Source organism: Streptomyces sp. NPDC096205 (assembly GCF_044763135.1).
Classification (GTDB): domain Bacteria; phylum Actinomycetota; class Actinomycetes; order Streptomycetales; family Streptomycetaceae; genus Streptomyces.
Genome location: NZ_JBIWFS010000012.1, coordinates 226,913 through 319,396, shown reverse-complemented (window position 1 = coordinate 319,396; position 92,484 = coordinate 226,913). Strand labels below are relative to the sequence as shown.

At 71.5% G+C, this 92,484-nt stretch carries 70 protein-coding genes and 1 pseudogene (1 of these 71 running past the window's edge); 20 read left to right on the top strand and 51 right to left on the bottom strand.

Translation table 11 applies throughout. The annotated features are described in order from the left end of the window. Positions 1–257 precede the first annotated feature (257 nt). The 3 genes from ACIQ6Y_RS37110 to thyX form a co-directional block, all read right to left on the bottom strand. Positions 258–1,943, bottom strand: a complete 1,686-nt coding sequence (locus ACIQ6Y_RS37110) for a ribonuclease J (RefSeq protein ID WP_404046636.1) — start codon at positions 1,941–1,943, stop codon at positions 258–260. Positions 1,944–2,097: 154 nt separating this feature from the next. Beyond that, complete coding sequence (dapA, locus tag ACIQ6Y_RS37105) at positions 2,098–2,997, bottom strand: 4-hydroxy-tetrahydrodipicolinate synthase (RefSeq protein WP_404046633.1); 900 nt, start codon at positions 2,995–2,997, stop codon at positions 2,098–2,100. 210 nt (positions 2,998–3,207) lie between these two features. Further along, on the bottom strand, positions 3,208–3,948 hold the full coding sequence (thyX, locus tag ACIQ6Y_RS37100; RefSeq protein ID WP_404046630.1) for an FAD-dependent thymidylate synthase: 741 nt from the start codon (positions 3,946–3,948) through the stop codon (positions 3,208–3,210). Between the two features lie 302 nt (positions 3,949–4,250). Between thyX and ACIQ6Y_RS37095 the strand changes: the two genes are divergently transcribed. Further along, entirely contained in the window at positions 4,251–4,805 is a 555-nt protein-coding gene (locus tag ACIQ6Y_RS37095) for a hypothetical protein (protein ID WP_404046627.1), read from the top strand. A gap of 73 nt (positions 4,806–4,878) precedes the next feature. Here the strand turns inward: ACIQ6Y_RS37095 and ACIQ6Y_RS37090 are convergent, their stop codons facing one another. The 5 genes from ACIQ6Y_RS37090 to rpsO all read right to left on the bottom strand — a co-directional run bounded on the left by ACIQ6Y_RS37090 (position 4,879) and on the right by rpsO (position 10,331). Beyond that, positions 4,879–5,331 (bottom strand): hypothetical protein, encoded by a 453-nt coding sequence (locus tag ACIQ6Y_RS37090; RefSeq protein WP_404046624.1) that lies wholly within the window; start codon positions 5,329–5,331, stop codon positions 4,879–4,881. A gap of 17 nt (positions 5,332–5,348) precedes the next feature. Next, complete coding sequence (dapB, locus tag ACIQ6Y_RS37085; RefSeq protein ID WP_404046621.1) at positions 5,349–6,101, bottom strand: 4-hydroxy-tetrahydrodipicolinate reductase; 753 nt, start codon at positions 6,099–6,101, stop codon at positions 5,349–5,351. A gap of 26 nt (positions 6,102–6,127) precedes the next feature. Beyond that, a complete protein-coding gene (locus ACIQ6Y_RS37080) occupies positions 6,128–7,507 on the bottom strand; it encodes a M16 family metallopeptidase (RefSeq protein WP_404046618.1) in 1,380 nt (459 codons plus the stop codon). Continuing rightward, positions 7,504–9,723, bottom strand: coding sequence for a polyribonucleotide nucleotidyltransferase (locus ACIQ6Y_RS37075; protein WP_404046615.1), 2,220 nt, complete (start codon positions 9,721–9,723; stop codon positions 7,504–7,506). Before ACIQ6Y_RS37075 ends, ACIQ6Y_RS37080 begins: the two co-directional genes overlap by 4 nt. Before the next feature lie 320 nt (positions 9,724–10,043). Further along, positions 10,044–10,331, bottom strand: a complete 288-nt coding sequence (rpsO, locus tag ACIQ6Y_RS37070) for a 30S ribosomal protein S15 (RefSeq protein ID WP_404046612.1) — start codon at positions 10,329–10,331, stop codon at positions 10,044–10,046. 265 nt (positions 10,332–10,596) lie between these two features. Between rpsO and ACIQ6Y_RS37065 the strand changes: the two genes are divergently transcribed. After that, positions 10,597–10,878 carry a DUF397 domain-containing protein gene (locus tag ACIQ6Y_RS37065; protein WP_404046609.1) on the top strand — a complete coding sequence of 94 codons (282 nt, stop codon included), beginning with the start codon at positions 10,597–10,599 and terminating at the stop codon, positions 10,876–10,878. 79 nt (positions 10,879–10,957) lie between these two features. On the opposite strand, the gene ACIQ6Y_RS37060 is transcribed toward ACIQ6Y_RS37065, so the two are convergent. Continuing rightward, positions 10,958–12,490: a PQQ-binding-like beta-propeller repeat protein gene (locus ACIQ6Y_RS37060; protein WP_404046606.1), complete on the bottom strand. Its 1,533-nt coding sequence runs from the start codon at positions 12,488–12,490 to the stop codon at positions 10,958–10,960. A gap of 257 nt (positions 12,491–12,747) precedes the next feature. Here ACIQ6Y_RS37060 and ACIQ6Y_RS37055 point away from each other — a divergent pair. Both ACIQ6Y_RS37055 and ACIQ6Y_RS37050 read left to right on the top strand, forming a co-directional pair. Further along, a pseudogene (locus ACIQ6Y_RS37055) lies at positions 12,748–13,059 on the top strand (SCO5717 family growth-regulating ATPase); the annotation flags it as partial. A gap of 900 nt (positions 13,060–13,959) precedes the next feature. Further along, positions 13,960–16,755: an AAA family ATPase gene (locus tag ACIQ6Y_RS37050; RefSeq protein ID WP_404046669.1), complete on the top strand. Its 2,796-nt coding sequence runs from the start codon at positions 13,960–13,962 to the stop codon at positions 16,753–16,755. Between the two features lie 102 nt (positions 16,756–16,857). Here the strand turns inward: ACIQ6Y_RS37050 and ACIQ6Y_RS37045 are convergent, their stop codons facing one another. From ACIQ6Y_RS37045 to rimP, 9 genes are all read right to left on the bottom strand, one after another. Next, positions 16,858–17,805 carry a bifunctional riboflavin kinase/FAD synthetase gene (locus ACIQ6Y_RS37045; RefSeq protein WP_404046603.1) on the bottom strand — a complete coding sequence of 316 codons (948 nt, stop codon included), beginning with the start codon at positions 17,803–17,805 and terminating at the stop codon, positions 16,858–16,860. A 164-nt stretch (positions 17,806–17,969) separates the two neighbouring features. Continuing rightward, complete coding sequence (locus ACIQ6Y_RS37040) at positions 17,970–21,779, bottom strand: serine protease (RefSeq protein WP_404046666.1); 3,810 nt, start codon at positions 21,777–21,779, stop codon at positions 17,970–17,972. A 432-nt stretch (positions 21,780–22,211) separates the two neighbouring features. Next, complete coding sequence (gene truB / locus ACIQ6Y_RS37035) at positions 22,212–23,117, bottom strand: tRNA pseudouridine(55) synthase TruB (RefSeq protein ID WP_404046600.1); 906 nt, start codon at positions 23,115–23,117, stop codon at positions 22,212–22,214. Further along, positions 23,114–23,572, bottom strand: coding sequence for a 30S ribosome-binding factor RbfA (gene rbfA / locus ACIQ6Y_RS37030; RefSeq protein WP_404046597.1), 459 nt, complete (start codon positions 23,570–23,572; stop codon positions 23,114–23,116). The genes truB and rbfA overlap by 4 nt, the downstream gene beginning before the upstream one ends. Before the next feature lie 35 nt (positions 23,573–23,607). Continuing rightward, positions 23,608–23,901: a DUF503 domain-containing protein gene (locus ACIQ6Y_RS37025; RefSeq protein WP_399652029.1), complete on the bottom strand. Its 294-nt coding sequence runs from the start codon at positions 23,899–23,901 to the stop codon at positions 23,608–23,610. Positions 23,902–24,042: 141 nt separating this feature from the next. Beyond that, positions 24,043–27,117: a translation initiation factor IF-2 gene (infB, locus tag ACIQ6Y_RS37020; protein WP_404046594.1), complete on the bottom strand. Its 3,075-nt coding sequence runs from the start codon at positions 27,115–27,117 to the stop codon at positions 24,043–24,045. Positions 27,118–27,264: 147 nt separating this feature from the next. Further along, positions 27,265–27,561: a YlxR family protein gene (locus ACIQ6Y_RS37015; protein ID WP_404046592.1), complete on the bottom strand. Its 297-nt coding sequence runs from the start codon at positions 27,559–27,561 to the stop codon at positions 27,265–27,267. Positions 27,562–27,651: 90 nt separating this feature from the next. Next, positions 27,652–28,638, bottom strand: a complete 987-nt coding sequence (nusA, locus tag ACIQ6Y_RS37010; RefSeq protein ID WP_404046589.1) for a transcription termination factor NusA — start codon at positions 28,636–28,638, stop codon at positions 27,652–27,654. Between the two features lie 2 nt (positions 28,639–28,640). After that, positions 28,641–29,150, bottom strand: a complete 510-nt coding sequence (rimP, locus tag ACIQ6Y_RS37005; protein WP_404046587.1) for a ribosome maturation factor RimP — start codon at positions 29,148–29,150, stop codon at positions 28,641–28,643. A 276-nt stretch (positions 29,151–29,426) separates the two neighbouring features. On the opposite strand from rimP, the gene ACIQ6Y_RS37000 reads away from it, so the two are divergent. Genes ACIQ6Y_RS37000 through ACIQ6Y_RS36990 form a run of 3 tightly spaced genes read left to right on the top strand, consistent with a single transcriptional unit; the run spans position 29,427 to position 31,338 of the window. Continuing rightward, entirely contained in the window at positions 29,427–29,963 is a 537-nt protein-coding gene (locus ACIQ6Y_RS37000; protein WP_404046585.1) for a hypothetical protein, read from the top strand. Further along, positions 29,960–30,412, top strand: coding sequence for a ferritin-like domain-containing protein (locus ACIQ6Y_RS36995; protein WP_404046582.1), 453 nt, complete (start codon positions 29,960–29,962; stop codon positions 30,410–30,412). The genes ACIQ6Y_RS37000 and ACIQ6Y_RS36995 overlap by 4 nt, the downstream gene beginning before the upstream one ends. Positions 30,413–30,438: 26 nt before the next feature. Further along, the gene (locus tag ACIQ6Y_RS36990) at positions 30,439–31,338 is read left to right on the top strand and encodes an aminoglycoside phosphotransferase family protein (RefSeq protein WP_404046579.1); all 900 of its coding nucleotides are present in this window, start codon (positions 30,439–30,441) and stop codon (positions 31,336–31,338) included. Between the two features lie 51 nt (positions 31,339–31,389). Here ACIQ6Y_RS36990 and ACIQ6Y_RS36985 read toward each other — a convergent pair whose 3' ends face one another. From ACIQ6Y_RS36985 to ACIQ6Y_RS36950, 8 genes are all read right to left on the bottom strand, one after another. Next, positions 31,390–33,090 (bottom strand): proline--tRNA ligase, encoded by a 1,701-nt coding sequence (locus tag ACIQ6Y_RS36985; protein WP_404046577.1) that lies wholly within the window; start codon positions 33,088–33,090, stop codon positions 31,390–31,392. Positions 33,091–33,226: 136 nt separating this feature from the next. Beyond that, positions 33,227–33,760, bottom strand: coding sequence for a GNAT family N-acetyltransferase (locus tag ACIQ6Y_RS36980; protein ID WP_404046574.1), 534 nt, complete (start codon positions 33,758–33,760; stop codon positions 33,227–33,229). Positions 33,761–33,779: 19 nt separating this feature from the next. Further along, complete coding sequence (locus tag ACIQ6Y_RS36975) at positions 33,780–34,628, bottom strand: GNAT family N-acetyltransferase (protein WP_404046572.1); 849 nt, start codon at positions 34,626–34,628, stop codon at positions 33,780–33,782. A gap of 199 nt (positions 34,629–34,827) precedes the next feature. After that, complete coding sequence (gene ispG / locus ACIQ6Y_RS36970) at positions 34,828–35,985, bottom strand: flavodoxin-dependent (E)-4-hydroxy-3-methylbut-2-enyl-diphosphate synthase (RefSeq protein ID WP_404046569.1); 1,158 nt, start codon at positions 35,983–35,985, stop codon at positions 34,828–34,830. Positions 35,986–36,156: 171 nt separating this feature from the next. Then, a complete protein-coding gene (locus ACIQ6Y_RS36965; protein ID WP_404046663.1) occupies positions 36,157–37,449 on the bottom strand; it encodes a M50 family metallopeptidase in 1,293 nt (430 codons plus the stop codon). A gap of 8 nt (positions 37,450–37,457) precedes the next feature. Further along, entirely contained in the window at positions 37,458–38,714 is a 1,257-nt protein-coding gene (gene dxr / locus ACIQ6Y_RS36960; protein WP_404046567.1) for a 1-deoxy-D-xylulose-5-phosphate reductoisomerase, read from the bottom strand. Positions 38,715–38,774: 60 nt separating this feature from the next. Further along, the gene (locus ACIQ6Y_RS36955; RefSeq protein WP_404046565.1) at positions 38,775–39,476 is read right to left on the bottom strand and encodes a hypothetical protein; all 702 of its coding nucleotides are present in this window, start codon (positions 39,474–39,476) and stop codon (positions 38,775–38,777) included. A gap of 80 nt (positions 39,477–39,556) precedes the next feature. After that, positions 39,557–41,488 carry an acyl-CoA dehydrogenase family protein gene (locus ACIQ6Y_RS36950; RefSeq protein ID WP_404046562.1) on the bottom strand — a complete coding sequence of 644 codons (1,932 nt, stop codon included), beginning with the start codon at positions 41,486–41,488 and terminating at the stop codon, positions 39,557–39,559. 329 nt (positions 41,489–41,817) lie between these two features. On the opposite strand from ACIQ6Y_RS36950, the gene ACIQ6Y_RS36945 reads away from it, so the two are divergent. Both ACIQ6Y_RS36945 and ACIQ6Y_RS36940 read left to right on the top strand, forming a co-directional pair. After that, positions 41,818–42,831, top strand: a complete 1,014-nt coding sequence (locus ACIQ6Y_RS36945) for a LacI family DNA-binding transcriptional regulator (RefSeq protein ID WP_404046559.1) — start codon at positions 41,818–41,820, stop codon at positions 42,829–42,831. A gap of 107 nt (positions 42,832–42,938) precedes the next feature. Further along, complete coding sequence (locus ACIQ6Y_RS36940; protein WP_404046556.1) at positions 42,939–44,981, top strand: TIM-barrel domain-containing protein; 2,043 nt, start codon at positions 42,939–42,941, stop codon at positions 44,979–44,981. A 60-nt stretch (positions 44,982–45,041) separates the two neighbouring features. Here ACIQ6Y_RS36940 and ACIQ6Y_RS36935 read toward each other — a convergent pair whose 3' ends face one another. The 7 genes from ACIQ6Y_RS36935 to ACIQ6Y_RS36905 all read right to left on the bottom strand — a co-directional run bounded on the left by ACIQ6Y_RS36935 (position 45,042) and on the right by ACIQ6Y_RS36905 (position 56,002). Next, on the bottom strand, positions 45,042–45,755 hold the full coding sequence (locus tag ACIQ6Y_RS36935) for a hypothetical protein (RefSeq protein WP_404046553.1): 714 nt from the start codon (positions 45,753–45,755) through the stop codon (positions 45,042–45,044). Positions 45,756–45,789: 34 nt separating this feature from the next. After that, positions 45,790–47,979: a glycosyl hydrolase family 95 catalytic domain-containing protein gene (locus ACIQ6Y_RS36930; protein ID WP_404046551.1), complete on the bottom strand. Its 2,190-nt coding sequence runs from the start codon at positions 47,977–47,979 to the stop codon at positions 45,790–45,792. Further along, positions 47,976–49,961, bottom strand: a complete 1,986-nt coding sequence (locus ACIQ6Y_RS36925) for a beta-galactosidase (RefSeq protein ID WP_404046548.1) — start codon at positions 49,959–49,961, stop codon at positions 47,976–47,978. The genes ACIQ6Y_RS36930 and ACIQ6Y_RS36925 overlap by 4 nt, the downstream gene beginning before the upstream one ends. Then, positions 49,958–52,174 (bottom strand): 1,4-beta-glucanase, encoded by a 2,217-nt coding sequence (locus ACIQ6Y_RS36920; RefSeq protein ID WP_404046545.1) that lies wholly within the window; start codon positions 52,172–52,174, stop codon positions 49,958–49,960. The genes ACIQ6Y_RS36925 and ACIQ6Y_RS36920 overlap by 4 nt, the downstream gene beginning before the upstream one ends. A gap of 135 nt (positions 52,175–52,309) precedes the next feature. Next, positions 52,310–53,257 carry a carbohydrate ABC transporter permease gene (locus ACIQ6Y_RS36915; protein ID WP_404046544.1) on the bottom strand — a complete coding sequence of 316 codons (948 nt, stop codon included), beginning with the start codon at positions 53,255–53,257 and terminating at the stop codon, positions 52,310–52,312. Further along, on the bottom strand, positions 53,254–54,288 hold the full coding sequence (locus tag ACIQ6Y_RS36910; protein ID WP_404046542.1) for an ABC transporter permease: 1,035 nt from the start codon (positions 54,286–54,288) through the stop codon (positions 53,254–53,256). Before ACIQ6Y_RS36910 ends, ACIQ6Y_RS36915 begins: the two co-directional genes overlap by 4 nt. 28 nt (positions 54,289–54,316) lie before the next feature. Further along, a complete protein-coding gene (locus ACIQ6Y_RS36905) occupies positions 54,317–56,002 on the bottom strand; it encodes an extracellular solute-binding protein (RefSeq protein WP_404046539.1) in 1,686 nt (561 codons plus the stop codon). Positions 56,003–56,336: 334 nt separating this feature from the next. Here ACIQ6Y_RS36905 and ACIQ6Y_RS36900 point away from each other — a divergent pair, with 334 nt between their 5' ends. Continuing rightward, positions 56,337–59,180 (top strand): glycoside hydrolase family 3 C-terminal domain-containing protein, encoded by a 2,844-nt coding sequence (locus ACIQ6Y_RS36900; protein ID WP_404046536.1) that lies wholly within the window; start codon positions 56,337–56,339, stop codon positions 59,178–59,180. Positions 59,181–59,453: 273 nt separating this feature from the next. Further along, positions 59,454–60,302 (top strand): AraC family transcriptional regulator, encoded by an 849-nt coding sequence (locus tag ACIQ6Y_RS36895; protein ID WP_404046533.1) that lies wholly within the window; start codon positions 59,454–59,456, stop codon positions 60,300–60,302. Here ACIQ6Y_RS36895 and ACIQ6Y_RS36890 read toward each other — a convergent pair. The 4 genes from ACIQ6Y_RS36890 to ACIQ6Y_RS36875 form a co-directional block, all read right to left on the bottom strand. Continuing rightward, entirely contained in the window at positions 60,268–61,878 is a 1,611-nt protein-coding gene (locus ACIQ6Y_RS36890; protein WP_404046531.1) for an MFS transporter, read from the bottom strand. The two genes, ACIQ6Y_RS36895 and ACIQ6Y_RS36890, sit on opposite strands and share 35 nt — an antisense overlap. A gap of 1,019 nt (positions 61,879–62,897) precedes the next feature. Then, on the bottom strand, positions 62,898–64,343 hold the full coding sequence (locus tag ACIQ6Y_RS36885) for an aldehyde dehydrogenase family protein (protein WP_404046528.1): 1,446 nt from the start codon (positions 64,341–64,343) through the stop codon (positions 62,898–62,900). A 120-nt stretch (positions 64,344–64,463) separates the two neighbouring features. After that, a complete protein-coding gene (locus tag ACIQ6Y_RS36880; protein ID WP_404046525.1) occupies positions 64,464–66,041 on the bottom strand; it encodes a PucR family transcriptional regulator in 1,578 nt (525 codons plus the stop codon). A gap of 131 nt (positions 66,042–66,172) precedes the next feature. Further along, on the bottom strand, positions 66,173–68,242 hold the full coding sequence (locus tag ACIQ6Y_RS36875) for an ATP-binding protein (protein ID WP_404046523.1): 2,070 nt from the start codon (positions 68,240–68,242) through the stop codon (positions 66,173–66,175). A gap of 280 nt (positions 68,243–68,522) precedes the next feature. Between ACIQ6Y_RS36875 and gabT the strand changes: the two genes are divergently transcribed. Both gabT and ACIQ6Y_RS36865 read left to right on the top strand, forming a co-directional pair. Beyond that, complete coding sequence (gabT, locus tag ACIQ6Y_RS36870) at positions 68,523–69,857, top strand: 4-aminobutyrate--2-oxoglutarate transaminase (protein ID WP_404046520.1); 1,335 nt, start codon at positions 68,523–68,525, stop codon at positions 69,855–69,857. A 373-nt stretch (positions 69,858–70,230) separates the two neighbouring features. Beyond that, on the top strand, positions 70,231–70,857 hold the full coding sequence (locus ACIQ6Y_RS36865; RefSeq protein ID WP_404046517.1) for a phosphatase PAP2 family protein: 627 nt from the start codon (positions 70,231–70,233) through the stop codon (positions 70,855–70,857). On the opposite strand, the gene ACIQ6Y_RS36860 is transcribed toward ACIQ6Y_RS36865, so the two are convergent. The 8 genes from ACIQ6Y_RS36860 to ACIQ6Y_RS36825 form a co-directional block, all read right to left on the bottom strand. Next, positions 70,796–72,589, bottom strand: coding sequence for a chitinase (locus ACIQ6Y_RS36860; protein WP_404046515.1), 1,794 nt, complete (start codon positions 72,587–72,589; stop codon positions 70,796–70,798). The two genes, ACIQ6Y_RS36865 and ACIQ6Y_RS36860, sit on opposite strands and share 62 nt — an antisense overlap. An 87-nt stretch (positions 72,590–72,676) precedes the next feature. After that, a complete protein-coding gene (locus ACIQ6Y_RS36855; RefSeq protein WP_404046513.1) occupies positions 72,677–73,138 on the bottom strand; it encodes a hypothetical protein in 462 nt (153 codons plus the stop codon). A 102-nt stretch (positions 73,139–73,240) separates the two neighbouring features. Further along, positions 73,241–74,659, bottom strand: coding sequence for an NAD(P)/FAD-dependent oxidoreductase (locus tag ACIQ6Y_RS36850; RefSeq protein WP_404046511.1), 1,419 nt, complete (start codon positions 74,657–74,659; stop codon positions 73,241–73,243). 25 nt (positions 74,660–74,684) lie between these two features. Further along, positions 74,685–75,485 carry an ABC transporter permease gene (locus ACIQ6Y_RS36845; RefSeq protein ID WP_404046509.1) on the bottom strand — a complete coding sequence of 267 codons (801 nt, stop codon included), beginning with the start codon at positions 75,483–75,485 and terminating at the stop codon, positions 74,685–74,687. Beyond that, entirely contained in the window at positions 75,486–76,415 is a 930-nt protein-coding gene (locus ACIQ6Y_RS36840; protein WP_404046506.1) for an ABC transporter permease, read from the bottom strand. It abuts the gene before it with no gap. After that, positions 76,415–77,575 carry an ABC transporter ATP-binding protein gene (locus ACIQ6Y_RS36835; protein WP_404046504.1) on the bottom strand — a complete coding sequence of 387 codons (1,161 nt, stop codon included), beginning with the start codon at positions 77,573–77,575 and terminating at the stop codon, positions 76,415–76,417. Before ACIQ6Y_RS36835 ends, ACIQ6Y_RS36840 begins: the two co-directional genes overlap by 1 nt. Next, a complete protein-coding gene (locus tag ACIQ6Y_RS36830) occupies positions 77,572–78,819 on the bottom strand; it encodes a spermidine/putrescine ABC transporter substrate-binding protein (RefSeq protein ID WP_404046502.1) in 1,248 nt (415 codons plus the stop codon). The genes ACIQ6Y_RS36835 and ACIQ6Y_RS36830 overlap by 4 nt, the downstream gene beginning before the upstream one ends. Before the next feature lie 55 nt (positions 78,820–78,874). Then, positions 78,875–80,410 (bottom strand): gamma-aminobutyraldehyde dehydrogenase, encoded by a 1,536-nt coding sequence (locus ACIQ6Y_RS36825; RefSeq protein WP_404046499.1) that lies wholly within the window; start codon positions 80,408–80,410, stop codon positions 78,875–78,877. Positions 80,411–80,621: 211 nt separating this feature from the next. Between ACIQ6Y_RS36825 and ACIQ6Y_RS36820 the strand changes: the two genes are divergently transcribed. Further along, a complete protein-coding gene (locus tag ACIQ6Y_RS36820) occupies positions 80,622–81,179 on the top strand; it encodes an NADAR family protein (protein WP_404046497.1) in 558 nt (185 codons plus the stop codon). Positions 81,180–81,238: 59 nt separating this feature from the next. Here the strand turns inward: ACIQ6Y_RS36820 and ACIQ6Y_RS36815 are convergent, their stop codons facing one another. Then, positions 81,239–81,703 (bottom strand): DUF4190 domain-containing protein, encoded by a 465-nt coding sequence (locus tag ACIQ6Y_RS36815; protein ID WP_404046494.1) that lies wholly within the window; start codon positions 81,701–81,703, stop codon positions 81,239–81,241. A gap of 56 nt (positions 81,704–81,759) precedes the next feature. Beyond that, positions 81,760–82,380, bottom strand: coding sequence for a DUF4190 domain-containing protein (locus ACIQ6Y_RS36810; protein WP_404046491.1), 621 nt, complete (start codon positions 82,378–82,380; stop codon positions 81,760–81,762). A 173-nt stretch (positions 82,381–82,553) separates the two neighbouring features. Here ACIQ6Y_RS36810 and ACIQ6Y_RS36805 point away from each other — a divergent pair, with 173 nt between their 5' ends. Both ACIQ6Y_RS36805 and ACIQ6Y_RS36800 read left to right on the top strand, forming a co-directional pair. Further along, positions 82,554–83,648 (top strand): adenosine deaminase, encoded by a 1,095-nt coding sequence (locus ACIQ6Y_RS36805; protein WP_404046660.1) that lies wholly within the window; start codon positions 82,554–82,556, stop codon positions 83,646–83,648. A gap of 20 nt (positions 83,649–83,668) precedes the next feature. Next, on the top strand, positions 83,669–84,367 hold the full coding sequence (locus ACIQ6Y_RS36800) for a glycerophosphodiester phosphodiesterase (RefSeq protein WP_404046488.1): 699 nt from the start codon (positions 83,669–83,671) through the stop codon (positions 84,365–84,367). Here the strand turns inward: ACIQ6Y_RS36800 and ACIQ6Y_RS36795 are convergent. Further along, positions 84,364–84,963: an NADPH-dependent F420 reductase gene (locus ACIQ6Y_RS36795; protein WP_404046485.1), complete on the bottom strand. Its 600-nt coding sequence runs from the start codon at positions 84,961–84,963 to the stop codon at positions 84,364–84,366. The two genes, ACIQ6Y_RS36800 and ACIQ6Y_RS36795, sit on opposite strands and share 4 nt — an antisense overlap. Before the next feature lie 68 nt (positions 84,964–85,031). Between ACIQ6Y_RS36795 and ACIQ6Y_RS36790 the strand changes: the two genes are divergently transcribed. Beyond that, positions 85,032–85,394: a winged helix-turn-helix transcriptional regulator gene (locus ACIQ6Y_RS36790; protein WP_404046482.1), complete on the top strand. Its 363-nt coding sequence runs from the start codon at positions 85,032–85,034 to the stop codon at positions 85,392–85,394. A gap of 151 nt (positions 85,395–85,545) precedes the next feature. Further along, positions 85,546–86,694, top strand: coding sequence for a serine hydrolase domain-containing protein (locus tag ACIQ6Y_RS36785; RefSeq protein WP_404046479.1), 1,149 nt, complete (start codon positions 85,546–85,548; stop codon positions 86,692–86,694). On the opposite strand, the gene ACIQ6Y_RS36780 is transcribed toward ACIQ6Y_RS36785, so the two are convergent. Beyond that, entirely contained in the window at positions 86,684–87,217 is a 534-nt protein-coding gene (locus ACIQ6Y_RS36780; RefSeq protein ID WP_404046476.1) for a hypothetical protein, read from the bottom strand. The genes ACIQ6Y_RS36785 and ACIQ6Y_RS36780 overlap by 11 nt on opposite strands. 56 nt (positions 87,218–87,273) lie before the next feature. Beyond that, on the bottom strand, positions 87,274–89,523 hold the full coding sequence (locus ACIQ6Y_RS36775; RefSeq protein ID WP_404046473.1) for a heavy metal translocating P-type ATPase: 2,250 nt from the start codon (positions 89,521–89,523) through the stop codon (positions 87,274–87,276). A 168-nt stretch (positions 89,524–89,691) separates the two neighbouring features. Between ACIQ6Y_RS36775 and ACIQ6Y_RS36770 the strand changes: the two genes are divergently transcribed. Beyond that, positions 89,692–90,639 (top strand): hypothetical protein, encoded by a 948-nt coding sequence (locus tag ACIQ6Y_RS36770; protein WP_404046470.1) that lies wholly within the window; start codon positions 89,692–89,694, stop codon positions 90,637–90,639. Between the two features lie 69 nt (positions 90,640–90,708). On the opposite strand, the gene ACIQ6Y_RS36765 is transcribed toward ACIQ6Y_RS36770, so the two are convergent. Then, the gene (locus tag ACIQ6Y_RS36765; RefSeq protein WP_404046467.1) at positions 90,709–92,148 is read right to left on the bottom strand and encodes a gamma-aminobutyraldehyde dehydrogenase; all 1,440 of its coding nucleotides are present in this window, start codon (positions 92,146–92,148) and stop codon (positions 90,709–90,711) included. A 163-nt stretch (positions 92,149–92,311) separates the two neighbouring features. Between ACIQ6Y_RS36765 and ACIQ6Y_RS36760 the strand changes: the two genes are divergently transcribed. Next, positions 92,312–92,484: the 5' end (the start) of an Lrp/AsnC family transcriptional regulator gene (locus tag ACIQ6Y_RS36760; protein WP_404046464.1), read on the top strand. 346 nt of this gene lie beyond the right edge of the window; the window shows 173 of its 519 coding nt (coding positions 1–173); its start codon is at positions 92,312–92,314; the stop codon falls past the right edge of the window.

Here is a 92,484-nt window from a genome sequence, read left to right as displayed (position 1 = left end):
TCCGACTCTATCAGATCTTTCCGATCCGATTTCCTCGGTGCTTTCCAGGTTCCCGCTTCCGCGTTTCCCTTTCCGGCGGTTCCGACTTTATCAGAGATTCTGAGTCGGAATTTCCCTCCCCTCCGGAACGTTGTGTCCGCCGCACGAAGCGGTCGGGTTCCCGTTGGGGTGGAGCCGTAAACGTACTGGAGCGGGGCGCCCCGATGCAAATCGAGGTGCCCCGCTCCGGGTTGGCGCTCCTGGCGGACCGTCAGACGTCAGACCTCGACGACCACCGGGAGGATCATCGGCCTGCGCCGGTAGGTGTCCGAGACCCACTTGCCGAGGGTGCGGCGGACCAGTTGCTGGAGCTGGTGGGGCTCCACCACGCCGTCCTGGGCCGAGCGCTCCAGGGACTCGGTGATCTTCGGGATCACGTCACCGAAGGCCGAGTCCTCGATGCCGGAGCCGCGGGCCTGGATGTGCGGGCCGCCGGTGATCTTGCCGGTGGAGGAGTCGATGACCACGAAGACCGAGATGATGCCCTCGTCGCCGAGGATCTTGCGGTCCTTCAGGGCCGGCTCGCCCACATCACCGACGGAGAGGCCGTCGACGTAGACGTATCCCGCCTGGACCTTGCCGGAGATCTTGGCCTTGCCCGCGACGAGGTCGACGACGATGCCGTCCTCGGCGATGACGATGCGGTCGTGCGGGACGCCGGTGAGGGCGCCGAGCTCGGCGTTGGCGCGCAGGTGGCGCCATTCGCCGTGGACCGGCATCAGGTTCTTCGGGCGGCAGATGTTGTAGAAGTACAGCAGCTCGCCCGCGGACGCGTGGCCGGAGACGTGGACCTTGGCGTTGCCCTTGTGGACGACGTTGGCGCCCCAGCGGGTCAGGCCGTTGATCACGCGGTAGACCGCGTTCTCGTTACCGGGGATCAGCGACGAGGCGAGGATGACGGTGTCGCCCTCGACGATGCGGATCTGGTGGTCCCGGTTGGCCATCCTGGACAGGGCTGCCATCGGTTCGCCCTGGGAGCCCGTGCAGACCAGGACCACCTCGTGGTCCGGGAGGTCGTCGAGCGTCTTGACGTCCACCACCAGGCCCGGCGGGACCTTCAGATAGCCCAGGTCACGGGCGATGCCCATGTTGCGGACCATGGAACGGCCGACGAAGGCGACCCGGCGGCCGTATTCGTGGGCGGCGTCCAGGATCTGCTGGATGCGGTGCACGTGGCTGGCGAAGCTCGCCACGATGATGCGCTTGCGGGCGCCGGCGAACACCTGCCGCAGGACGTTGGAGATGTCCCGCTCGTGCGGGGTGAAGCCGGGGACCTCGGCGTTCGTGGAGTCGGAGAGCAGAAGGTCGATGCCCTCCTCGCTCAGCCGCGCGAAGGCGTGCAGGTCCGTGAGGCGGTTGTCCAGCGGGAGCTGGTCCATCTTGAAGTCGCCGGTGTGGACCACCATGCCCGCGGGAGTGCGGATGGCGACGGCCAGCGCGTCCGGGATGGAGTGGTTGACCGCGACGAACTCGCAGTCGAAGGGGCCGATGCGCTCGCGCTGTCCCTCCGCCACCTCAAGGGTGTACGGGCGGATGCGGTGCTCCTGGAGCTTGGCCTCGATCAGGGCGAGGGTCAGCTTGGAGCCGATCAGCGGGATGTCCGGCTTCTCGCGCAGGAGGAAGGGGACGCCGCCGATGTGGTCCTCGTGGCCATGGGTGAGGACGATGCCCTCGATGTCGTCGAGGCGGTCCCGGATGGACGAGAAGTCCGGCAGGATCAGGTCGATTCCGGGCTGCTCCTCCTCGGGGAAGAGCACTCCGCAGTCGACGATCAGCAGGCGGCCGCCGTACTCGAAGACCGTCATGTTGCGGCCGATCTCGCCGAGGCCGCCGAGCGGGGTGACGCGCAGGCCGCCCTCGGGAAGCGGCGGGGGCGGGCCGAGTTCAGGGTGCGGATGACTCAAAAGACTCTCCTCACCACGCGCGCCACGTACCGGTGTGGCACGTGGCGCAGCGTGACGTTCGTGCAATAGCAGTTGTTGTGGGATGCGGGCACCGGTGGCCCCGCTATTCAGTTGTGAAGCTTTTACGCGCGGTGGGGTTCCGCGAAGTCTGTTGTCAGAGCTGTACCCCGCCGGCGGCAAGATCGATCTTGAGCTGGGCAATCTCTTCCGGCGAGCACTCCACCATGGGGGCGCGCAGCGGTCCGGCGGGCAGGCCCTGGAGGGCGAGCGCGGCCTTGGTGGTCATGACGCCCTGGGTGCGGAACATGCCGGTGTAGACGGGGAGCAGCTTCTGGTGGATCTCCGTGGCCTTCTGTACGTCGCCGGAGGTGTACGCCTCGACCAGGGCGCGCAGGTCCGGGGTGACGACATGGCCGACGACAGAGACGAAGCCGACCGCGCCCACGGAGAGCAGGGGCAGGTTGAGCATGTCGTCGCCGGAGTACCAGGCGAGGCCGGAGCGGGCGATGGCCCAGCTGGCGCGGCCGAGGTCGCCCTTGGCGTCCTTGTTGGCGACGATCCGGGGGTGCTGGGCGAGCCGGACGAGGGTCTCGGTGTCGATCGGGACGCCGCTGCGGCCGGGGATGTCGTAGAGCATGACCGGCAGCTCGGTGGCGTCGGCGACAGCCGTGAAGTGCCGGTACAGGCCCTCCTGCGGGGGCTTGTTGTAGTACGGCGTGACGACGAGGAGGCCATGGGCGCCGGTCTTCTCGGCGGCCTTGGCCAGCTCGATGCTGTGGTGGGTGTCGTTGGTGCCGACGCCGGCCACGATGTGGGCGCGGTCGCCGACCGCCTCCAGTACGGCTCGTACGAGGTCCGATTTCTCCGCGTCGCTGGTGGTCGGGGACTCGCCGGTGGTGCCGTTGACGATCAGGCCGTCGTTGCCTGCGTCCACCAGGTGGGTGGCGAGCCGCTGTGCGCCGTCGAGGTCGAGTGCGCCGTCCGCCGTGAAAGGCGTGACCATGGCGGTGAGGACCCGCCCGAAGGGGGTCTGCGGAGTGGAGGTCGGAGCCATGGGTTACACGCTACTCGTTGCTCAAGGCGCGGTCTGCCCTCGGGGGGCGGGATAAGTCATGACAAATGTGGAGCCCGGCACTGCCTGCTCGGGGGTTCAAGCAGTGCCGGGTCCGTTTGATCAGGCTAGATGAACTTCTCCAAATGCCGCAATACGGACACTTCGTGCGGCTGATCCGTACATCAGTCCCGACCGGGGAAACCCTGTGCGTTACGGGGCGACGCGACCGTTGGCGTTGAAGGCCGCGTAGGTGAGCGGCATGAGCTTCGCCCACTCGGCTTCCATCTTCTCGCCCACCATCTCGATCTCCCGCTGCGGGAAGGACGGCACCTTCGCCAGTTCGTGCTGGGTGCGCAGGCCCAGGAAGTGCATCAGCGAGCGGGCGTTGCAGGTGGCGTACATCGAGGAGAACAGGCCGACGGGCAGGACGGCGCGGGCGACCTCGCGGGCGACGCCGGCGGCGAGCATCTCCTGGTAGGCCTCGTACGCCTGCCGGTAGGTGTCCTCCATGACGCGCCCGGTGAGCTCCTGCTGCGCCTGGGTGCCCTCGACGAACCGGTACTTGCCGGGGCGGCCCTCCTGGACCAGCTTGCGCGAGGCGTCGGGGACGTAGAAGACCGGCTGCAGCTCCCGGTAGCGGCCGGACTCCTCGTTGTAGGACCAGCCCACGCGGTGCCGCATGAACTCCCGGAAGACGAAGATCGGGGCGCTGATGAAGAAGGTCATCGAGTTGTGCTCGAAGGGGCTGCCGTGCCGGTCCCGCATCAGGTAGTTGATGAGGCCCTTGGAACGCTCGGGGTCCTTCGTCAGCTCCTCCAGGGACTGCTCGCCGGCGGTGGAGACTCGGGCGGCCCACAGCACGTCGGAGTCGGCCGCGCTGTGCTTGACCAGCTCGACGGTGACATCACTGCGGAAGCTGGGCTTGAGGTCGTCGGCGGGGGTGTCGGTCACGGCTCGGAGGGTCCTTCCATCACTTCACTCGGGCGCGCCCACTCTACGGGCCCCCACTGACAACGGGGCTTTCGGCCAGATGGCCAGGCGCCGACTGCTGGGGGCCCACACTCGGCGGCACGCCGGCCGGTCCGCTGGTCCTCGGTATGTCGGCGCAGCCCATCGCCCCCTCCGGCGGGACGCAGCAGTCGCAGGTGTCGCAGGAGTGCTGACTCCATCGGACCCCCGAAGGTGGTCAGCGGGGAGCCGGGTCGATAGCCTCACCGGGCACAGCCCCTGCGTGGAACGAGTGAGGACCAGCCGTGCCCCTGCCCTTCCTGACGGCCGACCGTGCTTTCGAGGCAGCGGACGACGTCGCGCTGCCCTTCGACGACCGCGACCGCTGGCGGCGCCCCTACCGGCCCGGCCCCTGGCGGGTCGGCGCGGCCGCGGTGGGGCTGCTGCTGGCCTCGTACGTGCTGTTCGCGGCCGTCGTCATCGCGCTGACCGGCACGGTCGGCGGTGCCGGTGTCGTCTTCGGTTTCGCCCTGCTGATCATCGCCGCGGCGCTGCGGCTGCTGCGGATGGGCGTGTGGGTGAGCGCCCGCGGGCTGCGCCAGGTGGGTTTTCTCGTCACGCGGACGGTCGGCTGGGACAAGGTGGTCTCCGCGCGCACGGTGCAGCAGCCGGTGCGCTGGCTGGGGCTGCCGCGCACGGTGCAGGGGCAGGCCCTGGTGCTGGAGCGCCGGGACCGGGCCTCCTCCGACATGCCGCCGCTGCTGACCACCCACAACGCCGACTTCCTCGCCCGCTTCGAGGCCTTCGACCGGGCGGCGGACAGCGTCGAGGCGTGGGCCGCGGAGTACGGGCGGAGCTGAGCCGGCCGTCGAGGTTCACACGGAAGGGGCCGGACCGCGGTGGACGCGGGCCGGCCCCTTCGGCGTACGACGTTCAGACCTGGACCGGGCGGCCGTCGTGCAGGGCGATGGCGCGCTGCATGGCCTTGCGGGCGCGGGGGGTGTCGCGGGCGTCGTGGTAGGCGACGGCGAGGCGGAACCAGGTGCGCCAGTCGTCGGGGGCGGCTTCCGTCTCGGCCTTGCGGCGGGCGAAGACCTCGTCGGCGGAGTCGCGGTCGACCCGGCCGCTCGGCAGCCGCTTGAGCTCGTCGACCGGCAGGCCGCCCTCGGCGTCGAGTTCGGCGGCGAGGGCGTTGGCCCTGCGGACGAACTGGGTGTTCTTCCACAGGAACCAGATGCCGATGACCGGCAGGATCAGCACCGCCACCCCGAAGGTGACGGTCAGCAGCGTGCCGGACTGGATGAGCAGGACGCCGCGGCTGCCGACCAGGACGAAGTAGACGACCAGGACGGCGGCCGTGATGGCGTAGGAGATCTTCGCGCGCATGTCGTGCTGTCCTCGGGTCAGCCCAGGTCCAGGAAGTGCTCCAGGCCGAAGGTGAGGCCCGGAGTCGTCACCACCCGGCGGGCGCCCAGCAGAATGCCGGGCATGAAGCTGCTGTGGTGCAGCGAGTCGTGGCGGACGGTCAGGGTCTCGCCCTCGGCGCCGAGCAGGACCTCCTGGTGGGCCAGCAGGCCGCGCAGGCGGACGGAGTGGACGGGGATGCCGTCGACGTTCGCGCCGCGCGCGCCGTCCAGGGCGGTCTCCGTCGCGTCCGGCGCCGGGGCGGTGCCCGCGGCGGCGCGGGCCTCGGCGATGAGCTGGGCGGTGCGCGTGGCGGTGCCGGACGGGGCGTCGACCTTCTTCGGGTGGTGCAGTTCGACGACCTCGACGGACTCGAAGTAGGGCGCGGCGATCTGCGCGAACTTCATCGTCAGGACGGCCCCGATGGAGAAGTTCGGCGCGATCAGGACGCCCGTCTGCGGGGAGGCGGCCAGCCAGCCCTTGAGCTGCGCGAGACGCTCCTCGGTCCAGCCCGTCGTACCGACGACGGCGTGGATGCCGTGGCCGACGCAGTACTCGAGGTTGGCCATCACCGAGTCGGGCGTGGTCAGTTCGACGACGACCTGGGCGCCGGTCTCCGCCAGGACGTCCAGCGTGTCGCCGCGGCCGAGGGCGGCGACCAGCTCCATGTCCTCGGCGGCCTCGACCGCCCGTACCGCCTCGGAGCCGATCCGGCCCTTGGCGCCGAGGACCGCCACGCGCAGCTTGCTCATGTTCCTGCTTCCCTATCGGTGGTGTTTCAGGCGACCGTGTCGTTCAGCCGGGCCGCCTGCTTGTCCTTGAGCGGGCCGATGACCGACAGCGAGGGCCGCTGTCCCAGGATGTCGCGGGCGACGGCACGGACGTCGTCCGGGGTCACCTCCGCTATCCGGGCGAGCATGTCGTCGACCGACATCTGCTCGCCCCAGCACAGCTCGCTCTTGCCGATGCGGTTCATCAGCGCGCCGGTGTCCTCCAGGCCGAGGACGGTGGAGCCGCGCAGCTGGCCGATGGCGCGGTCGATCTCGTCGTCGGTGAGGCCGTGCTGGGCAACATGGTCGAGCTCGTCGCGGCAGATCTTCAGCACGTCGTGCACCTGGGAGGGGCGGCAGCCGGCGTACACGCCGAACAGGCCGCAGTCGGCGAAGCCGGAGGTGTATGAGTACACGCTGTAGGCCAGGCCGCGCTTCTCGCGGACCTCCTGGAAGAGCCGGGAGGACATGCCGCCGCCGAGGGCGGTGTTGAGCACGCCGAGGGCCCAGCGGCGCTCGTCGGTGCGGGCCAGGCCCGGCATACCGAGGACGACGTGCGCCTGCTCGGTCTTGCGGGCGAGCAGTTCGACGCGGCCCGCGGTGCGGATGGTCCGCCTGCCGTCGCGCGGGGCGATGGGCCGGGCGTCGAGGTCCTTGAAGGCACCCGCCTTCTCGAAGGCCGCGCGGACCTGTCGTACGACCTTGTTGTGGTCGATGTTGCCGGCGGCGGCGACGACCAGGTGCGTGGGGTCGTAGTGCTTCTTGTAGAAGCGGCGGATGCGGTCGGCGGTGAGGGCGTTGACGGTGTCGACCGTGCCGAGGACCGGGCGGCCGAGGGCGTTGTCGCCGAACATGGTGTGCGCGAACAGGTCGTGCACACAGTCGCCCGGGTCGTCCTCGGTCATGGCGATCTCTTCGAGGATCGCGCCCCGCTCGACGTCGACGTCCTCCTCCAGGATCAGGGAGCCGGTCAGCATGTCGCAGACCACGTCGATGGCGAGCGGCAGGTCGGCGTCGAGCACGCGCGCGTAGTAGCACGTGTACTCCTTGGCCGTGAACGCGTTCATCTCGCCGCCGACGGCGTCCAGGGCGGAGGAGATGTCCAGCGCGCTGCGCTTCCGGGTGCCCTTGAAGAGCAGGTGCTCCAGGTAGTGCGTGGCGCCGTTCAGAGCCGGGGTCTCGTCGCGGGAGCCGACGTGGGCCCAGATGCCGAAGGTCGCGGAGCGAACCGAGGGCAGGGTCTCGGTGACGATGCGCAGGCCGCCCGGCAGGGTCGTCTTGCGGACGACACCGATGCCGTTGGCGCCCTTGATCAGGGTTTGGGTACGGGCGACGGCCCGCGCCTCCGAAGAGGTGCGGGCCGTCGCCTTGGAGCTCGTCGACGTCACTTGTCGGCGTCGTCCTTCTTGTCCTCGGAGCCTTCCTCGCCCTCGATCACGGGGATCAGGGAGAGCTTGCCGCGGGAGTCGATCTCGGCGATCTCGACCTGGACCTTCTGGCCCACACCGAGGACGTCCTCGACGTTCTCCACGCGCTTGCCGCCGGCCAGCTTGCGGATCTGCGAGATGTGCAGCAGACCGTCCTTGCCGGGCAGCAGGGAGACGAACGCGCCGAACGTGGTCGTCTTGACGACCGTGCCCAGGTAGCGCTCGCCGACCTCGGGCATCGTCGGGTTGGCGATGCCGTTGATCGTGGCACGGGCGGCCTCGGCGGACGGGCCGTCGGCGGCACCGATGTAGATGGTGCCGTCGTCCTCGATCGTGATCTCGGCGCCCGTGTCCTCCTGGATCTGGTTGATCATCTTGCCCTTGGGGCCGATGACCTCACCGATCTTGTCGACCGGGATCTTCACGGTGATGATCCGCGGCGCGTTCGGGGACATCTCGTCGGGCCGGTCGATGGCCTCCATCATCACGTCGAGGATGTGGAGACGCGCGTCGCGGGCCTGCTTGAGGGCGGCGCCCAGGACGGAGGCCGGGATGCCGTCCAGCTTGGTGTCGAGCTGGAGGGCGGTCACGAACTCCTTGGTGCCGGCGACCTTGAAGTCCATGTCACCGAAGGCGTCCTCCGCACCGAGGATGTCGGTGAGGGTGACGTAGTGCGTCTCGCCGTCGATCTCCTGGGAGATCAGACCCATGGCGATACCGGCGACCGGGGCCTTCAGCGGCACACCGGCGTTCAGCAGCGACATGGTGGAGGCGCAGACCGAGCCCATGGACGTCGAGCCGTTCGAGCTGAGCGCCTCGGAGACCTGACGGATCGCGTAGGGGAACTCCTCGCGCGTCGGCAGGACCGGCACCAGGGCGCGCTCGGCGAGGGCGCCGTGGCCGATCTCGCGGCGCTTGGGGGAGCCGACGCGGCCGGTCTCGCCGGTGGAGTACGGCGGGAAGTTGTAGTTGTGCATGTAGCGCTTGCGGGTCACCGGGGAGAGGGTGTCCAGCTGCTGCTCCATGCGGAGCATGTTCAGGGTGGTGACGCCCAGGATCTGGGTCTCGCCACGCTCGAACACCGCGGAGCCGTGGACCCGCGGGATGGCCTCGACCTCGGCGGCCAGGGTGCGGATGTCCGTCAGCCCACGGCCGTCGATGCGCTTCTTCTCCTTGATCACGCGCTCGCGGACGAGCTGCTTGGTCAGGGAGCGGTACGCGGCGGAGATCTCCTTCTCGCGGCCCTCGAACTCCGGCAGGAGCTTGGTGGCGGCGAGCTCCTTGACGCGGTCCAGCTCGGCCTCGCGCTCCTGCTTGCCGCCGATGGTGAGCGCCTGGGCGAGCTCGGAGCGGACCGCGGAGGACAGAGCCTCGAAGACGTCGTCCTTGTAGTCCAGGAAGATCGGGAACTCGGCGGTCGGCTTGGCGGCCTTCGCGGCGAGGTCGGCCTGGGCCTTGCAGAGCACCTTGATGAAGGGCTTCGCGGCGTCCAGACCGGCGGCGACGATCTCCTCGGTCGGCGCCTCGGCGCCACCCTCGACCAGCTTGATGGTCTTCTCGGTGGCCTCGGCCTCGACCATCATGATCGCGACGTCGCCGTCCTCCAGGGTACGGCCCGCGACCACCATGTCGAAGACGGCGTCCTCGAGCTCGGTGTGCGTCGGGAACGCCACCCACTGGCCGCGGATCAGCGCGACGCGGACGCCGCCGATCGGGCCGGAGAAGGGCAGACCGGCCAGCTGCGTGGACGCGGAGGCGGCGTTGATCGCCACGACGTCGTACAGGTGGTCGGGGTTGAGCGCCATGATCGTGGCGACGACCTGGATCTCGTTGCGCAGGCCCTTCTTGAAGGACGGGCGCAGCGGGCGGTCGATCAGCCGGCAGGTGAGGATCGCGTCCTCGGAGGGACGGCCCTCGCGGCGGAAGAAGCTGCCGGGGATCTTGCCGGCGGCGTACATCCGCTCCTCGACGTCCACCGTCAGGGGGAAGAAGTCGAGCTGGTCCTTGGGCTGCTTGGAGGCGGTGGTGGCCGACAGCACCATGGTGTCGTCGTCCAGGTACGCCACGGCGGAGCCGGCGGCCTGCTTGGCCAGGCGGCCCGTCTCGAAGCGGATGGTACGGGTGCCGAAGGAGCCGTTGTCGATGACGGCCTCGGCGTAGTGGGTCTCGTTCTCCACTAGCAATTTCTCCTCGTCTTCGTCCCGGCCTGCCCGTGTGGCAGGGGGACGATGGTGGAGAAGCGCTCCGTGCGGTGCGGGCCGGTCTTCGATCGAAGCACCCGGGGCTCGCTTCCCCCCGGGGGCCACTACCGAGGACCGGCGGCGGCTAGGTGCGCTTCTCCCCTTCTTGTCGTCTCTGTTCGTCTGTCGTGCTGTGTCGTACGTATTGCGTTGTGCTACCACACTACAAAGGGGCAGTGACAGTCCGCACGTTTCCGTACGTACGGCAAAGGGAGCGGTCCCGGTCTCTTCCCGGGAACCGCTCCCTTCACGGCGTCTTACTTGGCGCCGGCCGCACCGCGGCGGATGCCGAGACGGTCGACCAGCGCACGGAAGCGCTGGATGTCCTTCTTGGCCAGGTACTGCAGCAGGCGGCGACGCTGACCGACCAGGATCAGCAGACCACGGCGGGAGTGGTGGTCGTGCTTGTGGGCCTTCAGGTGCTCCGTCAGGTCGGAGATCCGACGCGACAGCATGGCGACCTGGACCTCGGGGGAGCCGGTGTCGCCCTCCTTCTGGCCGAACTCGCTGATGATCTGCTTCTTCGTAGCGGCGTCGAGCGACACGCGTACTCCTCGATACTGTCTGAATGGCCACCGAGTGCCCCCGGTCCACATCTCGGGGGAGCTTCCGTTACTCGGGAGGCGGGGATCCGCTGAGCGCGACCTCCAGAGCGCGGCTCCGGGGGTGCGTACACATACGGCCGTCACCCAGAGTACCAGCAGGCGACGGCCGCGCTCACCGGGGTCCGGGAACCGCTCCGCACGCGCGTGTGCGGCCACTAGGGTGACCTGCGGGATCGTTCGTACGTCGGGAAGGGGTCGCGTCGCGATGACGGAGACGGCTGAGGAGATCAAGGCGCGCAAGGAGCGGGAGCGCGACGAGCTGTACGCGCTCGACATCTCCGGCGTCGAGTGGCACAGCGCGCCGGGCACGGAGGAGCACGAGGAGCGCGTCGAGATCGCGTACCTCCCCGACGGGGCCGTGGCCATGCGCTCGTCGCTCGACCCGGACACCGTGCTGCGCTACACGGAGGCGGAGTGGCGTGCCTTCGTGCTGGGAGCGCGGGACGGGGAGTTCGATCTGGAGCCGGCGCCGGGCGAGAACGCGTAGACGCCGAGCGGTTGTGACGCGGGGCGGGGGCCGGTCCGGGCTCCCGCCCCGCCTTCTTACCTCTTGTGCTTGTTGTTCTTCACTTCTTGCGCGGCGCGTCGGGTTCGATGCCGACGGCCAGCCAGACCCAGGCCTTGTCCTCGTCGGGGGCGCTCGCGGCCTTGGCGGCGAAGAAGACGCGGCCGTTCTGGACGACGATGTGGGCCAGTTCCGTCGAGGTGAGCGTCCAGGCCTCGGAGGGCAGGTCGAAGTAGAGGTACGGGGTCTCGTCGCCGGTGCGCGGGTCGAGGGCGACCAGGCCCATGGGCGTGATGTGGTCGCTGCTGTCGCGCAGCGCGAGAAGCTTTCCGCCGCTCATCCGCAGGGGGTGCAGCAGGGCGTTGCGGCCGGACTCGAACTTCTGCATGGTGCGGCCGGTCTTGAGGTCGAAGCCGACGATCCAGTTGTAGTTGTGGATGGTGTCGCCCTGCTCGGCGGTGGTCAGGAAGACCTGTCCGGCGCCGACGGTGACGGTCGGGCAGTCGTCGGTGGCGAGCATGTCGGTCTCGTCGGCGCACGTGGCGACGTAGGCGTCCTTGCCCAGCGGGATGGCGCTGAGGTTCTTGCCATGCTCGTCCAGGGCGAGGATGTCCGTGATGCCGACGTCGGCGGCGGAGACCGCGAGGACGGCGGGCCTGCTGGAGACCACCCGCACGTCGTGGATGCCCGCCTCCAGGGCGTACGTCCATCTCGTCGCGCCCGTGTCGGGGTCGACCTCGCGCGCCTTGTAGGTGATGCCGTCGTACGACCCGTCGGTCCAGCACTGCAGGCGCACCACCAGCGTGGGGCCGCCGGCGGCGCCGTAGTGCTCGCACTTGTCGGCGGGGTCGGACTCGATGCGCCAGCGCCGCTCGCCGGTGTCCATGGCGTAGGCGTCGGTGCCGCCGCCCCAGGTGACGGCCACGATGCCGTGGACGAGGGCGACGCCCGGCGTGTCCTGGCCGCCCGCGTGCTCCGCGGTGCCCGCGCCGGTGCCGAGCTTGGAGGTCGGGATCTCCGCCTGCCACACCTTCTTGCCGTCGTCGAGGTCGACGAAGGCGACCTGGTCGCAGAGCGCGTCCGCGGCCTCGCCGGAGCGGAACAGCACGGCCGTACGGTTCTCGCCGGTGACCTGGCGGGTGACGCCGCAGAGGGGTCCGTCGAGGCGCAGCTTCCATGTCTCGTCACCGACGGCGACGTCCTTGCCCATCGGGAAGCCCACCAGGGAGCGGTTGATGCCCTTGGCGAAGATCTTGTCCGTGGCCCAGGTGCCCGGCATCTCGTGGCGTTCACCGGCGGCCATGTCGTCGGCGGAGAAGCGGAAGCCCATGACGCCGCGCTGGTTCGCGGGCTGCTTCTCGACCGTCTCGCGCACGTCGAGCGGGCCCGCGCCGGCGGCGGCCGGTGCCTTGGGGTCGTCGCGCCCCGAGTCGTCACCGGTGCCCAGGACGAGCCAGCCGCCCACGCCGAGGGCCGCGGCCATGACGACCGCCAGGCCGCCGCCGAGTACGCGCTTCCTTCGGCGCTTCTGCTGCTCCTGCTCCGCGGACAGCGCGGACTGGGTGTACATGGAGGGGGGCGGGCCGAAGCTCACGCGAAGAGGTCCTTGTCTGTGGGCGGTTGGGGGGTGGGCGGTCGATGATCGGCTTCTACTATGCCTGGCGCCCTGCACAGCGGCCGGAGCGGGTGCGGTGACCTGGGGCGGCGGCCCCGGTGCGGTGCGTCAGGGACGGCTCCGGGGCGGGTCGGGGGTGAGTCCGGGTCGGGTCGGGGGGTGAGGGCGGCGTCGGCGGGCAGGCTGAGACACGAGGGGCGGGTGCTCGGTGCTCGGGGGAGGACGGGCCTGCCGGGGTGACGTACACGGTGACTAGGCTGGGGCTGGGCGTGGCGCCAGACCCGTGGACCGGGCGTCGGCGTCCCAGGGGGAGAGCCGGTGGATCGGACGACCTCGGAAACGACCTCGAACGACATCGGAAGACGAGACATGGTCGCCCCGGCACGGCATGCGGGTGTCCGACCACACCAGGAGGAACTGTGAGCAGCGATCGGGACGGGATCCGCGGGGGCTGGGCGACGCCCGGCGACGACCAGCCCGACGCGGAGTCCGCCATCGAGACGACGGGCGAGTTCACCATCGATTACGCGCCGCCCGCCTGGTACACGCAGAACGCGTCGGCGGATTCGGCAGGTTCGGCGGGGCCGGCGGGCTCGGAGGAGTCGGCGGGTTCTGGGGCTTCGGCTGGTTCGGCCGCTTCGGCCTCTTCGGTGGGCTCGGGGGATTCCGGGGCTTCGGCGGATTCGGTGGATTCCGTGGGTTCCGTGGATTCGGAGGCTTCCGCGGATTCGGCTCAGGGGGACGCCGGGGCGGAGGCTGACGCCGCTTCAGGTGGCGGGGCCGGTCCGGGGTCTGCGTTCGGTGGGGCTTCGGGGCACGGGGCCGACGGCGGGGCCGGGGCTGCGTCCGGGGGTGGCGCCGGTGCGGGTTCCGGGTTCGGGGCGGCTTCGGTTCCGCCTGTGGCGCCGGTTCCGGGGGTGCCTTTCACGCCGCCTGCTCCTGCGTCTGCGCCTACGCCTGCGCCCGGTGCGCCTTTTTCGCCGCCCGCGCCTGCGTCTGCACCTGCACCCGGGGCGCCTTTTTCGCCGCCCGCGTCTGCCGCTCCTGCTCCTGGGGCGCCCTTCACTCCTCCTGCGCCCGCGCCCGGTGCTGCGTTCACGCCCCCGGCGCCCGCTCCGGGAGCGTCCTTCACTCCGCCCGCGCCCGCGCCTGCGCCTGGTGCGCCGTTCACTCCGCCCGCGGCTCCTGTGTCGCCTCCGGCGCCGACCGGGAGCCCGATCGCCGTGCCCAAGCTGCCGGTGGGGAGCGGGTTCGAGCCGCAGCGGCCGCAGGAGGACGTCCCCGAGACACCCGAGGTCGATGCCGCGTCCCCGAGTGCGCTGCCGAGCTTTGCCGTGAGCGGGTTCGGGGTTCGTGCCGAGGAGTCCAAGGACGCCGAGGAGGCTGAGGAGGCCACGGAGACCGAGTCCGGGGACTCCGGCAGCGGTGACCTGGAGAGCGGGGCCACCATGCGCTTCTCCGCCGTCGCGCTGAAGCGGGAGATCGCGGAGCGCGCGGCTGAGGTCGAGGCGGAGGTCGAGGACGAGGCTCAGTCCGAGTCCGAGGAGACGGACGGCCTTTCGTACGGTGATGAGGCCGAGGACAGGGTCGAGGTGGAGGCGGACTCGTCCGACACCGACACCGAGGCGGACTCCGACCCGGGCCCCGACTCCGGCTCCGGCTCCGGCTCCGGCTCCGGCTCCGGCTCCGGCTCCGAGGACTCTGCCGAGCCGGTCGACGCCGTGGACGCTCTGGACGCCCTGGACGCCGTCGATGCCGCTCCGGCCGAGGACACCGCTGCTCCCGTGGCCGACGAGCCCGAGGACGCCGTGCCTCTGGATGCCGCCGTGGACGATGTCGAGGACGTCCAGGACACGGAGAACACCGAGAACACCGAGGACACCGCGGGCGCCGAGCCTTCCGACGCGGAGCCCGAGCCGGTGGACGCGGTCCCCACCGACGCCGAACCGCAGGACGCTGAGCCGCAGGACGCCGTGCCCGGCATCCCCGCCGGGGTCCCGGGGATCACACCGCCCGAGTGGGCTCCCGTGGCGACGGAGGAGAAGGCGTCGCCGGTGGCGCCTCAGCCGTACCAGCCCTCCGCGCCCGCCCCGGCGGCTCAGTGGCCCGCTCAGCCGCAGGCGCAGCCCTCCGTGCCTCCGGCGCCCGCGCAGCCCCAGCCGGCCGCCGCCGCTCCGGCCGCCCCGCAGGACCGGCCCGCCGTGCCCGCGCAGCAGCCGCCCTTCCAGCCGGAGGCTCCGCAGCCCGCGCCCGCCGCCTGGAACCAGCCGCCCGCGCCCGCGCCCACCGCGCCGCAGCCGCAGCCGCAGCCCGGCTACGGCTTCCCGCGGCCGCCCGCGCCCAACCCGCAGCCCGGCTACGGCTTCCCGCAGCCGCCCGCGCCCAACCCGCAGAGCGGATACGGCTTCCCGCAGCCGCCGTCGCCCCACGCCCAGCCCGGCTACGGGTTCCCACAGCCCGGTACCCCGGCGCCCGCGGCCCAGCAGCCGGCTCAGCAGCCCGCCCCGCAGGTGCCCGCGCAGCCCGCGCCTCCCGCTCCGGCCGCGCCGCAGCCCGGGTTCGGCGTCCCGCAGCCAGGCGCCCCGTTGCCCAACGCCGCTGCGCAGCCCGGCGGTTACGGCTTCCCGCAGGCGCCTGCCCCGGCGGAGGCCCCGCAGCAGCCGCAGGCGCCCCAGGCCCCGCAGGTCTACGCCCAGCAGCCCTCGCCCCAGGCCCAGCCCCCGCAGCCCGACGGCGGCCAGGCCCAGCCCCCGCAGCCGCAGCACCCGCAGGCCGCCCAGCCTCTCCCCCACCAGCAGCCCGCCCCGGAGCACGGCCAGCACGGCCAGCCCGGCCAGTACCCCCAGCCGTCGCAGCAGCCTCAGCCCCCGGTCGACCCCCGGGCCGGTGCCGCCTGGCCGCAGCCGATGCAGCACGATCAGCGGCAGCCGACCAACCCGGGTGCGGCGCCGCTGGGTTACACGGCGGCGGTCGAGCTGTCGTCGGACCGGCTGCTCAACAACAAGAAGCAGAAGGCGAAGAGCGGCCGCCCGGCTGCCGCGCCCTCGCGGTTCAAGATCGGCGGCAAGAAGGAGGAGGCCGAGCGGCAGCGCAAGCTGCAGCTGATCCGTACGCCGGTGCTGTCCTGCTACCGGATCGCGGTCATCAGCCTCAAGGGCGGTGTCGGCAAGACGACGACCACCACCGCGCTGGGCGCCACGCTCGCCAGCGAGCGGCAGGACAAGATCCTGGCGATCGACGCCAACCCGGACGCCGGTACCCTCGGGCGCCGCGTGCGGCGGGAGACCGGGGCGACGATCCGCGACCTGGTGCAGGCGATCCCGTACCTGAACTCGTACATGGACATCAGGCGGTTCACCTCCCAGGCGCCCTCCGGTCTGGAGATCATCGCCAACGACGTCGACCCGGCGGTGTCGACGACGTTCAACGACGAGGACTACCGGCGCGCGATCGACGTGCTGGGCAAGCAGTACCCGGTCATCCTCACGGACTCGGGCACCGGTCTGCTCTACAGCGCGATGCGCGGTGTGCTGGACCTCGCCGACCAGCTCATCATCATCTCGACGCCGTCCGTGGACGGTGCCTCCAGCGCCAGCACCACGCTGGACTGGCTGTCCGCGCACGGCTACGCGGACCTGGTCTCCCGGTCCATCACCGTCATCTCCGGGGTCCGTGAGACCGGCAAGATGATCAAGGTCGAAGACATCGTGTCGCACTTCGAGACGCGGTGCCGCGGGGTCATCGTCGTGCCGTTCGACGAGCATCTGGCCGCCGGTGCCGAGGTCGACCTCGACATGATGCGGCCCAAGGTGCGGGAGTCGTACTTCAACCTCGCCGCGATGGTCGCCGAGGACTTCGTACGGCATCAGCAGTCGCACGGCCTGTGGACCAGCGACGGCAACCCGCCCCCGGTCGCCGCCCCGCCGCTGCCGGGCCAGCCCATGCCGGGCCAGCCCTACCCGCAGCAGCAGCCGTACCCGCCGCAGCAAGCCCAGGCACCCCAGGCCCCGCAGCCGGGACAGCCCTACCAGGGCCAGCCGTACCCGGCACAGCAACCGCAGCAGCCGCAGCACCCGCAGGCGCCGCAGCCAGGGCAACAGGGGCAGCCCTACGGCCAGCCGTACCCGCCGCAGCAGCCCGGCCAGCCGGGACAGCCGGGACAGCCCTACCCGCAGGCCCCCCAGCAGCCGGGGCAGCCCTACCCGCAGGCCCCCCAGCAGCCGGGGCAGCCGCCCCAGCAGTAACCCGGTCGGCAACACGAAGGGCGGCCGGTGCCCCGCAAGGCACCGGCCGCCCTTCGGCGTCGTAGGAGAGGCGCTCCGCAAGAGAGGTACTCCCCGCGAGAACTACTCCGCGGCGGCGATCAGCTCCCGGCACTTCTTCACATCGGCCGCCATCTGCTCCAGCAGCCCCTCCAGCGAGTCGAACTTGGCCTGGCCGCGCACGAAGGCGAGGAAGTCGACGGCGACATGGAGGCCGTACAGGTCGAGGCCGACGCGGTCGATGGCGTACGCCTCGACGGTGCGCTCGGTGCCGTCGAACTGCGGGTTCGTGCCGACGGAGATCGCGGCCGGCATGGCCTCGCCCTCGACGTGCAGCCAGCCGGCGTAGACGCCGTCGGCGGGGATGGCGGTGTGCGGGAGGGTCTCGACGTTGGCCGTGGGGAAGCCGAGCTCGCGGCCGCGCTGGGCGCCGCGCACGACGACGCCCTCGACGCGGTGCGGACGGCCGAGGATCTCGGCGGCGCCCTCGACGTCACCCTGGCCGACCAGGCGCCGGGTCAGGGTCGAGGAGAAGGGCTCGCCGCCGCCCGCCGAGCCGCTGACGTAGAGGTCGACGACCTCGACCTCGAAGTCGTACGTCTCACCCTGCTCGGTGAGGAAGGCGACGTCGCCGGCGGCCTTGTGGCCGAAGCGGAAGTTGGGGCCCTCGACGACGGCCTTGGCGTGCAGCTTGTCGACCAGCACCTTGGCGACGAAGTCGGCGGGCGACAGCTTGGAGAACTCGGTGGTGAAGGGGAGGATCAGCACCGCGTCCACGCCCAGCGCGGCGCACAGTTCGGCGCGGCGGTGGTGCGGGGCCAGCAGCGGCGGGTGGCTGCCGGGGCGGACGACCTCGCTGGGGTGCGGGTCGAAGGTGACGAGGACACAGGGCACGCCCAGCTCGCGGGCGCGGTCCACGGCGTGCTTGATGATCAGTTGGTGACCGCGGTGGACCCCGTCGTAGGAGCCGATGGTGACGACGCTGCGCCCCCAGTCCTGGGGGATGTCCTCCAAGCCACGCCAGCGCTGCACTGTGACCGCTCCTCGAACCCGTGTCTGACTCATTACGGCTGCCTCTTATGCAGGTCTAAGGGTGCCATGCCGGGTGGCCGGTGCTCTCATCGGCGTCCGCGCTGTGACGGTTCGCACGTGGGAGCACGGGTCATGCACGGAGTCATGACGGGATCATGGCGGGGTCATACGGATACGACGGCCCCCGCGATGTTCTCGATCATGCGGCGGGTGCTGGGGCCGACCATCGCCGACCACTCCTGGGGGGCGTCGGTCAGCCAGCCGGTGATGCGGGCGGCGAAGCCGGGCAGATGGCGGCCGAGGTCGACCAGGGCGCGGTCGTAGGTGGTGGCACCCTCGGGCGTGCGGACGAGCAGCAGGCCGACGCGGTGGACGAGGTCACGCAGGCCCTCGCCGCCTTGTGCGGCCGCGGCGCGCAGCAGGGCGTCCAGGACGGCCGGGTCGCGCTCGCGGTCGAGGAGGAAGGCGCGCAGTTCGGTACGGAGCGGGCCGGGCGCGGCGATCACTCCGGCGAGGGCGGCCCGCACCGGGACCGGGCCGCCGTCCAGCAGCCCGGTGAGCAGCGGCAGCAGCACGGCCCGCGCGTGCGGGCCCTGGTCCAGGCGCCGGTCGGCGTACCCGGCGAGGTCTCCGGCCGTCTCCGGGCGCCGCTCGACGACCTCCCGCACCAGCGCGGCGACCCGCCGGGCCAGGCCGGGCGTGGTGGCATCGGCGAGGGCCCGCAGGGCTTCGCCGGTCTCGGGCAGCGGGCAGCGCTCCGTGAGGCGCTCGCGGAACGCGGCCAGGACCGGCTCCGGGTGGGTGTTGAGGGCGGCGAGCAGGGCGTCCGGCGGGAGGTTCGGGTCGCCCTCGGCGAAGTGCCGCAGGGCCTCGGGGAGGTACCGGGCGCGGGTGCGGGGGTCGCGGACGAGGAGGCCGAGGGCGCCGCCGTGCAGGGTGCGGTCGGTGGGGCGGGCGAGCAGGGTGAGGGCGGCGTAGCGGAGCAGCTCGCGGTCGGCGTCGGTGCGCAGGTGCGGGGCGGTGCGCAGGCCGTAGGTGACGGCCGCGACGCGGCGCGCGGGCCGTTCGTCGTGCGCCCACCGGTCCACGGCCCGGCACACCGCCGACGGCTCCTCCTCGGCCAGCACCCCGAGCAGTTCGTCCCCGCGCCGGTGCGCGCTGTCGACGAGCGCCTCGGTGAGATCGTCCAGGGCCCGGTGCCGGTGGGTGTGCAGCAGCGCCTGCGCGGCCGTCGCGACGGTGGCGTGCGGGGTCGCGGGCAGCGGCCGCTCGTCGTCGAACCAGCGTGTCAGCTGCGGTTGTACGGCGGTGGGGTCGGCGGCGAGCAGCCTGGCAGCGGCGTCGAGGTACCGGCCTCCTCCGGGGTCGGTCTCGTGCGGGGCGGGGTCGGCGAGGACGAGGCGGCGCAGGAGGTCGAAGCGGTCGGTGTCGCCGAGGGCCAGGCCGGTCCAGAAGCCCGGCCCGAACTCCCCCGGCACGGGCAGCCCTTGGCGCCGCCGGTCCACGATCGTGTCGGCGAGCAGCCGCAGCACGGGGGTGTACGGCGTGGCGTCGGGCATGCGGGTGAGCACCTCGGCGAACAGCCGGGCGGCCCACCAGGAGTGCGGGTCGGCGTCCAGGGCGTGCGCCAACTCGGCCAGTTTCTCCGCCAGTCGGCCACTGCCCTGCTGGCGGGCCACGAGCAGCAGGGCTTCGACGACGGGGCCGATGCGGTGGTGCGGGACCGGGACGGGATGGACGGTGTCCGGGGTGCGGCGGTGGTGGACCAGGGCGCGCAGGGCCTCGTCGAGGTCGAGGTGCATGCCCTGGATCCAGTCGGCGAACTCCTCGTGGGCGAAGCGGTAGCCGGTACCGGCCGGGACGAGGAGGCCCTCGGTGAGGACCGCGGAGGCCCAGCCGGTGCCGCCGCCGAGCCGGGCAGGGGCGGGGCCCCACGGGAACACCGCCTCGAAGGACTCCCGGTCCAGCTCGCCCTGACCGGGGCCGAGGCTGCGCCGGGCCGCCTCGTGGACCTGGCCGGAGACCCGGGCGGCGAGACGGCGTACGGCGGTGCCGCGCAGGCCGTTCTCGACGGCCAGGCGGACGGCGACGCGCAGGCACATCAGGTCGAGCCAGGCGGCGAGGACGTCGTCGCGGTCGAGGCGGGGCGTGGGTGTGTCGGGCAGTGCGGCGCGCACCTCGGACAGCAGGCGCAGGGTGAGGGGGTGCCGGGCGTCGGCCTGCGCGAGCACGCCCTCGGGGATGCCGTAGCGGGCGCGGGCTTCGCGGGCCTCGTCGGGGGTGAGGTCGCCCAGTGGCACACAGGGTGGGAGCCGTCCTGGAGCCTCGCCCCCGCGGCCCATGCCCGTCCCGTCCCCCAGGGGCTCCGCCCCGTCCCGAGAAGCCCCGTGCAGCAGCTCTCGCGGGAACTCCGCCCCCGCGCTCTCCCAGTACTCCGCCCGGCACGCCACCACCAGCCGGGCCCCGGTCGCGCGCAGCCACTCTGCGGTGCCCCGGGTCCACTCGGGGAGGCGGTGGGCCAGGACCGGCGGCATCTCCTCGGGGCCGTCGAGCAGCAGAAGCAGCGGGCGGCCCGCGACGCGGGCGACCCGGGCCAGGCGCTCGGGGGTGAGGTCGCCGAGGTCGGCGGGCAGGGCGGGGGTCGAGGCGCGCAGGATGCGGGCGGCCCGGGTCAGCGCACGCCGTGCCGCGTCGGCGACCGAGGCGTCGGAGTCCCGCAGGTCCGCGCCGCGCAGCCACAGCGTGGGCGCCGGTTCGGCTCCGCGGTGCCGCCGTGCGGCGAGGGCCGCGAGTTCCGTCGTACGCCCGCTGCCGGGTGCCCCGACGAGGCCGAGAACCACGGCGGGGCCGCAGGCCGACCCGCAGCCGGCGACCCGCTCCCCCGACCCCACCGAGCCGGACCAGGCGAACCCCGCGGCCGCCCCGCCCTGTTCACCCGGCGCACGGTCGGCCCCGCCGAGCCCCGCACCGGCCCGCTCACCCGACCCCACCGGGCACGATCCACCACTGCCGACCGGCCTGCACCCGACGAACCCCGCGGCGCCCCCGCCCAGTTCACCCGACTCACAGCCGGCCCCGCCGAACCCCGCACCAGCCCACTCCCCCGACCCCACCGAACCGGACCCACCACTGCCGACCGGCCTGCACCCGACGAACCCCGCGGCGCCCCCGCCCCGTCCACCCGACTCACGGCCGGCCCCGCCGAACCCCGCACCGACCCGCTCCCCCGACTCCGCCCCACCGAACCGACCCCCGCCCGCCCGGGTGAACTCCGCGAACTCCCCCGCCACGGCAGCCCGTTCGACCGGCGGCGCCCCCGCGTCGTCGGGCGGCCCGTCGCAGCCGACCGAGGTGGCGGTGAGCTGGAGGACGCCCGCGAGGTTGAGGTCGGCGCCGTAGGCGGGGACGGTGGCCGCGTTGCGGGTGAGGAGGTCGGCGAGGGCGGCGACGGGTCGTAGCGGGACGGCGAAGCCGGCCTCGCGGGGGCCGCATTGCAGGGCCGTGCCCAGGACGCCGATCACCGCGCCGGTCGTCGCGTCGAGCACGGGTCCGCCGGCCGCTCCCCCGCCCAGCCTGAGCGCGTCGCGCCCCGCCGTGCCGATCGCCAGCTCCAGAGCGTCGTCGAGGGCGTGGAAGCGGTCGGTGGCCGTGTACGTCACGGAGGTGGAGCCCAGGACCCGTGCCTCGCGCCAGCATCCCGCGGCCAATCGCACATACGTGCCTGCGTCGATCCGGTCCCGCACGGTCACCGGGAGCGGGTCCACGCCGAGGCCGTCGGTGTGGACGAGGGCGAGGTTCAGGGCGGGCAACGGGGTCACCGCGTCGGCGCCCACGACGCACGAGCGCTGCCCCGCGGTCCGCAGCACCAGCCGGGGCAGGCCGTCCACGGCTTCATGGCTGGTGATCAGGGTGCCGTGGTGGTCGGCGAGGAACCCGATCCCGCGCGGCCGCCCGGCGAGGTCGTGCACCTGCACGAGGACGTCGTCGCGGGCGGTACCGGGAGGCGGGGGCGGCTGTCCGTCGTCGCCGTACGGCGGCGCGGGGGCGACGGCCTCGCGGTCGGGGCCATCGGGGGCCGGCCCGGTGCAGGCGCCGCGTGGCGTGCGCGCCGTGCCCTTGCGGCGGTCGCCGTCCGCCCACGGGCCCCCTGCCGCCATGGTCGAACCTCCCCGCCTCGCGCGCGTGCCCTGTTCCCGACCGTAGGCGCGGGGTGATCAGGAGGACAGATCGCGCGGTGAACGCGCCCCCCTGCACTCCCTCGGTTCACTCCGAGCGCCTGCCCGGACGGGTGAATGGACAGGGTCGGGTGGATACACCCTAGGGGTGGGGGAACCGAGGGGGGACCGTGGAGCGGCGGCCAGAGGATGCCCCGTGATCGCCGCTCCACGGGCGGATGCCGTCCGGTGTCAGCCGAAGACCGCCAGGCTCTTCGCCTTGCCCTTGTGCGACTCCACGAGTGCCAGGAAACGGCCCTCGGGGTCGAACACGGCGACCGGCCCGGAGGCCGCGTACTCGTCCGGCATCTCCAGGCGTACGCCGTTGACGAGCAGCCGGGCGCGCCTGGCGTCGATGTCCCAGCGCCGGAACGCGGCCGCGGCGGCCTCGGCGATCGGCATCACTGTCAGCTCCTGCTGGAGCTGGTCCAGCGTCTTCGCCGTGTCCAGCTTGTACGGCCCGACGCGGGTGCGGCGCAGCGCGGTGAGGTGGCCGCCGACGCCCAGGTCGGCGCCCAGGTCCCGGGCGAGGGCGCGGATGTACGTGCCGGAGGAGCAGGTCACCGAGACGACCAGGTCGAGGACGGGCGTGCCGTCCTCGGCGACCGCGTCGCGGACGTCGTACACCGCGAAGGACGAGATGGTGACCGGGCGGGCCGGGATCTCGAAGTCCTCGCCGTCGCGGGCCCGCTTGTAGGAGCGCACGCCGTCGATCTTGATGGCGCTGACCTTGGACGGCACCTGCATGATGTCGCCGCTGAGCTTGGCGATGCCCGCGTCGATGGCGTCCCGGGTGACCTTCGAGGCGTCGACCGACCCCGTGATCTCGCCCTCGGCATCGTCGGTGACGGTCGTCTGGCCCAGGCGGATCGTGCCCAGGTACTCCTTCTCGGTCAGCGCGAGGTGCCCGAGGAGCTTGGTCGCGCGCTCCACGCCGAGGACGAGGACGCCCGTCGCCATCGGGTCGAGCGTGCCGGCGTGGCCGACGCGGCGGGTGCGGGCGATGCCGCGCATCTTGGCGACGACGTCGTGCGAGGTGAAGCCCGACGGCTTGTCGACGATGACAAGGCCGTCGGGCGTGGTGTGCTTCTGGGTCATTCGGCGGCGTCGTCCGTCTCGTCGGCGTCCTCGGACTCCGGCTTCCGGTACGGGTCCGCCTCACCGGCGTACGCCGCGCCGGCCGAGACCTCGCGCACCTTCTCGTCGGACTGGCGCGCCTTGTCGAGGAGGTCCTCGATGGTCTTGGCGGTGTCCGGCAGGGCGTCGGCGACGAAGGTCAGCGTCGGGGTGAACTTCACGCCCGCCGCGGCACCGACCGCGCTGCGGAGCACGCCCTTGGCGCTCTCCAGACCGGCGGCCGCCGCCTTCCGCTCCTCCTCGTCCCCGTACACGGTGTAGAAGACGGTCGCCTCCCGCAGATCCCCGGTGACCCGGGTGTCCGTGATGGTGACGTGCGAGCCGAGCCGCGGGTCCTTGATCCCGCGCTGCAGCTTCTGGGCCACTACTTCCCGGATGAGGTCCGCCAGCCTCTTGGCCCGCGCGTTGTCGGCCACTGGTCCGTCTCCTTAAGAGTTTCTTGCTTCTTGCTTCAGTCTTCGTCGCTGTGGAGCCTGCGTCGAACCGAGAGCAGCTCCACCTCGGGCCGCCCCGCGACCAGCCGCTCACAGCGGTCCAGTACGTCGCTGAGGTGCCCGGTGTCCCCCGAGACGAGCGCCAGCCCGATCTCGGCCCTGCGGTGGAGGTCCTGGTGGCCCGTCTCCGCCGCGCTCACTCCGTACTTGCGCTGGAGTTCGGCGACGATCGGACGGACCAGGGAGCGCTTCTCCTTGAGCGAGTGGACGTCGCCGAGGAGCAGATCGAAGGACAGAGTCCCCACATACATGTGTGTGTCCGGATGTCCCGCCGGTTCGGGGTACGGGCGCCGGGCCGAGAGTGCCGGCGCCGATACGGGAACCGTACACGCAACGGCCGGGGCCGATCGACGGAAATAACTTCCGCCGACCGGCCCCGGTCGCGTGTCAGGTCACGCGCGCGGCTTCTCGCGCATCTCGTACGTCGCGATGACGTCGTCGACCTTGATGTCGTTGAAGTTTCCGAGGTTGATACCACCCTCGTAGCCTTCGCGGATCTCGGTGACGTCGTCCTTGAAGCGACGCAGACCCTCGATGTTGAGGTTCTCCGCGATGACCTTGCCATCGCGGACCAGGCGCGCCTTGGTGTTGCGCTTGACCTCGCCGGAGCGGATGAGAACACCCGCGATGTTGCCCAGCTTGGACGACTTGAAGACCTCGCGGATCTCCGCCGTGCCGAGCTCGACCTCTTCGTACTCCGGCTTGAGCATGCCCTTGAGGGCCGCCTCGATCTCCTCGATCGCCTGGTAGATGACCGAGTAGTACCGGACGTCCACGCCCTCGCGCTCGGCCATCTGCGCCGCGCGGCCGGCCGCGCGGACGTTGAAGCCGATCACGATGGCGTCGGAACCCATCGCCAGGTCGATGTCGGACTCCGTGACCGCACCGACGCCGCGGTGCAGGACGCGGATGTCGACCTCTTCGCCGACGTCCAGCTGGAGCAGGGAGGACTCGAGGGCCTCGACGGAACCAGACGCGTCACCCTTGATGATCAGGTTCAGCTGCTGGATCTCGCCGGCCTTCAGGACCTTGTCCAGGTCCTCCAGCGAGACGCGACGCGTGCGCTTGGCGAAGGCAGCGTTGCGCTCACGGGCGGCACGCTTCTCGGCGATCTGACGGGCCGTACGGTCCTCGTCGACCACCAGGAAGTTGTCACCCGCACCCGGGACGTTGGTCAGGCCCAGGACCTGGACCGGCGTCGACGGGCCGGCCTCGGCGACGTTGTTGCCGTTGTCGTCGAGCATGGCGCGCACTCGGCCGTAGGCGTCGCCCACGACCATCGTGTCGCCGACCCGCAGCGTGCCTCGCTGGACGAGGACCGTCGCCACGGCACCGCGGCCGCGGTCGAGGCGGGACTCGATCGAGATGCCCTGCGCGTCCTGGTTCGGGTTGGCCCGCAGGTCGAGCGAGGCGTCGGCCGTGAGGATCACGGCCTCCAGCAGCGAGTCGATGTGCAGACCCTGCTTGGCGGAGATGTCGACGAACATGGTGTCGCCGCCGTACTCCTCGGCCACCAGGCCGTACTCGGTCAGCTGACCGCGCACCTTGGTCGGGTCGGCGCCCTCGACGTCGATCTTGTTGACCGCGACGACGATCGGGACGTCGGCCGCCTTGGCGTGGTTGAGCGCCTCGACCGTCTGCGGCATGACGCCGTCGTTGGCCGCGACGACCAGGATCGCGATGTCCGTCGACCGGGCACCACGGGCACGCATGGCGGTGAACGCCTCGTGGCCCGGGGTGTCGATGAAGGTGATCGCGCGGTCCTCGTCGTTGACCTGCGTCGAGACCTGGTAGGCACCGATGTGCTGGGTGATGCCGCCGGCCTCGCCCGCGATGACGTTCGTCTTGCGGATCGCGTCGAGCAGTCGGGTCTTACCGTGGTCGACGTGACCCATGACGGTGACGACCGGCGGGCGGACCACCAGGTCCTCCTCGTCGCCCTCGTCCTCGCCGAACTCGATGTCGAAGGACTCGAGCAGCTCGCGGTCCTCCTCCTCCGGGCTGACGATCTGAACCTGGTAGTTCATCTCGCCGGCGAGGAGCTGGAGGGTCTCGTCGGAGACGGACTGGGTCGCGGTGACCATCTCGCCGAGGTTCATCATGACCGCGACGAGCGACGCCGGGTTGGCGTTGATCTTCTCCGCGAAGTCGGTGAGCGACGCACCGCGCGACAGGCGAATGGTCTCGCCGTTGCCGCGAGGCAGCATCACGCCGCCGACCGACGGGGCCTGCATGGCCTCGTACTCCTGGCGCCTCTGCCGCTTCGACTTACGGCCACGACGCGCGGGACCGCCGGGACGACCGAAGGCGCCCTGCGTGCCACCACGGCCACCGGGACCACCGGGACGACCACCGAAGCCGGGACGGCCACCGCCACCACCGGCGGGACCACCGGGACGGCCGCCGAAGCCACCGCCACCGCCACCACCGGGACCGGCGGGACGACCGGCGAAGCCGCCGCCACCGCCACCCGGACGGCCGGCGAAGCCGCCGCCACCGGGACGACCGCCGCCGCCACCGCCGGGACGACCGCCGCCACCGGGACCGCGGCCACCGGGGCCACCGCCGGGACGGGGGCCGGCAGCGGGACGCTGCGGCATCATGCCGGGGTTGGGACGCGGGCCGCCGGGGCCGCCGCCGGGACGGGGACCGCCCTGCGGACGCGGCATCGAGCCCGGAGTCGGGCGGGCACCGCCGGGAGCCTGCGGACGAGGACCGCCGCCCTGGGCGCCGGGCGCCTGCGGACGGGGACCGGCGCCGGGGGCACCGGGGCCACCGGGACGCGGGCCACCCTGCGGGCGCGGAGCCTGCGGGCGGGCCATACCGGCGTTGCCGCCGGAGGTGAAGGGGTTGTTGCCCGGGCGCGGACCGGCCGGACGGGCACCGCCGGGACGCGGGGCCTGGCCACCGGGACGACGCTCACCCTGACCCGGACGGGCACCCTGGCCCTGGCCGGGAGCCGGACGGGAGCCGGGCTTCGGGCCACCGGGACGCGCGGCCGGGGCCGCCGGGGCGGACGGGGCCTGCGCGGCGGGAGCCGGGGCGGACGGCGGAGCGGTGAACTCCGGGGCCGCCGGGGCCGGACGCGGCGCGGGCTTCGGGCCCGGCGTCGGGCGCGGACCGGGGGCCGGCGCCGAGGAGGCGGCCGGGGTCACCGGGGCCGCCGGGGCGGCGGGCGCCTGGGCCGCGGGCTTGGGGGCGGCCGGCCGCGGAGCAGCCGGACGTGCCGCCTGCGCCGGGGAGGGCGCGGGGGCGGGCTTGGGGGCAGCCTTCTTCGGGGCGGCGGGCTTGGCGGACTTGCCGCTGCCACCACCCTGGAAGGCGTCAGTCAGTTTGCGTACAACGGGCGCCTCGATCGTCGAGGATGCCGATCGGACGAATTCACCGAGTTCCTGGAGCTTGGCCATGACGACCTTGCTCTCCACACCGAACTCCTTGGCGAGTTCGTATACCCGGACCTTAGCCACTTCGCTCCTTTGAGGTCCGGGTTGCGGCCGGACCGTCGCTAGTTCATGGGCGTACTCATCGCGTACTCATCGAGTGCTCATCGCAATCTCGACCTGCTTTCGACTCGCGAGGTACCAGACCGCACGGGGTGTTCCGTACGGCGCTTCTTACGGTGTTGCCTCTTCGGCAACTGTCGACTGCTCGACGTATCGGCGCAACGCCTTTGTGTCGAGCGCTCCCGGGGCGCGCAGTGCCCGCGTGAACGCCCGGCGGCGTACCGCCTGGTCGAGACAGACGAGGGCGGGGTGCACATACGCACCCCGGCCGGGCAGCGTACCGCGTGGATCGGGGACACACTCGTCCTTGATCGCCACGATACGCAGCAGACCCGTCTTGGCCGTTCGCTCCCGACACCCCACACAGGTGCGTTCAGGGCATGCTCGGGCGTGCGTCCGGCCAGACACAGTTAAGTCTACCTCCCCGTGCCGACCTCACCCTTTTGGGGCAAGAATCGAACGGTTGTTGTCGTGATCTCAGCGTCGTTCGGCTGGGATCTATTCCCCGGGCTGCTCGGTGTCGGGGCGGATGTCGATCCGCCAGCCGGTCAGCCGGGCCGCGAGCCGGGCGTTCTGCCCTTCCTTGCCGATCGCCAGCGACAGCTGGTAGTCCGGCACGGTCACGCGCGCGGAGCGGGCCGCCATGTCCACGACCTCGACCTTGGAGACCCGGGCCGGGGACAGGGCGTTGGCCACCATCTCCGCGGGGTCGTCCGACCAGTCGACGATGTCGATCTTCTCGCCGTTCAGCTCGCCCATGACATTGCGCACCCGGCCGCCCATGGGGCCGATGCAGGCGCCCTTGGCGTTCAGGCCCGAGCGGGTGGACCGTACGGCGATCTTGGTGCGGTGACCGGCCTCACGCGCGATGGCGGCGATCTCCACCGAACCGTCGGCGATCTCCGGCACCTCCAGGGCGAAGAGCTTCTTCACCAGGTTGGGGTGCGTACGCGAAAGAGTGACGGACGGACCGCGCACACCCTTCGCCACCCGGACGACGTACGACCGCAGCCGCATGCCGTGCGGGTACGTCTCACCCGGCACCTGCTCCTGCACCGGCAGGATCGCCTCCAGCTTGCCGATGTCGACCAGCACGTTCTTCGGGTCGCGGCCCTGCTGGACCACACCGGTGACGATGTCGCCCTCACGGCCGGCGTACTCGCCGAGCGTCGCGTCGTCCTCGGCGTCGCGCAGCCGCTGCAGGATCACCTGCTTGGCGGTGGTGGCGGCGATACGGCCGAACCCGGACGGGGTGTCGTCGAACTCGCGGACCTCCTGGCCCGGCTCGATGTCCTCGGGGTCCTCCTTCGCCCACACGGTCACATGTCCGGTCTCCCGGTTGAGCTCCACGCGCGCGTGTCGGCGGCTTCCCTCGGTGCGGTGGTAGGCGATGAGGAGGGCCGACTCGATCGCCTCGACCAGCAGCGAGAAAGAGATCTCCTTCTCCCTGACCAAACCCCGCAGGGCGCTCATGTCGATGTCCACGGCTACGCCTCCTCCTCTTCCTTCATGTCCTTCTTGTCCTTGCGGTTGAACTCGACCTGGACGCGCGCCCTGTCGAATTCGGAGAAGCCCAGCCGGCGGCTCGTGGCCTTGCGGCCCTTCACACCGGGGACCTCGACGTCCAGGCCGTCCTCGTCGACGCCGAGGATTCTCGCGATCAGCTCGCCGCCCTCGGTCAGCTGGAACTTCACGAGCCGGTCGACGGCGCGCGCGAAGTGCCGGTGCTCGGTGAGGAGGCGCTCCGCGCCGGGGGTGCCGACCTCCAGGTCGTAGGCCGCGTCACCCATCGCGTCGGTCTCGTCGAGCTTCGCCGAGAGCGCACGGCTCACATCGGCGATCGCGTCCAGGTCGGCACCCTCGTCCGAGTCGACGACCACGCGCAGCACACGCTTGCGGCCGACCGAGTCGACGGCGATCTCTTCCAGATCGAGGCCTTGGGAGGTGACGAGCGGCTCCAGAAGTTCTCGCAGCCTCTCGCTCTGGGTGGTGCTCATCCGGGTGACTCCTCGGCCGCGTGTGCTGTTGTGGGTTGGGGCGCGTGTCAGGTCAAAGGGTATCCGGTCCGGGGGTGTGTTGCCGTCCATGGGCCGTTGGGGGCGCCTTCTGGGTGGGGTGCGATCGGTACTCGGGCGGCTGCAGGTCCGTTGTGGTTTCTCGCGCAGTTCCCCGCGCCCCTTAGGGCACACCCCCGAGCCGATTACATGAGTGCGGGATGTTCGCGGGTACCGTGATCACGTCCGTTTGTGCGAAGCCCCCCGAGGATCACAGCCGTGCCGTTTCCGTCATCGCCACGCATCCCCTCGGGGGTGCGCAGAAGGACCCTGTTCGCCTCGGCCGCCGGTGGGCTGCTGGTGGCGGGGTGCAGCTCCGGTTCCGAGGACCAGGACAAGGCCACCGGTGGCAGTCCGGCCGTCGGTGAGCGGGTACGCGTGCGTGCCGCCGCCGACAGTGCCGACCTGGTCGAGCGGTACGACGCCGTCCTCGCGGCCCATCCCGCGCTGGCCGGGCGCGTCCGGCCGTTGCGGGAGGAGACCGCGCGGCATGTGACCGCCTTCGGAGGCGTACGACACTCCCCCACGGCGTCCCCGTCGGCGTCCCCCTCGGTGTCGGCCCCGGCCCCCGTGCCCGGCACCCCCGAGGACGCCCTCGCCGGGCTGGCCGCCGCCGAGCGGGGGCTCGCCGACCGGCGGGCCCAGGCGTTGCTGGGGGTGCCCGGGGAGCTGGCGCGGCTGCTGGCGTCCGTGGCCGCCGCCGGAGCCGCGCACGCGTATCTGCTGACCCTGGCGCCGACGGAGGGCCACGCATGAGCGAGAAGGACGAACTGACCGCGGTGCAGGCCGCCCTGGCCGCCGAGCACGCCGCCGTCTACGGCTACGGAGTGGTCGGCGCGCGCATCGGCGAGGGCCGCCGCACCGAGGCACGCACGGCCTACGACGCCCACCGCAGCCGGCGCGACAGCCTGGGCCGCGAGGTGCGGGACCTGGGCGGCGAGCCGGTCGCGGCGGCGGCCGGGTACGCGCTGCCGTTCCCGGTGAGCGACGCGGAGTCGGCGGTGCGGCTCGCGGCCGAACTGGAGGAGCGCGTGGCGGGGGTCTACTCCGACCTGGTGCGGGCGTCGACCGGCGATCGCCGGGCCGCGGCCGCGCTGGCGCTGCGGGAGGCCGCGGTGCGCGCGGTGCGCTGGCGCGGCGGGAGCGTAGCCTTCCCTGGGCTCGCCGAGCGGTCTTCCGGGACCTCGGCCGCGCCTACGGGGTGACGGTTACGGGAAAGGACAACTCGCGCATGGCTTTCGAACCGCCGCGGCGTCTGGTCAGGGCGCTCGGTGAGAGCGCGCCGGACGGTGACGACTGGTTGGACAAGCTCCCCGAGACGCTCGACCGTGCCGTCGCGCTACGCGAGTTGACCGTGGACCGGATCCAGGTGCCGGGCGGCCGCAGCAGCCTGGTGGTGCTGGTGCGCCGGGCCGACGGGACGCCCGCGGTGCTGAAGCTGGCTCCGCCGCGGGCGCGGCCGGGCAGCGAGCGGGCCGCGCTGGCGCACTGGGCCGGACGGGGCACCGTACAGCTGCTCGACGAGGACGGGACGGAGGGCGTGCTGCTGCTGGAGCGGCTGCATCCGGACGTCTCGGTGCGGTCGTTGCCGGAGGCGAAGGCGCTGCTGGAGGCGGCGGGGACGCTGCGCCGGCTGTGGGTGCAGCCGCCGGAGGGAGACGTCTTCGCGACGGTCGCCGAGCGGACCGGGCGGCAGGCGCGGGCCATGCGGGCGAGCGCGGACGCCGACGCCGAGCTGGTGCCGTTGGTCGACGCGGCGCTCGCCGTGCGCGAGGAGCTGCTGGCGGCGCCGCCGGAGCACCGGCTGCTGCACGGCACGTTCCGGCAGTCCAAGGTGCTCGCGGGCGAGCGGATGCCGTGGCTGGCCGTCGGGCCGGACCCGCTGGTCGGCGAGTGCGCCTTCGATCTGGCGCGGCTGGTCCGGGACCGGGTGGAGGACCTGATCGCCTCCCCGTCGGGCGCGGCGACGACCCGGCGCCGGGTGAAGCGGCTCGCGGAGTCGCTGGACGTGGACCAGGAGCGGCTGCGGGGCTGGACCCTGTTCCGGGCCGTGGAGTCGGGGGTGCGGGCGCGCAGGGTGGGACGGCCGCAGGACGCCGAGCTGCTGCTGGAGTTCGCGAGCTGGCTGTGAAACACGGAAGGTGCGGGTTCCCGGTCCGGGAACCCGCACCTTCTCGCTGTCTTACGCGGTGAGGCGCGCGACGGCCTCCTCGACCGTCAGCTCCTCGCGCTCGCCCGTCCTGCGGTCCTTGAGCTCGACGACGCCCTCGCCCGCGCGGCGGCCGGCGACGAGGATCTTCGGTACGCCGATCAGCTCCGAGTCGGTGAACTTCACGCCCGGGGACACCCCGGCCCGGTCGTCGACCAGGACGCGCAGGCCGGCCGCGGCCAGCTTGTCGGAGACGTCGAGGGCCAGCTCGGTCTGCAGGGCCTTGCCCGCGGCGACGACGTGGACGTCGGCCGGGGCGACCTCGGCGGGCCAGCACAGGCCCTTGTCGTCGGCGGTCTGCTCGGCGAGGGCGGCCACCGCACGGGAGACGCCGATGCCGTAGGAGCCCATGGTGACGCGGACCGGCTTGCCGTTCTGGCCGAGGACGTCCAGCTTGAGCGCGTCGGTGTACTTGCGGCCCAGCTGGAAGATGTGGCCGATCTCGATGGCGCGGTCCAGCTTCAGGCCGGTGCCGCACTTCGGGCACGGGTCGCCGTCCTGGACGACCACGACGTCGACGTACGCGTCGACCTCGAAGTCGCGGCCCGCGACGACGTTCTTCGCGTGCATGCCCTCCTTGTTGGCGCCGGTGATCCAGGAGGTGCCGGGGGCCACGCGCGGGTCGGCGATGTACGTCACCTTGTCCAGGCCCTGCGGGCCGACGTAGCCGCGGACCAGGTCCCGGCGCTCGGCGAAGTCGGCCTCGGTGACCATCTCGACGGTCGCGGGGGCGAAGTGCGCCTCGACCTTGTCCATGTCGACCTCGCGGTCGCCGGGCACGCCCACCGCGACGATCTCGCCGTCGACCTTCACCAGGAGGTTCTTCAGCGTGGCGGAGGCCGGGACGCCGAGGGAGGCGGCCAGGGTCTCGATGGTCGGGGTGTCGGGGGTCGGGATGTCCTCGGCGGCGGGCACACCTTCGGCGTCCACCGGCTTCAGCTCGTACGTGATCGCCTCGGTGTTCGCCGCGAAGTCGCAGTTGGGGCAGTCGGCGAAGGTGTCCTCGCCGGCCTCGGCCGGGGCCAGGAACTCCTCCGACTTCGAGCCGCCCATGGCGCCCGCGGTGGCGGCGCAGATGCGGTAGTCGAGGCCGAGGCGCTCGAACACGCGCTGGTAGGCCTCGCGGTGCAGGGCGTAGGACTTGGCGAGGCCCTCGTCCTCCAGGTCGAAGGAGTACGAGTCCTTCATCAGGAACTCGCGGCCGCGCAGGATGCCGGCGCGGGGGCGGGCCTCGTCGCGGAACTTCGTCTGGATCTGGTACAGGATGACCGGCAGGTCCTTGTAGGACGAGCACTGGTCCTTCACCAGCAGGGTGAAGATCTCCTCGTGGGTCGGGCCGAGGAGGTAGTCGCCGCCCTTGCGGTCGTTGAGGCGGAACAACTCGGCGCCGTACTCGTCCCAGCGGCCGGTCGCCTCGTACGGCTCACGCGGCAGCAGCGCGGGGAGGGAGACCTCCTGGGCGCCGATGGCGTCCATCTCCTCGCGGACGATCCGCTCGACGTTGGTGAGGACCTTCTTGCCGAGGGGCAGCCAGCTCCAGATGCCGGCGGCCGTGCGGCGGACGTAGCCGGCGCGGACGAGGAGCTTGTGGCTGAGGACCTCGGCGTCCGCCGGGTCGTCGCGCAGGGTCTTCGCCATCAACTGGGACATGCGCTGGACCGGTGCGTTGGCCATGGTTCTCGTACTCCTGCCGGGTAAGGGTGATGGCTAGGAGGTTAGCCGGGGGGTGGGGGGCTGCGGAAATCGGTTAGGGCCTGTCTTCCGCCGCAGATGTGCGTGCCAGACCCCGGCATGATCCGGAAGACAGGCCCTAACGACGGCGGCGCAGTGGGAGTGGGGCGCCCATGACGGCGTACGGCTTGGGCGCGCTCGGGAAGTGGACGCGGCGGGCCAGGTCGACGTAGCCGAGGGAGTGGTAGAGGCCGCGGGCGGGGCTGTCGGTGTCGATCGCCGAGAGGATGGAGCGGGGTTCGGCCGCGCTGTCGGTGATCGTGGTGATCAGGGTGCGGCCGATGCCGCGGTTCTGGTACGCCGGGTGGACGTGGAGCTCGGTGATGACGAAGGAGTCGTCGAGCCAGGTCTCGTTGCCCTCGGCACGGAGGTAGGGCTCCACCACGGTGGACCACCAGTGGGCGCGATCGTTGGGCATGCCGTAGATGAACCCGACGAGTTGGCCCCGGCTGGTCGCGCCCAGCGCTCGCGCGCCCGGGTACGTCATGTGGCGCAGGACGATCTGGCGGCGGACCGCCACCTCGTCCGCGTCCAGGTCGAAGGCGACCGCTTGGACCGCGAGGGCCTCGTCGACGCGAGCGGAGAGGTCCAGAGGGCCGATGGCGAGGTCCATGCCGGGGAGCCTACAGGGGTCAGAACAGCACACTCATGAAAGCGCCGACCTCTTCGAAACCCACCCGCTTGTACGTGCGCCTCGCCGCCGTGTTGAAGTCGTTGACGTAGAGGCTGGCCACGGGGGCCACGTCCGCCAGGGCGTAGGCGAGGACCGCCGCCATGCCCGGGGCCGCGAGGCCCTTGCCGCGGTACTCGGGGGCCACCCAGACGCCCTGGATCTGGCAGGCACGGTCGGTCGCGGCGCCGATCTCCGCCTTGAACATGACCTTGCCCCGCTCGTCGAGGCGGGCGAAGGAGCGGCCGGTGCCGACGAGTTCGGCGACGCGGGCCTGGTAGAGCAGGCCGCCGTCGCCGGCCAGCGGGGAGACGCCGACCTCCTCGGTGAACATGGCGACACAGGCCGGCATGATCGTCTCCATCTCGTCCTTGCGGACGCGCCGGACGTACGGGTCCGGGGTGATGTCGGCCGGCATGCGGTCGGTGACCATCAGGGGCTGGCGGGCGCGGACGTCGCGGGCCGGGCCCCAGTGCGGTTCGAGCAGCCGCCACAGCTCGGCGGTCTGCTCGGCGGGGCCGACGATCGAGGAGCAGCGGCGGCCGGACCTTCTGGCCCTGTCGCCGAAGGCCCGGACGGCACGCGGGGTGGCGCAGATGGGGACGAGGTTGGCGCCGGCGTAGCACAGGGAGGTGAGCAGGCCGTCCTCGTACCAGCCCCACATCTCGCCGCCGAGGCGCCAGGGGTCCAGGCCGGCGACCTGGACCCGGGACGTCACGAAGGCGTTCACCACGGGTTCTCTGTCGAGGACGGCGAGTGCGGCGTCCAGGTCACTCGGTTCGAGGACCCGGGAGGTGGTCTGGGTCAACACGTGCGGGCCTCATCGTGGGGTTCTGCTGGTCTCCGCACTATAGCTGCGCGTGCTGAGCCGTGCGCCTTCCCGTCTGCGGGGCTGGGCTTCGCCGGCGGCTTTCCGTGCGTTGTGGCTTGTCGCGCCCACGCGGCGGAGCCGCACATCGATACAGCCCCGCGCCCCTTGAGGGACACCTCCCCGCAGCAGCGGAAAAGGTTCAGCCCGCCACCGACACCGACGGCTCGCCCGACGGGACGCCGTCTTCCTGCATCTGTTCGGCGATCTTCATCGCTTCCTCGATGAGGGTCTCGACGATCTTGGACTCGGGGACGGTCTTGATGACCTCGCCCTTGACGAAGATCTGGCCCTTGCCGTTGCCGGAGGCGACGCCGAGGTCGGCCTCGCGGGCCTCGCCGGGGCCGTTGACGACGCAGCCCATGACGGCGACGCGGAGGGGGACCTCCATGCCGGTGAGGCCGGCGGTGACCTCTTCGGCGAGCTTGTAGACGTCGACCTGGGCGCGGCCGCAGGACGGGCAGGAGACGATCTCCAGGCCGCGCTGCTTGAGGTTGAGGGACTCCAGGATCTGGTTGCCGACCTTGACCTCCTCGACCGGCGGGGCCGACAGGGAGACGCGGATCGTGTCGCCGATGCCCTGGGACAGCAGGGCGCCGAAGGCCACGGCCGACTTGATCGTGCCCTGGAAGGCCGGGCCCGCCTCGGTCACGCCGAGGTGGAGGGGGTAGTCGCACTGGGCGGCGAGCTGGCGGTAGGCCTCGATCATCACGACCGGGTCGTTGTGCTTGACCGAGATCTTGATGTCGCGGAAGTCGTGCTCCTCGAAGAGGGAGGCCTCCCACAGGGCGGACTCGACGAGGGCCTCGGGGGTGGCCTTGCCGTACTTCTGGAGCAGGCGGCGGTCGAGGGAGCCGGCGTTGACGCCGATGCGGATCGGAGTGCCGTGGTCCCGGGCGGCCTTGGCGATCTCCTTGACCTTGTCGTCGAACTGCTTGATGTTGCCGGGGTTCACACGGACCGCGGCGCAGCCCGCCTCGATCGCGGCGAACACGTACTTCGGCTGGAAGTGGATGTCGGCGATGACCGGGATCTGCGACTTGCGCGCGATGGTGGCGAGGGCGTCGGCGTCGTCCTGCGTGGGGCAGGCGACCCGGACGATCTGGCAGCCGGACGCGGTCAGCTCGGCGATCTGCTGAAGGGTGGCGCCGATGTCGGACGTACGGGTCGTCGTCATGGACTGGACCGAGACCGGGGCGTCGCCGCCGACCGCGACGGAGCCGACCTGGATCTGCCGGCTCTTGCGGCGCTCGGCGATCTTGGTCGGAACGGACGGCATGCCGAGAGAAATCGCAGTCATCTGCTGTGCAACCCCAAGTCGTGGATCAAGGTCCGGACCCGTATCTGCGGCGGGCTCCAGGCTTCGAGATTACGGCACGCACCCCGGCCCGATCACATCCCGCCCGGCAATGCCACCCGATGGGAGGCGGCCGGACACACAGAGTGCCCGGCCGCCGTGAACCGCGGGTGTCTACGAGATGCGCACCGGGTTGACCACATCCGCGATCAGGACCAGCACCGTGAAGCAGACGAAGAGCCCGGCGACCACGTAGGCGACCGGCATCAGCTTCGCCACGTCGAACGGGCCGGGGTCGGGGCGGCGCAGCACCCGGGCGGTGCCCCGGCGCAGCGACTCCCACAGGGCGCCCGCGATGTGGCCGCCGTCCAGGGGCAGCAGCGGCAGCATGTTGAACAGGAACAGCGAGAGGTTGAACCCGGCCAGCAGGAACACGAACATGGCGAGCTGCTGGGAGGCCGGGATGTCGAGCGTGGCGATCTCGCCGCCGACCCGGGCCGCGCCGACGATGCCCATCGGGGAGTCCTGCTCGCGCGGTCCGTCGCCGAAGGCGGCGTCCCACAGGGCGGGGATCTTGGAGGGCAGGGCGACGAGGGAGTCGACGGCGTCACCGACGCGGTCGCCCATCCAGGTCATGGAGTCGCCGAAGCCCAGGGTCTCGACGCCCTCGGCGGCGCTGAAGCCGAGGAAGCCGGCCTTGACGTACTCGCCCTGGACGTAGGCGCCGCTGGAGTCCTTCTTGGTGACCAGGTTGGTGGCGATCTTCGCGTGCAGGGTGACTTCCTGCCCCTTGCGGTCGACGACGATCGCCACCTCCTTGCCCGCGCTGTCGCGGATGAGGTCGGAGAGGGTGTTCCAGTCGTCGGTGCGGTGTCCGTCGAAGGCGACGATCCTGTCGCCGGCCTTCATGCCCGCGGCCTCGGCCGGGGAGGCCGGGTCGGACTTCTTGCACTCGTCGCGCTTCTCGCTCTGGGAGATCACGCACGGGGAGACCGAGCTGACGGTGGTGGTCTGCTGCTGGATGCCGAAGCCCATCAGCACGGAGAGGAACAGGCCGAAGGCGAGGACCAGGTTCATGAACGGGCCCGCGAACATCACGACGACCCGCTTCCACGGCTTGCGCGTGTAGAAGAGGCGGGTGTCGTCGCCCGGCTGGAGTTCCTCGAAGGCGGCCGAGCGGGCGTCCTCGATCATGCCGCGCCAGGGCGAGGTGGAGCGGGCCTCCAGCCGGCCGTCGGGGCCGGGCGGGAACATGCCGATCATGCGGATGTAGCCGCCGAACGGGATCGCCTTGACGCCGTACTCGGTCTCGCCCTTCTTCCGCGACCAGATGGTCGGGCCGAAGCCGACCATGTACTGCGGCACGCGGATGCCGAACAGTTTGGCCGTGGAGAGGTGGCCCAGCTCGTGCCACGCGATCGAGAACAGCAGGCCGACCGCGAAGACCACTATGCCGAGGATGAACATCAGGGTCGTCATGCACGGGCCTCCGCCATCTGTGCCGTCAGTTCCCGGGCTCGGGTGCGCGCCCAGGTCTCCGCTTCGAGGACGTCCGACACGGTCAGCGAAGTTCCCGCCCCCGGCGTGCCGTGCTCCTCGACGACCCGGGTGACGGTCTCCATGATCCCGTTGAAGGGCAGCGCACCGGCCCGGAAGGCCTCCACGCACTCCTCGTTGGCGGCATTGAACACCGCCGGGGCGGTCCCCGCGAGCTCGCCCACGTGCCGGGCGAGGTTCACCGACGGGAAGGCGTCATTGTCGAGCGGGAAGAACTCCCACGTCGAAGCCGTGCTCCAGTCGAAGGCGGGCGCCGCGTCGGGCACGCGCTCCGGCCAGCCCAGGCCGATGGCGATCGGGCCGCGCATGTCGGGGGGCGTGGCCTGCGCCAGGGTCGATCCGTCCGTGAACTCCACCATCGAGTGAACATACGACTGGGGGTGGACGACGACCTCAATGCGGTCGAAGGGAATGTCGTAGAGCAGGTGCGCCTCGATGACCTCCAGGCCCTTGTTGACCAGGGTCGCGGAGTTGATCGTGATCACCGGGCCCATGGCCCAGGTGGGGTGCGCGAGGGCGTCCTCGACGGTGACGTGCGCGAGCTGTTCCTTCGTACGGCCGCGGAAGGGGCCGCCGGAGGCGGTCACGACGAGCTTCCGGACATCGGCGCGGGTGCCGGCGGCGAGGGCCTGGAAGAGGGCGGCGTGCTCGGAGTCGACCGGGATGATCTGGCCGGGCTTGGCGCGCTCCTTGACCAGCGGGCCGCCGACGATGAGCGACTCCTTGTTGGCGAGCGCGAGGGTGCGGCCCGCCTCCAGCGCGGCGAGGGTCGGGGCGAGGCCGATGGAGCCGGTGATGCCGTTCAGGACCGTGTGGCAGTCGGAGGCGGCCACCTCCGTGGCCGCCTGCGGTCCCGCGAGGATCTCGGGGAGCGGCTCGCCCGTGCCGTACTCGGCGGCCAGCGCCTCGCGCAGTGCCGGTACGACGTCCTCGCGGGCCACCGCGACCGTACGCACCCGCAGGCGGCGGGCCTGCTCGGCGAGCAGGGCGACCCGGCCGCCGTTGGCGGACAGGGCGGTCACCCGGAAGCGGCCGGGGTTGCGCAGGACGAGGTCGATGGCCTGCGTGCCGATCGAGCCGGTGGACCCGAGGATCACCACGTCCTTCGGCCCGTCTCCCACGACGGGGTCGTAGACGAGGTGCGGATCGGCGAGGGGGGCTGGGCTGTCGCTCATGCCCCCCATTCTTCCCGTACCCGGACCCCGGATGTGCTCACGGGGTGGCGCGGCGTGTGCTCATGCCGCGGTGCGTTCGAACTTCTCCCACTGCGCGTCGATCACGTCCTGCGGTACGCCGCCGAAGTCCTGGGTCCCGAGGGTGTCGGCCCGGAAGGAGAGCGTGGTCGAGCCGGAGCGGATGACCGTCAGGTAGTCGTACAGCATCACGTCCGCCTCCTTGACGTCCTGTGTGGTGATGCGAAACGCGTACGCCTCGTCGCCCACGGCGGGTGCCTCCAGCGTCTCGACCTCGACGACCTTCGCGTCGACGAGCGACCGCTCCTCGGTGAAGCCGTCCGCGCACTTCTCGCCCGCCTTCCCGAGCTCCTCCATGACGGCGGCCGCGTCCTGGCCGTCGTAGGAGCGCAGGTGCAGGTCGATGTCGATGCTCGGTTCGGCGTACGGGTCCGAGACGGCACGGGCGATCTCGGCGACGGGGTCGTGCGAGGTCGCGCCCTTGGCGACGCTGACCAGCGGCTGGCAGACCTCGGGCCGCGCGGTGTAGTCGTCACTCAGCGCGGCGACGGGTTCCTCCGAGGTGTACGCCCCGACGTCGCCCTCGGCAAGCGCCGCCGGCCGCAGTTGGTCCTCGGTGAGGGCCTTCGCGGCGGGCTTGGTGTCCCGCTCTGCGCCGTCGCTCCCGCCGCACGCGGCCGTTGTCATGAGGACGGCCGCCGCGAGTGCGGCGGCCGCCGTGTGTCGTGCCCGTGTGCTGAACATCCCCACCCCTGTGTTCACGTGCAGTTGATCAATCAGTGGCTGATTGTGCACCACACGTAAGGGTGACGAAGGCCGGGGATTCAGCGGATCGAGCGGTGGACGTTCTCCCTCGTGGGTGGGCCGGGGGTGGCGTCGGCGATCCATGGGCCGTCGTCCGAGGGGTCGAGGATGCCCTCCTCCAGCCAGGTGTAGGTGCCCGACAGGACGCCCTTGACGACCTGGCGGTCGATGTCGTCGGTGTTGGTCCACAGGCGGTCGAAGAGGGTGTCGACGCGGATGCGGGCCTGGCGGCAGAAGGTGTCGGCGAGCTGGTAGGCCTCGCGGCCGTGGTCGCCGCTGCTGCGCAGCAGCTCGGCGCGGACGCAGGTGGCGCTCATGGCGAAGAGCTCGGCGCCGATGTCGACGATCCTGGCGAGGAAGCCCTGCTTGGTCTCCATGCGGCCCTGCCAGCGGGACATGGCGTAGAAGGTGGAGCGGGCGAGTTTGCGGGCGTGCCGTTCGACGTAGCGCAGGTGGCCGGAGAGGTCGACCTCGTGACGGAACTCGCCGTAGGAGACGGGGAGTTGGCCCGCGCCCGCGACGAGTTTGGGCAGCCACTTGGCGTAGAAGAGGCCCGCGTTGGCGCCTGCCTTGGCCTTGTCAGACAGGGACTTGTCGGGGTCGATGAGGTCACCGGCGACGCTGAGGTGGGCGTCGACGGCCTCGCGGGCGATGAGCAGGTGCATGATCTCGGTGGAGCCCTCGAAGATGCGGTTGATGCGCAGGTCGCGCAGCATCTGCTCGGCCGGCACGGCACGTTCGCCGCGGGCGCGCAGGGAGGCGGCGGTCTCGAAGCCGCGGCCGCCGCGGATCTGGACGAGTTCGTCGGCCATCAGCCAGGCCATCTCGGAGCCGTAGAGCTTGGCGAGGGCGGCCTCGATGCGGATGTCGTTGCGGTCCTCGTCGGCCATCTGGGAGGAGAGGTCCAGGACCGCCTCCAGGGCGAAGGTGGTGGCCGCGATGAAGCTGATCTTGGAGCCGACCGCTTCGTGCAGGGCGACCGGCTTGCCCCACTGCTCGCGGACCGCGGACCACTCGCGGGCGATCTTCAGGCACCACTTGCCGGCGCCCACGCACATCGCGGGCAGCGAGAGCCGGCCGGTGTTGAGGGTGGTCAGGGCGATCTTCAGCCCGGCGCCCTCGGGGCCGATGCGGTTGCCTGCGGGGACGCGGACCCGGTGGAAGCGGGTGACGCCGTTCTCGAGGCCGCGCAGACCCATGAAGGCGTTGCGGTTCTCGACGGTGATGCCCTCGGAGGCGGACTCCACCACGAACGCCGTGATGCCGCCGGGGTGGCCCTCGGACTTCGGCACCCGTGCCATGACGACGAGCAGGTCGGCGATCACGCCGTTGGTGGTCCAGAGCTTCACCCCGTCGAGGACGTACTCGTCCCCGTCGGGCACCGCCATGGTGGCCAGGCGCGCCGGGTCGGAGCCGACGTCCGGCTCGGTGAGCAGGAAGGCGGAGATGTCGGTGCGGGCGCAGCGCGGCAGGAAGGTGTCCTTCTGCTCCTGGGTGCCGAAGATCTTCAGCGGCTGGGGCACGCCGATGGACTGGTGGGCGCTGAGCAGCGCGCCGACGGCCGGGCTGACGGAGCCGACCAGGGCGAGGGCCTTGTTGTAGTAGACCTGGGTGAGGCCGAGGCCGCCGTACTTGGTGTCGATCTTCATGCCGAGCGCGCCGAGTTCCTTGAGGCCGTCGACGACCTCGTCGGGGATGCGGGCGTCGCGTTCGACGACCTCCGGGTCGATCTTGGTCTCGCAGAAGTCGCGGAGCTTGGCGAGGAACTCCTCGCCGCGCTGGGCGTCGTCGTCGGTGGGGAGCGGGTGGGGGTGGATGAGGTCGAGGCGGAAGCGCCCGAGGAACAGTTCCTTGGCGAAGCTGGGCTTGCGCCAGTCCTGCTCCCGGGCCGCTTCCGCGACCTGGCGGGCCTCACGCTCGGTGACGTTGCGTGGGGGCGGTGCTGCGGACATGAGGCTCACCTCGCCGCGAAGAGGGATCTTGGGACCGTGCTGTACCGAACCGCGTGTTACCGGACCAGGCATGACCGAACCGTGCGTTACCGATCGGTGCTACCGGATCGTTCGTACCCGAAAGCGGACGTCCCCACCAGTCCTCGCGCGTCCGTTCGGCCGATGTCGACGTGGCCGCAGCCGGCGAGAGGTTGCCGCGAAGAAACCTGTCGAAGCGCTTCGACTGACTATGGACACGCACTCCGGCTGGGGTTACTGTCGAACCACCCTCACTCGCCGTTGTTCACCCTGCGCACTGTCGAAGCGCTTCACAAAGCTTGGAGAGCTGGATGGTCACCCTCGCCGAGGTCGCCCAGCATGCCGGAGTCTCGGCGAGCACGGTGAGCTATGTCCTCAGCGGCAAGCGGTCCATCTCCGCCACCACCCGGCAGCGGGTCGAGCAGAGCATCCGCGAGCTGGGCTACCACCCGAACGCCGGTGCCCGCGCCCTGGCCGGCAAGCGGTCCAACATCATCGCGCTGATGATCCCGCTGCGTACGGACATGTACGTGCCGGTGATGATGGAGATCGCCATCGCGGTCGCCACCACGGCCCGCGCCCATGGCTACGACGTCCTGCTGCTGACCGGCGAGGAGGGGCCCGACGCGGTGCGACGGGTCACCGGCAGCGGGCTCGCCGACGCGATGATCCTGATGGACGTCGAGCTGGACGACGAGCGGCTGCCGCTGCTGCGCGGCACCGACCAGCCGTCCGTGCTGATCGGTCTGCCCGCCGACACCGAGGGCCTGACCTGCGTGGATCTGGACTGGACCGCGACGGGCGCGCTGTGCGTGGAGCAGCTGGCGATGCTCGGCCACCGCGACATCGCCGTCATCGGTGAGGCGCCCGCGGTCTACGAGCGGCACACCGGCTTCGCCGAACGCACCCTGGACGGACTGCGGTCCCGCGCCAAGGAACTGGGCGTACGGCTGTTGCACCGGCCTTGCGAGGGCGGGTACGACACGATGGGCGCCACGCTCGCCCGGGTCTTCGACGAACGCCCCGGCACGACCGCCTTCGTCGTGCAGAACGAGTCGGCCGTCGAGCCGCTCCTCGCGCTGCTGCGCCAGCAGGGCCGGGCCGTGCCCGAGGACGTGTCGGTGGTCGCCGTCTGCCCCGACCAGGTCGCCACGCAGGCCTCGGTGCGGCTGACGTCCGTCGCCATCCCCGCCCAGGAGATGGGCCGGCATGCGGTGGAACGGCTGATGGCCAAGCTGGAAGGGCGCGAGGGCGACGAGGTCGTGCTGATCGCACCCGAGTTGACCGTCCGGGCGAGTTCGGGCCCGGCTCCCGCCGCTTCCTGACATCCCCCTCCGCACGCGTCCCGCCCCCCACCGCTTCCTGACACCCCCTCCGCACGTGTCCGCCCCGCCCGGTACGGGGCATCCCCATGTCCTCAGGAGTACGCCACGTGACTCAGCCTGCCGAAATCCAGCCCAAGGTCAGCCTCGCGCAGTCCTCCCCCACCGTCGGTACGTTCCGTGAGCGGGACGGGGCGCTGGAGTGGAGCGGCCGCCAGGAGACCGTGCGTGTCGAGCCCTGGGGTCCGGACGCGGTCCGGGTGCGCGCCCGGCTCGGCGGACCGGTCCTGGAGGGGCTTCCCGGGGCCCTGCTCGACGAGGCCCCGGCCACGTCGTCGAGCGTGAAGATCGAGGAGGGCCGGGGGCGGCTGACCGTCGGCGCGCTCACGGTCGACATCGACGCCGAGGGCCTGATCCGCTTCCTTCGCACGGACGACTCCGCCGAGCTGCTCGCCGAGGAACGCGCCCACTTCTGGTGGCCCGGCCCCCGCCTCTACACGGCCGTCGGCAACGGCCACCACCGCCTGGAGCAGCGCTTCGCCGCCTACGAGGGCGAGAAGCTGTACGGCCTGGGCCAGCACCAGCACGGCCGGCTCGACCAGAAGGGCCTGGTCCTGGACCTGGTGCAGCGCAACGCCGAGGTGGGCATCCCGGTGCTGACCTCCAGCCGCGGCTACACCCTGCTGTGGAACAACCCGGCGATCGGCCGGGTGGAGCTGGCGCACAACGGCACCCGCTGGGTCGCCGACTCGGCCCGGCAGATCGACTACTGGATCACCGCGGGAGCCCCGGCCGACGCCCAGCGCCGCTACAGCGCGGCCACCGGACGCACGCCGATGCTGCCGGAGTGGGCGGCGGGCTTCTGGCAGTGCAAGCTGCGCTACCGCACGCAAGGCGAACTCCTCGCGGTGGCTCGGGAGTACAAGCGCCGCGGCCTGCCCCTGGACGTCATCGTCTGCGACTTCTTCCACTGGACGCATCTCGGCGAGTGGAAGTTCGACCCGAAGGAGTGGCCGGACCCGGCGGCGATGGTCCGTGAGCTGGACGAGCTGGGCGTCAAGCTGGTGGTGAGCGTGTGGCCGTCGGTGTCGCCGCTGAGCGAGAACCACCCGGTCATGGAGCAGCGCGGCTACTTCATCGGCACCCAGTACGGTCCGCTCGCGCACGCCGACTGGCCCGACAAGGAGGTGGCGTCGACGGTCCAGGTGGCCTTCTACGACGCCACGAACCCGGACGCCCGGGAGTTCGTGTGGTCGAAGGTGCGCGACAACTACCTGCGCCCGTACGGCATCACGGCGTTCTGGCTGGACGCCTGCGAGCCCGAGCTGAAGCCCGGCTTCCCGGAGAATCTGCGCTACTGGGCGGGCCCCGGCCTGGAGGTCGGCAACCTCTACCCGGTGGAGAACGCCCGCACCTTCCACGAGGGGCTCCTCGCGGAGGGCGAGTCGGACGTCGTCACCCTCAACCGCTCGGCGTGGGCGGGCAGTCAGCGCCACGGGGCCGCCCTGTGGTCGGGTGACATCGGCACCGACTTCGCGACGCTGCGCCGGCAGATCGCGGCCGGCCTCAACACCGCGCTGTCCGGCATCCCCTGGTGGAACACCGACATCGGCGGCTTCCACGGCGGCGACCCGGACGACCCGGCCTACCGCGAGGTGATGGTCCGCTGGTTCCAGTTCGGCGCGCTGTCCCCGCTGATGCGCCTGCACGGCTTCCGCGAGCCGGGCATGCCGCTGGGCCCGGAGATGACGGGCGGCCCGAACGAGGTGTGGTCCTACGGCGAGGAGGCCGGGGCCATCCTGGAGCGGTACCTGCGGCTGCGCGAGCGGCTCAAGCCGTACGTGCTGAAGGTCATGCGGGAGGCCCACGAGGAGGGCCTGCCGGTGATGCGGCCGCTTTTCCTGGAGTTCCCCGGGGACCAGGCGGCCTGGCAGATCGACGACGCCTATCTGTTCGGCCGGGACCTGCTGGTCGCCCCGGTGCTCACCGCGGGCGCGACGGCCCGGACGGCCTACCTCCCGGCGGGCGCGCGCTGGACGGACGCCTGGACGGGTGCGACGTACGAGGGCGGTACGACGGTGACGGTCGACGCCCCGCTGGAGCGCATCCCGCTGTTCCTGCGCGACGGGGCGGAGCTGCCGATCGCCGGGTGAGACGCGTGCGGCCGGTCCCGTAGGGGAGGGACCGGCCGCACGTCCTGCTGTTCCTTGAGATCAACTGCTGCTGACGGTCAGGCTGTTGGTGCGGAAGTCCAGGCCGCCGGACGACGAGGTGATCTCGTAGCCGAACTGCACGTCACCGATGGTCTCGTTGCCGAACCAGCCCTTGGTGTCCTTGATCCACTTCAGGATCGGCAGGATGTTCACCGTGCCGGAGCTGGAGTCGGACGTGCGCAGGAACGAGTAGACCTCGTTGGCGCCGTTGTTGCCCTTGTAGACGTTCCAGGTGTGGCCGCCGAGGCTCACTGTGCCCTGGGAGGTGCCGAGCGGGCCGACGGCGCCGTTGTAGTTGACCCACAGCATGATCTCGTGGTCGTAGTCCGTGTCCCAGATGTCGTACGACGTGTTGTACGCGCCGGAGGACGGGACCGTGACGTTGTAGCTGCTGGTCAGCGAACCGATGGAGGTGATCGTCTTGTTGATCACCTTCTTGGCGTTGGGGTAGGACTTGATGCCGCCGGTGTTCGGGTGGTTCGCCCAGGCGCCCCAGTTGGTGCCGGAGTTGGCCCAGACGCACTGGCTGCCGGCGCCGGAGCCCCAGATGTTGTTGTAGAGGGTGTAGCCGTTCAGGCTGGTGTTGCCCCACTGGTCGCAGCTGCTCCAGACGGCGGCCTGGGCGGGGGCGGCGGCGAGGCCGACCGTGGCGCCAAGAGCGAGGGCCGGGGCGAGCAGGGCAGTGAGGAACCCTCCGCGGATACGTCGTGCCATGGTGTCCCTTCCATGGGTGGGGGGAAGTGCGCGGTCACCACGGCCTCAGGCTGAGGACGTGGTCCTCTCCGGCGACGAGGTCGAGCGACAGCCCGTCGCCGGAGGGGGTTCTGAGGTCCACGCGGCAGGTGCGCGTGGGGCGGACGACGGCGGTCGCCTCGTCGCGGCTCCAGACGAGGTCGATCTCCGCGCCGAACCGCGTGCGTACGCCGTTCAGCCGGCCTTCTTCGAGGGCTTCGGGGCGGGCGGGGAGCAGCACGAGCCGGGTGGGGGTCGACTGGACGAGTGCCTCGATCAGTACGGCGGGCAGGGTGTGGGCGGCGTCCGCGTTGTAGACGTCGCGGTGCGGGTAGTGGGCGCTCATCAGGGAGGCGTGGAAGAAGTCGCCGCCGAGCACCTGGGCGAGGGCGTGGGTGACGCGTGCGGGGTCGTTGAGGCGGGCCGCGATCAGCGCGTGGTGGAGGTGGCCGTGCGCGGAGTCGTTCTCGGCGCCGCGCAGGGCGAGGGCCCGGTGGGCGGCCTCGGCCCACTCCGGGGTGTCGTAGGGGGTGATCTCCTCCAGGGGCCAGACGCCGTAGAGGTGGCTGAGGTGGCGGTGGTCGTAGGTGTCGTCGAGGCCGGGCCAGGCCCATTCGGCGAGGGCGCCGTCCTGATTGACGCGGTGGGGCGGGAGGCGGTCGGCGAGAGCTCGCCAGGTGGAGGCCCGTTCGGGGTGGTAGTCGGCCGCGGTCAGCAGGGCGTGGCGGGCGGCGGACAGGTCCATGGCCGCGTTGACGGCACCCCAGCTGCCGTTCGCGGGGCGGTTCTCGGGTGAGTAGGACGGGACGACGACGAGACGGCCGTCGCTGTCGGTACGGGTGAGGAAGTCCTCGTAGAAGCAGGCGAGTTCGGCGAGGGCCTCGGCCGTGCGCGGGTCCTGGGCGCCGCGGGTCTCGTCGTGGTCGACGAGCGGCTTGAGCAGCCAGTCGGCGCCCGCGGTCCACAGGTGCAGGGGGTACTCGCGGGAGAAGTGGTAGGCGTGGCCGGACTCTCCGTCGGTGTGCGCGGGGGCGACGATGCCGCGGGCGCCGAAGACGGCTCGGGCGTTGTCCCGCCAGTCGTCCAGCTGGCCGTGGATCAGCCCGGCCTGGGCCTCGGTGACCTCGGGCAGGGCCGCCGCGGCGGCGGAGGCGGTCTGGAGGTTGAGGTTGGCGTCCGTGGTGAACGCGCCCGACCAGGCCGTGTCCCACTCACCGGTCCACAGGCCGGTCAGGCGGGGCGGCAGCAGTCCGGAGGCGGACAGCAGGTGGTAGCGGCCCGCGGCGAAGAGGCGTTCCAGCAGGGCCGGGCTCTGCGGCCTGGTGAGCAGCTCCGAGCCGGGCAGCGCCCGTTCGGCCGGGTCGGCGCCCAGGTCGAGGGTGACGCGGCTGTACGCGGTGCGGTGCAGGGCGAGATGGCGGTCCAGGAGGGCGTCGTATGCCTGGGGCAGGTCGCGCAGGGCACGGAATTCCTCGATCGCGTCCAGTTCGCCGGTGTGCCGGCGCACCCGGGTGAGGAGCAGGACCGACTCGGCGCCCTCGATGCGCGTGCCGGGTGCGGCGAGGGTGGCGGTGCCGCCGGTGACCGCGGCCAGGGTCACTCCGGTGTAGGCGCGGTCGCTGCCGGGGTAACGGGCGCGCAGGGTGAGGGCCGCGCCTTCGGGGGTGAGGTGGGCGCCGTGGCCGACGCCGAGGCCGGGGGGTACGCCCGGGAGGCGGTGGTCGAGGGCGAGGTCGAGGGTGAGGCCGGGGCCCGCGATGTGCTGGACGATCACGTCGTCGGCGCGGGAGACGAAGACGCGGCTGGTCCGGTCGGGGGTGCGGGCGGTGACCTCGCCGGTGGTGAAGTCGACCTCGCGGCGGTAGCTGCCGCTGTGGGTGCCCGGCCGCTTCAGGCGCAGGGCGAAGGCGGGGTGGAAGGGCCGCACCCATTGCAGGGGGCGGCCGTCGGTGAACTCCTCGGCCGCGGTGAGGTCGCCGGCGAGCAGCCTGTCCTGGAGGGCGGGGAGTTCGGCGGCCAGCTCCGGGGGGTGGCGGTACGAGCCGCCGTCGGGCCGGACCAGGGTGTGGTGGGTGACGATGACCCGGTCGTCGTTCGGGTCGCCGGACACGAGGGCGCCGTGGTGGCCGTTGCCGGTGAGGAAGGAGTCCTCCCAGCGGGCGGCGGGGCGGGGCTCCCAGGTGCCGTGGACAGGTGTGCCGCTCATGGCCTGAGCACCGCCACGCCGTGGCGGCCGAGGGTGATGCGGTCCGTGACCGTCTCGCCGGTCAGCAGGTCGTGGTGGGTGCCCGGCACGGTGACGGTGACCGGCTCGCGGCCGTGGTGGAGCAGGAACAGCAGCTCACCGCGGCGCACGGCCTCGACGTCGGCGGGGAGGCCGTCCAGCACCGGCCGGGCACCCGCCTCGGAGGCGATCCGCGCAAGCAGCCCGCGCAGTGCCTCCGGCTCGGGGAGGGTGGAGAGGTACCAGGCGCGGCCGTTGCGGAGAACGGCGGGCAACCCGTCGAGTTCGCCGGCCTTGTATGCGAGCGTCTCGTCCGCCTCGGCCTCCAGCTCCTCCGACCACAGCGTGCCGCGGAACCCGTCGCACTCCACGGTCTCCCCCGCGTCCAGCGGCCACCACTCGTGCAGCGTGCGGATGCCGAACAGCTCGCGCAGCCTGGCGTCCATGCCGCCGGGGCGCACCCGGTCGTCCTGGTCGGCGACGCCGGTGAGGAAGCCGCAGACGAGGGTGCCGCCCTGGGCGACGTACGCCAGGAGGTTCTCGATCGCCTTGTCGGTGAGGGCGTACGCCTGCGGGACGACGACCAGCCTGTACCGGCCGAGGTCGTGCTCGGGGTGGGCGAAGTCGGTGGTGAGGTGGGCCTGCCACAGGGCGCGGTGCCAGGCGCGCAGGACGTCGGGGTGGTCGGCCTCGGTGGACAGGCGGCCGTCCTGGGTCGCGGCCCACCAGGAGTGCCAGTCGTGCAGGATCGCGACGTCCGCGGTGATGCCGGTGCCGCTGACCTCGTGGAGCCGGCGCAGCTCGGCGCCGATCCGCTTGACCTCCTGGAAGGTACGGCCCTCCTCGCCCGCGTGGCTCACCATGCCGGAGTGGAACTTCTCCGCGCCCTGGCGGGACTGGCGCCACTGGAAGTAGCAGACGGCGTCGGCGCCGCGGGCGACGGCCTGGAGCGACCACAGGCGGTTGAGGCCGCGCGGCTTGGGGTGGTTGACGCCGCGCCAGTTGACGGGTCCGGCGGCCTGCTCCATCAGCATCCACGGGCCGCGGGCCTGGGAGCGGGTCATGTCCTGGACGAGCGCGCCCTGCTGGGCGCCGAGCGGGTCGCGCGGGTCGGGGTAGAGGTCGACGGAGACGACGTCCTCCTCCTCGGCCCAGCGCCAGGCGTCGACGCCGATCCACAGCGGCATGAAGTTGGTGGTGACCGGGAGGTGCGGGGTGTGCCGGCGGACGATGTCGCGCTCGGCGAGGTAGCACTCCAGGAGCATGTCGGAGGTGAAGCGCCGGAAGTCGAGCACCTGGCTCGGGTTGTTGAGGTAGTGGGCGTGCCGCGGGGGCAGGATGCCGTCCCAGGTGTCGTAGCCCTGGCTCCAGAAGGCCGTGCCCCAGGCGGAGTTGAGGGCGTCGAGGGTGCCGTACCGCTCGCGCAGCCAGCGGCGGAAGGCGGCCGCGGCCTCGTCGCCGTAGTCGAAGGTGCAGTACTCGTTGTTGATGTGCCACATCGTGAGCGCGGGGTGGCTCGCGTAGCGGGCGGCGAGGTCCTCGGTGACGGCGGCGGCGTAGCGCCGGTAGGTGGCGCTGGAGTGGGAGAAGTGCTGGCGTCCGCCCCACCACTCGATACGGCCGTCCGCGTCGCGGGGCAGCGTGTCGGGGTGCAGCCGGCCCATCCAGGGCGGTGGGGCGGAGGTCGGGGTGGCCAGGACGACGCCGATGCCGGCCTCGTGCATCAGGTCCATGAGCCGGTCGAGCCAGCCGAAGTCGCGCTCGCCCGGCTGGGGTTCGAGTTTCGCCCAGGAGAAGACGCCGAGGGTGACGGAGTTGACGCCGGCATCCTTCATCAGCCGGACGTCCTCGTGCCAGGTCTCCTCGGGCCACTGCTCGGGGTTGTAGTCGCCGCCGAAGAGGAGGCGGCCGCGGGTGGCGGTGGCGAGGGCGGCGGCGACGGTGGGTTCGGGTGCCGGTGTCATGCGGGGTCTCCGTACTGGATGCCGCGGCCGTTGGTGGCGAGGTAGACACGGCCGTACAGCCGGGGGTCGCCGGTGATGGCCTCGCCGGTCCAGCCCCACTGGTGGGCGTCGTCGTTGATGCGGGTCCAGGTCTTCGCCTCGTCGTCGGAGCGGAGGACGGCGGTGCCGCTGTCGGTCGAGCCGACCTGGTAGATCGCGGGGTAGGCGGCGCCGTCGGCGGCCTTGCCGAAGCCGAGGGTGTACGAGGCCCGGCAGCCGGCGACCTTCGCGAAGGAGGCGCCTTGGTCGGTCGACCGGTACAGCCCGTTCCACTTGGCGCTCAGCCACAGGTCGCCGGACCGTCCGGGGGCCGCGACCAGCTTGAACTGGCTGTCGCCGGAGGGCAGTCCGGTCGCACGGGCGGTGAAGGAACGGCCACTGTCAGTGCTGGCGTATACCGTTCCTGTGTCGGTGTCGTACGCGTAGAAGAGCGTCGGGTCGGCCGGGTCGGCGACCGGCGTGGCGCCCTTCGGGAAGGAGGAGACCTCGGACCAGGTCGTGCCGTTGTCCGTCGAGCGGTGCGTGGGGTGTTTCGTGCCGTCCCAGTGCACGAAGGACCACAGCAGCACGCTGCCGTCGGTGTTGGTGGCGATCGGCCCCGGTGCGCTACGGGCGATGTCGGGCTGGGCCGCGAAGGGCGCCCAGGTCCGCCCGCCGTCCTCGGAGTACGCGCCGTTGCCGTGGTCGCCCCAGCCGCTGCGGACGACGTACGACGCATCGGCCGCGGCCTGCGCGAGCCCGGTCGCCGACCCGAACACGGGGTTCGCCGCCATGCCGTCCGCCGGAGACGCCGTGAGCAGCTCGTGGTACATCACGCCGATGTCCCCCGACCCGCTGAGCAGATGCGCCTCCCCGGCCGGGGGCGAGATCAGCTGCCGCACGGACGTCTCCTCCAGGCCCCGGATCTGCGGGGCCCAGCGCACCAGGTCGCGGGTGCCGTAGAGGGTGGCGCCGGTGCCGTACACCACGTGCCTGGAGTCGTACGGGTCGACGGCCAGCGCCTGGATCCACCAGCCGAACTTGGGGCTCTTCTCGCCCCACTTGAGATAGGGGGTCTCGGACACGTCCAGAACGGCGGAGTCCTTCAGGGACGTCCAGGTGCGGCCGCCGTCGGTGGTGCGGTACAGGGTGTCGACGGCCGCCCAGCGGTTGTTCGTGGACACGACGACCGTGCCGGGCCGGCGGGCGTCCACGGCGACCCCGCCGTAGCCGAAGGTGTCGGCCGACCCGTCGGGCGTGGTGCCGCCGGGCCGCACGGGCGTGACCTCGGTCCATCTCCCGCTGCCCGTGGCCAGCTTGTGCACGCTGCCGTCGGCCTGTCCGTTGGGCCCGGGTGCGTCGGCGTACGTCACGTACAGCTCACGGGTGAACCGGTCGTAGGCGGCCCGGACCGGGACCTCGGCGGCGGTGCCGGAGGGCTGTCCGGGGGCGGCGGTCCAGGTGGCCCCGTCGGTGGTGCGGAACAGGTTCGGCCCGGTGCCGCCCGCGTCGCCCCACCCCGCGTACACGGCCCGGCCCGCCGCGACCAGCAGGGTGACGCCCTGCCCGGACGCGCTCGGGGTGGCAGGGAAGCCGGGGGCGGGGGCCCAGGTGGCGCCGCGGTCGGTGGACTTCAGCAGGCCGTCGTGCCGGGTGCCCAGCCACAGGGTGTCGCTGTCGCGCGGGTCGACGAGGAGCCGCTCGCCGCAGCCCCGGCCGTCCTCGTTCGCCCCGAGCTTGACCGTCAGGTCGGTCCGCGCCCAGGTCGCGCCCCGGTCCTCGGACCGCAGCACGGCGCCGTTGCCGGCCCAGGCCTGGGCGTAGGTGCCGAGGGCGAGGTAGAGCCGGTCGGGGTGCGCCGGGTCGACGGCCATCGCCTCCACACCGAGGAGGTTCCAGTCGTCCCAGCCGAGGTGATCGGTGACCGGCGTCCAGCGGGCCCTGCGGTCGTCCCACCGGTAGGCCCCACCGATGTCCGTCCGCGCATAGGCGAGCCCGCGCACGGAGGGGTGGAACAACACACCCGTGACGAACCCGGTCCCCCCGATGACGACGTTCCGCCACCGATAGGGACCGGCGGAGGCGGACTGGGCGGAGGCGGACTGGGCGGACGCCGAGAGGGGCAGCGCGGCGAGGGCAGCCGCGGCCGCACTGCCTGCAAGAACGGTTCGCCGAGACGGCCTGGACGCAAGCATGACATCCCTCGCTTTATGAGGTAGGTGTAAGGGGAGGTGCCTGTTTTCAGGGGCGCGGGGAACTGCGCGACAAGCCACGACGAACCGGCACCCACAAGACCACCGACAGCCCAACGGCGCTCACCCGCTCGGGCTTCAGCCCTTAACCGCGCCGGTCAACATGCCCTTCTTGAAATGCCGCTGCACGAACGGCGACAACACCGCCACCGGCAACAACGCCAGCACCATGACAGCCATCTGCACCGCCAGCCCCGACAGCTCACCCGTCTTGATGGCCTGCCCCAGCCCCACCGGAGCCTCCTGCTTCTGCACGAGCTGGATCATGACGTTCTGCAGCGGCATCATGTCCTGGTCGTTGAGGTACAGAGACGCGTTGAACCACGCGCTCCAGTACCCGACGGCGTAGAACAGGGTGATGACGGCGATCACCGCACGGGACAGCGGCATGACGATCTGCCGCAGGATGCGGAAGTCCCCCGCCCCGTCGATCCGCGCGGAGTCGATCAGCTCCTGCGAGATCCCCATGAAGAACCCGCGCAGGACAAGGATGTTGAAGACGCTCACCGCGCTCGGCAGGATCAGCGCGAGGTAGGTGTCGGTCAGCCCCAGCGACTGCACCAGCAGATAGGTCGGGATGAGGCCGGCGCTGAAGAACATGGTGGCCAGCAGGACCATCAGGATCCACCGGTGCCCGAGCGACCCCGTGCGCGAGAGCCCGTACGCGCACAGCACGGACACGGTCATGGAGAACAGCGTGCCGACGAGCGTGACGAGGACGCTGATGACCGCCGCGCGCGTCACCTGTCCGCCGCTCAGCAGCTCCTGGTAGGCCACGAAGGTGATGTCCTTCGGCACCATCACCAGTCCGCCGGCCTCGTCGATCGTCCTGCGCGAGGACAGGCTGGTGACGACGACGATCCACAGCGGGAACAGGATGCCGAGGCAGGCCAGCGCCAGGATCAGCCCCTTGGCCGCCAGGCCGGCCGGTGTGGGCTTCTCCTCCCACACCGGCCGGGGCGGGGCCTGCCACCAGCGGGGCGCGGCGGCGGCCTCGACGGTGGGCTTGTCGATGACGGCGGTCACTTCTTGTACACCCCCTGCTCGCCCATGAGATGGGCGACCTTGTTCGCGACGAGGACCAGGCCGAGACTGACGACGCCCTTGATGAGCCCGGCGGCGGCCGCGTAGCCGAAGTCCTGGTTGCGGACGCCGTTCCACCACACGAAGGTGTCGAGGACCTCGGACGCCCCCGGTCCGACGGCGTCGCGCTGGAGCAGGATCTGTTCGAAGCCGACGGTGAGCGCGTCGCCCACGCGCAGGACCAGCAGCAGCGCGATCACGGGGCGCAGCGCGGGCAGCGTGACGTGCCACATGCGGCGCCAGCGGTTGGCGCCGTCCATCGCGGCGGCCTCGTACAGGTCCGTCGGCACGGCCGCCAGCGCGGCGAGGAAGACGATGATCCCCCAGCCGGCGTCCTTCCACACGGACTGCGCGGTGATCAGGTACTTGAAGGTCTCCGGGTCGGTCATGATGTCGAGGCCGTCGTATCCGTGCTGCCGCAGCAGCTGGGAGAGCAGGCCCGCGCCGCCGAACAGCTGCTGGAAGACGGCGATGACCAGCACCCAGGAGAAGAAGTGCGGCAGGTAGAGGATCGCCTGGGAGACCGCCCGCAGCCGGGGCCTGACCACGCTGTTGATCAGCAGGGCGAGCAGGATCGGGATGGGGAAGTAGAGCAGCAGTTGCAGGAAGAACAGCACCAGGGTGTTGGTGACCGCGTTCCAGAAGTCCGAGTCGTCGAAGATCCGCTGGAAGTTCTCCAGGCCCACCCAGGGGCTGTTCAGCATCGACACGACGCCGTTGTCGCTGATGTAGGGGTCGTAGTCCTGGAAGGCGACGATGTTGCCGAGGATCGGGACGTAGTTGAACAGCAGGACCAGGGCGACGGCCGGCAGGGTCATCAGGAGCAGCACGCGGTCGCGTCTGAGGCGGAGCCGCAGGCTCAGCTTCCCCGAGGATCGTTTCCGCCGGGGGCCGGTGGCGCGGTCGGGCGCCACCGGGTCCTTCTCGGTCGTTGCGGCCTCGGCCCTGCTCCGAGGCACCGTGCTGTGGGACACGGCTGTTCTCCCTTGCCTCAGTGCCAGGTCAGCCCGCCGCCGAGCCGTTCTCGTCGAGGATCTTGCGGTACCAGTCGCGCAGCTTGTCGCCGCCCTTGCTCTTCCAGTCGGAGACGGCCTGCTGCATGTCGCTGATCTTCTTGCGGCCGCGGACGATGTCGTCCTCCAGCTGCTCGAAGTTGCTGGAGAGGTTGGCGTAGCGGGAGGGCTCGGTGATCTGCATGCCGTAGAAGGAGGACTTCTTGGTGAAGGCGCCCATGCGCTGCTGCCATTCGACCTGGCCCCTGGCGACCTCGGGGAAGTCGGGGTGCGCGATGGTGGGAGCGGGGCTCGCGACCATCACGTAGGCGTTCATCACCTCGTTGTTGCCCTGGTCGGTCTTGGCGGGGACGCCGCCCTTGACGGTGTAGTGGGTGCCTTCCACGCCGTAGTTGGTCATCATGTATTCCTTGGTGCCGTACGGCGCGGCGGTGACGTTGGCGACGGCCAGCACGTCACGGATCACGGACTCCGAGGCCTTCTTGTTGACGAAGGCGAAGATGCCGGCGGGCTGTTCGGCCCACAGGGTGGGGTCGCCGCCGTCGTGGCCGAACACGTCCATGCCCCAGATCTCGAACTCGGGGTTCTGGGTGGCCTGTTCGGCGGTGCGGCCCCACCACTGCGAGATGTTCTGGGCGTAGATCAGGAACTCGCCCTTGGCGAACTTGGGGCCCGGGTCGGGGGCGTTCTTGCCGAACTGGGCGTCGGGGTGGACGACTCCGGCGGCGAAGAGCTTGCGCGACCACTCCAGCGCTTCCAGGAACTCCTCGGTCTCGACGCGGTTGATCAGCTTGCCGTCGACGAGGTTCCAGCCGAGCGGCTTCTCGCTGCCGGAGAGCACGCCGAACATCTGGAACGCGGTCCACTTCATGTCCAGGCAGGCCCAGCGCCTGGCCCGGGCGTTGGTGATGTCCTTGGCGAGGGCCAGGAACTCGTCCGCGGAACGCGGGAGTTCGTAGCCCTCCTTCTCGAAGATGTCGCGGCGGTAGAGGGGCACGATGCCGGTGACCGACGGCGCCGGCTGCGGCAGGCCCAGCAGCTTGCCGCCGAAGATGGAGCGACGCCAGGCGTCCGTCGGGATGGCCGCGAGGTTCGGGAACTCCTTGACCGCGTCACCGGAGAGGTAGGGGCCGAGGTCGGCGAACTTGCTGATGATGGCGGTGGGTATGCGGCCGTTCATGTTCCAGCCGGGGACCACGACCACGTCGGGGACCTCGCTGGAGGCGAGGACCGCGCCGAGCTTCTGCTCGTAGGTGTTGCCGTCCTGGTTCTGCCAGCGCACGTCGACGCCGATGAGGTCGTTCATGCCGCGGTAGTAGGCGTTGTCCGCCTTCGGGGGCGAGCCCCAGAACGGCGACATGATGGTGACCTCGCCGCCCTTGCCGAGCTTCTTGGGCACCGAGGTCTTCAGGCCGGCGATGTCGAGCTTGCCGGTGAAGCCGACGGCGGAGCCGTTCTTGGCGGGGATGTCCGGCACGACGACGTTGCTGGCGACGTAGGCGGGAAGGATCTTCTTGGCGTCCTTGCCGGAGGTGGTGCCGTCGCGGGAGCCGCCGTCGGAGCCGCCGCAGGCGGCGAGCAGCGGCATCCCCCCGGCCACCGCCACGGTGGCCACCGCGGTGGAGGCGAGGAAGCTTCTCCGGCTGGGGGCGGAGGAAGCGGCGTTCGGCGTCATTGCGTCAACCCTTCGTGGCGCACCAGGACACCCGGCGGTTCAGCCGTCGGCTGCGGTGTCTTCAGTGGAACTGGCTGAGCGGAAGCGGTTCTGCGGGCCTGCGGGCCCCTCTTCGTCGAAGCGCTTCGATGTTGCTGCGAGGTTAAGTGAACGCCGGAGGGCGCACAAGGGTCGATCCCAAGATTCCTGCTCGGTGCGCCGCTGCACGGGAGGTCTTACAGGGCTTGGGCAGGCGGAGTCGGTCCCGCGAGACGTCTTGACACCGGCCCCGGATCGAATGAGCATCGAAGCGCTTCGAAAGGAACTCGTCGTTCCATCCCGAGGGGAACCCCACGTGACCGCATCCACGCCGCCCGCCCTGCCGTTCCGCGATCCGCGACTGCCGTTCGCGAAGCGCGTCGACGACCTGCTGTCGCGGCTGACGCTCGACGAGAAGGTGTCGTTCCTGCACCAGTTCGTCCCCGCGGTGGAGCGGCTCGGCGTCGCCGCGTTCCGCACCGGCCAGGAGGCACTGCACGGGGTCGCCTGGATGGGCCCGGCGACGGTGTTCCCACAGGCGGTGGGGCTCGGCGCGACCTGGAACGAGGACCTCGTACGCCGGGTCGGCGAGGCCGTGTCGCAGGAGGTCAGGGCGATGCGCGCCCGCGACGAGCGAGTCGGCCTGAATGTGTGGGCGCCGGTGGTGAACCTGCTGCGCCACCCGCTGTGGGGCCGCAACGAGGAGGGCTACTCCGAGGACCCGAAGCTCACCTCCGCCATCGCCACCGCCTACACGCACGGCCTGCGCGGCACGGACCCGCTGTACTGGCGCACCGCCCCGGTGCTCAAGCACTGGCTGGCCCACAACAACGAGACCGCGCGGGACACCTCGTCGTCCTCGGTGCGTCCGCGGGTGCTGCACGAGTACGACCTGCGGGCCTTCCGTGAGACGGTCGAGGCGGGCGCGGTGGCCGGGGTGATGCCGGCCTACAACCTGGTCAACGGCCGCCCCAACCACGTCTCCCCGTATCTGCGCGAGCATCTGCGCGCCTGGACCGAGGAGGACCTGCTGGTCTGCTCGGACGCGGGCGCGCCCTCCAACCTGGTGGACTCCGAGCACTACTTCGACACCCACGAGGAGGCGACGGCGGCCTCGGTCCTGGCCGGGGTCGACAGCTTCACCGACCACGGCACGGACTCCTCGACGATCCTCGCCCGCGTGCGAGGGGCACTGGAGCAGGGCCTGCTGACCGAGGCGGACATCGACACGGCCGTACGCCGCCAGCTGTCGGTCCGTTTCCGGCTCGGCGAGTTCGACGGCCCCGACGCCTGCGACGCCCCGGGTGCCTTCGACACCCCCGGGCATCGCGACCTCGCCCGGGAAGCGGCCGAGCAGGCGATCGTGCTGCTGAAGAACGACGGCGTGCTGCCGCTCGCCCCCGACAGCCGGATCGCGGTCGTCGGTCTGCTCGCCGACGAGTGCAAGCTCGACTGGTACAGCGGCACGCTGATCCACCGCTCCACCCCGCTGGAGGGCCTGTACGAGCGGTTCGGCGCGGAGCGGGTGCAGTTCGCCGAGGGCGTGGACCGGGTGCTGCTCAAGGCGGCCGACGGGCGTTTCCTGCGGGTGCCGGAGGCCGTCGGGGTCACGGAGGACGTCCCCGGCACCGAGGGCGCCTTGGACCCGGCGCTGCTGGCCGGCCGCACCGATCTGCCGCCGCTGACGGCCGGCGCCGAGGGCACCGAACTGGCCCTGATCGACTGGGGCGAGGACGTGCTCACGCTGCGCGCGCCCGACGGCCGCTACCTCTCGGTCGCCGACGACGGCTTCCTGCGCGCCTCCGCCGACCAGCCCGGCGGCTGGATCGTGCAGGAGACGTTCCGGCTCGAACCCCATGGACAGGGCCACCTCCTCCGGCACCTGGGGACAGGGCGCCATGTGTCCGTCGCCGCCGACGGCGTGAAGGTTGCCGGGGAGTCCGCGCCGGACGGAGAGGTCTTCGAGCTGGTCGTCGTCGAGAGGGGCGAGGACGCCGTCGCCCGCGTCGCCGCCGACGCGGACGTGGTCGTGGTCGTCGCGGGCAACGACCCGCACATCAACGGCCGCGAGACCGAGGACCGTACGACGCTGCGGCTGCCCGGCCACCAGCGCCGGCTGCTGCGCGCCGCCCGCGCCGCCAACCCCCGCACGGTCCTGGCGCTGGTCTCCGCCTACCCCTACGCCCTCGAGCCGGGCCCCCTCGCGGCCGTGCTGTGGACCGCGCACGGCGGCCAGGCGGCGGGCACCGCGCTGGCCCGCGTGCTGGCCGGTGACGTCTCCCCCGCCGGGCGCCTGCCGCAGACCTGGTACGGCCGCGACGCCGACCTGCCGGACCTGTTCGACTACGACGTCATCGGCAGCCGCCAGACCTATCTGTACTTCGAGGGCGTGCCGCTGTTCCCGTTCGGCCACGGGCTGACGTACACGACGTTCGCGTACGGCGACCTGAGCGCACGCGTCTCGGCCGACAGGGTGGAGGTGTCCTTCAGCGTCACCAACACGGGCGACCGGGCCGCCGACGAGGTCGCCCAGCTGTACATCCGCGCGGCCGCCCCGTCGGTCGTCCGGCCGCGCCGGCAGCTGGTCGCGCACCGCAGGGTGACCCTGGCGCCCGGGGAGCGGACGGACCTCGAATTCACCGTGCCGCTCGCGGAGTTCGGCTTCTGGGACGTGGCCCTGGGCCGCTGGCGGGTCGAGCCGGGCCCGTACGACCTTCTGGCCGGTGCCTCCAGCGCGGACATCCGGATGCGTACGACGGTGACGCTCGACGGCGAGCCCACGGGGCCGCGCCCGGTACGCGAACGAGGCCTTCCCGCGGCCGACTTCGACGAGCAGAGCGGCACCGGGATCGTCGACCGCGGCAAGGTGTCCGGCGACGCGGTGACGGCCGTGGAAGGCGGCACGGGCGAACTCGTCTACCGCGACTGCGACTTCGGCCCCGGTGTCACCGGGGTGCGCGCCGAGGTCGCCGGCGAGGGCACCCTGGAGGTGTTCCTGGACGGCGGACCGGTGCTGGCCGTGCTGACACCGAAGTCCCCCACGTCAGGGCCGTACGACTACGTGACTCTGGACGCGGGTCTCGTCGCCCGGGGCGTCCATGACGTCCACCTCAGGCTGCGCGGTCCGCTGCGGCTCGCGCATGTCGGCTTCTACGGTTGAGGGTCCGGACGAGGCCGACAGGTAGGCCGACGGCCTGAGCCCCCGCACAGTGGGCGCACGCTAGGTGCCCTGGGATCGCGTCGCCGGACACCTTGCCGCGGTCGACGATCCAGGTGCCGCTCTGCTCGGGGTCAGGTCAGCGGTGCACAGTCTTCGCCGCTTCCTGGGACGGCGATCCGGCCGGCTTCCACCCGAACGAGGGCACCAAGCTCCGTTTCTGAGCGCGGCCGACGCGATCGCCTCAGTGGGTGGGCGGACAGTAGAGTCGGGTCTATGAGCGGTGAAAGGCGGGCGGCCGTCGACCCTACGGCCCTCGCGGTGGCGAGCGTGGCCGTTCCGCTCGAGGCGGGGATCAACCTTCCCGCCCACAACCATCCGCAGCATCAGCTGACATGGGCGCCGGGTGCCCCGTTCACGATCGAGGTCGACAACTTGCGCTGGGTGGTGGAGCGTTCGCGTGCCTTGTGGATACCCGGCGACATGGACCACGCCGTCGTCCCGCACTCGTCCTCCGAGATGCTGTCGCTGTACTTCGAACCGGACAGCTGTCCGCTGCGCTGGGAAGTGCCCACTGTGGTCGATGCCACCGGGCTGGTCGGGCCGTTGCTGTCCCATCTGGTGGAGCTCGGCACCGGAACTGGGACCGGCACCCGTACCGCGACTGGTGCCGGTACCGTCGAGCATCGTGCTCGGGTCACGGCCGTGCTGTGGGATCTGCTGAAGCCCCTGTCGGTCGCCGCGATACCGACGATCCTGCCCACCGATCCGCTGGCCCTCAGGATCGCGCTGGCCATCAAGCAGGATCCTGCCGACCCCCGTGATCTGGAGGACTGGAGCCGAGAGGTGGGCGCGTCGGTACGCACCCTCTCCCGCCGGTTCCGCGCGGAGACCGGCACCAGCTTCAGCAGCTGGCGCACGTACGAGCGGCTCAACTCGGCGTTGCCCATGCTGGGCATGGGACAGCCGGTCTCCCGGGTCGCCCATGCGGTCGGCTATGCGACCGCCAGCGCGTTCATCAACGCGTTCCGGCGCGAGATGGGCACCACTCCCGCCGCGTACTTCGGCGGAAGCGGTCCCCCCACCACGCTCACGGAGACGCCGGCTCCGACGGCCGCCGACTGACCCGGCGGCGGTCGATGGCGAAGGCGGCCCCCGCGATGGCCACGGCGGCCGCGCCGATGACCGTGCCGAGGTTCGCCAGCGCGTTCAGCGCGTCGATCGACGCGCTGTCGGCGACACGGGTCAGCGCGGGCACGGCATCGTGGAACTGCGCGGGCACGGACCCGACCACCTCATGACCGGATCCGGACCCGACCAGATCGACGAACTGGTCCTTGAGGTCCTGCGGCACCGAGCCGATCCCGGGGACCGCCGCGAGCCCGGACTCCGCCCTGTCGGTGGCGACTTGGCTGAACATCGCACCGAGCACGGCAATACCCATCGCCATGCCGACCTGTCGCAGAGTGGCGAAGGTGGCGCTCGACATGCCCGCGTTCTCCTGCGAGGCGAAGGTCAAAGACGCGGCCTGGTTGAGCGAGGTGAGCGCGCCGATGGCCAGACCACCGATGATCATGCCGGGCAGGAAGTGGGTCCAGCTGTCGTCATGACCGTAATTGCCGAGCAACCACATGCCCACGGTCACCACCGCCATCGTGCCGGTCAGCCCGATCCCGATCGGCACCCGTCTCGCGATCACGGGGGTAACGGCTGCGGCGATCATGGCGCAGGCGCTGATCGGCAGCAGCCGCAGACCCATCTCCAGCGGGGTGTACCCCTGCCCCATCAGGAACAGCGCGAGATAGGTGGCCGAGGCCATCAGCGTGGCCATGTGCGCGATCGACACGACTGCGGTGCCGGTGAAGCCGGGCTTCTTCGCCATTGAGATGTCGAAGAGCGGGTTGCCGGCCCGTGTCTGCCAGAACAGAAAGGCGGTCAGCAGTACGCCCCCACCGACGATCAGGGCGATGACCGTCCCGGACGTCCAGCCGAGTGCGTGGCTGCGCGTCAGGGCGAACACGGCGGCCACCAGACCTCCGGTGAGCAGCAGCGATCCCAGCCAGTCGGCCCGACGGTCCGGAGTGCTCGCCGTCTCGGGCAGCTTCCTCGCCGCCAGGACGATCATGGCGATTCCGATCGGTACGTTGATGAGGAAGATCGAGCGCCAGCCGAACTGGGTGACGAGACCACCGCCGATGACCGGGCCGAGGACGGTCGCGCTCGCCATCACCGCCCCGTAGACGCCGATCGCCTTCGCTCGGGCGCCCGCGTCCGGGAACGCGGCCGCCAGCAGGGGCAGCGCGGTGGCGAAGAGCATGGCGGCACCGATGCCCTGCACCACCCGCAGGACGTCGAGCGCCACGATGCTCCCCGCCATCGTCATGGCCAGTGACGAGCCGGTGAACACCGCCATGCCGATCACGTACATCCGCTTGCGGCCGTAGCGGTCACCGAGTGTGGCGAAGGTCAGCAGGACACCGGCGAGCGGGATCGAGTAGGCATCGACCACCCACTGCAGCCCGTCGATGGAGGCGTCGAAGTCGGAGCGGATGTCGGCGAGCGCGGCGGAGACGACCATCGCGTCGAGCATCAGCATGAAGATGGCGACGCAGACTATGAAAAGCACCGGCCCGGGACGGTGCGGCGAGACGTCGGTCGGCGTCGAACCGCGAGCCGTCGCGGTCTTCACTGTCGAGGGCATGGGAACTCCCTGGGGTCGGGCATGGATGTCGGATGCGGAGGAAGTGCCCGGGCCCGGGAGGTCCGCACTGATCACGCTAAATGCCCAGCAAGCAGGCGGGAAAGGGCGGTTGAGGTCAGACGATTGCGCGCAGCGGACAACTTCGATCCGGCGCGGTAGGGCGATTGCGCGTAGCGGCCACGAGGATGTGCGCACCGGCCACAAGGATGTGTGCACTGCCCAAGAGCCGGAGTGTGGCTGCTTCCTGGTGCGCGTACGGGTACGGGTACGGGGCCCGGTCACCGAGACCAGGCCCCGTCCGGTGCGCGGCCGGCCCGCGATGACGGCCCCCGCCGGTGCGGGCGGCCACCGGACGCCGCGGTATGCACGGATCTGCTCGGTGGCCGCGAGACGCTCGCCTATAGGGGTGCGCAGGCAGCCCGGCTCGCCGCCCGGCGGGCCCTGGTGCCCACCAGCCGTGTCGATCGGAGTGGCCGCCTGGGGCAGCTCGGGCGAGGGCAGGGACATGCTGGTACGCGCTGCGGGGCCGCCCGAGCGTGCCGCGGGGCAGCAGCGCCCGGCGTATCTGCGGATGCAGGGCCCCCGAGCTCTACCGCCGGGTCATGGCCAACGTTCCCGAAGTGGACCGAACCGCCGTGCAGCGCGCGGGGATCGGCCTCGACGAGCTGCGTGCCTTCCGCCGGCATGATCCGCCGGACAGGCCCCCTGCGTTGAAGCCCTTCTGCGAACGCCGCTCCACGAACCGACCACGATGACGAAGCATGACCGACAGAGGGGGTTGGCCATGGATCCGTACTTCTTGCAGGGTTCCGAGCACCGCGCGCACCGGCCGCCCTCTGCCTCTGACCAGAAGGTCCTGACCTGGTAGCTGAATGACAACCTCAGCCTCGTTCGTCCGCGGAACGACACTTGCCAATCAGCCAGAATCCGACGCTTATCGCAGGTGAGACACCCAATACAGGCCGACGGCCTGAGCCCCCGCACAGTGGGCTCAGGCCGTCGGTGTCTGCGGATCCGGCTCAGAGGGCCAGACCGGTCAGGACCAGGACGCGCTCGTAGGTGTAGTCGTCCATGGCGTACTTGACGCCCTCGCGGCCCACGCCGGACTGCTTGGCGCCGCCGTACGGCATCTGGTCGGCGCGGTAGGAGGGGACGTCGCCGACGATGACGCCGCCGACCTCCAGGGCGCGGTGGGCACGGAAGGCGGTCTGCAGGTCGTGGGTGAACACGCCCGCCTGGAGACCGAACTTGGAGTCGTTGACCGCGGCGAACGCCTCGGCCTCGCCGTCGACCTTGTGCAGGGTGAGGACCGGGCCGAAGACCTCCTCGGTGGCGAGGGTGACGCCCTCGGGTACGTCGGCGAGCACGGTCGGGGCGACGGTGGCGCCCTCGCGGGTGCCGCCGGTCAGGAGCTTGGCGCCGGCGGCGACGGCCTCGTTCACCCAGGCCTCGACGCGCTGGGCGGCGTCCTCGCTGACCAGCGGGCCGACGTCGGTGGAGTCGGCGGCCGGGTCGCCCACGCCCTGCGCCTCGACGGCCGCGACGACCTTCTCGGCCAGGCGGTCGTAGACGGAGGCGTCGGCGATCACGCGCTGCACGGAGATGCAGGACTGGCCGGCCTGGTAGTTGGAGAAGGTGGCGATCCGGGTCGCCGCCCAGTCCAGGTCCGCCTCGGAGGACCAGTCGCCGAGCACGACCGCGGCGGCGTTGCCGCCCAGCTCCAGCGTGCAGTGCTTGTGCGGCACCGACTGCTGGATGGCGTAGCCGACCTTGTCGGAGCCGGTGAAGGAGATCACCGGCAGGCGCTCGTCCTGGACCAGGGCGGGCATCGACTCGTTGAGGACCGGCAGCACGGACCAGGAACCGGCCGGCAGGTCGGTCTCGGCGAGCAGCTCACCGAGGATCAGGCCGGACAGCGGGGTGGCGGGGGCCGGCTTGAGGATGATCGGCGCGCCGACCGCGATGGCCGGGGCGATCTTGTGGGCGCACAGGTTCAGCGGGAAGTTGAACGGCGCGATGCCGAGGACCACGCCCTTGGGGAAGCGGCGGGTCAGGCCCAGACGGCCGACGCCGCCCGCGTCGGTGTCCAGGCGCTGGGCCTCGCCGCCGTTGAAGCGGCGGGCCTCCTCGGCCGCGAAGCGGAAGACGGACACGGCACGGCCGACCTCGCCGCGCGCCCACTTGATCGGCTTGCCGTTCTCGGCGGAGATCAGCTGGGCGATCTCCTCGGTGCGCTCGGCCAGCCGCTTGGAGACGTGGTCGAGGGCGGCGGCACGTACGTGGGCCGGGGTGGCGGCGAACTCGTCGAGGACCGCGTGCGCGGCGGCGACGGCCTCCTCGACCTGGGCCTCGGTCGGGACGCTGACCTTGCCGACGAGACGGCCGTCGTACGGGTTCGTCACGTCGAAGGTGTCGGTGCCGGTGGCCTGGCGGCCGGCGAGCCAGAAGGCGTGGGTGGCGGTCATTCGAGTCCCGGCCCTTCCGCGTAGAGGTGTGCTTGTCGGCTCTACCGTAGGTGGGGGGCGTGAGCGGCGGGCTTGTCCGATCCGTAGCAGTCGGGGGCCGGCATGCGCCGGTTTGGACTTCTACTCGGGTGCGGTCGCCTTCAGCGCCAGCCACAGCTCCATGCGTACGTCCGGATCGTCCAGGGAGCGGCCGAGGATCTCCTCCACGCGCCGCATCCGGTAGCGCAGGGTGTGCCGGTGCACGCCGAGGTCGGCGGCGGCCGCGTCCCACTGGCCGTGCCGGGACAGCCAGGCCCGCAGGGAGGCGACGAGGTCGCCGCGGCCGGTGGCGTCGTGGTCGTGCAGGGCCCGCAGCAGCCCGTCGGCGAACGCCTTCACGGCGTCGTCGGCGAGCAGCGGCAGCACGGACCCGGCGGCGAGCTGCTCGTGCTCGACGAGGACGCGCCCGCGGCGCCGGGCCACGCTCAGCGCCTGCTCGGCCTGCTTGTAGGCGGCCGCCGCGGCGATCGGCCCGGCGGGCGCGGACAGCCCGACGACCAACTCCTCCTCGTCCCCCGGCGCCTGGTCCCGTACGCCGCCCCGTGCGGCCTCGTGCTCGGCGGCGTACTCCAGACACGCCCCCGCAGCGGCGCCGTCGTCCGCGGCCAGCACCACCAGGCGCTCGCCCTCGGGCACCACCAGCACGGACTCGCCCGCGCGGGCGGCCGCCGACTCCACCAGCTCGGTGAGCGCGTCGAGGCGGCCCCCGGAAGGCGCCACGCTCTCGGCGACGACGATCCGGAACGGCGCGTCCAGCAGCTCCCCGTACAGGTCACCCGCGACCGCGCGGGCGTGGTCGGGTTCCCCGGCGAGCAGCATGCGCAGTACGGCCGCGCCGATGCGCTGCTCGGCGGCGTGCAGCGAGCGGGAGCGTTCGGTGGTGAGGGTGAGCAGGGCGATGGCGGAGTGGACGGCGTAGCGCTCGGCGGTGCCGAGGGCGGCGGCGGTGCCGACGGCGAGGGCGGCGCGGGGGCGGCGGCCGGTGCCGATGGAGTGCAGCTCGATCCGGTCCTCGTGCTCGGGCCCGCCCACCACGGAGCTGGCGGGCGCGGGCCGCTCGCGCAGCCGCTCCACGTCGGCGGTGAGCCGGGTGGCGCGGCGGCCCGCCCAGTCCGGCGCGGCGGCGACGACCGCGCCCGAGGCGTCGTACAGCGCGGCCCAGCCGTCGACCTGCGCGGCGAGCGCGCCGAGCAGCCCCTCGGGGCCCTCGCCGAGTGCCTGCTTGGTCAGCTCGCGCTGGGCGGCGAAGCCCGCGGTGACCGCCCGGTACTGGTCGGCGGCGATGGCGGCGGAGACGGCCTTGGTGATGGCGAGGAACGGGGTGCGGCGGGGCACCTCCAGCAGGGGCAGGCCCTCCTGAGCGCAGGCGTCGACGAGCGCCTTGGGGATCTCGTCGTAGTTGACGCCGACCGCGAACCCGAGTCCGACGACCCCCGCCCCGACCAGCCGCCGCACATAGCGCCGCATCGCCTCGGGCTCCTCGGCGTCCAGCTTCAGCGCGGTGACCAGCAGCAGCTCGCCGCCCTCCATGTAGGGCACGGGATCGGCGAGCTCACTGACATGCGCCCAGCGCACGGGCACGTCCAGACGGCCCTCGCCCGCCCGCACGGTCAGCTTGAGCGCGGAGTGGTGGACGAGCGAGGCGAGCGTGGGGGGCATGAGGCCTTCAGGTCTAGGGGGACGCGAGCGTCCAGGAGACACGAGCGATGCGCACGATCACTTGGCCGCCGTGTATGAACGACCACCTTCGATTCTGCCTCACCGTACGGTCCGGCCCCACCCGTGGACCCTCAGTTCCGCAGATCCACCAGCAACGGCGGCGCGTGCTCCCCCTTCACCGTCGTCAGCGACAGCACCGCATGCCCCGGCGGCACCGCATGCGCCAGCTCGGACGCCGACCAGCGCTCCCGCTCGACCTGGCGGACGGTGACGGCCCGCGCGGTGGGCGCCTTGCCGGTGATCACCCGGCGCAGCATGTGCACGGCCTTGCCGGCCGGGGTCTCGGCGATGATCTGCCGGTCGGTGACGTCGCGGGCCTCGGTCCACTCCTTGCCCCACACCTCGGCGAAGTCCTGGCCGTCCCAGGGGGTGAGCCCGGACAGCGCCATCCGGCAGCCGGTGGCCCCGAGCAGCGGGCCGCGCAGCGGACGCGGTACGTCGTCGAGGGTGCGCAGCGTCAGCACGACCCCGGCGTTCGCCGACCGCAGGCGCTGGATGCCGCGCACCGCCTCGGGCGTGACGACCCCGGTGGCGTCGTCCAGCACCAGACAGGCGAACAGCGACCTGTCCTCCCGTACGGTCACGCTCGCCGTGAACTGGGCCAGCACCAGCCGGGCCAGCATCCGCGAGGCGTCGGCGTGGCCGCGCTCGGGCAGGTCGACCCGGACCCGGACGGGGTGGTCGAGGGCCTTGAGGGAGAACGGCCGGGACTGGCCGGAGGTGTCGAAGAAGCCCGCGAAGGCGGGGCGGTCGAGCAGCGCGATCCGGTCCGCGAGCGCCCCGCCGGGGTCGCCCGGCTGGCCCGCCTGCCGCTCTCGCGCGTCCAGCTCTCGCAGCAGGGAGTCCTGGCCGTGCTCCCGCAGCGCCTCGCGCAGTTCGGCGAGCGGTCCGGGGTCGCCGTCCAGGAGCCGGCGCAGCTCGGGGACGCCGGGGAAGCGACCGTGCACGGCCCGGAACGGCCCGAGGAGCTGGGCGAGCACCGTGGTGGCACGGCGGACCTCGTCGAGGTCCCCGACCAGTGCCTCGGCCAGTACGGCGGCCGCCTCGTCGGGGTCGCCGGTGCCGCCGTACAGGTCGAGGTCGTGGACGGAGTCCGGGTTGCCGACGCGTACGACGACGTCGAAGGCCTCGGCCGGACCCAGCCCGGCGCCCGCCGCGCCGACCGCGACGACGGCCGTGCGCCCGGCCAGCGCCTGCAGACACAGCGACTCGGTGAGCGGCCGCGCCAGGCTCCCCGTCTTGCCGGAGCCGGCCGGGCCGACGGCGACCAGCGAGGTGCCGAGCAGATCCGGGCCGAGGCCGAGCCCGGTGCCGCGGTAGGAGTACGGGTTGCGGGGGTCGTCGGCGGTGGTGCCGAGCCGCACCTGCCCGGTGACCAGGTCGTGCCGGGCGAGCCGCGCGGGCAGGTCGCGCTCCCCGGAGGGGTGCAGACACGCCGCGGCCCCGTCCTTGAGCACGGCCCCGGTGAAGGTGGCGAGGCTGAACCGGCCGGTCCGCACGCCCTGCCAGGCCCGCGCGATCCGGGCGTGGTCCACGTCCCGCATCAGCCCCGTCCTGGCCTCGGCGGCCAGCCTCTCGGCGGCGTCGACGGCCCCGGCGGCCCGCAGCGCGGGCCATTCGGCGGGGTCCTGCTCGGGCGGCGGCGGGGGCGGGGCGGTCTCACGGCGCCTGAGGTGCGGGGCGACGAGGCGCCGCCACACCTCGCCCCAGCGGCCGAGCCGGCCCATGCCGATGACGATGCCGAGGGCGACGACGACGTACCAGGCCCAGCCGAAGACCACCCGGCTGTACGAATTGGGGTCCGTCCATGACGTCGTCATGGCGTCCAGAGGAAGCAGCCACCAGCCGCCGAGGTACCCGTTCCACAGCAGCGACCAGATCAGCCAGCCCACCAGCAGCGCGATGACCGCCCCGCCGAGCAGCTGCCGGGCCGGGATCTCCTCGGGCTCCTGCGCCGAGCGCGGCTTGTGCCCGAACCGCCACACCCCCGGCGCCGCCTCCGGCCTGGGCGTCCGCAGCCAGGTCAGGAACGCCGACCCGTCCGGCCTGGGCGGTACCGCCGGCATCGGCGGGGGCCCCGCCGGACGCGGCACCGGGTTCGCCTGTGTGCCCCGTGCGTCCTGCGTGCCGTCGCCGTTCATCGCCCTTGCCCCCTGGCCAGCCGCTCGGTCCATCATCAGCGGTCAATCTAACGCCCTCCCAGGGGGAGTTCACCGGTACGCGCCAGGCGTCGCCGCCGGGCTCGTGCGCGGGGCTATGTCCATGACGGACAACGGGCGGCCGCGAAAACGCCCACATGGAGCATGCCCACCCCTGCGCACCGGGCCTAGCCTGCGACAAAAGAAGGAAAGCGTCCTCAAGACGTCCGTAAGACCTCGTACGACGTTCGTCAGACGTCCGTAAGACCCCACAGGAGCCCTCATGACCGCTGTTCCGCAGGAGCGCCGCGTCGTCACCGCCATCCCCGGCCCGAAGTCGCAGGAGCTGCAGGCCCGCCGCCTCGCCGCGGTGGCGCAGGGCGTGGGCTCGGTGCTGCCCGTGTTCACCGCGCGCGCGGGCGGCGGCATCATCGAGGACGTCGACGGCAACCGCCTGATCGACTTCGGCTCCGGCATCGCCGTGACCTCCGTCGGCGCCTCCGCCGAGGCCGTCGTGCGCCGCGCGAGCGCCCAGCTCGCCGACTTCACCCACACCTGTTTCATGGTCACCCCCTACGAGGGCTACGTGGAGGTCGCCGAGGCCCTCGCCGAGCTCACCCCGGGTGACCACGCCAAGAAGACCGCGCTGTTCAACTCCGGCGCCGAGGCCGTCGAGAACGCCGTCAAGATCGCGCGTGCGTACACCAAGCGCCAGGCCGTCGTCGTCTTCGACCACGGCTACCACGGCCGTACGAACCTGACGATGGCGCTGACCGCGAAGAACATGCCGTACAAGCACGGCTTCGGTCCGTTCGCGCCCGAGGTCTACCGCGTGCCGGTGGCGTACGGCTACCGCTGGCCGACCGGCCCGGAGAACGCGGGCCCCGAGGCCGCCAAGCAGGCCATCGACCAGATCAGCAAGCAGGTCGGCGCCGAGAACGTCGCCGCGATCATCATCGAGCCGGTCCTCGGCGAGGGCGGCTTCATCGAGCCGGCCAAGGGCTTCCTGCCGGAGATCGTGAAGTTCGCGAACGACAACGGCATCGTCTTCGTCGCGGACGAGATCCAGTCCGGCTTCTGCCGCACCGGCCAGTGGTTCGCCTGCGAGGACGAGGGCATCGTCCCGGACCTGATCACCACCGCCAAGGGCATCGCCGGCGGTCTGCCGCTGGCCGCGGTGACCGGCCGCGCCGAGATCATGGACGCCGCCCACGCCGGTGGCCTGGGTGGCACCTACGGCGGCAACCCGGTCGCCTGCGCCGGTGCGCTCGGCTCCATCGAGACGATGAAGGAGCTGGACCTCAACGCCAAGGCGAAGAACATCGAGGCGATCATGAAGGCGCGCCTCGGTGCCATGGCCGAGAAGTTCGACATCATCGGCGACATCCGTGGCCGTGGCGCCATGATCGCCATCGAGCTGGTCAAGGACCGCACCACCAAGGAGCCGAACCCGGAGGCGACCGCCGCGCTGGCCAAGGCCTGCCACGCCGAGGGCCTGCTGGTCCTGACCTGTGGCACCTACGGCAACGTGCTGCGCTTCCTGCCGCCGCTGGTCATCGGCGAGGACCTGCTGAACGAGGGTCTGGACATCATCGAGCAGGCGTTCTCGCGCATCTGAGCGACTGGTCCGCACCTCTGACGGCCGCCTGCGGCAGACGTGTGAAGAAGGTGTGGGGGGTGGATGGCAGGATGCTGTTCCTGCTGTCCAGCCCCCACCTCCTGTCGTAGGTTCTTCCCAGATGAGAGATACACCCCGCTCGCAGGGTCCTGCGGGCGAACCCAGGCCGGGGCCTCCCCAGCTTCGACCTGGTCGTGCCCTCGCGCACACACACGGAGCCTCTGGCTCCGGATCTCCTCACCGATCGGACGGTCGCTCGCCCCAGACCCCCCGGGGCGCGCGACATTCCGATCAGTTCGGCCGTCCCGGAACCACCCCCCCTGTTCCGGGACGGCCGACCTTTTTCCTCCTCCTGCTTCTGTTTCTCCTGCCCGTGCTCCTCTTCGCGCTGAGCACCTGGCAGGTCGTCGCCGACGGGCCGCTGCTGCGCCTGGACGAACGCCTCAGCCGTGCCCTGGTCCACCCGGACCGCGCCTCGGAGCTGCTCGCCGACCTCGGGAGCGTGCCCGTGGCCGTCCCGGTGCTGGCGGTGGCCGCCGTGTACGCGGCCCGGCGCGCGCGTGGCTCCGGTACGGACCGCCCGTGGCTGCCGTTCGTCGCCGCGGGCGTTCTGATGACCCTGGTCCCGGCGATCGTCGTCCCCGTCAAGGAGCTGACCGACCGCCCCGGCACCTCGGCCATGCCGCCCGGCACCGGCTACTTCCCGTCCGGCCACACAGCCACGGCCGCCGTCGCCTACGGGACGGCGGCCCTGCTGCTCCTGCCGTGGCTCACGCGCGCGTACGCCCGCCGGACGGTGATCGCGCTCGCGGCCGTCCTCGTCCTCGGCACCTCGTACGGCCTCGTCCGGCGCGGCTACCACTGGCCGCTGGACGTGGTGGCGAGCTGGTGCCTGTCGACGGTGCTGCTGACCGTGTACGTCGGCCTCGTCCTCGTCCTCAGCCGAAGTAGCCGTCGAAGGTTCGCTGGAACTCCCCGTTCGCGTACCGGTCCCAGTTGACCGACCACGTCATCAGGCCGCGCAGCGCCGGCCAGGTGCCGTGGGTGGCGTACGAGCCGCAGTTCAGCCTCTTCGTCAGGCAGTCGAGGGTCTTCACGACCTCGGCGGGAGCCACGTGTCCGTTGCCCGCGTTCACCGAGGCCGGCATGCCGATGGCGACCTGGTCGGGACGCAGCGGCGGGAAGACGTTGTTCGGGTCACCGGCGACCGGGAAGCCGGTGAGGAGCATGTCGGTCATGGCGATGTGGAAGTCGGCGCCGCCCATGGAGTGGTACTGGTTGTCCAGGCCCATGATCGGACCGGAGTTGTAGTCCTGGACGTGCAGCAGTGTCAGGTCGTCGCGCAGCGCGTGGATCACCGGGAGGTACGCCCCCGCGCGCGGGTCCTGGCCGCCCCACTTGCCGGTGCCGTAGTACTGGTACCCGAGCTGCACGAAGAACGTCTCCGGGGCCGTGCTGAGGACGAACTTCGAGCCGTACTTGGCCTTCAGGGTCTTCAGGGCGGAGATCAGGTTGACGATCACCGGGGTCCTCGGGTTCCTGAAGTCGGTGTCGTCGGCGTTCAGGGACAGCGAGTGGCCCTCGAAGTCGATGTCCAGGCCGTCGAGGCCGTACTCGTCGATGATCTTCGAGACGGACGCCACGAAGGTGTCGCGGGCGGCGGTCGTGGTGAGCTGCACCTGGCCGTTCTGGCCGCCGATGGAGATCAGCACCTTCTTGCCTGCGGCCTGCTTGGCCCTGATCGCGGCCTTGAAGTCGGCGTCGCTCTCCACGTTCGGGCACTCGGTGACCGGGCAGCGGTCGAACCGTATGTCGCCGGAGGTGACGGAGGTGGGTTCGCCGAAGGCGAGGTCGATGACGTCCCAGCTGTCGGGTACGTCGGCCAGGCGGGTGTAGCCGGAGCCGTTGGCGAAGGTGGTGTGGAGGTAGCCGACCAGGGCGTGGGGCGGCAGGTCCGAGGAACCTCCGCCGCCCGGGGCGGTCGTGGCGGTGACGGTCGCCGAACGCGCGGACTCCCCGGCGTCGTTGACGGCCGTGACCTGGAACGCGTAGGCGGTGGACGGTGTCAGGCCGGTGACCGTGGCCGAGGTGCCGGTGACCGTCTGGACTTTCGCGCCGTCGCGGTAGACCGCGTAGCTCGTGGCGCCGGTGACGGCCGTCCAGGACAGGGCGATGCCGGAGGAGGTGATCGTGCCGGTGCGCAGGCCGGTCGGGGCCGCGGGCGGCTGGGTCGGGGTCGCTCCGGGGCCCGTGAGGGAGATGTCGTCGGCGTGGTACGCGCCGGTGCCGTACCAGCCGTGGGTGTAGATCGTGACGCGCGTGGTGGACGGGCCGGTGCGGAACGTGGTCGTCAACTTCTGCCAGTCGGGGGCGGACTGGGTCCAGGCCGAGACGTCCGTCGTGCCGGTGCCGCTCGCGCCGAGGTACACGTACGCGCCGCGGACGTGGCCGGACAGCGTGTACTGCGCGTCCGGCTGCACGGTCACCGTCTGGGCGCAGCGGGCGTTGTCGCTGCCGGCCGGGGTCGCCTGCAGCGCGCGTGTGCCGCTGTGCACGGGTGAGGTGACGGTCGTACCCGCTGTGCAGGTCCAGCCGTCGAGACCGGCCTCGAAGCCGCCGTTGCGAGCCAGGTCCGCGTCGGCCGCACGGGCGGCCGACGAGAGCGCGGTGATACCGGGTACGGCCAGTGCCGTCGCCGCGAGGAGAGCGACCAAGGGTCTGGTGCGGTCCACAAGTGCCTCCGGACATGGGGGATATGGGGAGGGGTGGAGCGCGCCCAGCTTGGTCCAGACCAATTGAGTGGTCAAGACCTCCGGCGGCTACCCGTCCCTGTCCCCCTCCTCCCTCGCCAGCCCCGCCGCCGCCTCGTGCATCGCCAGTTCCAGCAACGCCGGGTCGGTGAGCGTGCCCGAGCCGTCCGGCGGCACCAGCCAGCGCACCCCGCCGGTGGCGCGGCCCGGGTAGGGCACCACGATCCAGGTGCCGGCGCCGGCCGTGCGGATGCCCGTGCCGACCCAGCGGGCGGCCGTGCCCGGCGGCACCAGGAAGCCCATGCGGTTGTCGCCGAAGTCGACCAGGACCGGGCCCGGTTGGTCGAGGATGCGGGTCAGCACGTCGAGGGTGGGATAGCCCAGCTCGCCAGGCAGGATCAGCACGTCCCAGGCCTTGCCCGCGGGCAGCAGGGCGACCCCCATGGGGCTGCGTTCCCACTCCCAGCGGCAGGCGTCGGGGTCGGGTGCCACGGACGCCAGCCACTCCACCGCAGTCTTCGCGCCAGCCATGAAAAGACCTCCCTCTCGCTCGGGGACGCGGGTCGCGTCAGGGAGTGAGAGGGAGGTCCGGGCCGAGCATTACGCGACTTCGGGCACCTTTCTTACAAAACCTCAGCTGTCGAAGCCCAGCCCCAGCCGGTCCATCGTCCGCAGCCACAGATTCCGCCGCCCGCCATGGGCGTCCGCGCGGGCCAGCGACCACTTGGTCAGGGCGATACCGGTCCAGGCGAACGGCTCGGGCGGGAACGGCAGCGGCTTGCGCCGCACCATCTCCAGCTCCGTCCGCTCGGTCCGCTCCCCCGCCAGCAGGTCCAGCATCACATCGGCGCCGAAGCGGGTCGCGCCCACCCCGAGACCGGTGAAGCCCGCCGCGTACGCCACCTTGCCCTGGTGGGCCGTGCCGAAGAACGCCGAGAAGCGCGAGCAGGTGTCGATGGCCCCGCCCCACGTGTGCGTGAAGCGCAGGCCCTCCAGCTGCGGGAAGCAGGTGAAGAAGTGCTCGGCCAGCTTGGCGTAGGTCTCCGGCCGGTCGTCGTACTCGGCGCGCACCCGGCCGCCGTAGGGGTAGACCGCGTCGTAACCGCCCCACAGGATGCGGTTGTCGGCGCTGAGCCGGAAGTAGTGGAACTGGTTGGCGCTGTCCCCGAGCCCCTGCCGGCCCCGCCAGCCCACCGAGGCGAGCTGCTCCTCACTGAGCGGCTCGGTCATCAGGGCGTAGTCGTAGACCGGCACGGTGTACGCCCGCACCCGCTTGACCAGGTTGGGGAAGATGTTCGTGCCGAGGGCGACCTGGCGGGCGCGGACCTGCCCGTAGGGGGTGGTGACCGCCATGCCGGCGCCGTACGGCTTCAACGTCAGGGCGGGCGTGTGCTCGTACACCCGTACGCCGAGCTCGACGCAGGCTCGCTTGAGGCCCCACACCAGCTTGGCCGGGTTGAGCATGGCCACGCCCCGGCGGTCGTACAGGCCCGCCTGGAAGGTGGGCGAGTTCACCTGCTCGCGCACCGCGTCGGCGTCCAGGAACTCGACGCCGTCGGCGAGGCCCTCCCGCTCCATCTCCTCGTACCAGTCGCGCAGTTCCCACGCCTGGTACGTCTCGGTGGCCACGTCGATCTCGCCGGTGCGCTCGAAGTCGCAGTCCAGGGAGTGGCGGGCGACCGCCTTCTCGATCTCGTCGAGATTGCGGGCGCCCAGCTCCTCCAACTTGTGGATCTCGTCCGGCCAGCGGGTGAGCCCGTTGGGCAGACCGTGGGTGAGGGAGGCGGCACAGAAGCCGCCGTTGCGGCCCGAGGCGGCCCAGCCCACCTCGCGGCCCTCCAGCAGTACGACGTCCCGCTGCGGGTCGCGCTCCTTGGCGAGCAGCGCGGTCCACAGCCCGCTGTAGCCGCCGCCCACGACCAGCAGGTCGCAGGTCTCGGCTCCGGTGAGGGCGGGCTCGGGGCGGGGCCTGCCGGGGTCGTCCAGCCAGTACGGGACCGGCTGGGCGTCGGAAAGTGCCTTTGTCCAACGGCTCATGGCGCTTGGGGCCATGATTTTCAACTCCCTACAACTGCGCTTACGCCTTTTGCTTGGTGCGGCGATTGCTGATGACCATGGAGGTCAGGACGAACAGGACGGCGATGACGAACATGGCCGTGCCGATGACATTGATCTGGACGGGCGTGCCGCGCTGTGCCGAGCCCCAGACGAACATGGGGAAGGTGACGGTCGAGCCCGCGTTGAAATTGGTGATGATGAAATCGTCGAAGGACAGCGCGAAGGCGAGCAGCGCGCCCGCGGCGATTCCGGGTGCCGCGATGGGCAGGGTGACCCTGACGAACGTCTGGAACGGGCCGGCGTAGAGGTCCTGGGCCGCCTGCTCCAGCCTCGGGTCCATCGACATGACACGCGCCTTGACGGCCGTCACGACGAAGCTGAGGCAGAACATGATGTGGGCGATCAGGATCGTCCAGAAGCCCAGCTGGACGCCCATGTTGAGGAACAGGGTGAGCAGCGAGGCGGCCATGACGACCTCGGGCATGGCCATCGGCATGAAGATGAGCGAGTTGACCGCGCCGCGCGCCCGGAACCGGTAGCGGACCAGCGCGAAGGCGATCATCGTGCCGAGGGCGGTCGCGCCCAGCGTCGCCCAGAAGGCGATCTGCAGGCTGAGCGTGAGCGAGCTGCACAAGCCCACCACACCGCACGGGTCGGTCCAGGCGTCGGTGGAGAATTTCTGCCACTCGTAGTTGAAGCGGCCCTTCGGGTCGTTGAAGGAGAACACCGTCACGACGACGTTGGGCAGCAGCAGATATCCGAGCGTGAAAAGGCCCGCGATGACGACGAGTTTGCTCTTGAGCCAGTTGACGAAGGCCATTTAAACCAGATCCTCCGTGCCGGACTTGCGGATGTACAGCGACACCATGACGAGGATCGCGAACATCAGGATGAAGGACAGCGCCGCCGCCGTCGGGTAGTCGAGAATCCGCAGGAACTGCGACTGGATGACGTTGCCGATCATGCGGGTGTCGGTGGAGCCGAGCAGGTCGGCGTTGACGTAGTCACCGGCGGCCGGGATGAAGGTCAGCAGCGTGCCGGAGACGACACCCGGCATCGACAGCGGGAAGGTGACCTTGCGGAAGGTGGTGCTGGGCCTGGCGTACAGGTCGTTCGCCGCCTCGTGCAGCCGGGGGTCGATGCGCTCCAGCGAGGTGTACAGCGGCAGGATCATGAACGGCAGGAAGTTGTACGTCAGACCGCACACCACCGCCAGCGGGGTGGCCAGCACACGGTCGCCCGCGGTCATGCCGAGCCAGCTGGTGACGTCCAGGACGTGCAGCGAGTTCAGCGCGCCGACGACCGGGCCGCCGTCCGCGAGGATCGTCTTCCAGGCCAGGGTGCGGATCAGGAAGCTGGTGAAGAACGGCGCGATCACCAGGATCATGATCAGGTTCCGCCAGCGGCCGGCCCGGAAGGCGATCAGATACGCCAGCGGGTAGCCGAGCAGCAGACACAGGACCGTCGCCGAGCCCGCGTACAGCACCGAGCGCAGGAACTGCGGATAGTACTCGGTCAGCGCGTCCCAGTAGGTCGCGAAGTGCCAGGTGACCTCGTAGCCCTGCTCCAGGGAGCCGGTCTGCACCGAGGTCGACGCCTGGTAGATCATCGGCAGTGCGAAGAACACCACCAGCCAGGCGAGTCCGGGCAGCAGCAGGAGGTACGGCGTCCAGCGGCCCCGCTTGCGCGGGGGCTTCTTCTCCGGGGCCGGCGCCAGCGGCGGGGGCGCGTCGGTGAGGGTGGCTGCCATCAGACCGCCTCTTCCTCAATGCCCGCGTCGATGTCCTGAGCCGCGTCGAGACCGAAGGTGTGCGCCGGGCTCCAGTGCAGGACCACCTCGGCGCCGGGGACCAGCCGGGCGTCACGGTCGACGTTCTGGACGTAGACCGCCAGCTCGGAGCAGACCGGGCTGTCGACGACGAACTGCGTCGAGACGCCGATGAAGCTCGCGTCGGCGATCGTGCCGGTGACCCGGTTGCGGCCGTCCGGGATCTCACCGGCGTCGTCGGCGTGCGTCAGGGAGATCTTCTCGGGGCGTACGCCGACCAGCACCTTGCCGCCGGTCGTGGTGGGCGCCGAACATCGCGCCTCGGGCAGGACGAGCTTGCCGCCGCCCGCCTTCAGGACGATGTCGTCGCCGCTCCTGGAGTCGACCTCGGCCTCGATGAGGTTGGAGGTGCCGAGGAAGTTCGCGACGAAGGTGGTGCTCGGGTTCTCGTACAGGTCGGCGGGGGCGCCGAGCTGCTCGACGCGGCCCGCGTTCATCACCGCGACCTGGTCGGCCATGGTCATGGCCTCCTCCTGGTCGTGGGTGACGTGCACGAAGGTGATGCCGACCTCGGTCTGGATGCGCTTGAGCTCCAGCTGCATCTGGCGGCGCAGCTTGAGGTCGAGGGCGCCGAGGGGCTCGTCGAGGAGCAGCACCTTGGGGTGGTTGATCAGCGCGCGGGCGACCGCCACACGCTGCTGCTGGCCACCGGAGAGCTGGTGCGGCTTCTTGCGGGCCTGCTCGCCGAGCTGGACCAGCTCCAGCATGTCGTCGACCTGCTTCTTCACGCTCTTGATGCCGCGCCGGCGCAGGCCGAAGGCGACGTTCTCGAAGATGTCGAGGTGCGGGAAGAGGGCGTAGGACTGGAAGACCGTGTTGACGGGCCGTTTGTACGGCGGCAGGTGCGTGACGTCCTGTTCGCCGAGCCAGACCGTGCCGGTGGTGGGCTCCTCCAGGCCGGCGATCATGCGCAGGGTGGTGGTCTTGCCGCAGCCGGAGGCGCCGAGCAGGGCGAAGAAGGAGCCCTGCGGCACGGTCAGGTCCAGCGGGTGCACGGCGGTGAAGCCGTTGTCGTACGTCTTGCTGATGCCCGAGAGGCGGACGTCACCGGTGTTGTCGTTCTTGTTCGTCACGTCGATCACGCCCCAGTCAGCTTCGCGAACTTCTCTTCAAAGGCCGTCTCTTCCTTCGAGCTCAGCGAGCGGAAGGCACGGGACTTCTTGGCCATGGCCTTGTCGGGGATGATCAGCGGGTTGTTCGCCGCATCCTCGTCGAGCTTCGCCAGCTCTTCCTTCACGCCGTCGACGGGACAGACGTAGTTGATGTACGCGGCGAGTTCGGCGGCCGCCTTCGGCTCGTAGTAGTAGTCGATGAGCCGTTCGGCGTTCGTCTTGTGACGGGCCTTGTTGGGGACCAGCAGGTTGTCCGTGGACGTGAGGTAGCCGCTGTCCGGGATGATGAAGTCGATGTCGGGGCTGTCCGCCTTGAGCTGGACGACGTCCCCGGCCCAGGCGAGACAGGCCGCGAAGTCGCCGCTGGTGAGGTCGGAGGTGTAGTCGTTGCCGGTGAAGCGGCGGATCTGGCCCTTGTCGACGGCCTTCTGCATCCGGGCGATGGCCGCGTCGAAGTCGTCGGCGGTGAAGGTGCCCGGGTCCTTGCCCATGTCGAGCAGGGTCATGCCGACGCTGTCGCGCATCTCCGACAGGAAGCCGACCCGGCCCTTGAGCTTGGGGTTGTCCAGCAGGTCGGAGACCGTCTTCACCTCGACGCCGTCCAGCGCCTTCTTGTTGTACGCGATGACGGTGGAGATGCCCTGCCACACATAGGAGTAGGCACGGCCCGGGTCCCAGTCGGGGGTGCGGAACTGGGAGGAGAGGTTGGCGTAGGCGTGCGGCAGATTGGCCGGGTCCAGTTTCTGGACCCACCCGAGGCGGATCAGTCGGGCCGCGAGCCAGTCGGTGACGCAGATCAGGTCGCGGCCGGTGTCCTGGCCGGCCGCGAGCTGCGGCTTGATCTTGCCGAAGAACTCGACGTTGTCGTTGATGTCCTCGGTGTACTTGACCTTGATGCCGGTCCGCTCGGTGAACGCGTCGAGCGTGGGGTGGTGCTTCTCGCTCTCGTCGACGTCCATGTATTCGGTCCAGTTGGAGAAGCTGACGGTCTTCTCCTTCGCCGAGCGGTCCTCGGCGGACACGCCGCCCTGAGTGTTGCCCGCGGCGGGGATGCCGCAGGCGCTGAGCGTCCCCAGACCGCCGACCGCGAGCGCGCCGCCGGTGGAGGCGCGCAGCAGGGAACGGCGGCTGAGGGAGGCCCTGCCGTTGCGGACGCTGCGCCGCATGGCGGCCACTTGGGCCGGGGACAGGCGGTCGGGCTCGTACTGCTCCATGCGCTTGGTGCCCTTTCGGGAGGTCGTCGGCCACTGGTCGGGCGGCCTGGTTCTGCTATCGGTCCCCGAAGATCGTGCGGTGCCAGTCCTTGCGGGCGACCGCCGTGTTGTCGAACATGACGTGCTTGATCTGGGTGTACTCCTCGAACGAGTACGCCGACATGTCCTTGCCGAAGCCGGACGCCTTGTAGCCGCCGTGCGGCATCTCGCTGATGATCGGAATGTGGTCGTTGACCCACACGCAGCCCGCCTTGATCTCGCGGGTGGCGCGGTTCGCCCGGTAGACGTCGCGGCTCCAGGCGGAGGCGGCGAGTCCGTACGGGGTGTCGTTGGCGAGCGCGATGCCCTCGTCGTCGGTGTCGAAGGGCAGCACGACGAGGACGGGCCCGAAGATCTCCGACTGGACGATCTCGCTGTCCTGGGCGGCGTCGGCGACGAGAGTCGGCCGGTAGTAGGCCCCCTTGGCAAGGTCCCCTTCGGGAATCTCGCCGCCGGTCACCACGCGCGCGTAGCCCCGCGCCCGGTCGACGAAGGCGGCGACCCGGTCGCGCTGCACATGGGAGACGAGCGGGCCGAGGTCGGTGCCCGGGGCGAAGGGGTCGCCGAGCCGGACGGTGTCCATGAGGGCGGCGGTGCGGGTCACGAACTCGTCGTACAGCGGGCGCTGCACGTACGCGCGTGTGGCGGCGGTGCAGTCCTGCCCGGTGTTGATGAGGGCGCCCGCGACCGCGCCGTGGACGGCGGCCTCGAGGTCGGCGTCGTCGAAGACGACGAAGGGTGCCTTGCCGCCGAGCTCCAGGTGGATACGCTTGACGGTCGCGGTGGCGACCTCGGCGACACGCTTGCCGACCGCGGTGGAGCCGGTGAAGGAGGTCATGGCCACGTCCGGGTGGCCGACCAGGTGCTCGCCGGCCTCCTTCCCGGTGCCGGTGACGACGTTGACGACGCCGTCCGGGATACCGGCCGCGGTGCACGCCTCGGCGAACAGCAGCGAGGTCAGCGGGGTGATCTCGGCGGGCTTGAGCACGATGGTGTTGCCCGCGGCGATCGCCGGGAGGATCTTCCAGGCGGCCATCTGGAGGGGGTAGTTCCAGGGGGCGATCGAGCCGACGACACCGATGGGCTCGCGCCGCACGTACGACGTGTGGTCGCCCGAGTACTCACCGGCGGACTGCCCCTGAAGGTGCCGGGCGGCGCCCGCGAAGAAGGCGGCGTTGTCGATGGTCCCGGGGACGTCGAACTCGCGGGTCAGCTTCAGCGGCTTGCCGCACTGGAGGGACTCGGCGCGGGCGAAGTCGTCGGCGCGCTCGGCGAGCACCGCGGCCAGCCGGTGCAGCGCGTCGGAGCGCTCGCCCGGGGTGGCCGCCGCCCAGCCGGGGAAGGCGGCCCGCGCCGCGGCGACGGCGGCGTCGACGTCGTCGGTGCCGGCCAGCTCGTAGCTGAGGACCGTCTCGCCGGTGGCCGGGTCGACGACCGCGTGGGTCTCGCCCGAGGTGCCCTGGGTGAAGCGGCCCGCGATGTACTGCGCGCCGGCCGCGAACCGCTCCTGGGCCGGGAATCGTTCCGGGGTGGTGGTGCCCGGGTTGTGCATGTCGCTCTCCTCCGCCTTCCCCCCGCTGTCCACGGGGGCGGGTGGCGTAGCTCCAGCTCGATTTGAGTGCCGATCCTGACAGAGCACGGGCACTCCAACAAGGGATTCCGTTGTTGCCTTTTGGTTACGCAACGGAATCTGTCGACCAGGTGTCGAGTGGTCGATGAAAAGCGGGGACGGAGTGTCAGTGGTGCGTGCCAGACTCGCGTGCATGGAAAAGATCGATTCTCGGGATGCCCTGATCAGGGAGGTCCGCGCGGGGGCGGGGATCAAGTATCTGCACTTCTGGGGCCATCGTCCGCGACCCGACGGACGGGTCGGCGCGAGCTGTCTGAGCCAGTGGTGGCCGTCCCCGTTCACGGTGGACGGCACGCGGTACGCGACGGCCGAGCACTGGATGATGGCCGCCAAGGCGCGGCTGTTCGGCGACGCCGAGGCCGAGCGGCGGGCGCTGGCCGCGGAGCACCCCGCTCAGGCGAAGAAGGCCGGGCGGCTGGTGCGCGACTTCGACGAGGACGTCTGGGAGCGCGAGCGGTTCGGGATCGTCGTCGAGGGCAGCGTCCACAAGTTCGCCGCGCACGCCGATCTGCGGGAGTTCCTGCTGAACACGGGCGAGCGCGTGCTGGTGGAGGCGAGCCCGGTGGACCGCGTCTGGGGCATCGGGCTCGCGGCCGACGACGAGGCGGCCTTCGACCCGGAGCGCTGGCGGGGGCCGAACCTCCTGGGGTTCGCGCTGATGGAGGCCCGCGAGCGGCTGCGGAGCGGCTGAGCGGACGGCGACGGGGGGCCGGTCAGAGACCGGCCCCCCGTCGCTGTACTGCCGTCGGGTCAGGCCGCGCCCGCGGCACCCATCACGCTGGCGAACAGCAGGAAGCCGAGCAGCGGCAGCAGGACCGTGGCCACGATGCCGAGCACCAGACCGGCGGTCGCCGCACCCTTGTTGGTGGCCTCGCCGCGCTTGGCCTTGCCCCGGCCGACCGCGCCGAAGATGATCGCGAGGATGCCGAGGATGACGCCGAAGAACCACAGGAAGAACGTCAGGCTGCACACCACGCCGATGATGCCCAGCACGAGTCCGCTGGTGCCCATGCCGTTGCTCGGCTGCATGGGCATGACATAGCCGGGCGCCTGCACATAGGGCTGCGGCGCGGCCGGGTATCCCTGGCCGGGCTGCTGCGGATAGCCGTACCCCGGGCCGGACTGCTGCGGGTAGGCGTAGCCCCCGGCCGGCTGCTGCGGCGGCTGGTTGGGGGGCGGGCCGAACCCACCGGGTCCGGGCTGGCTGTTGGACATGTAAAGATCTCCCCTCGTCGTCAGTCAGGCATCGTAACGGCCCGCCTGCGACGGCATCAGATGTTCAGTGGGGCGGAGACCGACACGGAGCCGTGGGCACCGTACGAGTCGTCGTAGTCGGAGTCGTGGTCGTCGTCGTTGATGGCCGCCGTGATACCGACGATCATCAGCACGAGCACGGCGATGCCGAGGATCAGGCCGATGATGCCGGTGATCAGACCGGCCTGGGCCTGCCCGTGGTTGTTCGCCTCGCCGCGCTCCGCCTTGCGGCGGCCCTTGACGCCGAAGACGATCGCGAGGACGCCGAGGATGATGGAGACCACGCCGTACAGGCAGAACAGACAGCAGGACAGGATGCCCAGCACCATCGCCGCGATCCCGATGCCGTTCTGCGGCGCGGGGGGCATGCCGGGCCAGCCGTAGCCCTGCGGGTAGCCGGGGTATCCATAGCCGCTGGTGGCCGGCCCCTGCGGGGCGAGGGGCGGCGGCGGGACCTGGCCGCTGTCAGCGACCGGCGGGGTGAAGCCCGCGGCGGGCATGGAGGTCACGGTGGCCTGGTCGTGCACGGAGGGCGGCCCGGCGTCGGGGGCCTTGCCGTCCGGGAACGTCCGATGCTCCGGCGGCGCCCAGGGGTCGTACCCCCCGTTCTCGCCGCCCGGCTGCGTCGCGTCCGTCATCTTCAAGCCCCCCGGGATCGATCGTCCGGGCCATGCTACGACCTCCCGGTGACACACCCCCCACCCGACCACCGTTGCCGCCCGCCGACCGCTCCACGGCCCCTCCCGTCCCGGAGGCCGGCCCTCCGGGGGAGACCTCCGCGACCGCTGCCCGCCCCGCCTACGATGGCCCTATTCGATCAGCCGATCACCGCGCCGTACGGCCTTCGCGCCCGGCGCCCATCCCGGGAGGCCCCGTGACCGACCTGCACGCCTTCATCGCCGGACTGCCGAAGGCCGAACTCCATGTCCACCACGTCGGGTCCGCCTCCCCCCGGATCGTCGCGGAACTGGCCGCCCGCCACCCCGACTCGAAGGTGCCGACGGACCCCGAGGCCCTCGCGGACTACTTCACGTTCACGGACTTCGCGCACTTCGTGCAGGTGTACCTGTCCGTCGTGGACCTGATCCGCACCCCCGAGGACGTCCGCCTCCTCACCTTCGAGGTCGCCCGCGAACTGGCACGCCAGCAGGTGCGCTACGCCGAGCTGACGATCACCCCGTACTCCTCCACCCGCCGCGGCATCGACGAGCGCGCGTTCATGGACGCGATCGAGGACGCCCGCAAGGCGGCGGAGGCCGAGTTCGGCACGGTGCTGCGCTGGTGCTTCGACATCCCCGGCGAGGCCGGCCTGGTCTCCGCCGAGGAGACCGTCCGCCTCGCCACCGACGACCGGCTGCGCCCGGAGGGCCTGGTCTCCTTCGGCCTCGGCGGCCCCGAGATCGGCGTACCGAGGCCGCAGTTCAAGCCGTACTTCGACCGGGCCGTCGCCGCCGGACTGCACTCCGTGCCGCACGCCGGTGAGACGACGGGCCCGGAGACGGTGTGGGACGCGCTGACCTACCTCGGCGCCGAACGCATCGGCCACGGCACCAGCTCCGCGCAGGACGAGAAGCTGCTGCGGCACCTCGCCGAGCACCGCATCCCGCTGGAGGTGTGCCCGACCTCCAACATCGCCACGCGCGCGGTGGCCACCCTCGACGAGCACCCGATCAAGGAGTTCGTGCAGGCCGGCGTGCTGGTGACGATCAACTCCGACGACCCGCCGATGTTCGGCACCGACCTCAACAGCGAGTACGCGGTCGCCGCCCGCCTCCTCGGCCTCGACGAGGGCGGCGTGGCCGAGCTCGCGAAGAACGCCGTCGAGGCGTCCTTCCTGGACCCGGCCGGCAAGGCCCGGATCGCGGCCGAGATCGACACGTACACCTCCACGTGGCTGGCCTCCTGACGTCCCCTCACAATGGGCTCATGCAGAACGTGACCGCCGTGGCCCACCGCGGCGACCCCTACCGCTTCCGCGAGAACACCCTCGACTCCGTACGCGCCGGGCTCGCGCTGGGCGCGGACGCGGTCGAGATCGACGTACGGCTCACCCGGGACGGCGTCCCGGTGCTGCTGCACGACGACACGCTCAAGCGGCTGTGGGAGCTGGACCGGCCGTTGCTCGCGCTGTCCGCTGAGGAGGTGCGGGGGCTCACGGACGGCGCGGTGCCGACGCTGGCGGAGGCGCTCGCGGCGACGGACGGACACCGGGTGATGCTCGACCTGCCGGGCACCCCCGACGTCCGGGCCGCGCTCAAGGTCGTGGACGTGGTGCGCGCGTGCGGCGCCCAGGACCGCGTGTACTACTGCGCGGGCGCCCCCGCGATGCTTGCCGTCCGCGCGGCCGACAGCGCTGCCGAGATCGCGCTGACCTGGACGACGCTGGCGCCGCCGCGGGCCGCGCTGCTGGAGGCGGTGCGGCCGCGGTGGCTCAACTACCGCTTCTCGCTGGTCGACCGGGAGCTGGCCGCGCGCGTGCACCGCGACGGCTATCTGCTGTCGGTGTGGACCCCGGACACCCGCCGCAGCATGCGCCGCCTCATCGACGCGGGCGTGGACTCGATCACCACCAACCGCGTCGACGTACTGGCCCGCCTGAAGTCCGCCCCCGCACAGGCGGTCTAGCCCGCCGCGTACGCCAGCGGGGGTGCGATCGCCTGCGCGTCCGCCCCCTCCCCCACCCACAGCCGGATCAGCAGCGCGGCCGTCGCCTCCACCAGCCCCGCCCGGTCCAGCCCGCCGGCGTGCACCGGCTCGCAGCCGATGTCCCGCACGAGCTGTCGTACGACGTCCAGGGCGGGCTCGTCGTCCCCGGCCAGCGGCACCGCGAGGGGGCGGCCGTCGAAGACGGGCGGGGTGCGGCGCCAGACGTCGACGTGGCAGAGGTTGAAGGCCTTGACCACGCGAACTCCGGGTGCCGCGGCGGCGATACGTTCCGCTGCCGAGGGCCCGCCCGAGGTCAGCAGGGCGAACCCGGCGCCGACGGGGTTGGTGCAGTCGATCAGCGTCCGCCCGCGCAGGGGCTCCGCGAGCCCGGCGACGACCTGGGCCGCGGCCTCGTGGGGGACGGCCAGCAGCACCGCGTCCGTGCCGAACTCGGCGGCCTCCCGCAGCCCGGTCGGCCCGGAGCGGCCGCCGGCGAGGACCTGGTGCCCGGCCCGCGCCCACTGGGTGCCGAGCGCGTCCGCCATGCCGCCGGTGCCGAGGATTCCTATGCGCATGTGCGCGTCTCCCTTGCTCGAGTCCGTTTTCCCCGACGGTAGAAGGCAGTTCAGGCACCATTCGGTATGTGACCAGCGACTCGACCTTCCTCGCCGACTGCCGTGCGCGGCTGGCCTTCGATCTGCTCGCCAACACCTGGAACTCGGTGGTGCTGTGGGCCCTGAGGGACGGCCCCCACCGCCCCGGCGACCTGCGCGCGCGGATCGGCGGGATCAGCCAGAAGGTACTGACCGAGACTCTTCGCCGACTGGAGTTCAACGGGCTCGTGTCCCGGCGCGCGTACGGCGGCTCACCGCCGCGCGTCGAGTACGAACTGACCGGCCTGGGCCGGACGTTGCTGGCGCCGATCGACGCCTTCGGCGCCTGGGCGTTCGAGCACGGCGACGAGGTGATGGCGGCGCAGGAACGCTGGACCGAGGGCCACCCCTAGGGGCCCACCCCGGCCGAAACCCTCCCCGCGCAGGCGAGTTGGTCGGGGTTTTCCAAGGGCCCGGTGCCCTCCTCGATGATGATCCGTTCCGCCACGCACTGCTCCAGGATGATCACACAACGTCCGCACCGATCTCCCTCGGAGCCCGCCCATGCCTCTGCACCGCCGTACGACCGTCGTCGCCGCCTCTCTCGCGCTGGCCCTGGCGGCCGGCCCGCTGGCCGCCCCCGTGTTCGCCGCGTCGGAGAGCCGGACACCGGCGACCGCCTGCTCCTGGACGACGGGGCCGGACACGGAGGCCCTCGCCGCTGCGCTCGCCGGGATACCGGACGACAAGGTGACGGCCGCGCAGATCCGCGTGGGCGGCAAGGGGAGCTGGCACGGCGCGGCCGGGGTGCGCGATGTGCGCAGCGGGGCGCCGGTGCTGGAGCACGGCCGGTTCCGGGCCGGCTCCACCACCAAGGTGGTGACCGCGTCGATCGTGCTGCAACTGGTCGCCGAGGGGCGCATCGACCTCGACGGCACCGTGCAGGAGTATCTGCCGGGCCTGCTCACCGACGACTTCAAGGACCCGATCACCGTCCGGCACCTGCTGACCTTCACCAGCGGCCTCCAGCCCGGGGCCGGCTTCGGCGACACGACGGAGGAGATGTTCCCGCACCGCTTCGAGACGCTGACCCCGCGGGAGGTGGTGGCGGCCTCGGTGGCCAAGGGCCCCGCGTACACGCCCGGTGAGCGGCAGACGTACGGCAACATCCACTACACCGTGCTCGGCATGCTGATCGAGAAGGTCACCGGCGACTCGTACGCCCATCAGGCGCAGGTGCGGGTCTTCCGTCCGCTGGGCATGCACGGCTCCTCCTTCCCCGCGGGCCCGGACCCGCGGGTGCACGGCCCGCACAACCGCGGCTACGAGTGGATCGACGGCGAACTGGTCGACGTCACGGAGTGGAACATGTCGGACCGCTTCGCGGCCGGTGACCTGATCTCGACGACGGCCGACCTGGAGCGCCTGCTGAAGGGTGTGCTCGGCGCCCGGGTCGTGCCGCCGGCGCTGCTGAAGGAGATGCTCACGGTCCCGCCGATCGAGGGGGCGCGGTACGGCATGGCACTGGAGACCTTCAAGCTCAACGGACAACGGGTGTGGGGCAAGTCGGGCTCGCGTCCCGGCTACGCCACCGGCATCGCCGCCACCCCCGACCTGTGCCGGACGGTCGTCTTCTCCGTCAACTCCACGGAAGCGCGCTCCGACGGCCTGGCCATAGCCCAGCGCTTCGCCTTCCCGGCGTTCAACCGCTGACAGGGGCGGCCGAGGACGCGGGCGGTGCTTCCGTCAGCGCCTCCAGCCGCTTGATCCTCCGGCGTACGGCATACAGCGGGATCACTCCGAAGACGCCGAAGGACATGTCGACGACGCTCCACCAGAAGGGGATGCCGCGGATCGGTCCGCAGATCAGGGCGAGCGGGACGATGCCGGCGCAGGCGATCATCCCGGCCTCCACGACCCAGATGTTGCGGACCGGATCGCGCAGGACGCCGTAGAAGAAGACGGCGATCACGAGGTGGGCGAAGGCCAGCCAGTCCGTGCCGTAGAGGAGGAACGGATAGTCGGCGTCGGCCCGGTCGAGGCCGCGCCGCACGCGCTCGATCCACTCCGTCAGGCCCGGCAGGTGGTCCTGGACGGAGAGGGTGTGCAACAGGTCCTCGGTCCAGCGCAGTTCATGGACCAGAGGAAACGCGGTGGCTCCGCTGAGCACCAGACAGACGACGAAGAGGGTCAGCCAGACACGGATGCCCTTCACCAGGGCGGCTCTGTCGTTCATGGGCACAGCGTAGCCCCGCTTTTGAACACGTTCAAAAGCGGGGCTGCCGTGCCAGGTCAGGCCGCCTTGAAGCGGCGCAGCCGCAGGGAGTTGCCGACCACGAAGACCGAGGAGAAGGCCATGGCCGCTCCGGCGATCATCGGGTTGAGCAGACCGGCCGCGGCGAGCGGGAGGGCGGCGACGTTGTAGGCGAAGGCCCAGAACAGGTTGGTGCGGATGGTGCCAAGGGTGCGGCGGGCGAGCCGGATGGCGTCGGCCGCGACCCGCAGGTCACCGCGGACCAGGGTGAGGTCGCCCGCCTCGATGGCGGCGTCGGTGCCGGTGCCCATGGCCAGGCCCAGGTCGGCCTGGGCGAGCGCGGCCGCGTCGTTGACGCCGTCGCCGACCATGGCGACCGAGCGGCCCTCGTCCTGCAGCCGCCGCACGACGGCGACCTTGTCCTCGGGCAGCACCTCGGCGATGACCTCGTCGATACCGACCTCGGCGGCGACCGCCTCGGCGACGGCCCGGTTGTCCCCGGTGAGCAGGATCGGGGTGAGCCCGAGGGCGCGCAGCCGCCGGACGGCCTCGGCGCTCGTGTCCTTCACCGCGTCGGCCACTTCCAGCACCGCACGGGCCTCCCCGTCCCAGGCCACGGCGATGGCGGTCCGGCCCGCCGCCTCCGCCTCGGCCTTGACGCGCTCCAGCTCCACGGGCAGGGCGATGGCCCACTCGGCCAGCAGCCGCTCCCGGCCGACGAGGACGGCGTGGCCGTCGACGACGCCCTGGACGCCGAGTCCGGCGATGTTCGCGAAGTCCTCCGGGGCGGGCAGCGAGCCAAGCTTCTCCAGGGCTCCGGCGGCGACGGCCTGGGCGATCGGGTGCTCGGAAGCGTGCTCCAGGGCGCCCGCGAGCCGCAGCACCTCGGCCTCGTCCTCGTGCGTGTGGACGGCGAGCAGCGTCATCCTGCCGGTGGTGACGGTGCCGGTCTTGTCCAGCACGATGGTGTCGACCTTGCGTGTGCTCTCCAGCACCTCGGGGCCCTTGATCAGGATGCCGAGCTGGGCACCGCGCCCGGTGCCGACCATGAGCGCGGTCGGCGTGGCGAGCCCGAGGGCGCAGGGGCAGGCGATGATCAGTACGGCGACCGCGGCGGTGAAGGCGGCGGTCAGTCCCTCACCCGAGCCGAGCCAGAAGCCGAGCGTGCCGAGCGCGAGCGCGATGACGACCGGTACGAACACCCCGGAGATCCGGTCGGCCAGCCGCTGTGCGGCCGCCTTGCCGTTCTGCGCGTCCTCGACCATCTTCGCCATCCGCGCCAGCTGCGTGTCGGCCCCCACCCGGGTGGCCTCGACGACCAGCCGGCCGCCGGCGTTGAGGGTGGCACCGGTGACGGGGTCCCCGGCGCCGACCTCGACCGGCACGGACTCGCCGGTCAGCATCGAGGCGTCCACGGCCGAGGTGCCCTCGACGACGACACCGTCGGTGGCGATCTTCTCGCCGGGCCGCACCAGGAACCGGTCCCCGGCCTTCAGGTCACCGACGGGGATCAGCTCCTCGCGGCCGCCGCGCAGGACGGTGACTTCCTTCGCGCCCAGCTCCAGCAGCGCCTTCAGCGCGGCCCCCGCCCGGCGCTTGGACCGCGCCTCGAAGTACCGCCCGGCGAGGATGAACGCCGTCACCCCGGCCGCCGCCTCCAGGTAGATGTTCCCGGCACCGTCGGAGCGGGCGATGGTCAGCTCGAAGGGGTGCGTCATCCCGGGCGTGCCGGCAGTGCCGAGGAACAGCGCCCACAGCGACCACGCGAACGCCGCGATCGTGCCCACCGAGATCAGCGTGTCCATGGTCGCCGCACCATGACGGGCGTTCGTCCAGGCGGCCTTGTGGAACGGCCAGGCGGCATACGTCACCACCGGCGCGGCGAGGGTCAGCGAGAGCCACTGCCAGTACTCGAACTGCGTCGCCGGGACCATCGCCATCACGATCACCGGCACCGCCAGCGCGACCGCCGTCACCAGCCGCTGCCGCAGCGGCTGCAACTCGTCCGGCTCCGACGGCGCCCCGGCGGCCTCGCCCCCGGTCACGGCCGGCTGCGGCTCCCGCGCGGTGTAGCCGGTGGCCTCGACCGTGGCGATCAGGTCGGGCACGGTCACCTCGCCCGTGTACGTCACCTGCGCCTTCTCGGTGGCGTAGTTGACCGTGGCGGTGACGCCGTCCATGCGGTTGAGCTTCTTCTCGATGCGCGCCGCACAGGAGGCGCAGGTCATGCCGCCGATGGCGAGCTCTACCCGGCCGGCTGCGGTGGCCTCGGGGGCCGTGGTGGTCATGAGGAGTCCTCCCGGACCGCATTCATACCCCTGGGGGGTATCTGACTCCCACAGGTATACCCCCGGCAGGTATTTCACGCAAGGCCTTGCAATACCCCAGGGGGGTATGTATGAATGGAGCTGCCGCCCGGAGCGGCAGCAGCCTCCGCCCGCACCCAGGAGCCCGAAATGAAGCCCGTAGTGAAGATCGGCGCGTTCGCCGCCGCCCTGGCCGCCACGTTCGGCACCGCCTACGGAGTCGGGAACGCCGTCGGACCGGTCTCGCCCGACGACGACGGCGGCCACGGCGGCCACAGGGAGACGGCCGCACACGCCCAGCACACCCCTGGCGCGAAGAAGAAGACGGCGACGGACGAGACGCCCGGCGGCCTGCAGATCTCCGAGGACGGCTACACCCTCGACCTGGAGACCACCCGAGTCCCGGCAGGCAGGCCGACCACCCTGCGCTTCGCCGTGCGCGACGAGGACGGCCGGCCGGTGACCGAGTACCGGCGCGAGCACGAGAAGGAGCTGCACCTGATCGTGGCCTCGCGGGACCTCACCACGTTCCGCCATCTGCACCCGGCCCGCGCGGCCGACGGCACCTGGAGCACCACCGCGGACCTGCCCGCCGCCGGCACCTACCGGGTCTTCGCCGACTTCACCCCGGCCGCGGGCCGGGAGAACCTGACGCTCGGCGCCGACCTCGCGGTCACGGGACCGTACGCGCCCGAGGCGCTCCCTGGGACCGCCCCGACCGCCACGGTCGACGGCTACACCGTCCGGCTCACCGGGTCGCTCGCCCCCGGCGCGGACAGCGGCCTCGCCTTCGAGGTCACCCGCGACGGCAGGCCGGCCCGGCTCCAGCCCTACCTCGGCGCCTACGGCCACCTCGTCGCCCTGCGCTCCGGCGACCTGGCCTATCTCCACGTCCACCCGCACGAGGAGGCCCACGGCAGCGCCACCTCCGGTCCCGAGGTCGCCTTCACCGCGGCCGCGCCCAGCGCCGGCGACTACCGCCTGTTCCTGGACTTCAAGGTCGGCGGCCAGGTCCGTACGGCCGCCTTCACCGTGCACGCCGGGGGCGGCACCGCCGTACCGGAGGAGGAGCACGGCGACTCCGGGCACAGTCACTGAAGACACAACAAGCGCGGCCCCGGACGGATCTTCCTCCGTCCGGGGCCGCGCTTGTGTGCGTGCGGGCGCTTACGCGTCCAGCGACGTCATCACGTGCTTGATGCGGGTGTAGTCCTCGAAGCCGTAGCCCGAGAGGTCCTTGCCGTAGCCGGACTTCTTGAAGCCGCCGTGCGGCATCTCGGCGACCAGCGGGATGTGGGTGTTGATCCACACGCAGCCGAAGTCGAGCTTCTTGGACATGCGCATGGCACGGCCATGGTCCTTGGTCCACACGGAGGAGGCGAGGGCGTACTCGACGCCGTTGGCCCACTCGACGGCCTGGTCCTCGTCGGTGAAGGACTGGACGGTGATGACCGGGCCGAAGACCTCGTTCTGGACGATCTCGTCGTCCTGCTTGAGGCCCGAGACGACGGTCGGGGCGTAGAAGTAGCCCTTGTCGCCGACCTGCTGGCCGCCCGCCTCGACCTTGGCGTGGGCGGGGAGGCGCTCGATGAAGCCCGCGACCTGCTTGAGCTGGTTGGGGTTGTTCAGCGGGCCGAAGAGCACGTCCTCGTCGTCCGGCTGGCCGGTCTTGGTCTCGGCGGCGGCCTTGGCGAGGGCGGCCACGAACTCGTCGTGGATCGACTCCTGGACCAGGACGCGGGTGGCGGCCGTACAGTCCTGGCCGGCGTTGAAGAAGCCCGCGACGGAGATGTCCTCGACGGCCTTGGCGATGTCGGTGTCCTCGAAGACCACGACCGGGGCCTTGCCGCCCAGCTCCAGGTGGACGCGCTTGAGGTCCTTCGACGCCGACTCGGCGACGGACATGCCGGCGCGCACGGAGCCGGTGATGGAGGCCATCGCCGGGGTGGAGTGCTCGACCATCATGCGGCCGGTCTCGCGGTCGCCGCAGATGACGTTGAAGACGCCCTTGGGCAGGATCGAGCCGATGATGTCGGCGATCAGCACGGTGGACGCCGGGGTGGTGTCCGAGGGCTTCAGCACGACGGTGTTGCCCGCGGCGATGGCCGGGGCGAACTTCCACACGGCCATCATCATCGGGTAGTTCCACGGGGCGACCTGCGCGCAGACGCCGACCGGCTCACGGCGGATGATCGAGGTCATGCCGTCCATGTACTCGCCGGCCGAGCGGCCCTCGAGCATGCGGGCCGCGCCCGCGAAGAAGCGGATCTGGTCGACCATCGGAGGGATCTCCTCCGAACGGGTGAGACCGACCGGCTTGCCGGTGTTCTCGACCTCGGCCGCGATCAAGTCCTCGGCGCGCTCCTCGAACGCGTCCGCGATCTTCAGCAGGGCCTTCTGCCGCTCGGCGGGCGTGGTGTCGCGCCATGCCGGGAACGCGGCCGCCGCGGCCGCCATGGCGGCGTCGACGTCGGCCTGCCCGGACAGCGGCGCGGTCGCGTACGCCTCGCCCGTAGCGGGGTTGACCACGTCCGTGGTCCGTCCGTCGGCGGCGTCCCGGAACTCCCCGTCGATGTAGTTGCGCAGACGACGCAGCTCGGTGCTCACTGCCGGCCCTCCTGTCGGATGTCCATTCCTTGAGATGCCCACCCTAGTCGCTCGACCCACGGTTTCAACACCCCTCAGCGCCATCAATCTGCGAAATCCGCAAGCTTCAAACTCGTAAACAACGAATTTCATCGATCTGGCCTTGCAAAACTGTCGAGTCCTCGTGCACAGTGAGGTCGTGGCCAGTCGAAGCGCAGACCAGAAGGACTCACGCGAGTCCAGGAACGGCGGCAATCCCCAGCTGGATGCCGTCTCCCTCGCCATCATCGAGCAGCTCCAGGAGGACGGCCGCCGGCCGTACGCCGCGATCGGCAAGGCCGTCGGCCTCTCCGAGGC

Excerpts from the sequence above, each read along its gene's own strand:
- dapB (WP_404046621.1), bottom strand. The coding sequence starts at position 6,101 with ATGAGCAAGCTGCGCGTGGCGGTCCTCGGCGCCAAGGGCCGGATCGGC.
- gabT (WP_404046520.1), top strand. The coding sequence starts at position 68,523 with ATGACCGCTGTTCCGCAGGAGCGCCGCGTCGTCACCGCCATCCCCGGC.
- ACIQ6Y_RS36945 (WP_404046559.1), top strand. The coding sequence starts at position 41,818 with ATGGTCACCCTCGCCGAGGTCGCCCAGCATGCCGGAGTCTCGGCGAGC.
- ACIQ6Y_RS36890 (WP_404046531.1), bottom strand. The coding sequence starts at position 61,878 with ATGCCCTCGACAGTGAAGACCGCGACGGCTCGCGGTTCGACGCCGACC.
- ACIQ6Y_RS36820 (WP_404046497.1), top strand. The coding sequence starts at position 80,622 with ATGGAAAAGATCGATTCTCGGGATGCCCTGATCAGGGAGGTCCGCGCG.
- ACIQ6Y_RS36810 (WP_404046491.1), bottom strand. The coding sequence starts at position 82,380 with ATGACGGACGCGACGCAGCCGGGCGGCGAGAACGGGGGGTACGACCCC.
- ACIQ6Y_RS36800 (WP_404046488.1), top strand. The coding sequence starts at position 83,669 with ATGCAGAACGTGACCGCCGTGGCCCACCGCGGCGACCCCTACCGCTTC.
- ACIQ6Y_RS36770 (WP_404046470.1), top strand. The coding sequence starts at position 89,692 with ATGAAGCCCGTAGTGAAGATCGGCGCGTTCGCCGCCGCCCTGGCCGCC.
- ACIQ6Y_RS36965 (WP_404046663.1), bottom strand. The coding sequence starts at position 37,449 with ATGTTCATCCTCGGCATAGTGGTCTTCGCGGTCGGCCTGCTGTTCTCG.
- ACIQ6Y_RS36925 (WP_404046548.1), bottom strand. The coding sequence starts at position 49,961 with ATGACACCGGCACCCGAACCCACCGTCGCCGCCGCCCTCGCCACCGCC.
- ACIQ6Y_RS36775 (WP_404046473.1), bottom strand. The coding sequence starts at position 89,523 with ATGACCACCACGGCCCCCGAGGCCACCGCAGCCGGCCGGGTAGAGCTC.
- ACIQ6Y_RS36875 (WP_404046523.1), bottom strand. The coding sequence starts at position 68,242 with ATGAACGGCGACGGCACGCAGGACGCACGGGGCACACAGGCGAACCCG.
- ACIQ6Y_RS36995 (WP_404046582.1), top strand. The coding sequence starts at position 29,960 with ATGAGCGAGAAGGACGAACTGACCGCGGTGCAGGCCGCCCTGGCCGCC.
- ACIQ6Y_RS36840 (WP_404046506.1), bottom strand. The coding sequence starts at position 76,415 with ATGGCAGCCACCCTCACCGACGCGCCCCCGCCGCTGGCGCCGGCCCCG.
- ACIQ6Y_RS36955 (WP_404046565.1), bottom strand. The coding sequence starts at position 39,476 with ATGTTCAGCACACGGGCACGACACACGGCGGCCGCCGCACTCGCGGCG.
- ACIQ6Y_RS36930 (WP_404046551.1), bottom strand. The coding sequence starts at position 47,979 with ATGAGCGGCACACCTGTCCACGGCACCTGGGAGCCCCGCCCCGCCGCC.
- ACIQ6Y_RS36780 (WP_404046476.1), bottom strand. The coding sequence starts at position 87,217 with ATGAACGACAGAGCCGCCCTGGTGAAGGGCATCCGTGTCTGGCTGACC.
- ACIQ6Y_RS37090 (WP_404046624.1), bottom strand. The coding sequence starts at position 5,331 with ATGCGCGCGAAGATCTCCTACGCCATCACGGCCGCCGTCCTGGTCGTC.
- ACIQ6Y_RS37065 (WP_404046609.1), top strand. The coding sequence starts at position 10,597 with ATGACGGAGACGGCTGAGGAGATCAAGGCGCGCAAGGAGCGGGAGCGC.
- dxr (WP_404046567.1), bottom strand. The coding sequence starts at position 38,714 with ATGAGCGACAGCCCAGCCCCCCTCGCCGATCCGCACCTCGTCTACGAC.
- ACIQ6Y_RS36985 (WP_404046577.1), bottom strand. The coding sequence starts at position 33,090 with ATGGCCAACGCACCGGTCCAGCGCATGTCCCAGTTGATGGCGAAGACC.
- ACIQ6Y_RS36950 (WP_404046562.1), bottom strand. The coding sequence starts at position 41,488 with ATGTCCGCAGCACCGCCCCCACGCAACGTCACCGAGCGTGAGGCCCGC.
- ACIQ6Y_RS36825 (WP_404046499.1), bottom strand. The coding sequence starts at position 80,410 with ATGCACAACCCGGGCACCACCACCCCGGAACGATTCCCGGCCCAGGAG.
- ACIQ6Y_RS36795 (WP_404046485.1), bottom strand. The coding sequence starts at position 84,963 with ATGCGCATAGGAATCCTCGGCACCGGCGGCATGGCGGACGCGCTCGGC.
- ACIQ6Y_RS36920 (WP_404046545.1), bottom strand. The coding sequence starts at position 52,174 with ATGCTTGCGTCCAGGCCGTCTCGGCGAACCGTTCTTGCAGGCAGTGCG.
- ACIQ6Y_RS36830 (WP_404046502.1), bottom strand. The coding sequence starts at position 78,819 with ATGGAGCAGTACGAGCCCGACCGCCTGTCCCCGGCCCAAGTGGCCGCC.
- ACIQ6Y_RS36990 (WP_404046579.1), top strand. The coding sequence starts at position 30,439 with ATGGCTTTCGAACCGCCGCGGCGTCTGGTCAGGGCGCTCGGTGAGAGC.
- ACIQ6Y_RS36935 (WP_404046553.1), bottom strand. The coding sequence starts at position 45,755 with ATGGCACGACGTATCCGCGGAGGGTTCCTCACTGCCCTGCTCGCCCCG.
- ACIQ6Y_RS36845 (WP_404046509.1), bottom strand. The coding sequence starts at position 75,485 with ATGGCCTTCGTCAACTGGCTCAAGAGCAAACTCGTCGTCATCGCGGGC.
- ACIQ6Y_RS36885 (WP_404046528.1), bottom strand. The coding sequence starts at position 64,343 with ATGACCGCCACCCACGCCTTCTGGCTCGCCGGCCGCCAGGCCACCGGC.
- dapA (WP_404046633.1), bottom strand. The coding sequence starts at position 2,997 with ATGGCTCCGACCTCCACTCCGCAGACCCCCTTCGGGCGGGTCCTCACC.
- rimP (WP_404046587.1), bottom strand. The coding sequence starts at position 29,150 with ATGAGCACCACCCAGAGCGAGAGGCTGCGAGAACTTCTGGAGCCGCTC.
- ACIQ6Y_RS37050 (WP_404046669.1), top strand. The coding sequence starts at position 13,960 with ATGCGCTTCTCCGCCGTCGCGCTGAAGCGGGAGATCGCGGAGCGCGCG.
- ispG (WP_404046569.1), bottom strand. The coding sequence starts at position 35,985 with ATGACTGCGATTTCTCTCGGCATGCCGTCCGTTCCGACCAAGATCGCC.
- ACIQ6Y_RS36815 (WP_404046494.1), bottom strand. The coding sequence starts at position 81,703 with ATGTCCAACAGCCAGCCCGGACCCGGTGGGTTCGGCCCGCCCCCCAAC.
- ACIQ6Y_RS36850 (WP_404046511.1), bottom strand. The coding sequence starts at position 74,659 with ATGGCCCCAAGCGCCATGAGCCGTTGGACAAAGGCACTTTCCGACGCC.
- truB (WP_404046600.1), bottom strand. The coding sequence starts at position 23,117 with ATGACCCAGAAGCACACCACGCCCGACGGCCTTGTCATCGTCGACAAG.
- ACIQ6Y_RS36905 (WP_404046539.1), bottom strand. The coding sequence starts at position 56,002 with ATGACGCCGAACGCCGCTTCCTCCGCCCCCAGCCGGAGAAGCTTCCTC.
- ACIQ6Y_RS36980 (WP_404046574.1), bottom strand. The coding sequence starts at position 33,760 with ATGGACCTCGCCATCGGCCCTCTGGACCTCTCCGCTCGCGTCGACGAG.
- ACIQ6Y_RS37025 (WP_399652029.1), bottom strand. The coding sequence starts at position 23,901 with ATGTATGTGGGGACTCTGTCCTTCGATCTGCTCCTCGGCGACGTCCAC.
- ACIQ6Y_RS36855 (WP_404046513.1), bottom strand. The coding sequence starts at position 73,138 with ATGGCTGGCGCGAAGACTGCGGTGGAGTGGCTGGCGTCCGTGGCACCC.
- ACIQ6Y_RS36785 (WP_404046479.1), top strand. The coding sequence starts at position 85,546 with ATGCCTCTGCACCGCCGTACGACCGTCGTCGCCGCCTCTCTCGCGCTG.
- ACIQ6Y_RS36895 (WP_404046533.1), top strand. The coding sequence starts at position 59,454 with ATGAGCGGTGAAAGGCGGGCGGCCGTCGACCCTACGGCCCTCGCGGTG.
- ACIQ6Y_RS36880 (WP_404046525.1), bottom strand. The coding sequence starts at position 66,041 with ATGCCCCCCACGCTCGCCTCGCTCGTCCACCACTCCGCGCTCAAGCTG.